The following is a 113,782-nucleotide window of genomic DNA, read 5'->3' as shown; positions in this document are numbered from 1 at the left end:
GATCTTTAAATGGTATGTGTCGTTTTTGCTGAAAAATCTTTTCAGATAGCTGCTTTTTACGTTTAGATTGCTCAAAGAAAGGTACCCCGTCTCTTTGTTCATATCGTAAACTATGTCGAAATTCGTATCAAACCTGTTTTGAAAGTTTATAAAACTGTTTATAGATTTTAGGTATTCTCCATCGTAAATTAATCGGGCAGGGCTCAAGACGACTTTTTGATTGTTGATCTTCCATAAACTTTTGGCAGCTGTGCCTGCTTGCAGCTCTTTATCGTACTTTATAGAAAGAGGAAGCACGGTCTGATCAAGCTTCAAACCCTTGTAATCGAGTTTGACTATATCGAGCTTCATATCGGCAAGAAGTCTTTTGAAATCCATATCGCCGGAGAGATACGCATAGAGTTTATCTTCAAGTGATATCTGTACGGCGGAGAATCTGGCAAAGAGGGCGGCAAAGTTAAAATTCAGATCAAACCCGTCCACTTTAATCTTGTCGTTTTTGTAAAACCAGGATGATGGAGATACATCTATCTTATCTCCTTTTGGAGAAGCTTTATATATCAGGTTCAATTTGCTTGTTTTGGAGGATAAATACAATTTTTTTGAGTAAAAATCCGCTTTGTTGACAGCTATATTGATCTCTCCAAGATGTTTTGCCGGATTCAAATATCCAGATATATCCGATTGCAGCGAGTCTTTATAGGAGAGTTTCAACTGTTTTACGTCTACATGAGAGCCTTTTAAAGTTAAAAAGCCTTTTGATGCATGCAGATTCAATCCGTTATATAAAAAATCCGCGTCATCGATCTTAAAAGAACCGTTCACGTCGACATTGAAGTTTGCAAGTTTTATCGCTATATCCAAATTCGTATCTGTCGTTGAACTCGTCTGGACAAACGGAATATCGATATGGTAGGTTTTTAATAAAAAGAGTATATCGTCATTTAATGAAAGATGATCTCTAAGATAAACGGTTAAAATATTTTTGTTCGGATTGAGATCTATATCCAGATGACTGTTATTAAGATCTTGGCTGTTAAATGTTCCGTTTTTAGGATATATATTGAGGATTCCGTCTTTAAAAACGACATTCGTACTTGTGGTCACTATGGGTGCGAGTCTTTTGTCAAAAGTGTAATTAACGTCATACAGATCGATATCTCCGTACATATTTTTGATTATACTTCTTGGTTTGGAGAACTCCATATATCCGTAGAATTTTTTCAGGTTTGCATCGCTCATTTTGATCGCATCATAGATCCAAGGGTCTACATAAGCAGGTATTGGAAAGAGTTTTAGTATTTTTTGCAGGTTTTTGATCTTTTTATCCGAATAAAGCGCATAAAAAAAATCTTTTTTGTTCGAGTAGGCGTATAACCTTAGTTTTGCATCATCGAATATATCCATATCTATATCTGCGGACAATGTTTCATGTGTATTGTCGATCAGTATTTTTCCCTTTAAAGCGATACTTTTCAAGTTATTATGGAACTGCTCGATAGTTATAAGCGAGTGTTTGCTGTCAGCTTCTATTTTGCATTGAAGCGCTATCTTTTTCGAGTTAAGGGTAAGATGCCCTTTATCGCCGATCTTATATTTAAACGATGCTTCCATATCGTTGAAAGCTATTTTTTTTATATCGATTCGTTCGATGAGATCGGAAAGCTCGTTCGAATTCTTCAAAACATAGATCACGCTTTTTAGGCGTTTTTTGTAATTAAAACCGGTATCATGTTTTGTATGAGTTCTTACTTCGATCTTGTCGGCCGTTATGACAAGTTTTTCATCCCATTTTATGTATAATTTCTTTATATTGAGATTTGTAAAGTCCAAAGCCTCGATTTCAATTCCATTATAAATCGATATAACGGTTAAAAAAAGAGAAGAAAATATGAAAAGAAATATACTTACTATTATGAAATGGAGTTTTGAAATCGCGCTGGTTATGCTTATTTCGTTCATCTACTACCTAAATATGATCGTTGTCACCCCTACAGTAGTCTACATACCAAGCGGCTCTATTGATAAAATTATAACACAGCTTTCAAGGCAAAACTATAACGTAACCAAGTTGGATGCTTTGATACTCAGATTTTTAGGATCTCCGCAAAAAGGATGGATATATATAGGCTCAGAGAAAGTGACGCGCGCCGATTTTTTATATAGGCTCACAACCGCAAAAGCTGCGACGGAAGATGTGACGTTGATACCGGGGGAGACGACATACATATTTTTGAACCAGCTTTCTGAGAGTTTGAAGCTGGACAGAGAACTTCTACAAAAATATTATGACAGATACAGCAAATACAAAGAGGGAGAGTTCGTACCAAATACGTATAAACTGCCTATAGGAATCAGTGAAGAGAATCTTATTAAAACGCTTTTAGCAGCATCCGATAGACAGATGAGAGAACTTTCTTTTAAGATCTTCGGAAAATATGATAAAGACAGATGGTTTCGATATGTAACAGTTGCTTCCATTATCCAAAAAGAAGCGGCTTCGATCGAAGAGATGCCTTTGGTGAGTTCGGTCATATACAACCGTATCAAAAAGGGGATGAAGCTTCAAATGGACGGAAGTCTGAATTACGGTGAGTACTCGCATATCAAGATCACACACAAGCGTATTATGACAGACAAAAGTTCCTATAATACATATCTTTACAGAGGGATACCGGATGCTCCTGTTTGTAATGTAAGCATAGAAGCGATCAAAGCTGCAATTTTTCCCGCAAAAACATCATATCTCTACTTTGTAAAAGCAAAAAACAATCGCCATGTCTTTAGTTGTAACTATTCTACACACATAAAAAACATCAATAATGCTACAAAATGAAACATAAAAAGAAGTTTGATTAATCTTTTGTTCTGCTTATAGTAGACTTATTGTTCTTAGTGATATTATAAGACTTGTGAAATATGTGACCTTTTTTATACTTAAATGGTTTGTGCTCGCACAAGTTGCTTAAGTATATTGTTTAAAGGTCATACTAAATACTATATAAATAATAGAGGAGACCAAAACATGAATCAAGGAAAAAGAGTCGGTATTGTCGGTGCTGGTAATGTTGGTGCTACAGTCGCTTATTCGCTTGCTATGCTTGGATCTTGTCATGAGATCATATTAAGAGACAACAAAATAGATGTTGCCAAAGGAAAAGCGCTGGATATGAGCCAGGCTGCTTCTGCTGTGAGAAGCCATACCGTTGTGAAGGTGGCCGACGATATGTCCGATCTGACCGATTGCGATATCGTGGTAGTGACAGCTGGAAGCCCTCGTTTGCCTGGTATGAGCCGCGACGATCTTTTGATGATAAACGCGAATATAACCAAAGAGGTCATAAAAGGTATCGCCCAGTATTCGCCTAACGCCATTGTAATCATGGTTTCAAACCCGCTGGATGCAATGACGTATGTCGCACTTAAAGAAAGCGGTTTTGACAGAAGCAGGGTTATCGGTATGGCCGGAATTCTTGACAGTTCGAGAATGGCTTCGTTCATCCAAGAGAAACTAGGCTACGGAGGAGGGCAGATCCGTGCTTCGGTTATGGGCGGACACGGCGATGACATGGTTCCTCTTCCTCGTTATTCTACCGTAGCAGGCGTTCCTCTAACAGACGTGCTTACGGATATCGAGATAGATGAGATCGTACAGCGTACACGCCATGGCGGTGCCGAGATCGTAGGATATCTGAAAACAGGATCTGCTTATTATGCTCCTGCAAAATCGACCGCTATCATGGTCGATGCGATCTTAAAAGACACGAAACAGATACATCCGTGTGCCGTATGTCTGGACGGTGAGTACGGTTACGCCGATGTCGTGTCCGGAGTTCCGGTAATGCTTGGTGCAAACGGTGCCGAAAAGATCATCGAAGTGACTTTGAATGAAAAAGAGCAGGAGATGTTCGCCAGATCATGTGCATCGGTTCAAACATTGATCGATACATTGAATCAAAATAATTTTTTTAAAGGAGAGTAGTTTTAATGGCAACACGTATTGAAAAAGACACAATGGGAGAGATATCTGTCCCGTTGGACGCTTATTGGGGTGCGCAGACTCAACGTTCTGTAGAAAATTTTAAGATAGGTGAAGAGAAAATGCCTTACGAGATTACTCGTGCATTTTCTTATCTTAAAAAAGCGGTGGCTCTTGTAAACAAAGATCTCGGAAAACTTGACGCGAAAAAAGCGGATGCGATAGCAGCTGCGGCTGATGATATGCTTGCAGGCAAACTTGACGGAAATTATCCTCTTGTCGTATGGCAGACAGGTTCGGGCACACAGTCCAATATGAATAACAATGAAGTTCTGGCAAACCGTGCTACCGAGATACTCGGCGGAGATTTCAGAAAAGAGAAATTGGTTCATCCAAATGACGATGTCAATAAGTCACAAAGTTCAAACGATACGTATCCGACAGCGCTGCATGTAGCATCTGTCATATCTGTTGAGGAGCTTTTACTTCCTGCTGTGGCAAAGCTAAAAGCAACGCTTCAGGCAAAAAGTGAAGAGTTCAGCAGTGTCGTGAAGATCGGGCGTACCCACCTTCAAGATGCTACACCGCTTACTCTCGGTCAAGAGATCAGCGGCTGGGTAGAGATGCTTAACAAATGTGAGAAGATGATAAAAGATTCTTTGGAACCTGTACGTGAACTTGCACTCGGCGGAACGGCAGTAGGTACGGGTCTAAACGCTCACCCAGAGCTTGGAGAGCGTGTTGCTAAAAAACTTTCGGAGTTAACAGGACATGATTTCATAACTGCGCCAAACAAGTTCCATGCACTCACTTCTCACGATGCTCTTGTATACGCTCACGGTGCACTTAAAGCATTGTCTGCAGATATGATGAAAATCGCCAATGATGTCAGATGGCTGGCTTCAGGCCCTCGCTGCGGTCTTGGTGAAATTTCAATTCCTGAAAACGAACCTGGTTCGTCGATCATGCCGGGTAAAGTAAACCCGACACAAAGCGAAGCCGTGACTATGGTTACTTGTCAAGTCATGGGTAATGATGCGACTATCGGTTTTGCGGCCAGCCAAGGAAACTTCGAGCTAAACGTATTTAAACCGGTTATTGCGTACAACTTCTTGCAATCTTCAAGAATTCTTGCTGATTCCATCGTATCGTTCAACGACAATGCGGCGATCGGGATAGAAGCGAATGTCGAAAAAATAGATCACTATCTGCGTGATTCGTTGATGCTGGTAACGGCACTTAATCCTCATATAGGTTATGAAAATGCTGCAAAAATAGCTAAAACGGCTCATAAAAACGGAACAACGTTGAAAGAGGAAGCTGTTAATTTGGGATTGTTGACTTCAGAAGAGTTCGACAAATATGTCGTAGCAGAAGATATGATAAGCCCAAAAGAATAATTTCAATCTAAAAAGGAGAACTAAATGAATATACATGAATATCAGGCAAAACAGATTTTTGCTAAATATGGTGTACCGACACCAAGAGGCATAGTGGCAAATACGCCTGATCAGGCTGCTGCCAACGCATCTGAACTCGGCGGAAAGATTTGGGTCGTAAAAGCTCAAATCCATGCCGGCGGCCGCGGTCTTGGCGGAGGTGTCAAGCTTGCCCGTTCTATCGAGGAGGTCAGAACACTTGCCGGAGAGATCCTTGGAATGACGCTTGTGACGCATCAAACAGGTCCGGAAGGAAAACTTGTTCAAAAAGTCTACATAGAAGAGGGTGCTGACATAAAAGACGAGCTGTATCTTGGTGTAGTTCTTGACCGTGCTAAAGAGATGCCTGTTATCATGGCTTCTACTGAAGGCGGTATGGAGATTGAAAAAGTCGCTGAAGAGACTCCTGAAAAGATCATCAAAGTCGCAGTCGATCCTGCAATCGGTTTTCAAGGTTTCCATGGACGTGAATTAGTATTCGGTCTTGGTATTACCGACCCGGCAGAACAGAAGAAACTTATCAGCTTTGCTTCTAAACTGTATAAGGTTTATATGGACAACGATGCCGAAATGATCGAGATTAACCCGCTGATCAAAACAGGTGCAGGTGATTTCCTTGCTCTTGACGGTAAGATGGGATTTGACGATTCGGCGCTCGGACGTCACCCTGATATCGAAGATATGCGTGATATCTCAGAAGAAGATGCTGATGAAAGAGAAGCGAGCCGTTACGGTCTTTCATATGTATCATTAGACGGTGAGATCGGTTGTATGGTTAACGGAGCAGGTCTTGCAATGGGTACTATGGATACGATCAACTATATGGGCGGTACTCCGGCGAATTTCCTTGATGTCGGCGGTAAAGCGAATGCCGAGACTGTTGCAAAAGGTTTTGAGATCATCCTTAAAAACCCGAAAGTAAAAGCGATTTTCGTAAACATCTTCGGCGGTATCGTTAGATGTGATCGTATCGCAAACGGAATACTCGAAGCAACAAAACTGGTTGACGTACATGTTCCTGTCATTGTGCGTCTAGACGGTACGAATGCACCGGAAGCGGCGGAGATATTGAAAAATGCGAATATATCAAATGTCATTGCGGCGACAGATCTAGCAGACGGTGCGGCAAAAGCAGTAGCTGCAGCGAAAGGAGAGTAATTTAGATGAGTATTTTAGTCAATAAAGATACAAAAGTTATCGTTCAGGGTTTTACCGGTAAAGAGGGAACTTTCCATGCTGAGCAGTGTTTAGCATACGGTACGAAGATCGTCGGCGGTGTTACACCGAACAAAGGTGGTCAAGAACACCTTGGAAAACCTGTATTTAATACGGTTAAAGATGCCGTTGACACTACAGGCGCTACTGTTTCTATGATCTTTGTCCCGCCTGCGTTCGTTGCGGATGCGGTAATGGAAGCTGCCGATGCAGGGATCGAACTTGCCGTCGTTATCACAGAAGGTGCTCCTGTACGTGATATGCAGGCTGCAAAAGCGTATGCGACAAAACACAACATGAAAACAATAGGTCCGAACTGTCCTGGTATCATTACTGCTGAAGAGTGTAAGATAGGAATCATGCCTGGTATGATCTTCAAAAAAGGGAATGTCGGTCTTATCTCTAAAAGCGGTACTTTAACATATGAAGGTGCAAACCAAGTATGTAAAGAGGGCTTTGGTATCACTACGGCAGTGGGTATCGGCGGAGACCCTATCATCGGTCTTTCATATAAACAACTTCTTCCGATGTTTGAAGCTGATCCGGAAACGGAAGCGATCGTTATGATCGGTGAGATCGGTGGAGATCTTGAGATTCAAGCTGCCGCTTTCATCAAAGAGAACATTACAAAACCTGTCGTTGCGTTCATCGCAGGTCAAACTGCTCCTAAAGGAAAACGTATGGGTCATGCCGGTGCGATCGTTTCAGGCGGTGCAGGTACGGCAAAAGAGAAGATGGATGCACTTGTAGCAGCAGGTGTTAAAGTTGTTGTTTCTCCTGCAGAGATCGGCAAAGCAGTAGCGGAAGTCTTAGGAAAAAAATAAAAATGCTCAAGACTTTTGAAGTCGGCAACATCAGATGCGAAGGGTGTGCGAACACCATAAAAAAAGCTCTCGGCAAAGAGGGCTTTTTAAGCATCGAAGTCGACTTATCGTGCGAGCCTCGTAAGGTAACAACCATGATTACGGACGAGGCGTCATTAGCACATTTTAAAGAAACTTTAAGAAATCTTGGTTATCCTCTTTTCAACGAAGAGATAGGGTATGCCAATTCGGCTACACTTAAAGTAAAGAGCTTTGTTTCTTGTGCCGTTGGAAAATTTAATACTAAAGACGATGCGAATTGAATCGTATCTACAAAATTAGGAGAATATATGGGAACTTTTAAAACAGAAAACCCTGGCAATCAACCTGTCTGGGTCAATGTAAACAACTGTAAAGCATGTGATATTTGTGTTTCAGTCTGCCCGTCGGGTGTGCTTGGTATGCGATATGACCATACTTCGACTTTGGGTGCGATGATCTCGATCAACCATCCTGAAGCTTGTATCGGATGTAGTGAGTGTGAATTGTCTTGTCCTGACTTTGCTATTTATGTAGCAGATAAAAAAGACTACAAATTCGCAAAACTTACAGAAGAATCAAAACAGCGTCAAGCAGCTATTGTTGCAAATAACTATATGTCACTTAGTGAAGAAGGAGTAAAATAATGGCTAGAGAAGTAATCGGAAACGGCAATGAACTAGCTGCAGAAGCTGCTATCGATGCCGGTGCAATGTTTTTTGGCGGTTACCCAATTACGCCTTCATCTGAAGTAATGCATGTTGCTTCTGATCTTTTACCGGCAGTGGGCGGTTCTGCAATTCAAATGGAAGATGAAATTGCCGGTATATCGGCAGCTTTAGGTGCATCTATGTCAGGTGTCAAATCTTTTACTGCTACATCAGGTCCTGGTATCTCATTAAAAGCTGAGCAGATCGGTCTTGGATTTATCGCAGAGATTCCTCTTGTTATCGTAAATGTTATGCGCGGCGGTCCGTCTACCGGTCTTCCGACTCGTGTATCTCAAGCGGATATCGGACAAGCACAGTATCCGACACATGGAGATTTCGCTTCGATCACTTTATGTGCAGGTTCTTTAACCGAGTGTTATACTCAAACCGTACGTGCCTTTAACCTCGCAGAAAAATATATGACTCCGGTTTTTATACTTTTAGATGAAACTATCGGGCATATGCATGGTAAAGCGATACTTCCAGATCTTGAAGAGATCAAAGCAAGCATAGTAAACCGTGCAAAATATGAAGGTGATCCGTCGACTTACAAACCTTATGATGCTCCAATGAACAAGCCGGCTGTTTTAAATCCGATGTTCCAAGGGTATAAATATCATATAACAGGTCTTCATCACGGTCATGAAGGATTCCCGACAGAAGATGCGATCCAATGTGAATACAATATAGAAAGATTGGTCGGTAAAATCAATACTGTTGCTGCGCAAAATGACGGTCTTGACGATCTTCCAAACTACGAAGAGTATATGCTTGATGATGCGGAAGTCTGTGTTATCGCTTACGGTTCTATCGGTCTTGGTGCTTACGAAGCGGTACAAAAACTTCGTTCTGAAGGTATTAAAGCCGGTATGTTCAGACCAATCATGTTATGGCCTTCTCCTGCTAAAAAAATAGCTGAGATCGGTGAAAAGTTCAAAGATAAGATCTTTATCACAGAACTTAATATGGGTCAATATTCTAAAGAGATTGAAAGAATTATCAAAAGAAATGATTTTACAACTCTGCTTAAAGCAAACGGTCGTCCGATCGCACCTGCTGAGATGGTAGCAAAAGTTAAGGAGATGATGTAATGGCTTTTAATTACGATAAATATTTACGTGTAAATAAAATGCCGACACTATGGTGTTGGGGTTGTGGTGATGGTGTTATTCTAAAATCAACTATCCGCGCTATCGAAAAGATGGGTTGGGATATGAATAACGTTTGTGTCGTTTCAGGTATCGGTTGTTCGGGACGTTTTAGTTCATATATCGATTGTAACACTGTTCATACGACGCATGGACGTACTGTGGCTTATGCGACAGGTATCAAACTTGCAAATCCTAAAGCGAATGTCATCATCGTAGCAGGTGACGGTGACGGTCTTGCGATCGGCGGTAACCATACGATTCACGGATGTCGCCGTAACATAGATCTTAACATGATCCTTATCAACAACTTTATCTACGGACTTACAAACTCTCAAACATCGCCTACGACTCCAAGAGGTATGTGGACGGTAAGTCAAAAGAACGGAAACATTGACCCGACTTTCAATGCTTGTAATCTGGCGATGGGTGCAGGTGCTTCATTTGTTGCCCGTGAAAGTATGATCGATCCTAAAAAGCTTGAGAAGATCTTAGTAAAAGGTTTTTCACATAAAGGTTTCAGTTTCATAGAGGTATTGTCAAATTGTCATATCAACCTCGGACGTAAAAACAAAATGGCAAATGCTATGGAAAATCTTTCATGGATCGACAGCATCACTACGCCGCTTAAAAAATGGGAAGCTCTTTCAGATGAGGAGAAACAAAACCAATTACCGACAGGCGTATTAAGAGAAGTCGAGCAAGAAGAGTATTGTGAGATGTATGCACAGATCCAAGATGCTGCTCAAAAGAAACGCGGAAAAATCACACAAGCTGATTTTGCTAAGAAAATATAAGGAGTCATAAATGAGAAATACTTTACGCTTTACAGGAGTAGGCGGGCAGGGTGTTTTGCTTGCCGGTGAAATTATGGCTGCTTGTAAGATCAAAGACGGAGGATACGGATTAAAGACTGCAACGTATACTTCTCAAGTTCGTGGGGGAGCTACCGTCGTTGATATTACTTTGGACGACGATGAGATCCGTTATCCGTATGCAAATGAAGGTGAGATCGATTTTATGCTTTCAGTTGCTAACGTCAGCTACAATCAATTCAAAAACGGTGTTAAACCGGGCGGAATTATCGTAGTCGATCCGAACCTTGTTCATCCGACAGATGAAGACCGTAAAAAATGGGTGATCCATGAGATCCCTATCATTACTATCGCAAAAGAAGAGGTCGGAAACGTTATTACACAATCCGTTGTTGCTCTTGCGATCACAAATACGATGACAAAAGTTCTTCCAAAGCAATCTCTAATAGACACTATGCTTTCAAAAGTACCTGAAAAAGTTCATGCAGCGAACAAAAAAGCTTATGAACTGGGTGAAAAATATGCCTTAGAGGCTATGGGCAAATAATCATACGATTATATTGACTACCGAGCAGTCCCTATGCGGGACTGCATTTTTTTTGACACTTTCATTAATATTAAATAGTATTATTATGCTTTGACACTTTCCCAAAAAAAATCAACATGTTTTTCAAACTGCGTAGAGAGATTGGTCGTAGATTCGTTGTCTATGCGAAGAAGCGTCACATGGAGGCGAAGGTAGAACAGGGGAGAGAGAAATTCGTTTGCCATCAGTATCGGATCGCTGGATCTCACCGACCCCTCCTGCATCATCGTAAAAAACACTCCTGAGAGAGCTTTGATGTTTTTGTTATGAAACTCATTTATAAAACCTTCTCTTAACTGTTTGTTTTGAAAGAGTTCTATCATCAATATTCGAAACAGACTCTCTTTAGCTTTGTCGAAAGTTATCAGTTTGAATTCCATTGCAAACTTATGCAGATATGATTTTGGATTGCTTAACTGCACAGAAGTGAGAGCAGGGCTGTCCTCTTTATTAAACGGCGTAGAGAAGATCTCTGAAGCTACGCTTAGAAATATCTCCTCTTTGTTCTTGAAATGATTATATAAAGCGCTTTCTCTTATCCCTACTTCTGCTGCAATCTTTCTCACAGAAGCATTTTTATATCCCAGCTGTGAAAAAAGCTTCATCGAAGCATCGAGTATCTTTTTTTTTGTCGGATTTGTTTCGTTTTTATCCCTATTTTGCGGCATTTGAAGACCTTTTTGCGTTTATAATGTGAACAGTTGTTCTTGAAAAAATATCCTTTTATGAACAACTGTTAATGTAAATAAAATTATATATGAACAACTGTTAATATATCCTTAGTTTGAAAAGAACACTTGTTCACTTATATGCAAAACAGTAAATTTATATATATTTGGTTATCATTATGCAGGTACAACAAGTTGATGCTTGAGCACAGGTTCAAGAGGAAAGTCCGGGCTACCGTAAGACAGGGTTCCATTTAACCAATGGCCATAGTAATATGAGGGAAAGTGCAACAGAAAATAAACCGCCACTTATAAATGCAAGTCAGCATTTTGGTGTTGAGTTGCGAAAAAGCCGAAAGCTTTTTTGTGCTTCAGTGCCATAGCGGCTAGCGTAGTTTTACCGGGCTTTTGCTCAGAAAAACGTTCCAAATAAAGTGGTAAGGGTGAAACGGCGGTGTAAGAGACCACCAGTGCCTATAGTAATATAGGCAGCTTGTAAACCCAACCCGGTAGCAAGAAACAGATGGTTAGCGTCTTACAAAGCTACTGTTTCGCTAGAGTTGATCTGTAAAGATCAAAGTAGATTAATATCACTATAACAGAACCCGGCTTACCGTTGTACCTTAACATAAAAAAAAGAGAGCAGTCTTTCTCATATTTTATAATATGAAGCCATCAGACTATTTATTCTACCCGGTTTCTTCCACGCTCTTTGGCGAGATAAAGCTTTTCGTCTGCCTGAGTGACGTATTTGTCGATTGTTTCTTGACTGATAGGTGTTTTATTGTCCACTATGATCGATATTGTCCCGATGCTTACAGTATATTTGATCGAAATACCTTCAATATCCACTTTTGCCGCAGCAGTTGCATCACATACTTTTTGAGCGAGTACGAGAACCTCCTCTTTATCCGTCATGGAAAGCAGGACTACGAACTCTTCGCCGCCGAATCTAAATATATAGTCCGACTTACGAAGCGTGTGCTCCAAGACATTGGAGAAATGCTGTAAAACAATATCGCCGACGGCATGCCCGTAAGTATCGTTAATACGCTTGAAATTATCCAGATCGCACATCATCATCGCAAACTCTCTGCCCGCAGCTTTTGCAATGTCGAGTTTGTTTATCATGATCTTATTGAACAATCTCCTTGTCAACAGGTGGGTAAGGGGATCTTTCGCACTTTCTTCGATCTCATTTAAAAAGGCAATCTCGTTACCGATCTCAAGTGAATAATAATCGATTCTCTGCATAAGATGAATAAGAGTAGAAGGGCGTACGTTTTCGCTTCTGCAGTGGCTCACGACGTTTGCTGCTAAGTCATGCAGGTTGATATGCAGTTTTTCTATAATTTTAAAATGGGATGTTGAGATCAGATATGAAGTGGTCGCGCTGTGCATCCATTTGCCGAAATCACAAAGATTAGGGTTTAACTGAGGATATGCATCATCCTTTTGATTGTTTTGTATATATAAGATAAGATCGATTATCCATCGTATATGGCTTTCGTAGTGTATCATGAACTTTTTGTCCGGCATGGCCGCGATATGAGACAGACGCAGCTCGTTTTTCAGTTTCAGCTGTTTTAAAAACCTTTGCAGATACAAAACAGTGATGCGGTTCTCATGGTCGGTAAAAAAATGGTTTATCTCATTGATATATTTCAGATCGTGTTTTTCTAGCAGGCTGCCCAGGAGATTCCGTACGACAGTGATCAGTTCGCTGTACAAAAACAGATAGGATATCTCATGCTCGATCGTGAAATATACCAGCTCTTTCGTGTTTTTTTCGACTTCTTCTCTAGTGGGCGAGAGCAGAAGCTTTAAAAAGAGCTTTTTATATTTTGTAATAATACCGGTATACAAAAGATCTTTTGAGTTGTCAAACTGAAGACTTTCCAAACTTATGTTAAAGTCGTGTACGCATCGTTCTATCTCAGGGAAATATTTTTGTATTATCTGCATGGGAGACTCCGTTGAATTATTTGAATTCATTATACCTATATTTTTTACAGAAGAGTATAAATAAATTATTTTCAAGAGAATTTACATTATGTTAACCAAAGTATGTTTCGCAGGCCGATACTCTTTACAATAACGGCTTTATCATATATTCATATATAGAAAACACTATTTCCACTGCAATAAGCCAGATGATTATCCACTCCAAAAACTCGCTTGATTTTTGGTTTATCATATCGGTCGCAAATTCGACGGATTCTTTTAAGTACGATATCTTGTATTCTATGACGTCAAAGCGTGATTTGAGTTCTAACTGCAAAGAGAGCTGATTGTATAAAGATTCCAGCTCGGGATCGTCCCACAGGATGTCGGGTTTATCTAAGAGATAAAGCTGATTTAAGATATGAAATCTCTCTTTTGCTATGGAGCTTGCGAATTTCATCAGCTTTGCCCTATCCTTCACTTTAAGCTGCTCTATCTTTTCATACAGCGTTTTGCTCTCATCCATCTTTTTTTCCAGTGACAGCTCTTTTATCTCAAGCCCTACGCTTTGAGAAAGAGCCAAAGAGATGATTGAGCCCACAGATTTGTTAAATCGATCATATTTGATAGTATTTTCGTCGATCTGCGGTTTGGTATACTCTTCATTGACTATCATCATATAGTCTTGGTTTATGAGAGCTGTTTTATAGTGCTCGGCTTGTTTTATGCCCAGTCTTGAAAGAAAAGAGATTATCTCTTCAAATGAGAAGTTACAAAAAGTGATCACGCCGAAAGAGGATACGAAGATAAGTTTGTCGTTTGTGATCTCCCCTACAAGAGAGTTTTCGATCCGGCTTAGTACCATCCCCGGAAATTCGCTTTCAAGCTCTCTTTTTGATACGGTATTAGGTATCTCTACACATACAAATAAAATATTTTTGTTCATTCTAAGCTCCGCAATACCGCTATTGTATCACAATCTGTAATATTGTTCTCTTATCCTCTTTTCAAGCTTTTTGGAGTCTATAAGATATCTGTTTACGAGATTGTGAAACTGTTTTGAGTGGTTCATATATTTTATATGGGCAAGTTCATGAACGATGACGTAGTCGATAAGTTCGCAGGAGAGCTTTAAAAGGTTCGTATTAAACGTGAGTTCCTTTTTGCTATCGCAGCTTCCCCATCTTTTTTTCATCTTTCTGAACTTGATGTTTGCCGGATAAAGCTCCATCAGAGTGCTGAAATACTCCACCCTGCCCGGTATATGGCTTTGCGCCATCTCTTTATAATATTTATCGTAACTGATCAGTATATTTTTTTGTGTGGGCATTCGAAGCTTTTGCAGTTTTTCTTTCAGGCTCGATGCTATTTCATGATCGATACTGTATACTTCGCCAAATATCAAAACTTCATCCTCTATGTTCACGTCTATCTTCTCATATTTTTTTATATGATCGATCTTTTTTATGATCCACTCATATTTGTTTTCTATCAGGGTATAGATGTACTTTTCCGATTTTACGGGAGTTTTAACGACTACTTGAGTTGAAGGAAGGATATTTATATAACTGTTTTTTAATCTCGGATTGTATTTGTATCTTATATCCAAACCAAAGATATCGAGGCTATTCATAAGGGATCGGGTCTGTCACGCCTGCTTGTTCAAAACCGTTCAAGCGTAGTCTGCAGCTGTCGCAGATGCCGCAGGCTTTTGCTTCGTTCTTATAGCAGCTCCAGGTAAGTTCAAGAGGAACGTTTAGTTTTAACGCTTCTTTGACGATCTGTGACTTTTTAAGATGAACCAAAGGCATATGGATGGTTATGTCAGTCTCCTCTTTCGTACCGAGGTTTATGCTTTGCTGCATGCTTTTTATATACTCTTCTCTGCAGTCCGGGTATCCGCTGCTGTCTTCCTCGACGACACCGATGCTTATCGCCTGTGCACCCTCTTTTTCGGCGATTGCCGCTGCCATGCTCAAAAATATGCCGTTTCTAAAAGGCACGTACGTCACGGGGATACCGGCTTCGATCCCGCCTGTAGGGATTTCAATGTTCGTATCGGTCAATGCGGATGCTCCGAGCTCTTTGAAAAAACCTATGTCCAAGTCGTATTTTTTTTCTACTCGGAGAGCTTTACAGATATTGTTAAAACATTCAAGCTCTTTTGCTTCGGTTCTCTGATCGTAGTTAAAATGGACGGCAATGATGTCAAATCCCTGCTCTTTCATCATATAAGCACTCAGTGTCGAATCCATACCGCCGCTCATGATACAGACGGCTTTTTTATTTTCAATCTTATTCATACTTGAGATTTTAGCATATTATTGTTCGGTCTTGCCGTTTTTCTTTTCTATCTCAAAATACAGATTTACGGCCTTGGAGGCTTCCAGTAATGATTTCATGGATATATTTATATTTCTGTTTATATTCAAAAGAGCCAGCATGTATTTTTCGTTTACGTTGTCCTTGCTGACAAGCTGCGTCGTTTTTTTTGTGATTTGACGGCTCTCTTCATCGGCTGTCGTAAATTTTGCAAGAGTTTTTTCCAGCGGCCATTTCTCATTCATATAGTTGACAAAGACAAGTATTATGTACACGAGGTTGCTTCTGATCTCATTATACATATTGTGAAGCGAGATGTTATCGTTGTCAAACAGGTCATCGATATTGTTTTTTATATCCTTTAGTGTTTTTGCCGCATACCCTATCTCTCTCGCGGAAGTAAGCAGTATATCGATATTTTGACTTTGTTCGGGAGTAAGATTTTGCTGGTTAAGAATATTTGCGAACTCTACGGTACCTATCTCTATATCTTTGAGATTCTCATATACTTTTTTATAGTCGAAATCTATGAATTTTTGATTGTTCGATATTGTGTCTTTGACATCATATTTGCCGTTTAGTACATCATCGGGACGTATATGTGTAAGAAGCAGACCGAATTTCAGTGTTTTAACAAAAAGATGGCTTATCTCGTTGCGCAGTGCGACCAGTGCGGTATCAGGGAATTTCGGATCAGCAAGGTGGATATATCGCGTGGGCAGCTTTTCGTTCGTTTTAAACATAAGCTGCAGATATTTTGTCATTGCCGGTATGAAATAGATCAAAAGCAGTATTCCAAACAGGTTGAATATCGTATGAAAGAGTGCCAATGCAGTCGTTTTGTCGCTATGCAAAGAAAGAGTCTGCATTAAAAAAGTACTTAAATAAGGCAGAAGCAAAAAAGCAAAAAAAGCGGTTATAAAATTGAACAGAAGATGCGCCATCGCAACACGCTTTTTATCGGGAATACCGCCGATAGCACCCAGCAGGGCCGTTACAGTCGTGCCTATGTTTGCCCCGATGACCATCGCTGCGGATTGCTCGAAGGTCAGAATATTCGCGTATAAAGCACTAAGTATGATGGCAGTTGTTGCCGAGCTCGACTGTATGAGTGCCGTTATGATAAATCCAAGCCCGATGAACGCGATTGGCGGATAGTGCGTATATGAAGCCAGATCGAAATTCTGTCCCAGTGTTTCTATGGAGTTTTTCATAATCTCCAGACCGAAAAAGAGTAGTCCGAAGCCGATAAGCGTCTTTGCTACGGCTTCTATCTTTTTATGAGACGAGTTTAATATCAGCATAAATCCGCCCAGCCCTATCATCGGCAGCGCAAAAAGCTCTATCTTTACTTTAAACCCTAATGTGGCCACTATCCATGCCGTTACCGTCGTTCCGAGATTTGAACCGAAAATGATCCCTATCGCCGATTCCAAAGGAACAAGAGAGGTGCTGACAAAGGAAAGTGTCATAAGTGTAACGACGGAGGAACTTTGCAGTACTGCCGTTGCCAAAGCACCTGTCAACAGTGATTTTGATCTTGTCGAAGTCGAATTTTTTATCCATTTTTTAAATCGTATACCGGCGAGCTCTTTTAATGCGATCTCCATATAAAACATTCCAAACAGGAACATTCCCAGACCGGAAAACACTTCAATGACCATATTTAACATTCATATTTCCTAATATCAAAGTTCTTTATCATGAAACCTCTTTAGTATCTTATCAGCAACCCTAAAAGAGTTGGCATAAATTGTCCAAGTATAAGGGACACTGCCTCCCGTGGGCATAAACGAAGCATCCGTGACATAAAGATTGTCAAGCGCGTGCGCTTTGCAATTCCTGTCTAGCACGGAGTTTTCTTCGTTATTGCCGAAACGGCACCCTCCCGCAACAAGATTGGGCGGAGGAGCGCTTGAGATGTTTGATCTTATTTCGACCGCTCCCATCTCTTTTAAGAGAGTTTCGGCTTTTTGCGCAAGAAAACTGCCCACTTCGATGTCATGGTTGTGCGAGTTTAAACGTATCTTGGCGACGGGAACACCCCATTTGTCTTTTACATTTTCATCAACACCGACAAAGCAGTCATCCGTAGGCAGCCAATCATTAAATACTTCAAAAACAAACTTTCTCGACCGTATAAAGGCATATTTTATCCTCTGCTGCAATCTTTCTCCCCAGATCAGGTTGAGATCTTTGTCATAAACCTCTCCCATCGCCCTGTTTGTGGGATTTGCATGTTCAAACAAAAAGTCGATTGTGCCGCCTTTTATCTTTTTGCCCTCTTGTTCAAACTCATACCAATCCTGCAGCGAACGGTTTACAAACGCGCCTCGCAGCAGCAGTACATTCTGTTTTTCTTTTGGCAGGTCCTCAAACCTGAGTCTGCCCTCACCGCTTCCGCCGGCTGAAAATATAAGATTTTTGCCTACCTGTCCGTAGTTGTTTAAAAGACCGTTTTTAAAACGGCTGCTTTTCGAATTTAACAGCAGTCTCGAGCTTTCAACGGCCTGAGCGGCCAGTACGAAGAGTTTTGCTTCTGCATGAAGAGATCGTCCGTTTTTATTATAGTAGTGTATTTTAGTAGCTTTTTTTCCGTCGTTGTCTATCTTGTATACGAATGAATCACTTAAAATAGTGCAGTTCCCCGTTTTTAAAGCTTTGTTTAAAAGTGCTGAACGGGCATTGCCTTTGGCACCCGTAGCGCATCCGTAGCTGCCGCAGAAGTTCGAATATGAACATCCTTTACGTTCAAGAGCATCCGAAGGAAGAACTGCGCGTGCCGTAGGTATGGAATAAAGCCCAAGTTTTTGACATGCCGTATCAAACCATGACGAGATAGGATGTTCCCAAGTAGGTTTAAAGGGATACTCAGCCGACGAGCGGGGCTCTAAAAACGGGTGCTTTACCACTCGTCCTGAAACGCCCACTATCTTTTCGACTTTGTCATAGTAGGGTTCAAGCTCTTTGTAGTCTATCATCCAGTCGACTATGTTGGCTCCTTCTATCTTGCCGTAAGTAGAAAGAAGTTTGAAATCGTTTGGTTTCATACGGTGAAAATATCCGCTCATAAGGTTTGACGAACCGCCGACCATCGAACCGTTCCAAAAGTTCCAGCCGCTTTTTCTGCTTTCAACGGCTTCCCATTCTCCGTCGCTATTTTGCGTCTCTATAACATGCTGCTCCTCATCGAGCGGCGGAGTGTAGATGTCTCTTCTTGAGACGGCAAGCTCGTCTTTAAAAAAATCTTTTTCCGTGTAGTATCTGCCTTTTTCCAGTACCAGAACCCTTTTGCCGGCGCGTGAGAGTTCATATGCGATAGGCGCGCCCCCTGCTCCGCTTCCGATAATGCATACGTCATACATATCTGTTTACCTTTAAAGGACGAGGCAGACCCGGTTTGTAATCAAGCCATAACCAGCCTGTTTCATTTATATTTGCGCCATAGACCGGATCGCTGAACATGGCCTCGAGCGTATAGTTCATCAGATACCATAGCCAGGTGTCCCCCCACTGTTTTTGCGATATCGTCTTGAGTATTTTCTGTCTTTGATCGGGTGAAAGTTCTATATAGTTTTTTATATAGTGGTTCTGTGCCTTTTGATTTATCCAGCCTGTTCCGTTTCTTAGTATTTTTTTCTTCTCTGCGGGAACTCTTTTGTCTTGCATAACGGCTTTTAAAAAACCTATTACATTGAAAGAGTGGGGATTTGGCATTCCTACACCGGATGGGAAAAGATCGTTTATTACCATAGAGATGGTCTGGTAAGGCTCTTTTAGCACGGATACCTGCAGAGCATACGAACCTGCCTCTTTGGCAAATACCGTGCTGCTTAATAAAACGGCGGAATACGCAATAAATTTTCTTCTCTTCATATCGTAATAGTATCATATAAGGTTTTTATTTTTAATATTTATTTTGATCCGGCCGATATATTAAATGTGCAAATATAGTGTGAAAGGGTAAATTATGGACGCAGTTACAAGTTCAAATGCTCCGGTTGCGGCACAAATATATGCTATGAAAAAAAGTCAGGATGTTGATGAAAGAGCTGTTATGGATGTTTTAAATAGCGCCTCTGTTCAAAACAACAACCTTAAAGACGCAAAACTTCAAGACTCTGTAGCACAAAAGACAGGCTTGGGGCAAAGTTTAGACCTTTTGGCATAGTTTTTACAGATAGTTTTTCTATCTGTAACTGCATTTACAACTCTTCTTCGATATAATTCCGTATGATTGATTTTGATAACAGAACCCCGTATAATCTTGATTTAACCCGGATCGAGTCGATAGTCAGAAATCTGACGGACAAAGAGATCGAACTTATCCTTACAAACAATGAAGAGATACATGCCATAAATAAAGAGTTCAGGAGAATAGACGCTCCGACCGATGTTTTGAGCTTTCCTTATGAAGAGATGCCCTCTTCTCCTCTTGGAAGCATCGTTATCTCGTATGATTATGTAGAGAGTGCTTCTAAAAAGTTTAATCATTCGCCGGATGACGAATTTGCTCTTCTTTTTATACATGGGCTGCTTCATATCCTTGGATTCGATCATGAAAGCGATAACGGCGAAATGCGTCAAAAAGAGAACGAAATTATTAAAGAGTACGGTCTGCCCGAGAGCCTGATAGTCAGAACAGAAGGATAATAATGGATTTTATCATATTTATAATATCTATGGCAGCTCTTATATACGGGGCGGATTTCATTATAAAAGAGTCAGAGCGAATAGCCCTTCACTATAATATATCGCATTTTGTGATCGGCGCTACATTGGTGGCCTTTGGAACGTCGCTGCCGGAGATGGCGGCATCCATGATGGCGTCATATGCTGGGAAAAGCGATATGGCGGTAGCAAATGTCGTAGGAAGCGTGACCTTTAACATTACACTTATACTGGGTCTTGTGTTTTTTATAGCAAAGAAGATGAATCCCAAAAGAGATCTTTTCTCGATCGACAGCGCCTGGGTGGTCGTACCCGTTATCATATTTCTGCTGATGATCCAAGACGGCAAGATAGGAAGATTTGACGGCTTTTTGTTCATACTGATGATGGTCTCCTACCTGACGTTTCTTTTTACTCATGCAAAGAGCGATCTTGACGGAAGTATCGATGAGGAGCTGACAAAAGAGAAGTTCAACTGGATAAAATCCATCACTTTTCTTATTATCGGGTTCGTATTTGTGATCGGCGGTGCAAATTTCGTCATTGAAAGCGGATCGAACATAGCCAGAACTTTCGGTGTAAGCGAGTGGATCATCGGATTGTTCTTGATATCGCTTGGCACAAGTCTGCCCGAACTCGTCGTTTCGCTTGTCGCGATAAAAAAAGGAAACGCAGATCTAAGTGTCGGCAACATCATAGGCTCAAATGTCGCCAACTTCTCGATGGTGCTCGGAGGCGCGTCACTGCTGCACCCTTTGACGGTAAGTCTTCATGACAACTTCTTTGATATCATGATCATGACCGCGGCATCTTTCACGCTTCTTTTTATTATTGCAAACAGACTTTACAATAAAGCGGGAGCGATATTTTTACTGATCATACTTGCTCTTTTCATTCAAAATTCTTTTAACGCATTATGATCTTAAAAGGGTCTTGAAGCTTTTTTAAAATGCTACTTCTTTATGTATCCGTCTTGTAAAAGTTTATTATATATCTTAGAGACGATATCTCCTGCAGCATGCCCTCCATGTCCGCCGTGTTCGACTAAGACGGTGACGACGTACTGAGGATTTTTATAAGGCCCGTAAGTCGTAAGCCAGGCATGAGAACGCGTATAGTATTTCATTTCATGCTCTTGAAGCCTTTTTTTGGTTTCCTGCGAGATCCCGACGACCTGTGCAGTACCCGTCTTACCGGCGAGTCTGATTTTTGTATGCAAGAACGGAGTCGCCGTACCATGATCTGCGTTACAGACGTCGTACATTCCCTGTCTTATTATATTTATCTTTTTCTTTTCAATTTCGTTTAGTACATCTTTAAATACCGGCTTTACCTCTTTGTTCCCTATCTTTTTTGCAATATGAGGCGTAACCAGTTTGCCTGTAGCGATAAGGGCGGTAAGCTGTGCGACCTGCATAGGAGTAACTAGAAAATCCCCCTGCCCGATCGCCGTATTTAAAGTTTCTCCTATGTACCATGGTTGATTATATTTCTTTCTTTTCCATTCACGGCTGGGAACGGTACCGATGAACTCATTTGGCAGGTCTATACCCGTTTTTTCTCCTAAACCGTATCTGAGCATACCTTTGCTCATAGTTTCTATTCCCGTATTGACGCTTGCTTTATAGAAATAGTCGTCGCAGCTCTCTCTGATCGCCTTTCTTATATCCGTTCTTCCATGCCCCTCTTTCTTCCAACATCTGAAATTACGGTTTGAGACGATATAGCTTCCCGTACAATTGACTCCCCATCTCTCATTGAGCGCAGTGGTGATGAAGATCAGCCCCAAGCCTATTTTTACGACCGAACCCGGAGGATAAAGACCGTTTATCAGTTTGTTCGTAAAAGGGGCATCTATATCCTCTATAAGCTGTTTCCATCTTTCTGTCGAGATCCCCGAGACGAAGGTGTTAAGATCATACTCAGGGAAGCTTCCCGCCGCTAAGACGGAACCGTTGACATCCATGACTATAACGGCTCCCGATTCGTTTTTAAACATATCGGATATATATTTTTGCAGATTCATATCGATGGAGAGGATAAGTTTGCGGTTTTCTATCGGATTTTTATGATAAAGTTCCTGTATCTCCTCGTTTTTGGCACTTACTTTTACTTTTCTTTCTCCCGCTTCGCCTTCTAAAAAAGTGTTATAGTACCTTTCGATTCCGTTTTTCCCCACGGAACCTATGATTGAAAGCAAAGGATCCCTGTCTATATCGTTTTGATTGGCGTTTGACACATATCCTATGATATGCGAAGCCGTGTCGTTATAAGGATAAAAACGTTTAGGAGATGAGATGATATGGATATTGTCCCGCAAATTCAAGATCGAATATACGGGCATAATGTCCTTGTAGGAGATAAAACTGGCAACCTCTATATAGTTCTGGTTGTAATATGAGTCTTGTTTCATATACTCTTTTTTCATTTTCTCTTTGTCAAGAGAAGGGATGTATTTGACCAGCGTGTCCAGTTCGTCGTCAAGTATGGGCATATTTTTTTCGCTGCTCAAATGCGGAGCGATCTCTATTTTAAATCCAAGTTTGTTTATGGCTACAGGATTGTTGTTTCTGTCTAGTATCTCCCCTCGTACAGGAGATATGAGCTCTGTTTTAATGGTATTTTTATCCGACAGGTCCTCATAATACTCATTATGCTGGATTGCCAGATAGAAAACTCTGACGATCAGCGATATCCAGGCAACGGCAAAGATAAGAAGTATTATTTTAAGCCTCAAGCCAGATCCCTTTTGAGTTCCAATCCTGGAATATCAGAATAATGACAAATTCGATGATAATGTAATAGATGACGTATAAGTTAAGATCGGGCGGGTTTAACAGAAACATTTGAGAAAGCACCAGAGCAAAGAGATAATATCCGATATATGCGATCAAGACCAGTAAAAACTTGACACAATTCACGCATTGGATATATTTGTCCAGTTTTAGAACCAGAAACCTATATATAAAAGTAAAATAGACGATAGAACTAAAGAGTATATAGTCTTTTTGGGCTTCGAACAGGATCAAAGCCAATGAAGCCGCAAGTAGGGTCACCGTATCGTCGTTTTTTATCGCATTTATAAAGATGACGAACAAAACGGCGAACAGCGGAGGCAGGAACAGATATATGCTGCTTAAGCTTTCATATATCAAAAAGAGCGTTAAATATATAAAAATATTTAAATATTTTTGATTAGCGATATTTCGTTGCATACTGGAAAATGTTTGCATTTAATACAATCTGCCCATATTTTATGGTCCGGTAGTGATTCTTTTGGAATTTCCATAAAGCCGAGCTTCTCGAAAAAACTTTGTTTGTATGTCAAAGACAAGACCTGTTTCAAACCTAAACCTTTTGCTTCTTCAAGGCATCTTTTTACGATTTTTGAGCCGATGCCTTTTGATCTGTATTCTTCTCGTATGATCAACGACCTGATCTCTGCAAGTGCAGGAGAATGTACATGCAAAGCACAAAAACCGACAAGTTTTTCTTCATCGAAGGCAAGCATATATGATCTTATATTGGTAGCGATCTCGTCATTGCTTCTAGGCAGAATGATACCTGCATCGACTTCAGGCTTTATAAGCTCCTGCATAGCTGCAATATCGTTTAAAGAGGCTTTTTTATATGTTATCATCGAGGATCTCCTCTTGCAAAATCTCGTATATCTCCGATACAAGCTTGGGTATTCCGCGCTTTTTACTGCTTGATACCATCAAAGCATTCGGAAATCTCTTTCTTAACGAACTCTGCTCTTTTTGGTTTAACTTGTCTATCTTTGTAAATACGGTCAGAATTATTTGCGATTCATTTGCGACATTTAGTAAAAAATCCGCTACGTCGGCATCTATTTCGAGTTCCGGATGACGGCAGTCGACAAGGTGGATAAAAAGTTTTATCTGTTCTCTTTGCGCTATATAATCCGTTAGGTTCTTTTCCCAATCATACTTCATAGATTTTGATACTTTTGCATAACCGAATCCGGGAAGATCGACAAATCTTGCAGATCTTTTTTCGCCGGCATCTCTGTCTAAAAAAGTTACGTCAAAATAGTTTATTAGGCGTGTCTTCCCAGGCGTAGAGGAAACTTTTGCCAACCCTTTATGGTTTGTAAGAGCATTTAGCAGAGAGCTTTTCCCGGCATTTGATCTGGCCATGAAGACGACCTCGTTCTGATTGCTTGAAGGAGGTGCTTTTTCTATATTGGGGGCTGATGTGATGAACTTTGCATCTACAATATCAACCATTACTTGCTCTCGTTTTTGTCTTTGATATTAAATATCATGATCACAGGTTCTTTATTTGCACCCTGTGCCACGGCTTTTCCGTCTATGGTATTAAGTATGACTTTGTCTCCGTCGATCTGTTTCTTTTCATTGATCTGGCGCAGGTGTACGTTCGTATAGAACTGATACTCTTTTATTTTCGGCAGATAGATCGCTTTTTGCGCTTTTCCTATATATGTCGAATTGTTGTCGGTTCTGACAAAAAACGATACATTCCCTTCTGCCAGCATTTTTGTAGGATCATGTTTTTCATCCGTATATATCGTGACCTTTGAAGCATTTAATTCGTCTACGCCTCTTTTTATTTTTACATCGCCTTTAAAAATGGCGATCCCCTGTTTTTCATCACCGTCAAAAGAGTTGGCGGTCACTTTTAATTCATTGGCAAATAGCACGCTTGAAGATAGAAGTAAAGCAAAAATCGTTTTTATTTTCATAGTTTCTCACTGTTTTTTAATTGATACACCGCAGACACGTCTTTTGAGGTGGCATGACCGTGTTTGCTGTCATACATCAGGCTGTTTCCGGTTATTCTATCATTATTTCTATATGAAATATATTTACTTTTGGTTTTTAAGACGCCTGTTCTTTGATTATAGTTCCCATCGTCACTTTTATAGGTCAATCCGTCAGCTCTTTTATAAATAAGATTTCCGTAAAGATCGACGATATAGTCTTTATAAATACCGAAATTTGATGTGATATTAGCGATCTGTTCTTTTGAATTATCGGTATAGTTTACATCAAATATCTCATATCTGTCCAGATATCTGTAGCCTTTCGTTCCTTGAAAGATACTTTTCAGCCCCTCTTTGTCAAGGTCGTATATAGTGAACTTGGTCAATTCGAGCTGCGCGATCTCGCCTTTATCCAGTTTTTCCATTTTCATAGGATGAAAGAAAAGATATATCATCGCCAAGCCTACGGATATATAGATAAAATAGAAGTTTATGTTCATATCCAAAGTTCCAAAAACCGTTCCATCTGACCGTTTTCTTTTATGACGATCTCGATCATCTCTCTAACAGCCGCATCTCCGCCTTTTCGTGTCAGGACATAGTCTACCATCCCTTTTACCTTATCGGCTCCGTCATTTGGCGTAAAGCTTTTCCCTACGCATGAAAGGAGTTTGTAATCATTGAGGTCGTCACCGATGGCAGCGACTTGATCAAAAGAGATGCCGATCTCTTCCAAAAGTTTTTCTAAAGTGGCTTTTTTGTCTTTTACGCCTTGATAAAGGTACTTTATGCCAAGTTCTGCGGCTCTGTTTTCAACGATCTTGGAATCTCTTCCCGTGATGATGGCGAGCTCACCGCCGAGTTTTCTCCAGCTCACTATCGCAAAACCGTCTTTGACGTCAAATTTTTTGATCTCTTCACCGCTATTTGTATATATAATACCGCCGTCGGTCATACATCCGTCGACATCCAAAACTATCAGCTTAATCATAAAACATCTTTTGTACTAGGTATCCCTACTCTTTCATTTATGGTTACGGCACGGCGAAGAGCCACCGCCAAGGCTTTAAAAGAAGCTTCGATAATATGGTGTTTGTTCTTTCCTCGCTGCTGAATTATATGTGCGCTGATCTTTGCGTTATACATTAGTGCTCTAAAGAACTCTTCGACAAGTTCGGTATCAAAGCTTCCCACTTTACCTGCCACATCAAGTTCATACACCAAGAAAGGACGGTTGCTAAGATCGATGTCGCAGCTCACGCATGCTTCATCCATCACGACATTGGCGTTGCCGAAACGTTCAAGTTTTTTTACGGGATAGATACATTCGGCTAAAAGCGAACCAAGGACGATCGCGACGTCTTCGACGCTGTGATGATCGTCTATATGGACATCGCCGCTGCATTTGATCTCCAGGTCCAAAAGCGCATGTTTTGCAAAACTTTCAAGCATATGGTCTAAAAAGCCTACTCCCGTGCTTATCTTGCTCTTTCCTTCTCCGTAAAGATTTAAAGAGATGGTAATATCTGTTTCTTTTGTTTTTCTTGTTTTGCTTATCATAAATCTATTCCTTTACTATAAATGCACCAGCAAACTGTCCGTTTGCTTTGTAGTCTCTGGCTTCTGCTTCGCTTTGGAAACCTTTCAGCCACACTTTGAACATTCTTTGTTTACCTGCCTGCATATCTTTTATGATAGTTTTGTACCCGTCTATACCGTCATATTTTTTCTGTGTTCTTATGGCGCCTTCTATGTTGCTAAAAGAGCCGATCTGAAGAGCAAACTCCGTTACGACTTCCTCTTTAGGTCCCGCATCAAGCTCTTTTTGTTTTGGGATACCCACTTTTCCTTTTCCGGCAAAACCGAGTACTTCAAGCGTCACCAAAGCAGTTCCCGTGCCAATCATATCTATTTTTGCAGCTGCTGCTTTAGACAGATCAATGATCCTGTTGTTTACGAAGGGTCCACGGTCGTTGATACGTACTATCGCGGATTTTCCCGTCGCTTTGCTTGTGACTCTTACGATCGTGTTCATAGGAAGAGTTTTGTGCGCTGCCGTCATATCGTACATGTTGTAAGTTTCGCCGTTGGAGGTCAGTTTTCCATGAAAATCGGGACCGTACCAGCTTGCGCGGCCAAAAAGCTTGTCACCTACGCTTACAACGGTCGGATAGTATCTTATTCCGCGGACCACATATGGACGCATGGTTGCTTTTGCATATCTTTTACTACTGCTTGGAGAATAGTTGTTGTAAGTGCTCGAGCCGCCGTAGTAGCGGACCCCTCTTGTGCTACAACCCGTGAAGACAGATAAAACAGCTATAAAGATTAGGATTTTATTCATTTAAGTACAACTTGTCGCCGATTTTAATAGTGTTGTTTTTCAGGTTGTTTACCGATTTTATAAATCCGATGCTTACCTTGTTCGCTTTTGCTATCGAATCAAGAGTATCTCCGTTTTTGACCATATAGTATTTTTTATCATGAAAACTATGTTTTGAGACTGCCACAGGGATGATAAGACGCTCTTTTAAAGAGAGTCTGTTGGTGGTCAGTTTGTTGAAATCTTTTATTATTTTGTAGGGAACTTTATATTTTTTACCGATACTGTAGAGACTTTCGCCCGCTTTGACCGTATGGACCATATAGATGTTTTTGATGCTTTCGGGATGATATTTCTGTTTGAACTCCGAAAGTTTTACGTATGGAATGTAAATATCGTAGGTTTTTACATCGGGCGGAGTAAAATCATAACTTAAATGATGGTTTAGAGCTTTTAGTTCTTTCAATGGAATACCGATCAGTTTGGAGATTCTCGATAAAGATTCCCCTCTGGCGACCTTTACCGTTGCCAGCGAATAAGCATTTCCGCGGTTAAGCAAAAATTCATACTCGTTGTCTATCAGATAGTCTTCATCGTTCCCTACCAATGCCAAAGCAAGAATCTTTCTGATATAAAGTCTGCTTTCGCGCGGGATATATCTTTTTTTATCATCCAAAAGTACTTTTAGATCATCCGTACCCGCTCTTTTTATAGCACGGCTGAGATACCCTCCTCCGCAGTTGTACGCGATCGCCGCCAGATACCATTTTCCGAATTTTTTGTGCAGATAAGTAAGATATTGCGCTGCAGCTTTGGAGGATTTTATAAGATCACGTCTTTCATCCACGTAATCATCGATTCTTAATTTATACAGTTTTGCGGTACGGGGCATAAACTGCCACATACCCGTAGCTCTTTTTTTCGAATATGCCTTAGTGGAAAAGTTGGATTCCGCCATGGCAAGATACAAAAACTCTGCGGGGACGTTGTACTCGTTGAGTACTTCTTTGATTCTGGGGATAAATATATAAGCATTGTCCATAGCTTGAAAAAAGTGTTTATATTGGTATCTTGCGCGTTCAGAAGATTTCATCTCATTTAGTTTTTCATCATACAGGAAGGATGAGTCTATGTCGAATGTCTTTAAAAGTTCTACGTCTTTATTGTTGTTCGTGCTGAACGTCAATGCAGCAAAAAGTGCATACGGAGCCAGTAAAATCAAAATAAATCTAAGCATAATATAACAATTTCCATAATAAAAAGTGTTTTATTTTATCTAAAAAGAGATTATTATTATATAAATTATATGTGCAAATTATATAATATTAAAGAATATGAAACAATTTTATCGCATTTTCTGTCGTTATATTCTCAATTTCATCGATATTTTTATGTAATAGTTCTGACATTTTTTTAGCGACAAATCTTGTGTAAGCGGGTTCGTTCCTTTCCCCTCTGTGCGGTGTCGGAGTCAAATACGGCCCGTCGGTCTCTATAACCAGCCTTTCCAAAGGAATTTTTGGCAGAACGTTGACCAGTTTTTTTGCATTGCTGAAGGTCAGTACCCCGCCTATACCGAAATAAAAGCCCTCTTGTGCTAGAGAAAGAAGCTGTTCATCGGCGTTGTAACAATGTAAAACACCCCCTACTTCGCCCGCTTCTTCTTCAAGAAGTATTCTTTTGGAATCGAGTGAAGCGTCGCGTATATGCACGATAAGCGGCTTTTTATACTTTTTTGCCAGTCTTATTTGTGCTTTGAAGACTCTTTCCTGCTCTTTTTTGACGATCTCTTTTTCTTCATGGCTTCCTTCGAGCCTAAAATAATCCATCCCGCATTCGCCTACGGCTACACACTTTTCATGCTGCAGATATTTTTCAAAATCAAAAGAATCAAATGCTTCAAGATCATACGGATGCACTCCTACGGCAAAGTAGATATTTTCATGTGTTTCTGCTATCTTTACTGCTTTTTCAAGGGTCAGAGGATCGGCACCGGGAATGATAAACCGCTTTACATCGTTTTGATACGCTCTGTTTATAACATCTTCAAAGTCATCGTCGTATCTGCCGTCATCCAGATGTATATGCGTGTCAATTATCATCTTTTTTTTCCTTGTTTTCATTTTTTAGATTTTTTACGTATTTTATATTCTTTATCATCAAAATTATAAAAAATATGGAGACTAACAGCGAAAATAAGGCTAATACAAGATTATTTGCCATATAAAAGTTAAAGCACAGCACCAAAGAGATGATGGAAATGATGAAGCACATCTATCTGCTTGCCTCCAGAAGCTCTTTTGCGAATTGGCGTGCTTCTTTTGTAATGCTCTCACCGCTGATAATGCGGGCTATCTCCTCTATCCTGCTGTTAAGATCAAGCTCTTTTGCAAAAGACTCATCGCCTTTTTTATGGATAAGAAAATGCTGATTTCCCATAGAGGTAAGCTGCGGCTGGTGAGAGATAACGAATATCTGAAAATATTTTGCAAGTTTGCGAAGCACTTTTGCAACGCTCATGGACTCTTCACCGCTTAGATTGGCATCTATCTCATCAAGCATCAAGACACCGCCGTTTTTGTTCATGAACTCTGATTTTAAGGCAAGTATGGCAAGACGCAGCCTGTTGAACTCTCCCGTACTTATCTTATCTAGTGCTGTTGAGTTCAACTCCAGTTCTATCCTGTCTTTTCCAAGCATATCGAGTCTGTTTTCATGCAGGGCCGCTTTTGCGTCTCTTAGGTAGAGGTCTTTTAGATATTTGTTTAGGTCGTCGTTGAAAGACTTTAGCTCTTTGGCTCTTAGCTCGCTTAGAGCATCTGCAAGTTCATTGACCGCTTTTTCTAAAACAGCATGCCTTTGTACCAGTTCATCTTTTGTGATCTCGATGTTCTCATATGCTTCAAGCTCTTTTATCTTCTGCTCTTTATACGCAAGCGCTTCTTGAATGCTTCCGTATCTTCTTTTGATGGCACCGAGCTCCTCTATGCGGTTTAGCACCTCTTCGACCTCTATATCCTCTAATGCCCCGAACTTTTCTTCTGCGTTATCCAATACGACTCTTAGTTCGTTCATTGCATCGTCAAAAAAAGCGCTGTCTGCATCCAGCAGATCAAGTGTACTCAAAACGTGATGCTCATTGTCAAAAAGAGATTTTGCAAGCTCTATGCTCTCTAACACCTTTTCTTTTTTGGAAAGCTCTTTTTTAATACTTAAAAGTTCTTCGTCTTCGCCCTCTTTAGGGTTTACCTCTTGGATCTTTTGTATCTCAAAAGCAGCGAACTCTTTGAGCTCTATGATCTTTTTTTCCTCTTCTTCTATCTTTTCAAGTTCCTGTTTGACTTTTTTGTATTCCAAGAAGCTTTCCCGATACTCTTTTTTGAGTGTGTCAAGCTTTTGTGTTTTGTGTTCTACACGGTTGTCCAAGATACAGAGGAGATTTTCGTTCTCAAAATCACTGTAGTCTCTTAGGCTCAGGTGCCTGAGATAGTTTGAACCGATATCCGACATCACTTTTTTAGAAACGCTCTGATTATTGATGAAATAGCGGGATTTCTCTTTTTTGATATGTTTAAAGACGTTTACGTCATCCTCTTCTATGCCCGTTTCTTCCAAATCAAGTTCCCAAGTCACGCTTGATTCGCAAAGAGAAGCCTCACAGCTGCTTGCACCCAGTGAAGAGAGAATGGAGTTCATGAGTATGGACTTACCGCTTCCGCTGGGACCGGTAAAGACGATAAGACCGTTTTTCAGCTCAAGCTCTACTTCGTTGAAACTCAGGTAATCTTTTAGGTAAAATCTCTCTATCATCTGTCAAACCTCTTTATTGTCTGCAATTATACTTTAAAACACTTATCTTAATTTTTATCAGTTTGACATATTTTTAGGCAGTAATATAAAAATATTGCATTTTGTTATTTTTTTAATCTATAATATTTTTTCAATGTAATATTGTTATACAACATTATGATAACTTGGAGTAATAGCAATGAATCAAATTCAAAAATTAAAATTACATTATGAAAATGATACAAAAGAAAAACTATCTCATATAAATCAAATTGAAGATTTAGAAAAAATCTTTGAAAGATTGCAAAAAAAATATTTAAACTTTACTTTTGAAACCTCTAAATCTATAACAAACCCTATGAAAATGACACAGATTAAAGTTTTAACTAATGCATTAATGAAAACTAATGAATCAATTATTGTACTACTTAAATCGCAACTATATATCGGTTCTGATCCTCTTGCACGTGTAGCACTAGAACATTCTATAAATTTATTATATTTATTAGATGATGATACAAATGAACGTTCAAAAGAATTTATAAGAAATTTTATTGATACAACTCTAAACAAATCTAAACAATGGTATCAACATTGTTTAAAAATAAATAATGAATATGCAATAAAAGTCTCTAAAGATAAAGTTGAAATGTTTGAACAAATTAAAAAAGAAAATAGTAAATTATATAATAATAAAAAAAGTAATTGGCCTGAGCTTTATAAAAGATTTAAAGTTTGTGGACATGAAGATGCTTATAGAACTTTATATGCTATGAATTCGGATTCTGTACATAGTTTAGCAGAAGATGTTTATAACTTTGGCACCGTTTTAAATTTTCCTATAGAACTACAATCTGTAGCCATTAAAAATTTTAAAGCAACAAATATTTCTTTATCAATTTATCATGGTATAAAAACATTATATTATTTTGGCTTAGTTTTAGTAAAACTATCAAGCAAATTAGATCAAGATAAAGAAAAAATAGAAATTATAAAATTAGTAAACTCTTTAGCTCCATTTCTAGTCATTCATGGAGAAGAAGTTGAATTTGAAGAAATTAATTGATTTTTTTACTCTCCCCAGCGAAGCTTCTCTTTTAAGACGTCAAAGTAGTTGAAATCTTTTTTGTGTATCAGTTTTGCCGGATTTTTTGCCAGCTTAATACTTATGGTATCGCCTGAGCCGAACTCATGTATATCCTGCCCGTCAACGATGAGCAGTGCCGATTTGTCCGGTGTTTTCATATCGATGCTGAAATGCCCCGGAAGAACGACCGGCCTTTGCGTCAATGAGTGCGGACAGATAGGTGTGAGCGAAAACACATTTGTAAGTGGAAAGAGTACGGGTCCGCCCGCTGAGAGGTTGTACGCCGTAGAACCCGTCGGTGTCGAAACGATGACACCGTCACCGTAGTATGTGTTGAACGCTTTGTCGTCCACCAGAGTCTCTATACGTATCATCTTAGAGATAGAGGGACGTGTGAGAACAATATCGTTAAACGCAAATATCGTATCTTCGGATTCGCTTGTTTTTATGGTCGCCTGCAGAACCGATCTGTGGTCTATGCGATATTCGCCTTTGACTAAAAGCTGAACGAAATCTTTCATCTCATCGACCGAAAGATCCGCCAAAAAGCCCAGTTTTCCGGCATGGACGCCAAGAACCGGGATCTGGTACTTGTACGATCTTCTTACCGTAGAGATCAGCGTCCCGTCTCCGCCGATACTTACCAAGATATCGCATTTTTGGCACAGGATGTCAAACTCCTGTCCCATGACGTCTATCATGCCGCCGCTGATGCTGTCGATGAAGACTTCGATACCATGTGATTCAAACACGTTTTTTATGTCATAAAATATATCTTTAAGTTCCGGTGTCGAAGGTCTGAGAATGATCCCGGCTTTTTTTATATCCGTTTTTTTCAAAAATGACTCTTTATATCTTTTTTAAACAATTATACACTTTTTTATGGTTAAAATCTAATGTGACGCATAAATAAAAGGATGGTGAGCCGCATGATGACCTTATCCGATTCTCCGCACTCTAAGACTCCCGAAGAACTTTACGAGATATTTGAGAGTTCAGAAGAAGGAATAGAAGCCGATGAAGCCTCCAGGCGTTTGAGAGTTTACGGTAAAAATGTACTCAAAGAGGAGAAGCGTTCATTTTTGTCTATTTTTATCGGTCAGTTTAAAAGCCCTATCGTCGCCGTTTTGATCGCTGCGGCGCTTCTTTCTTTTGCAATGGGACATACCACGGACAGCATTTTTATCGCAGGCATCCTTTTCATAAACAGTATTTTGGGGTTTTTTCAGGAGTATAAAGCCGAAACTTCCATCCGGGCGCTTAAAAAACTCACGGAGACTCATGCAAGAGTCGTAAGAATGGGGCTAGAAGCGCTTGTTCCTTCAGAAGAGATAGTTCCCGGAGATATCCTCCTCTTAGGCGAAGGGGATCTTATATCGGCTGATATCAGGCTTATCGAATCCCATGGACTGCAGGTTGACGAGGCAACACTCACGGGAGAGTCTGTGCCCTCTTCTAAAGATGCGGATAAAATATTTCCATCTCAAACCCCTCCTTATGAAAGAAAAAACATTCTTTTTTCAGGTACGCACATCATCAAAGGGACAGCCAAAGGGCTGGTTACCGCCACTGCAGAACATACTTATCTGGCAAGCATTGCCAAAAGTGCGCAGGAGCTTTCTCCCGATTCTCCTCTTACACGTTCTCTTTCCCTCTTTTCAAAGAAGCTTATCGTAGTTTTAGCCGCAATTTTACTGATCGTCGGTGCCGTGGGACTCATTCATGGATTAGGTATAGGCGATCTGGCCTCCGTCCTTATAGCCGAGCTGGTTTCCGCAGTGCCCGAGGGTCTGCCTATAGTCGTAACGCTTATTTTGGCTCTGGGAGCATATAGACTCAGCGGCCATAAAGTACTTGTACGCCATCTGCCTTCGGTCGAATCGCTAGGAAGCGCTTCTGTGATCGCAACGGATAAGACGGGTACGATCACTCAAGGATATTTATCCGTCAAAGAGACGGAAGTACTCGACAAAGAGGCTCTTAGGATGTGCGCGGCCTTGTGTAACGATGCTTCACAAGAACACGGTGATCCTGTCGATGCAGCGCTTAGAGTTTGGCTGGGGTCCGAATATGAACCGATAAGAAAACACAACTCCAGAGTGTTTTACCACCCTTTTGATCCAAAACTCCGTATGATGGCAACCGTCAATCAAGATCATCAAAAAAAAGAGCGGTTGTATATTAAGGGAGCCTACGAAGCGTTAAGGACAATGGCTGCAAACAGTGTGCAGGAACTCGAAAATCTGGATAAGGCTCATGATAAAATGGCTGTGACGGGGCTTCGTCTTCTGGCTTTTGGTATCAGTGAGGAAAATTGGGAAGATCCTAAAAAATGGAGTATTCGTATCGTAGGACTCATCGGTTTTGCAGATAGTGCAAAGGATGGTGTCGCCGATGCCGTTTCTCATGCTAAAAATGCCGGGATCAAGGTTATTATGATCACGGGAGACAACCCTTTGACGGCGCAAGTTATTGCCAAGGATGTTGGTATATGGCAAGAACAAGACAGAGTGCTAAACGGTACGGAAATAGAAGATATGACTGACGAGAGACTTTACGATACGCTCAAAAGATGCAGTGTTATAGCCCGCGCTCTTCCCGAGCACAAATACAGAGTCGTCAAGCTTTTGCAAAAAGAGGGTGAGATCGTAGCCGTTACAGGAGACGGAGTCAATGACGTCCCTGCCCTCAAGGCTGCTGACCTTGGTATCGCCATGGGCGGCGGAAGCGAAGCCGCAAAATCAACCGCAAAAATGGTAATAACCGATAACAATCTGGGAATCATAGTCGATGCGATACGTCAAGGCAGGATTATTACGGCGAACCTGAGAAAAGTCATATTTTATCTGCTTGCAACCTGTTTTGATGAGATTCTCCTTATCAGCACGGCAATCATAGCAGGCGTTCCTCTGCCCGTTCATGCTACGCAGATATTATGGATAAATATCGTAACCGACGGAGTGACGGACAAAACGTTTCCGATGTGCCGCCAAGAGGGAGATGTCATGAAAAATCCTCCCCGCAGGCTTGAAAAACAGTTTTTTGACCGTTGGCAGATAGCCAGAATAGCATGGGTGTCGATCGTTAATGCTTCTGTGACACTTGCCGTTTTTATCCATCTTTTAAACAATGATTATAGTTATGAAGCGGCTGTTACAGTATCTTTTTCCATTATAGTGACTTCACAATGGGTAAACGGTATCTTGGCGCAAAAAGAAAATGAACCTTTTTTACGCAATATAAGAAGAAGTTTGAGCATCAATCCTGCAATATGGATCGGAGTTGCTATTGGAATAGCACTTCAAAGTATTGCTCTTTATCTTTTCCCGCACTTGCTTCATTCTATATCGCCGAACTTTGAGATGCTTGGCTATATAGGAGGTGCTACGATTGGCGTGTTTGCTTTAATAGAGGGCTATAAATGGGTGGAGTGGATTTTAAAAAGAGCTGCTAAGAGATAGCTCTTTTCATCAGATATCCGTCCATGTTGTTCGGGTAATAGGATTTCAGGATCTTGATGATCTTGAATCCAAATTTTTCATATAACGATATGGCTTGCCCGTTGGTCTGCTTTACCTCTAAACGCAATGCTTTGTCTTTTAAGTTGTACAAAGAGTGTTCTAAAAGCTTTTTTGCATACCCTTTTGAATGAAACTTTCGTAAAACGGCGATGGAATAAAGCCTGTAGAAATTTTTTCTACTCAGCCACAGACAATATCCGATGATCCCGTTCTCGTCTTCTGCGACAAAAACGATGTTTCTTTTCAGATGATAGCGCAAAGAAGAGCGTGAGAGTCCGAACTCTTCAGGCGAAAAATTGTCTTTCTCGATCTTTTCTATCTCTTTTAGATCACTCAAAGAAGCTTGTCTGACGGTCATTTTTGGTAGATGGTATATTTTGGTATGAGTTTATCCGGACGATATGACATTTTTACTTTTTTAAGATTTTCAAATCCCATATCGTCTCCTACGTTGATATATTCGCTGCCGTACTTCTCTTTTAAAATCTTTACGAACTCTCTAAAGATGAACTGGGCGCATCCCAGTATCTCAAAATCCGTTTTTTCTATGATGACGCTTGCTACCGTTTCGCTTATTTTTTCGCCGACGGTAAAACCTTTGAGCTCATTGTCTATGTAGATGACGATCCCGATCACGTCAAGGTTGTCATAATCATTCATAAGTCTTTTTATCGCAAAACGCTCGAAATAGATACCGTCTAAAAATACTTCCGCATCCTCTTTTGGCATATGGATGGTTCTGTCTTGAACCCATTTGTTAAAAAGCGCTATAACCTCTTTTGCATGCTGCTCTTTGTCAAAGATCTCTATTCTGTGGTTTGGGTATATGCTTCTAAAACGGTTAATCTCGTTTCTTTTTACTTTATAGGGATTTCCTTTGAGGTCTATGAGATCATCGGTTCTATAAATATAGTCGACCAGTTTTTTTTCGATAATGAAATCTTTAAGCTTCTCAAATATCTCGGTGCCCTCTTCCAGATAATCGACAAACCCCTCCAAAATATCCTCATGAACATATTCGATCTTGGAAAAATTTTTGTTTTCATTATGGGTGTTCATGATATCAAAACACTCTATTATCGCATCATAGATGTTTTCCTGTCTGCCAAGAGGCGGCAAAAGCATGCTCAAGACACCCGAAGAAAGGATAAACAGACAAAAGGTCTCGTTGACTATCGCATAAAACCCCGTAGAGTTCGACAGCCATATGTAGTTTCCTGCAAAAGTATAATCGCTCAGATCTATTTCGATCATGTGCAGATATTCATCCATTATCGGTTTTGCATTTAGATTAAAATGCTTTAAAGTGTAATCTTTTATAACTAAGCTTGACATTGGCAACCTTGTATTTTTTTAAAATTATACTCCTATAAATTCACTTTTACGCAAGCTTTTTTTATAAAAATTTTAAATAAATAATATGTTATAATTTATCAAAGCGCAAAGGAGGATTTTATGAATATCACCAGATATATATTTGAGTCACCTTATTCCAGTCAGATACAGATAGGAAGGCCTGATCCCAGTGTAAAACAGCAGGCATCGTCGCAGCAGCAAGGGTCTGAACTTTTGCAAAACACCAACCAGACTACAAGCGATGCACAGACCTTTTTAAGCACGGAAAAAAAAGATGTGACACCGACGGTGACCTCTACGAATCTTTTAGACACATATGCTTAAAGAGCGGAGATAGAGGGCGAAAAGGCTTTTGTACTAACTTGTACGGTTTGCCCCGGTTGAAAGCTTTTTGCTTCGTTTGAATCGAGAACTATCTCGACTATCTGCTGTCCTATAGCGACTATTGCAATATAGATCACGTCGGCTTTTTTTATCTCTAAAAGCTCGCCTTGAAGCGTAAATTTCTGACTTCCCGATGTTTTAAGCAGGACATCCTTTGCCAATCCGTCCTTTATGATCTTTCCATGTTCAAGCACAAGTACTCTCGTTGCCAGTCTGTACATCTCGCTTGGGTCGTGACTGACCATAATGGTGGTCGTATCGAACTCTTTATGAAGACGGAGAATGTCATGCTGAAGTTTTGTTCTCATCTCGGGATCAAGAGCCGAAAGAGGCTCGTCCATAAGCAGTATCTTCGGGCGTTTCATCAAAGCACGGCATAAAGAAACGCGCTGACGCTGTCCGCCGCTGAGCATAGCGGGATATCTCTCTTTTAATTCACTCAGCCCCGTCAGTTCTAAAAGATGTGATGCCAGTTTGGCGTCTTTACTGACAAAAAGCAGGTTCTGCAAAACAGTCATGTTCAAAAACAGCGCATAATCCTGAAACACAAAGCCTATGCCCCTTTCTTGAGGAGGAAGAGCTTTTTTTAAATCGAGCCATTTGGAGCCGAAGACATCTATCTCGCCTTTAGCCGTTTCAAGCCCTGCGAGTATACGCAAAAGAGTCGTTTTACCGCTTCCGCTTACGCCGCTGAGAGCTACGAACTCATTTTTCTTGATGGCGATATCGATATCAAGATCGACATGCCCGTTTGTCGTGTAAAGTGTTTTTTGTATATCCAGTTTTATCATCATATGACGCCCATCTTACGATTTTGATGCTGATTGAAAAAATAGACTCCAAGCAGTACGAAAAAGCTTATCAAAACCATAAGTGCGCTGTAGATATGCGCAGATTTATAATCCATGATCTCGACATATTCATAAATAGCCACAGAAGCGACTTTCGTCTCTCCGGGGATAGAACCTCCGACCATCAATACCACACCGAATTCGCCTACCGTATGCGCAAATGTGATGATAAGAGCCGTGATAAGCGCGGGTTTGACGTTTGGAAGCGCTACATGCAAAAGAGTCGTGATCCTGCTTTTACCCGCTATATAGGAAGCTTCAAGCATATTTTTATTAAGCGACTCAAAACCGCTTTGCAGCGGCTGGACCATAAAAGGAAAGGAGTAAAAACAGCTCGCGATCACAAGTCCCGTAAAATTAAAGACCATTTTGACACCGAAATAGTGGTCCATAAATGCGCCCAAAGGCGAATTGTACGAGAGTGCGTAGAGTATGTAAAAACCGAGAACCGACGGCGGTAAAACGATCGGAAGGGATACAAAGGCCTCTATGACGGGTTTAAACCTGTTGTTCGTCTGGCTCAGCCACCAGCTCAACGGCAGTGCTATGATAAAAAGAATGAACGTGGTGGACGCGGCCAGTTTAAAGGAGAGAAAAAAAGGTTCGAAGTTCATACCGTTCATATTTTTATCCATTTGGCACTGAGATCGGCCATTTTCGCCTGATACGGACTGCTCGTTATAATCGCATCCACACCTGTTTTTGCAAACTCTGCGGCGTTATCTTTGTTTATGCCCCCTGCTGCGGTTATCTTTGCATCGGGGAAATGGGTTTGTCTATACCCGACAAGATCTGAAAATATATCCAAGGCGCACTTGTCCATCTGTATCACATCCGCACCAAGCATAAGCATCTCTTTTGCATCTTGAATATCCTCGCATTCGACTACGATCTTTTTTTCGACCGCTTTTGGTTTTAATCTTTTAAAAGCATCTTTAAATGCATCTGTATCTTTAAAAAGCGAACGGTGGTGTGAAAAAATCAAAATAGATTCGGAGAGTCCAAGTCTGTGCGGAAGTACTCCTCCGCAAAGCAGTGCACGGACGGCAAATTTTTTGGCAAAAGGGATGCTTTTTCTCGTGACGAGTATCTCACAGTGCCTATTTACTTTCTGTACGTTTAAGAGCATGTCGTTTGCGTATGTCGCCATTCCGCAGGCATATTCCAAAAGTACCTGTGTCAGCTTCCAAGCCCGATGCAGGATCTCACCTTTGGCTTTTATGCGAAGGATCGCCTCTTGGGCTTTAACCCTGTTTGACGAAGGAACGAAAAACTCTACTTCACAGCCCAAAAGTTCGGCGATGCGTGCCGCTTCTTCACTGCATGCCACAACAGTTTCTTCCCGTGTCCTTATCTCGAGTATCGCATCGTCGAAATCCTCGCCGAGCATTGTGGTCGTGAGATCAAAATAAGGCATGTCTTCACGTATATATTCCAAAAGTTCCGCGTCTAAAAGCAAAGACAAGAGATATCCTTTTATTAATGTTCTTCTTCAAACGATGCTATCGATACATCGTTTGATTTTATCAAGGCAATGAGCTCGTCACCGGCTTTTATACCCATAGCAGATGCAGAATTTTGGGTGATGATACTTTCTAATATCACCCCCTGCATATCGAGTTTCACACTGCATAGGATCTGGCCGTGTACGACATCTTGCACAACAGTTTTAAGCTGGTTTGCTATGCTTGTTTGCGAGTTCAGACCTTTGGACAGTGCGATATTCGTCGCTTTTACTTTTAGCTTCACTTTTATGCCCGGTCCAATGGCAGGATCCAGTTCAAGTGCCACCATGCTCAGCTTCACGCCGTTTGCATCAAAATATACAGCTGAGATGTTTTCATGTTTTTTTATATCGGTCACAGCCGCATCGATCATATTCATTGGACCAAATATCCATATTTTTTAAATATTTCTTTTGCTTTTGCGCTTAGGATAAAATCGTAAAACTCTCTATACTCTTTGTTGCCGTTTGCAAATTTCAACAAAACTATACCTTGTTTTATCGGCGTATACAAGTCTGCGTCTACGTCTTTAAAGTTTACGCCTTCCTTGTAGCGTGCCATTTTAGGGGAGTAAAGCGAAGATTTCGCGATAAAACCGATATCTGCTGCACTTATAGAGTACGCGACCGTTTGAGAGATGCTTTCGGCGTAAACGAACTTGTCTTTGACACTGTCAAAGACGCTGCCGTTTTTCATTGCTTCCATCGCTGCTTTGCCGTAAGGCGCCGTTTTAGGATTTGCGACCGCTATTTTTTGTATATCTTTTGATTCGAGCAGTTTTATGCCTTGAGAGAAATCCTGTTTTTTAGTGCTGAAGTATGCCAGTGCTCCTTGTGCATAGACTATAGGTTTGGTCGTTGCCATCCCCTCTTTATAAAGGGCTTGTGGATACTTCATGTTCGCGGACATGAAAAGCCCAAAAGGCGCGCCGTTGTTTATCTGTGCCGTCAGCTTTCCGCTGCTTCCGAGTGTGACTTCCACTTTTGTAGAGGGATGCATTTTTGCGAATTCCGCTTTTAATTCGTCCATAGCATAGCTGACGTTTGCGGCTACCGCAAGATTGATCTCGCCTGCCAAAAGAGAGGATATTGAAACGATTAACGCCAAGATTATTTTTTTCATATTTTTTCCTTTTAAAACAGGTAGTTGAACTCTAAACGAGTATCCAAGTTGTCATCGACCGTCGTTGTCGGAGTTTTCAAGACATCGTCGTAACCGATTCTAAAACGCCATTGCAGCTCAGGCATAGAGGGAAAGTTTTGCGTGATCCCCGCATAATAGTAGTTTTCACTGTATAACCCTTTTGCCGCGTCGTTATCCGTATGAAGTGCAGAAAGTTCGATGTACGGATCTTTGTACACTCCTGTTTTATTCTTGTTAAGGGTCATTTGAATACGATAGCTTCTTGAATCCGCATACCAGTTATAGCGGGCCATCGAACGCGTATAACCGCTGGTAGGAAAGGCCCTCCACGGGTTTACAAGATCCGCTTCGTCAAATACGTTTGAGTAACCGAGATTCACTTGAAGTTTTTTGTATTTCGTTACCAATCGAGCAGCGATCATGTTGGATTCAAGGGAGTCCGCTTTTTTATATCCGCCGTAATCGCCGGTATGTCCCGCCAACGAACCGGTAAGTGCCGCACCCCCTACTTTTCCTGCACCTTCGTCAAATTGGTGCAGATATCTAAAACCGGGAGTTATCGAAAGATCATTGTTAAAAGGGATCTTGTAATTCGCTTCTATCATGCCTTGCCCTACCAGCTCGGGAACGCTGTACCCTGAAGCATCTAACTTTAAGTTTTTAACGGATCTGTTATGCGCTTCTGCGATTATAAGCGGTGCGGCGGTGGATTTGCCGTGTGCCATCAGATTGGTATATGTCAAACCTTTATGCATTGCCGTATCATCATTGATCGTATCTGTCGTAGAGCCGCTTTTGTATACCAAAGGAGAGTTTGTATTGCTGTGTCCGCGCATCTTCTCATCGGCCAGATATGCAACGCGTATTTTTGTGTTCGGTATGGATTTGGAATTAAAAACGATACCGTCGAAGGTTTCAGGGATCATTTTTGTGTCATTTGAAGCGGTAAAGAACGTTTCTACCAGCTGGCGCCCCACGATAATATCGCTTTTTGAGATGCCGCTGTAGCGGACATATGCCTGTGAGAGCGCATAAAGATCCTGAGAACCGTTTTGGTTGTAGTCATACTTGTTTAAAGTGTCCGCCCCTCCCTTTAGATTTGCAACGGACGAAGATGCATTGTCCACAAAACCATGGCTGTAATACAACCCAAGCCTTACGTCAAAATCATTATAAACAGCGCTTTGATACACCAAAGAACCGCCCAAACCGCTTGACAGGGTGTCTTTAGAGGTATTGTTCGCCCAATTAAACAAAAATGTATTTGAGCGCAGTCTTCCGAAGAAGTCACCCTTTTTAAACATATCGCCGAAACTGTCCGCCTGCTTCGGTTTTACATTGTATATAAGCTGATAATTTGTTTTTAATGCCTGTTTTGGAGCATCATCCTGTGCAGATAGCTGCGTACTCATACAAAGGAGTACAGCCGCCAAAGATATTGTTGCCATTTTACTTGAGTTCATCTTTTTCCTTTTTTTGATTAGCCGTTTTTCCGGTTATATATTTCAATACATAACGGTATATGCAAAAATCGTTCTTTCAACGAAAAAAGCGTTATGTATTTTTGGAAATAATGACCGTAGTATATATTTTTATATAACGTTTTGTCAAGGGCAGGCATTTATATTGATATCAGTATACTTTGGTTATAATCGCGAAAAATTTTTCTTTAGGAATCTAGATTTGAGAACTCATTATTGTACAGACTTAAGCATAAAGAACGTTGATGAAGTAGTAACCGTAGCTGGTTGGGCGAACAGCTACCGTGACCACGGAGGGATCATTTTTATCGATATACGCGATAAAAGTGGATTGATTCAACTTGTTTGTGACCCATCCGACAATGCCGAGGCGCATAAAATTGCTGATGGCGTTCGCGATGAGTTTGTGCTTGTGGCAACGGGCAAGATCCGTCCCCGCGGCGAAGGACTTGTAAACCCTCGTTTAAAAACAGGTGAGATAGAACTTGTCGTAGATACATTAAAGATAGAAAATAAAAGCGCCCCTACCCCTTTTGTCATCGGCGACAAACATGTGGGTGAAGAGACTCGTCTGAAATACCGTTATTTAGAGCTTCGTGATCCTGAGATGTACGAGACGTTCCGTCTTCGTTCAAAAGCCGCTATCGCAGCGCGTAACGTACTTGATGCACACGGTTTCTTGGAAGTTGAGACGCCTATCCTTACAAAATCGACTCCTGAGGGTGCGAGAGACTACCTAGTCCCTTCACGCGTACACAACGGTGAGTTTTATGCACTTCCGCAATCTCCTCAGCTTTTCAAACAGCTGCTTATGGTAGGCGGATTTGACAGATATTTTCAGATCGCAAAATGTTTCAGAGACGAAGACTTAAGAGCCGACAGACAGCCCGAATTTACGCAGATAGACGTCGAGATGAGCTTTTGCGACCAAGAAGAGGTCATCAAAGTGGCCGAAGAGCTTCTAACGGGAATGTTCGGAGCTTGCGGTATCGACGTAAAACCGCCGTTTAACCGCATCAAACACAATGACGCTATGGAATGGTACGGTTCTGACAAACCGGATATGCGCTATGACCTTAAAATGGTCGACGTCATCGACATTTTCGAGCGTTGCGATAACGAGATATTTACAAACATCGCCAAAAAGCCTCATACGAACCGCATCAAAGCTTTAAAAGTCCCGGGTGCTGACCTGGTATTTTCAAAAAGAGAGATGAAAAGCTTCGAAGACTTTGTAAGAAAATTCGGTGCTCACGGTCTTGGATACTTCCAGATGAAAGAGGACGGTCTTAAAGGTCCGCTTACGAAGTTCTTCAGTGAAGAGGACATTCAGCTCATTATAGAGAGAACCGAACTTCAAGTCGGCGACGTCGTGTTCTTCGGTGCAGGCGACAAGAAAACGGTACTTGACTATATGGGACGTTTTAGAATCTTCATCGCCGAACATGAGAAGATGAATCTTGTAGACAAAGACAGATTTGAATTCGTATGGGTCGTGGACTTCCCGATGTTCGAGGTTGAAGACGGTCGCGTTAAAGCGCTTCACCATCCGTTTACTATGCCTAAAGATACAGATAAAGAGGATGTCGAAGAGATCGAATCTATCGCTTACGATATCGTTTTAAACGGTACTGAACTAGGCGGTGGAAGTATCCGTATCCATAAACCTGAAATTCAAGAAGAGATATTCAAACTTCTTGGCATCGGCGAAGAGGAAGCGCAAGATAAATTCGGCTTCCTGCTTGATGCGCTGAAGTTCGGAGCACCTCCGCACGGCGGTTTTGCTATCGGTTTTGACAGACTTATGATGTTGATAAGCAAAAAATCAAGCATCCGTGACGTCATCGCCTTCCCTAAAACGCAAAAAGCTTCTTGTATCCTGACTCAGGCGCCAAGCACCGTAGACAGCGACCAGCTTAAAGAGCTTCACATCAGAATCCGCGAGCAAGTAAAAGCGTAATGAAAAAGCTTTTTCTTATTATCGGTGCTCCGGGCTCCGGTAAAACGACGGATGCTGAGCTTATAGCAAAACAAAACAACCAAATAACCCACTACTCCACGGGTGATATGCTCAGAGCGGAGGCTGCAAGCGGAAGCACGCTCGGAAAAGAGATAGAGAGCTACATATCCAAAGGGCTTATCGTACCCATCAAGATAGCCATAGAGACCATCGTAAACGCCATCAAAAAAGCTCCGAGTGACATCATTATCATCGACGGTTATCCTAGAAGCATGGAACAGCTTAACGCACTGGATGAGTACTTACAAACCGACTCCTCTTTAGAGCTCGGCAGTGTCATAGAAGTACGTGTAAGCGAAGAAACTGCGCGCGACAGAGTTCTAGGACGTGCACGCGGAGCCGATGACAACAACGAAGTGTTCAACAACCGTATGAAGGTCTACACAGAACCTCTTGCAGAGATTCAAGACTTTTACAGTGCTAAAAATCTTTTACATGTAATAAGCGGTGAAGGAACAATCGAAGAGATAGTTTCCGAGATGGAAAGTTTTATAAAAACGAAGATATAGCCAACGCTTAGCATAAAAGCAGTTGTTCTCACAGGATTAAGTGCTTCTATCTAAGGTATTGTTATATCGTTCTTTTATATCCAATACATAAGATACAAATTCCTTTTCTAGTGCATCAATACACTCTGCTTTAATAATTATTCCCAAGTTAATAGGTATTTGTGTTTTAGATATAGGTTTTGTTCCTGTTGGTATCTGAACGATTTCTATATTTCCTTCTAACGTACTCACCATTCCAGCATACAACACTCCTAATAGATATGGTATTGGATTCTTGCTGTTTTTGTCATACCAAAATACAGGTGAACCACTTGATCCACCATAACTTGCAATATCAATTAAAAATTCTTTTTTTCCATTATAATCTATATTATAATCTGTAGCAGTAATACCTTTCCTAAATATTGGTCTGTTATTCATTTGATCCCAAATTCCATTAGGATAGCCTATCATTAAAACTTCTTCATATGATGTAAATTTTTCTGACCAAAAATTAGAAATATAACCATGTATATATTCTATATGAAATTTAAAATCTGCTTCTTTATGAAGTATTGCTAATATTGGTGTTAATGGCATTGCACACAAATCTATATTTGCATCAGGATGATTAATCCATACCATATCTTTTTCATCTAGCCCAATTTGAACTGTTTGATTTGAACGCTTGTTTTCATCATCTTTTAATGATAAATAAAAAGTAGTTTCAATTGAATCTTGCACAACATGTTTATTGGTTATTATATTATAATGATATCCTTTTGAATCATCTTGAAAGATATAAAAAAATCCTGTTCCTACTGATATTGTATTGTCTTTTAATTTTGATTCTAGTCTAACTGTTACATGAGATAGTTTTTTCATCCAGTTTGTGTCATCTTTAGGTGCCATCCTGTGGAGTCCCTTCTTTATAATATAGCTATTTTATATCACTCATTTTATGCAACTATTGCTAAATTATAAATTATTCTGAATATTTTTGCTTATTTCATAGAAATATGATGGAAACTTGAAATATGGAAGAACAGCAGTCACAGTTCAAAACAAAACTGTAACTGCTTTTTGAAGGGTTGCTAAACTGCTTAGTTTAATCCTGAAACAATAGCTTTTTCAACTTCGTCGATGTGAGCAGTACCGTCAACGGTAATATATTTAATATTTGAATCTTTTGCAGCCTGATCTTTGTAATAACCGATTAACGGCTCAGTCTGCTCATGGTAAACTCTTAAACGGTCAAGTACCACTTCCTCTTTATCATCATCTCTTTGAACAAGTTCTTCGCCTGTTTCATCGTCTTTGCCTTCTACTTTTGGCGGGTTGAAAACAACGTGGTACGTTCTTCCGCTCGCAAGGTGTGCACGACGGCCGCTCATTCTTTTTACGATCTCTTCATCCGGAACGTCTATCTCGATGACCGCGTCTATTTTGATCCCTGCATTTGTAACAGCATCCGCTTGAGCAAGTGTACGTGGAAAACCATCAAGAAGGTAACCGTTTTTGCAATCATCTTCTGCAATACGGTCTTTTACAAGCCCGATGATGATCTCATCAGTTACAAGTTTGCCTGCATCCATCGCTTCTTTTGCAAGTTTTCCCATCTCCGTTCCCGCTTTGATGGCGGCACGAAGCATATCTCCCGTAGAGATCTGAGGGATATTATATTTCTTTGTCAAAAATTGCGCTTGAGTGCCTTTTCCCGCACCGGGAGCTCCAAGTAGTATGATTCTCATGTTTTAAGTCCTATCTGTTTTATTGTTGCAATTATATACAAATGAGTTTAAAGAAAACTAGGATCACTCCTCTTCATCGCCTTTTTGAGCTTCCAAGATATCCGCTATCATCTCTTTGCATTCATCTTCGTCGATTTCGCCGCATTCGATGTCCACCAAAACGTCTTTTAGGTCGTCGCGGAACTCTATAAGCTCTTCTAGTTCCTCTTTTGCTTCGTCGATAGATCTGTTCTTTTTATCGGCTATGACGGTGTAGAGCTCGTCCATTCTTTCTTCTATATCGGGTATGACGCTTTCTTTTATCAACTCTTCAAGCTGTTGTGAATATGACATATCTTTATCCTTAGGTTTTTCTATGTAAAATAATAGCAGATAGTTCGTTATATGTAAGCCATATGTAACATTATTGTCATTATAATCATTGACTTTTTTAAAAGCCGGAGAGAGGGACATGTACAATTTTTATGCGGTCATCATCGGGACTGAGATACTAAACAACAGAAGAGAAGACAAGCATTTTAAGTTCATAAGAGATCTTTTGAACTCATACGGACATACTCTTTTTGCGACTTTCATCATTAAAGATGACAAGGAGCTGATAAAAAACGCCTTCGAGCTAATAAAAAAAGATGAAAAAGCAGTGCTTTTCAGTTTCGGCGGTATCGGTTCCACTCCCGACGATCTCACAAGACAGATCGCAGCGGATGTCTTTACGGGCGAGCCTCTGGTGTGTCATGAAAAGTTTGAACAAGATATTATCGAAAGGTTCAAAGAGGAAGCCTACCCTCACCGCATACATATGGCCCAACTGCCGAAAAACGCCAATCTGATAAAAAATCCCGTCAACAATATGTCGGGCTTCGAGCTTGAACACAGATATTTTTTTGTGCCAGGATTTCCCCAGATGTCTCACCCGATGATAAAGGAATGTGTGGAGAAATACTTTTCCAAGTCCGTAAAAAGATATCGAAAGACCCTTTTGGCAGATACAAGCGAAAACACTCTCATAGATATCATGAAAAGCATCCCTTCGGATATCGAGCTCTCCTCTTTGCCTATTCTCAACAACAACGATCCGCAGGTCGAACTTTCTCTAAGCTACCACGATCCTGACAAAGTAAAAAGTGCGTTTGATAAGTTCGTAAACTACCTCAAAGATAAAAATATCGGATATGTTAGTAAAGATTAGTGTAAGATTATTTAAGTTAAACTGAGTCAATGACGATTTTTCACTATATTATCCAGGAGAAGCGGAATGTTGATATATCTATTGCTGGCATCTCTCATAGTTGTAGTCGCCGGGTATGTTCTATATAGAACTTTTTATTTGCATCCTCCCAAACATGATCAAAAACAGAAACACTATACGTTTAAGCTTTAAATTCATAGGTTTAAAAGATTGAATACACTACTATATAGTTTATTATATAGTAGGAGATATCATGAAACCTAAAGATGAAGTGACAAGAAGCTTGTTGATAGACAAAAACACCTGGGACGATGCGATGAAGTACTCACGCGTCAGATACAAGATGAGCTTAAGCAAGGTCGTCGAACAACTCCTGCAGGACTGGCTGGCAAAAGAGAGAAGAAAACCTCTGGATAATGAAAATCAAGGTATATTTTTTTAAGCCTCTTCAAGCAGCTTGATCATACTTTTTTTATGTGTTTTCTTTGCAAAATCCAATGCGCTTAGACCTTTTACGTCCTTAGCGTATTTATCTGCATTGTTTTCAAGCAGGAGTTTTACGATCTCCCCTCTTCCGTAAGACACCGCTCCCATAAGAGGAGTAAACCTGCTTGGTCTGTTTGTATGGTTTACGTTCACTCCCGATTCGATTATCTTTTTGATCAGATCGATCTTGTTATACATGATCGCATATTCGAGTATACTTACTCCGTCTTCGTTAAAATCCCTCAGATCGGCACCGTTTTGCACCAAAATATCTACTATTTCATCATCGCATCTGTACTTTAATGCGCAGGCCAAAACCGATTCTTCCGTATCATTGGACTCGTTTACGTCCGCACCCTCTTTTATGTATTTTTTTATGCCTAAATAGTCATTGTCCTGTAAAAGTCTAATCCATTTGTTCATATTTTTACCGCCTAATATATTTGTAATTATACACTTGATTTGTACCGCTTAGTCAACGAAAAATAAGATTAATTTTTTTTAAGTATAATTACAACTATATTTTAAGATAAAGAGACATAAATATGCAAATAATAGAAACAAGCGATGCTTTTAAAGCATTGATAGAAAATATAAAATCTACCACGCAAGGATACAAAGACCCTTTGGCATTTGGTATCGCAAGAGTGGATTTCGGTCAGCTAAACAGCAGTAAAGTCCTTCAAGCGACCTACCCTGTCGTAAACTGGAATGAAAACTTCGGAAGTGCCGCGATATTCATAGAAGCATTAAAAGAACAAGGTGTCGAAGTAGATTTTAACCAAAACGAAGTAGTATGTAATATCAATCTCTCATTTTTAGAAAGCTGTCTAAACGCTTTTACTCCTTACAGCGACGAAGCTTACGGCGACGCACATAAAAATATTCAAGTCGTTTCGACTCTTTACTCTCTTATGAAAGAAAACGGCTATAGAGAGGGAGAATATAGAGTCGTGTTTATATTTAACGATGCTCCTTGTGTAAGCGTCGAAGCCACATATCTTAAACTTTATGCGCTCTCTTTGGCAAAAGTACAACTTAGAAGCATCAATCTAAACGGAGCGTTCGGAGCTTTGCCAAATGTCGCATGGTCGGACGGAAATCCTATCGAGCTGGAATGGCTGCGTGAATTTGAGATAGAGCTAAAACTTTCCAACTCTTATCCTCATATCGATTTTGTCGATAAATTCCCAAGATTCCTGCAACATATCATTCCTGCGGATAACACTCGCGTACTTGAAACTTCAAAAGTCCGTTTTGGAGCGCAGCTGCATGCCGGTACGACGGTAATGCCGGGTGCTAGTTACATCAACTTCAATGCGGGTACGACCGGTGTCAGTATGGTCGAAGGACGTATCTCTTCATCCGCTATCGTCGGTGACGGAAGCGATGTAGGCGGAGGAGCTTCGATACTAGGCGTTTTAAGCGGAACCGACGGAAACCCAATCTCGATAGGCAAAAACTGTCTGCTGGGTGCCAACAGCGTTTGCGGCATCCCTCTTGGCGACGGTTGTATCATAGATGCGGGTATCGCTGTTTTAGAAGGTACAAAGATCGTTATAAATCCAAAAGCACTTGAAAAGATCCAAGAGGTCAATGCAGGCGTTTCCCTAAACGGCGAGATATTCAAAGGAAAAGATCTGGCAGGATTAAACGGTCTTCACTTTAGACAAAACTCTTTGACGGGTGAACTGACTGCATCCCGTTCGACCAGAGAGATTAAACTAAACGCCGACCTGCATTAATATTTCAAAAACATTAGTTTAACTTCAGTTAAATCGTTCTATAATGACTCTAAAAGGAGTCATTATGATATCTTCAAATGTTTCATCCATTCAAGCAAATCAAGTTTTTATGAATAATAATGCCAATAATATAGCAAACGTGAATACCGACGGATTCAGACCGAGCGATACGATACTTAAAGACTCTTCGGATGATACCGTGACTGCCGATACCAGACTTGCAGACGACAACGGCTCGACAAAAAGTCAGACGGATCTTACAAAAGAGATTCCAGATCAGATATCTATTTCGACTTCTGTGAGTGCAAATGCAAACGCGATCAAAACTCAAAACGAGATGTTTGGAAGCCTTTTAGACATCAAGGCTTGAGTGTTATGATATTCATGCTGTCTATTTTACGCAGCAAACTGCTTTTTTCATCGTAAAACTTCTGTTCTCTTCCTATTTCTAAAGATGAGAAAACGGTTTTACCCACGACTATTCTTCCGCTTTTGTCGCCCTGTTTCGTTTTTATTCCCCACATATCATGCATGACGATGATCTTGTCGTTGTACACGCCGGCATAGATCAGTATATGCCCTTTTCTGTGCAGCAGTGTTTCAAAGGGTATACCGTACTCTTTTATGGTCTTTCTTTTCTCTTCATTGCTCATATCTTTGAGCGATATCACTTTTCCTACTTTTGATTGTTGAGAAGAGTTCCTAGGAAGCCATATTCCAAAGGGAGCGTACATATCTCTTATCATAGATGAGCAGTCCCGCTCTTTATACATCCCTCCCCATCCATATTTCGTATTCATCATCTCGTCACCGACATGCGTGATATTTTCTCTGTTTAAAGCAAGAATATCGGCTGATGCGATATTTTTCGGGATTATTACTTTCGTGTATGCTGCGGCATCCTCTTTGCCTTTTGTTATCGCCAGTGCCGTGTAAGAATCGTCATTTTCGTCGATCAGCGGAAGAAGCATGCCGACCTGACTATAAAAGATGAACTGTCCGCTTTCATCTTTTATCGGATATCCGTCGGTAATTATGTATATCTTTTTGGAATTTTTCAATATATCTATATTCTGTTCAGGGAGATACGCTATATTATAGCTGTGCATCCAGCCCGACGCATAAGACGTAAAAACATATACCCATGCACCGTCATCGGAATAATGAGAGATAAAAAGAGGTTCGTTTGCATGTACGGAGCTGTTTTGCAGATAATCAAACGGAAACCCCTCTCCTGCTTGATTCGGATCTTTAAAAAGAGGCTTGTCCGTAGGAAAACTTCTGAGATTGGCAAAATTCAAGGTGATCGCCTTTCTGTTTACCGTAGCGTATTCGTCAAAGTTCGATCTTGCATACATCTTGTCAAACCATTTTTGCGACAAATGTCTTAAATTTTCACCGTAACTGTTTTTGGACGTATAGTTGTTAAAGGGCCATTTTATCTGTTCTACGTCCGTTTTTATCGATTCCATATCCCATGGTCTGAAGTAATTTGCTTCATAATCGTTTTGAACGTCGAGGATAGACGCATTTTCATCTTTAAGATACGCATATGCACCGGTTTTTTGAGGCAGATCCTTAAGATCCTCTATATCTCCGTAATCAAGGGTTTTTAAAGACGTACAAGCCGTAAAAAACAGCATGATAAAAAATAATGGCATATACCTCAATGGGCTTCCTTACGTATAAATCTTAGTCGACGGTCCCGAATTTTCCGACGACTCTGCCGATCAACTCTATCTCTTGAGGGTAAAGAGTCATTTTCGAATATTCTTTATTATCCGAAATTATATCTATTTTTCCGTCTATTCTTTTACTGATCCGTTTTATAAACAAACCGTGCTCTGTTCTGATCACAAAAACACCGCCGCGGGAAAGCTCGGTTTTCTGGCGGTTTATAAAGACTATGTCGTCATATGAGAAAGTCGGCTCCATCGAATCGCCGCTTACTTTTATCGCCTCTATATTCTTGAGTTCGTTCGTTCCTCCCAAGATATCTATAAAATTCTCCGAAAGTTCCAGACTTTCATACTCTTCATTGTCGTTGTCGCTTCCGCCTCCTGCGGATGCACTTATATCGCTAAAATATCTGATCATGTAAAAACGGTTTGTGGTCTCGACCAGACTTTCCGGTGCCTGTCCGTACAAAAGCCAGTTTATAGATATGGATTTTGATGCACAGAAATCCAAAAGCTCCGCAAAAGGGATCTTATCTCTTTTTTTCATAGTGGCAAAATTCATCTGCGTGATACCGAGCACATCGGCGATATCCTTGTCAAATACCTTTTTTCCGGGAATCTCCTGAGAGACGATATCTTTTATCTCTTCAACTATCTCCATAAAGCTTTTCATAGTAATCCTCCTGCTTTATTTGATACCTATATAGTAGACCAATAACAATTTATTTTATAATTATATGACAAAATGCAATATTTTATGCTGAAGAGATCTTTTTTCTTTACAATTTGGCATATTCTAAGAAAAAGGATTCGATATGTATATCATGATAAAAAGAGTAGAAACTATATTTGAACTGTTGGAGATAAAACTTGAAAAGATAGCCGACATATTTTTTTAAAAAGTTACTCTTCTCTTTTTTTGTTCTTTTCTCTTTGTTCCAATTTACTTTGGTGATAGCCTTTAAAAATAAAAATCATAAAAAGTACAAAAGCGGTAAGTACGATACCATCCGTAAAATTCACATTAACTCCTTATAGTCGGTAAAGTTTTGTTTTATCGCTTCGTACAGGATTATACCCGTACTGACTGCAAGATTGAGGCTTCTTCCCTCTTTTGTCATAGGGATGGTTATGTTCCTATCTGCAAATTTATCCAGCAGATCTTGAGGCAAGCCTGCGGTTTCGCTGCCGAAAAATATATAATCACCTACCTTGAAATCTGCATTAAAATAGGGTTTGTCCGTCTTTGTCGTCGCAAAATGTACGTTTTTTGATATCTCGGTACCGTTAAAGAAATCATCCAGATCTTCCCACACATGCAGATCCAGTTTGTTCCAATAATCAAGCCCTGCCCTGCGGACTGCTTTTTCGCTTATATCAAAGCCAAGAGGCTTTATCAGATGAAGCGACGAGCCTGTATTTACGCATAATCTGCCTATCGTACCCGTATTGTTTGGGATCTGGGGAGTCACTAACACTATATTGAACACGGTTGCCCTTAGAAGATAACTGTTTTGTTTGCATATACGAATATGCGGTCTTCAAGAGCAAGTTTCAGTGCGCGTGACAAGACGATCTTTTCAACATCCTTGCCTAAGCGTTGCATATCTCTCCATCCGAATGCGTGGTCGATATGTCTTATATCCTGTGCTATGATCGGCCCTTCGTCAAGGTTGTTGTTAACGAAGTGGGCCGTGGCACCGATGATTTTTACGCCTCTGTCATAAGCTTGTTTATACGGATTGGCCCCTATGAAAGCAGGCAAGAAAGAGTGATGGATATTGATGATCTTATTGCTGTACTCTTCTACAAACCTCGGCGTCAGGATCCTCATATATTTAGCCAAAACGATATAATCGATATTTTCGAATTTTAAAAGCAGTTCCAGGACTTTGCTCTCATGTTCGGCGCGGTCAAGTCCGTCGTGAAAAACAGAATGGTACTCGATATCGAATTTTTCTACAAGGCCTCTTAGGTCGTCATAATTCGATATTACGGCTAAAATATTGGCATCCAGCTCATTGGCTTCGTATCGCATAAGAATGTCACCGAGAGCATGTGATTCTTTTGTAGCCATGATAACGATGTTCTTTTTACCGGGCGTAATCACTTCGACGTTTACTTTTTTGGGAAGTATCTCTACTAATGCATCATGCAGGTCTTTTTCTTCAACGTCACCTACGACGACGCTGCGCATAAAAAATTTACTGTTTACCTTATCGACGAATTCATTGTTTGAGAGTATATTTAGGTTATATTTGAAAAAGATCGAAGATATCTTGTATACAAGACCTTTTTCGTCAGGTGCATCGATTAAAACTCTGTATTGCTTCATTTCTTCTCTTTATTGTCTATCAGACTTATTCGGTTTTCTATACTTGCCAGAAGATATTCTAAAAAGTTCAAGGTCAGATCTACTTTTGCTTCTATATTCGAGTTGTTCGGCGACTGAAATCCCTCAAACAAAACGAGAAGTCTTTCCTGAATACTTTGCAGATACAACTTTTCGTCACTTGTACCGAACTGCTTTGGTTTATTGTTCGGAGCTTCGATCTTAGATTCTGCTGGTGCTGCCGCTGTTTCTATATCATCCAGTTCTGCTAATGTACTGAGTATAACGTCTTTTAGTTCCATGACTTTAATAACCACCTTTCAAACTCGTGAAATTCTACCTTGTCCTCCATCTTGACAAAGAACTCTTTCATCTCTTTGTTAACGCCGAGAAATCTTTTTCTCATACCCGAAAGTCTGCGAACGGCTATCTTGGCATCGGTATTGGACGGGTCTTTTTTCAGGATCTCTTTATATATCTCAAGTGCTTCGTCTTTCAAGCCTTGAAGCTCATATATGTTTGCTAATGTTAAAGTTTGCATTTTACGGCGTAATTGGCAATGATAGAGCCCATTTCACTGGTAGAACAGACCTCTTTGGCATCGAACTGCGCTAAATCTTTCGTACGGTACCCTTCGCTGAGCGCCTGTTTTATACCCATGTCTATCTTCGCCGCGGCTCTGTGTTCTCCAAGAGCGTAACGAAGCATCATGGAAGCGCTTGCAATGGTAGCTATCGGATTGGCGATCCCCTGACCGGCAATATCCGGTGCAGAACCGTGGATAGGCTCATAAACTCCTATTTTGTTTCCTACCGAAGCCGAAGGGAGCAATCCGATCGACCCGCAGATCATACTTGCTTCGTCACTCAAAATATCACCGAAAATATTTCCCGTAAGCATCACGTCAAACTGTTTCGGGTTGCGGACAAGCTGCATCGCCGCATTATCGACGTACATATGGGAAAGTTCAACTTCCGGATACTCTTTTGAGACTTCGGTAACGACATCGCGCCAAAGTTGAGAAACGTCAAGTACGTTTGCCTTATCGATCGAACAAACGCGTTTATCGCGAGTCATGGCGATCTTAAAAGCCTGATGAGCGATTCTTGTTATCTCTTCACGAGTATATACCATCGTGTTGTAACCCTTGTTTTCGTCACGACCCTTCGGTTCACCAAAATAGATACCGCCGATAAGTTCACGTACAACCATAAGATCGACGCCTTTGACGATCTCTGTTTTGAGTGAAGAGGCATTGACAAGTTCGTCATAGACGACGGCAGGGCGAAGATTGGCATATACACCGAGCTCTTTTCTAAATCTTAAAAGTCCGCTTTCGGGGCGTTTTTCTCTTGGAAGCGTATCCCATTTCTCTCCGCCGATAGCGCCGAAAAGAACCGCATCGCTGTTTAGTGAACCCGTAATGGTTTCGTTAGGAAGAGGATCTCCCGTAGCGTCATACGCGCATCCGCCCATCAAAAGTTCTTCGTATATGATCTCAAAATCTTCCGTCGATGCTACGGCATCCAGGACTTTTACCGCTTCTTCGATGATCTCAGGACCGATGCCGTCACCTTTGATCAGTGCGATTTTGTATTTTTTCATTTTGCCTCCTGTGCTGCAATCTCTTCTTCGGCAAAACTCATAAGTCCGCCTGCATTGATAAGTTTTTGCATAAATTCCGGTATCGGCGTAAATTTATAAGTTTTTGAAGTCGTTTTGTTCGTGATCGTTCCGTTGTTCATATCTATGCTGACTTCATCGCCTTCATTAATCTCGTTCGCTTGGGGAAGTTCAAATATCGGAAGTCCCATATTAAAGGCGTTTCTATAAAAAATACGTGCAAAAGTAGGAGCAATCACAGCAGCGATACCTGCAGCTTTTAAAGCGATGGGAGCGTGTTCTCTGGATGAACCGCATCCAAAGTTCTCATCGGCGACTATTATGTCTCCCGCGCTCATTTTATTTACAAAATCCGGATCGGCGTCTTCCATCACATGTTTTGCAAGTTCTTTTGGATCGGATGTATTCAGGTATCTGGCGGCTATGATTAGATCGGTATCTATATCTTTGCCGAATTTCCATGTTTTAGCATTAATTGTTTGCATATATCTTCCTAAATATTTTAAAAATAAGTGTGATTATAGCCAAAAGGAGATTGGAGTTATATAAAACAAGAAGAGGAAAGAGTCTATTCTTTCAGATGAGTAGGCTGATATTATTTCATATCAGCCTGTTCTACGGTGTTTATCGTTTCAGACCGTTGACCGTCTGAAGCATTTCGTCACTTGTAGTAATTATCTTTGAACTTGAATCATAAGCTCTTTGTCCCGTGATAAGATCCGTAAGTTCGACGACCAGCTGCACGTTACTCAGTTCAACGAACCCCTGTCTTATGGTTCCAAGACCGTCGACGCCAGGAGTCCCCTCTACAGGCTGTCCCGAACTGTCTGTTTCAAGATACAGGTTGTCTCCCGTGGAGTGAAGACCCGCAGGATTGATAAAATTGGTGAGGTTGATCTGACCGATCTGCGTTGCGGTCGTTTGTCCCGGCTGAGTAACGGTAACGATCCCGTCCACCCCTATCGTAACGTTCGTGGCATCCGCCGGAATAACCACTTCAGGAATAAGCTTATACCCGTCGGAGTTTACTATGCTCCCGTTTTCATCGATCTTAAACGCACCGTTTTTCGTATAGGCTTCAGTCCCGTCTGGAAGTTCGACTTTAAAGAATCCGCGTCCGGTTACAGCCATGTCAAGCTGATTATCGGTCTGTTTTAGATTCCCCTCCGTAAAGATTTTGTTGATTGCAGTAGGACGCACACCAAGACCGACTTCTATACCTGTCGGGGATTTGGTCGTGTCACTTGTTGACGTTCCCGCATATTCCATTGTCTTGTACATCAAATCGGCAAATTCTGCACGAGATTTTTTAAATCCAATCGTATTGACGTTGGCTATATTGTTCGCAGTGGTATCTATCTGTGTCTGCATACCAAGCATTCCGGTAGAACCGATATATAGTGATTGCATCATAATCTTATCCTTTAAGCTTTAGTAGCCGCTAATTTAGTTATAGCGTCTTGGTTGAGATCGTTCATTTGAGTATCCATGACCTTTTGATACATCCCGACCAGTCGGTTCGTTTCTATCATCTTGACCATCATATTTACCGCATTGACATTGCTTTTTTCAATAAAGCCCTGCTGTACTGACGCAGTTTGTGTCTGCGGCTTCAAGGGATCGCCTTCGTCGTATTTATAAAGATTGCTTCCCTCTTTTTGAAGTTTCTTCAGATTGTCGGGAGCCGCTATATACAAGTTCTGTCTTTCCGCAAAATTAAGGGTTCCCGGCACGTTTACCGAAAACTTTCCGTTCTTATCGACATGTATGATGCCGTCTTGCTGATCTATCTCTATGGGCTTACCGTCGCTTCCCAGAACTTCAAATCCCTGTTTTGTAACAAGTTTACCGTCATTGCTCGTAGTAAAACTTCCGTCACGCGTCAGACGGTTCCCGTTGGGAGTCTTAACGACAAAGAACAACCCCTCTTGAGATAAAGCAAAATCAAACGTATTATCGGTTTTTTGCATAGTTCCGACATTTTGATTTGTGTAAGAATCAACGATCTGCGGTGCTCTGCTTAACGTTCTGTTTAAAAACTTGGCGGCGTCTTTGGAATTGTCTTCGTTTGGCAGATTGTCCCTGGCCTCTTTATAAAGCCTCATAAAATCACCCGTGACCAAGCCGTCCTCTTTATATCCGGCGGTATTTACATTCGCCAAATTATTTGCAATAGTGTCGAGACGATTGAACTGGGTGACCATTCCGGCTGCTGCGTTGTAATATCCTGCTTGCATCCATGCATCCTCATTACTGAACTTTGCATCTCTCGTAGCATTTAGTGTTCCAATTTTTTCGAACTGTTTTTTTTATAAATTTTTTTAGCCATAAGGTAGGTTTTAATAAAATCTCGGTATAATCCACTCCTTTTATTAATTATAAAGTTAAAAAAAGATAAAAGATACTTCGGAGCATTTTTATATGACTGCAAAAGAACTAACCAAGGCACTTGAGGATTTATTTATTGAAAAAAAATCTACACAAGAGTGCGTTACCTACGAATCAATTATAAAGTTACTTGAAAAACAGCCCACATCTGCTCAAGCTAAGAATATTTATAAATTAGCAACGAAACACGATAAGTGTCTCTACACTTCGTCTGAACATGCGAAAATGCTTAACGACAAAGAAGCAGAAGCAAAGAGAAGCGCTCAAATAAAAATGCTCGAGAACAATGAATCAGATTCATTCGATATCTTAAAAGAGCATGAACTTTTAGAATGGTCCCGTTCTGATTCTCCCGTCAGGATGTACCTAAGAGAGATGGGACAGATTCCTCTTTTAACCAAAGATGAAGAGATTGAGATCTCTAAAAAGATAGAGATAGGCGAGAGCATTATCATCGACGCCATCTGTTCCGTCCCGTACCTGATAGATTTCATTCTGGACTATAAAGAACCTCTTATTAACAGAGAAAGACGCGTCAAAGAGCTTTTTAAAAGCTTTGAAGATGAGAAAGAGGACGACGATAACGACGACGATAACGATAACGACGATGATAATGAGGATATGGATGAAGATAACGGTGAAAAAACTTTTTCCGCGAAAGACAAAAAGCGTGTAGAAAAGGTCGTATTCAGCTTTAAGGCTTTGGAAAAAGCAAAAAAAGACTGGGTAAAAGCCGCAGACAAAGTACTGGAGCTAAATAGTGACGAACTAAGCGAAGAGCTTGTCCTTTTGATGCTTACGGCAACATTTAAGAAATCTATACTAAAAGAGAAACTTTTAGATCTCGGCCCTACTTCCAAGCTTATCAACGAACTTGTAAAATCAATGGAAACGGCTTTAAAAAGCGATGAAGGCTTTGATAAAGAGTTAAGACGTCTGGAGTATAAACTTCCGCTTTTTAACGATACGTTAAAAGACAACCATAAAAAGATACTCGACAAAATCTGTGATCTTTCAAAAGAGGATATCACGGCAATGGTCCCAGAAGCAACTATGGTAAGCACTTATGTAGAGATCAAAAAGCTTATCCAGACCAAAGAAGCTTCAAAAGACAGTTTCAATATGGAGCCGGATAAACTTGCAGACATCTTGGAGCAGATAAAGCGCGGTAAAAACATCTCCGAGATATCTAAGACCCGTATGGCAAAATCGAATCTCCGTCTGGTCGTCTCCATCGCAAAACGTTACACAAACAGAGGGCTTCCTTTCCTTGACCTCATTCAAGAGGGAAATATCGGTCTTATGAAAGCGGTCGACAAGTTCGAGTACAAAAAGGGTTATAAGTTTTCGACCTATGCGACATGGTGGATCCGCCAAGCGATCTCGCGTGCTATTGCGGATCAGGCGAGAACCATCCGTATACCGATCCATATGATAGAAACCATCAACCGTATCAACAAGATCATGCGTAAACATCTTCAAGAGCATGGACGCGAGCCGGATGTAGAGATCATTGCAAAAGAGGTCGGCCTCTCCGTAGAAAAGGTCAAAAACGTCATCAAAATCACAAAAGAGCCTATCAGCCTCGAAGCGCCGATAGGAAACGAAGACGACGGCCGTTTTGGAGATTTTATCGAAGACAAAACATCTCTCTCGCCGTCTGACGTAACTTTAAAAGATGACCTGCGCATCCAGATCGAAAGTGTCTTGGAACAGCTGAACGAACGTGAAAAAGCCGTTATCAAGCTACGCTTTGGTATTATGGACGATGAAAGCGATAGAACTCTTGAAGAGATCGGAAAAGAGCTGAGCGTTACCCGTGAGCGCGTTCGTCAGATAGAATCCAGTGCTATTAAAAAGCTGAAACACCCTAAAGTGGGTCGTAAACTCAAAAATTATATAGAGGAATAATGACGTTTGAACAACAATGGATAGAATACGATTTCAATCCGTTCATCCTTTTTGACTCTTCGGGCAAGATCCTTTCGCTTAATGCCGAGGCGCAGTTTCTGCTCGGCAGTTCGAACACGGCGACAATTTTTGAGATCGCAACACTTCATGCAAGCCAGACATTCGGATTTAAAACGACTTTTATGGATCTGGAGTTTGGCAGATATAAGTTCTTCGGCATTACGGTCGGCTACGAGAATGAAGACCAGCTTGGCATACGCCTTTACCAGATCCCTTCGTATCATTTTTCAAAACCGAAGATAGACAGCGGCGAGATAGTCAATGTCTATACGCTCATTGATCTGTGCATTAGCAGCAACTCGATCAACTCCAATGCCACCTTTTTAAAAGATCTGGACCCGTCCATACCCGATGTAAGGCTGAACACCAATCTTTTCATAAAACTCTTAAACAGAATATATTCTGCCTGTATAAACAATGACGAGATAACGACAAAGCTCTTTTTTAGGATCGGAGAGCATATAAAGTTCGATAACAAGAAATATTCGCTCTTTACGATTATGATAAGTTCACCGAGCGTTGATCTCTCGAAGTCTTCGTCGATTGAACAGCTTGCGGATCAAAACAGCGTCTCAGCAGAGATAAAAGAGAACTATATCTCTCTAAACATCCCGCTTATCACAGACTAGACAAAAAAAGCTTTCTTCCCGTAAAGAACCCCACCGCTACTCCTGCGAGCAAAAAGAGAAGATATGGGAAAAGAAGAAGGTTCTGATTGTTCTGCAGTCCGATAAAACCGAAGACCAAAAACACGTACGGTATGATCCTAAAGAGAGATATGGTCGCGCCCGAAGCTATTTTCGTGTTTTTAAAACCGTTCGCTTTTAAGCGTTTCTTTTCCTCTTTGATAACGGCTTTGATATCTTTGGTCTCTAGTACGGCATCTTCATTCTCATCATAAAGATCGTAAGGATCGTCTATCTTATCGATCTCGTCTCTGTCGTCATCGCCGTATGCACCCGCTTCTACTCTTTTTTCGACCAATCGCTTATATGAATACATAGAGCCGAGCAAAATAAAAAAAGCGCTTAAAAACGCTATCTGTGCATTTAAAAAAAACTTGTACGAGATAAGATTTGAAGCTAAGACAAAAAGTTCGGTAAACAGAAGAAGACTAATAGTTTTTTTCACCGTAATCCTCGTCGTCGTCTTCCTTGTATTCTTCCTCTTCCAGCTGTTTTTTGTATTTGTATCTAGGTTCTTGAGCCAGTTTTTCAAACTCTTTATACTGCTTTGAATATGCTTTATATACGTTCAAGACGGCAGCAGCGATCCCTATAAAAACCCCGATCCAAAATACCCATTCGACATTAAACACATGTTTTAAGCCGAATCCAAAAGCCACACCTATAAGTACGGCGACCACTATGGAGATGCCAAGAGACAAGCTCTCAGCCCCTTCTATGATCGGTTTTAAACGCGGTTTTCTTTCTTCTTCGTTCATTTAATGCGTCCAAACACCCTGTCGCAAGCTTGGATCGTGTCTTCAATCATCGTATCCGTCGTAGCTGTCGAGATAAAGCCTGTTTCAAACTGCGAGCAGGCAAAATAGAAGCCCTCCTCTAGCATTGCGGCGTGAAATTTGGCAAACATCTCCAGGTCGGATTTCAATGCATCGTCAAAGTTCTTAACCTCATTTTTATTAAAGAAAAACCCAAACATCGATCCTCTTGAATCGATCTGAAGAGGGATGCCGTGTTTTGAAGCCATCTCTTTCATCCCTTCGACCAGGCGCGCGGCTCTTGCATGCAGGGTGTCCATAACCCTTGCGTGCGTCTTGAGCTTTGTCAATGCGGCAAGGCCTGCAGCCATGGCAACAGGATTTCCGCTGAGCGTTCCGGCTTGATATACCGGACCTTCCGGTGAGAGTTGAGACATGACATCGGCACGTCCGCCGAAAGCACCGACAGGCATACCTCCTCCGATAACCTTGCCTAAAGTGATGATATCGGGTTTAATGCCGCTAAGAGACTCGGCTCCGTTAATGGATGCGCGAAATCCGCTCATCACCTCGTCAAAAATAAGAAGAGCACCGTTTTCATCGCAAAGTTTTCTTAGTTCGGCCAAGAACTCTTTATCCGCAGGAACTAAACCCATATTTCCCGCGATCGGTTCGATGATGACACAGGCGATCCCGTCGCTGTCCTGAAAACATTTTTTGACGCTTTGAATGTCGTTGTATGTAGCCAGCAGAGTATGTTTTGTAAAATCAGCAGGAACACCCGGAGAGCTAGGGTTGCCAAATGTTGCCGCGCCGCTGCCTGCCTGCACTAAAAGAGAATCGCTGTGTCCATGGTAGCAGCCTGTGAACTTAACGATATCGTCACGCCCCGTAAAACCGCGGGCAAGGCGGATAGCACTCATCACGGCTTCCGTGCCGCTGCTGACAAAACGGACTTTGTCCACCGAATCAAAAAAAGAGATGACCAAAGACGCCAGCTCGGTCTCTGCTTCGGTCGGAGCACCGAAGCTTAGTCCATGTTTCACGGCTTCGATGACCGCATTTTCAATCTCTTCATTTCTATGTCCGAATATCAGCGGTCCCCAGCTTTGTACGTAATCTACATATTTATTGCCGTCGATGTCGACTATGTACCCGCCCTCTCCCGATGAGATGAAACGAGGTGTTCCTCCTACTCCTTTAAATGCACGTACGGGAGAATTTACGCCTCCGGGAATCAATTTTTGTGCTTCGGCAAATGCCTTTACAGACTTTTCTATACTCATAAAACAAAACCTTAAACTTATCTATTTTTGTAATTATATCCAATTAGTGTTAATGTTGTTTTGTTATAATGGTATAAATAATACTAGAGGTAGTTTTTGAACCGTTCCACTGCAGCATTTTTAATAGCATCCCTGTTTCATCTTTTGCTTATCTTGATATTTATCCTGTTGGCAAGAAACATACACATTATAAGCCATGAAAAGCAAAAAGAGAACAGGATCAAAATCTCGTTAAAAGAGCTTCCAAAACCGATAGAAAAAAAAGATGCCGGACTCATAAAGAAAAAAGAACCCGATATCGCTCCTCCTATGCCAAAAGGGAAGCAGCTGAAAAAAATAGTTCAAAAACCTTTTAAGAAATATGTTCCGAAAAAAACCGTCAAAGAGGTTCACAAGATCACGATAAACAAACCGGAAAAGCCGGTACATAAGACGGTATTTAAACCCAAAGCTCCAGCGCCTCTTCCTAAAAAACCGTTCATAGAAGTCGCAAGATCAAATGATGAAAACAAGACGGTCATTAAAAAGAAAGAGACCAAAAAGCATTCAAAACTCTATTCATTTCTTTCAAAAGAGGTTCCGGACGGGGAAAAGGGATCAAACACAAAACAGACGCGCAGAAGCAGCGAGATCAATCAAGACATAAAAGAGCTGTATGGTTCCGAGTTCGGTGAGCTTAGCGCCGGCGAGCAGAAATATATACTGGACAATACAGAGATAATGAGAAGGATCACCCAGCAGGTCTTAAACAGGGTCGGCCGTGTAAACATTCCAAACGATCTGCGTGTCAACAGAATCAATATCATAGAGTTTTATCTTCATCCTAACGGTGATATGACGGATTTCAGATTTATCAAAAAAAGCGGATTCTACATACTCGACGATACGACGAAAGAAACCATAGAGTATGCTTACAGCAAATATCCAAGACCTGCACAAAAAACACTCATACGCTATAAAGTCGGATACTACTTAAGAGGATACTAAAAGATTCAATTATGAATTTTTCTAATAAAACAAGACAGGAAGATTAAGGAAAGTTTAATTTTAAATAGTGCTATAATGTTCAATAAATCTAAATTCGTGGAGTTGAACAAATGAAAGCCATCTTTAAAAGTCTGTTTTACACGTCAATACTCTTGATGAGTGTCGGATGCTCTACAAGCATTCAAACAAAAGCAAAGCTCTCTAGCATATATGCAGATACAAACAGTACGACAAGAGGCGATGTCTCGATCTCCGTATTTGCTCTTAAAAACTACACCGACACTCCAAGAGCGGGAATGAGAGCCTCAAATATTATAGACGGAGTACTGATCGCAAGCGGATATAGAGTCGTCAGTCATATACAAGACGGGGAAAAAAGTTTTGAAGAGATGCGGGCAGCTGCATTAAAAGACAATTCAAAATATTTCCTGTACGGCGGAGTAAGCGAATGGAGATATAAAACAGGTATTGACGGCGAACCTGCGGTCAGTCTTAAATGTGTTTTATACGAAACAAAAAGTTCAAGAGTTATCTGGAGTTCGACAGCATCCGACAGTGACTGGGGAAATGCTTCGGTAGGTACAACAGCTCAAAAATTGATTGAGTCGATGATAGAGGATTAAAAAGCTTTGAAAGTTGAACAAAAACGCATCCGGGACGACTTTACGCTGTCCCAATTCGTGAAAAAGCTGCATTATTATGCATATCTCGAAACGGTTTTACTCGTATCGGCATACCTGCTTATAGGTTACCTCCTAAACCCGAAAGATATATGTATTTTAAACGGTCAGTTTCCCTATATACTGATCCTGCTGTCCATAATAACGCTTTTTCATGGATTTGAAAGCGGAATGCTCGGAATCGGCATCATTGCACTTGCAATGTGGTATTTTTATCCGTCGTTCAATTATGTCCAATTTTTGACAACGCTTATGATGGTGCTTATCCTAAGCGAGTTTCATTACTACTGGAGCAAAAAGATACGTGAAGCCGAAGCGGATTCAGAATACAGGGATATAAAGCTAAACGAGCTTTCACGCGCATTTTATACATTAAAGATATCGCATGACCAGCTTGAAAAAAACTACGTGACAAAACCCATGAGTCTTCGTAACTCTATTATGCATATAAAAGAGACGGGCGGAGATGACGAATATAAGATCAACAACTTTTTGAAATTTTTGGAAAAATCGTTCAATATAGGCAGCGGTTCCATAGCGTTAAAAGAGAGTGGCGAAAACTTTGCTATCGCTGCAAGATCTGAGGATGCGTCAAACAGTCTGGATTTAAACGACCAGTTGATACAAAAATCCATGGAAACAAACAAACCCGTCTTTGTAAGTGACGATAATATCAAGCAAAGCAGATATCTAGCCGTCATCCCTGCTTTACAAAGAGAAAAAATCGTCGGACTTTTGCTGATAGAGAAGATGCCTTTTATGTCTTTTAACAGAGAAAACCTGACCTCAATAGCGATATTAACGGAATATTTTTTCAACGAGATAAAAAAAGAGAACATTCTGCTCGAAGATGACAGACTGCAGGCGATCTTAGATAAAGAGTATAGATATGAATATTTCCGTCTGTACGAACTTTACAAGTTCAATAAGATAGACTCTACCACTTTGGTCATAAAGGTAGATAACGAGCTGCTCGCTACAAGGATGTTCGAAACAATCGACAAGCTTCTAAGGTCTTTGGATATAGCCACTCTTATAAAACACAAGGAGGTTTTTTTCATCTCTATCCTTTTCCCGTTAGGGCACAGGTCTGTAACGACAGGATTCATAAACCGTTTATTGACGAATATGAACGATATCCAAGAGGATCAGTTTGAACATATCACTTTCGGATATGGACAGATAGATCTTTATGATAAATATATCAGTAATGGCTAGATCATGCAGACTCTACCAGCAAATGACGTAAATCTTTTACTCTATCTTTTCTTTTGGCATCTGGGAATCAGCCTGCTTATCGCAATCGGAAGCTCGTTATATCTCAAATCGAGGTTCTCCAGTTCAAGGATCCAAAGTTTCGTCTTTTTTCTATTGTTCAACTTTTCTATGCCGGTCATCGGCTATATCTCCTCTTTGTGGATCTCGTACTATTTGAAAAACGGAACCTATACCCAAAAGATAAAAAAGACCACTCTTTTGGATCTTGAAGAGTTCGAATACAACTTTATCAACATACACAGAGAGTTTGGTGAAGGTTCGGTTCAAGATATGCTTTTAAACAGATACGTACCGACCGAAAAAAAGATAAAAGCACTTGCTTCGCTCTCAGACAATATGTCTCAGGGAAATATGCACATAATCAAAAACACCCTCATCAGCAGTGATGACGAAGTAAGACTCTACGGTTTTGCGATCATCGACAAAACGGAAAGAGAGCTAAACGGGAAGATATACAGGCTGCTCGAATCGCTTAAATCGTCCGAGGATGTAAAGACAAAAGCTTCTATTGCAAAAGATTTGGCGTTTTTATACTGGGAGATGATATATTACGAACTTTCAGACGACTCTTTGGTAGAGTATCTTCTAAAAGAGGTCGTGAACTATATAGATAAAGCTTTGGAAGTCTATTTTGAAGACCCTAAACTATATGTTTTGCTCGGCCGCGTTTATATGTTTAAGAAAGATTACGTCAACGCCGAACTGCAGTTTACGCTAGCAGAGAAGTTCAGCGAAGAAAAACTTAACTACGTGATGCCGTATTTAGCGGAGATCAACTTTATCTCCGGTGATTACGAGAAGGTCAAATCCATCTTAAAAAATGCTCAAGATCTGGATCTTAACAACAAGCTCTATCCTATAGTCGAGCAGTGGAGAGTATCGTCATGACAAAATATATCCGCAAAAGCAGCAGTGTCGACGTAATGCTCTTGGCAGAGGGAACATACCCTTATATCGGAGGCGGAGTCTCTTCATGGATCGCACAGATACTTGAGGGAATGAAGGATATCAGGTTCGGGATATGTTTTTTAGGATCTGTTGAGAGTGATTACGGCGGGTTGAAATATGAGCTGCCCGACAATCTCGTGCATCTTGAAGTCCATTATCTGTTTGAAGAGAACACTCCAGAGGTCAAAAGAATAAAAGGTGACGAAAAAGCTTTTGAGACGATAGAGAATCTTTATGCATCTTTTAAAGACAAATCCATAGAGATTCCAAAGGAGATAAAAAATATCGATTTTTATCTTCAAGATATGACTTTTGAAGACTTTTTATATTCTAAGAAGTCATGGGAGTTCATAAACAAGATCTACTTTAAAAATGCTCCCGATGTCTCTTTTATAGATTATTTCTGGACGTTGAGAGATATACACAAACCCGTATGGACGCTTGCAAAAATCGTAAAACATTTTCCAGATATGAAGATTCTGCACGCTCCTTCCACCGGATATGCCGGCTTTTTAGGCGCTCTTGCCTCTTACGATCGGGATACGGGGCTGGTTTTGACAGAACATGGAATATATACCAGAGAGCGTAAGATAGACATGCTCTCTGCCGAATGGATCGATTTTAAAAAACCGGCTCTTTTAAAACAGCCAGAAGAGTTCAATTACATCAAAAAGATGTGGATCGAATTCTTCAGGATCATCGGTGAGTTCGCATATGAAAAAGCGGATATCATTCTCTCTCTTTATCCCGAAGCACAAAACATACAGATAGCTTTGGGTGCAGACGCACGAAAAACAAGAGTTTTGCCAAACGGTGTCGACGTAGACGCGATTCAGGCCGTCATGAAAGAGAAACAAAAGGATCAAAAACCGGTTATCAGCCTGATTGGAAGGGTCGTCTCAATAAAAGATATAAAAACCTTCATACGTGCGATGAGGATCACCGTAAACCAGATTCCAGATGTCGAGGCATGGATAGTCGGACCGACCGATGAAGATAAGGAGTATTTCACGGAATGTGAGCATATGATAGAATCTTTGGGTTTGACGAACAATATGAGATTTTTAGGCTTTAGAAATATCAAAGAGATATTGCCCCACTCCACTCTTTTGACGCTTACATCCATAAGCGAGGGTATGCCTTTGGTCATTTTAGAAGGGTTCGCCGCAGGGATACCATGTGTCGCAACGGATGTCGGAAGCTGTAAAAATCTCATCGAAGGCGGATTGAACGATGAAGACAGAGAATTGGGTTTAGCAGGTGCAATAACATCCATAGCCAATCCCGGTGAGCTTGCAAAACACTATATCCGCTTTTTAACGGATGAAGAGGCAAGAAAAAAAGCCGGTGATATCGCACTAAGGAGAGTCGAAAAATATTACAGCCAAGAGATATTTTTAAAAGAGTATCATGAGATATACATGAATCTAATCAATAAAAAAGAGAGTTTATAATGGCGGGAATAGGTTTTGAATTAAAAAGGATCTTAAAAAAAGACAGTCTTTTATCTTTGGTAAAAGTATACGGTGAATCCGCAATACTGAGTGCCGGCCCTTGGGTCATCTCTATCATAGCCATCTTTTTGGTCGGGTTCGTAAACATAGTAAATCTTGAAAGCTTCAGCGAAGTCGCGCGGTTTCAGATCGTAATCACCTACGCTATTGCTTTGGCATCGAGTCTTATCATAACGGGTATCATTCAGCTGCCTTTTACAAGATATATAGCAGATCTTATCTTTGAAAAAAAAGAGGAGGAGATCGTTCCTTCGTACTTCGGTGCGATATTTATATCATGGCTGCTCGGTCTGCCGCTGATTATCCCTGCAGTTTTGTGGGTGTTCAAAGGTCAGAGTCCGTTTTTCCTTATCAGTGTCATAGCTACGTTTTTAATACTCTGCGGCGTGTGGATATCCAGTATTCTAGCGGCGAGTATAAAGCTTTATAAACGTGTGGTATCGGCGTATTTTATCTCTTATGCGCTGATTGTCGTGTTTTCATACCTGTACGGCAAAAACGTCGAAAGTCTTCTTTTTATCTTCTTGACGGGTAATGCCACCCTGTTTACCATCCTGATGACCATCATTATTAAATCGTACAATTCGACACTCTTTATGAAGGTGAACTTCTTTTTTAAACCCAATTTCTACTGGTCTTTGGGTATTGCCGGACTGGCTTACAACCTTGGTTCTTGGGTAGATAAGTTTATCTTCTGGTATCACCCTTTAACGGGAACGGAAGTCATAGGAAAACTACACGCATCGATAGTCTATGACATACCTATCTTTTTGGCATATCTTTCTATTCTGCCAGGAATGGCCGTGTTCTTCTATCGTCTTGAGGTCAACTTTTCGGAAAAATACGATCTCTATTACGATGCCGTAAGAAACGGCGGTACGCTCGGGCTCATACAAAGATACAAAAACGATATGATAAGAACCGTACGCCACGCCATTCACGAGATCATTATGATTCAGGGGATCATCGATATCTTTTTGTTTTTGACTGTTCCCACCCTGTTTAAGATGCTCAATATTCCGCATCTGTATCTAGGGTTGCTTTATATTCTGACCATAGGTGCTATGCTGCAGTTGGCATTTATGTCGATTTTGGCAATACTTTATTATTTGGACAGAAGAGCGATCGCAATGTGGCTGAGTATCGCATTTTTCGTCTTGAACACTGTTTTAACTTTGGCTTCCATATATGTGGGTCCTACGATGTTTGGATACGGATATACGGTGTCTTTGCTTATAGTCTTTATAGCGAGTTTGATCGTTATCAGAAATGAATTGGACGGATTGGATTATGAAACATTTATGCTGCAATAAAATCATCATAGCTCTGTTTTTGCTGTTTAACTTCGCCTATGCGTCGCTTCAGGACAAAAGCGCCGTTTTATATTACGGCGAGAATATTTCATATCCCATGGTAGGTGTCCATGACTATATAATCGTCCAGCCGGACAACATAAACACCTACAGCCACGGCTTTAGCGTCTATAAAGACAAGATGTACGCTTATGTGAGCATAGGCGAGATCGATAAAGATGCAAAAGAGTATGCGCAGGCAGAGAAATCCTGGATGCTTGCCGACAACAAAGCATGGAACTCAAAGGTCATGGATATAAAAGATCCCAATTATCAAGAGTTTCTCTTTGACAAGGTGATAAAACCGGAAGCAGCCAGAGGGTTTGAAAACTTCTTCTTCGATACTCTGGATTCGTATCGCCTCGCCGTCAAAACAGAAAAAGAAGACAAAGCCTATGAAAATGCTCTCGTATCTTTTATAAACAAGTTTCACGAAAGATATCCAAAAGCAAAACTGATCATAAACCGCGGCTTTAATATCATAGATAAAGTTCACAACAGCATACAGGCCGTGCTGTTCGAATCATATTACCGCGGGATAGAGAACAAAAATCTCGGATATGCAAAGGTCTCAGATGCAGAAAGAAAATGGCTGGACAAACAGATAAAAAAAGTAAAAAGCTACGGTCTTGACGTTATCGCGGTCGATTACCTTCCCTTTGACGAGATGGATAAGGCCGATACGCTTGTTCAAAAGATCAAAACACACGGTCTTATACCGTACGTCTCGAACAGGGACCTGAATATATACGGAAGATCATCAAAAAATGCTTTAAAGAGAGAAATATTGACTCTGATCGATGAAAGCCAACATGACAGAATCAACCAGTCTGCCCACCAATACGGCGCTTTGCCGCTTGAATATATGGGATATATACAGCAGCTTCGCAACGTCAGCAAAGAGGGATTGCCAAAACTCCAAGAGATGAGCCGGTACGCAGGGGTGATAGTATGGCTTTCGGAATACTACAAAAAACCCGATGAGCTCATAAAATGGGCCGCCGATTTGAAAAAAATCGGTATAAAAATCGTCTTTGCGGACAGCTTTGGTATAGAGCTCACTCAAAACATTTTAAACCCTCTGGGGATCAAAGTAACGGAAAATATAACCCGCAGCCTTCAAAAGAACAAAATCGTGTTTCAGGACAAGATGATGGGCTTTGAGATGGCGGTACCAAAAGAGATAGAATACTATGTAAGTCCAAAGAACGCGAAACCTCTGCTGCGTGTAGAAGACGCAAACGGAAACATCTCTACAACGGCCGCTATCACGCCATGGGGAGGATATGCCCTTGGAAGTGGTTTTATGACTGAACTCGATACCGATAATATCTGGGTAATAGATCCGTTCAAATTCTTTGCAGAAGCATTGGATCTAAAGCCATTGATCGTTCCCGATACTACGACGGAAAACGGAGACAGGATCCTTTTTTCCCATGCAGACGGTGACGGCATCATGAACATAGCCGAATGGAATCCTTCCATGTTCTCCGGAGAATCACTGTATGAAAACATCTTTACAAAGTACAAAATACCTATCTCGGTCTCTATAATCGGAGCGGAAGTAGAACCTGACGGTTTGTATCCGAAAATATCACAAAAACTCGTAAAAATAGCAAAGAAAATATATGCTCTTTCAAATATAGAAGGCGCTTCACACACTTTTAGTCATCCGTTTTTTTGGGGGAAGATTAAAGACGGCGATCTTGAAGCAAAATACAGGCTCAATGTACCCGGCTATGATTTTTCCATCGACAGAGAGATCCTCGGTTCTTTAAACTATATAAATACCCAGCTCATGCCAAAAAACAAACCTTCGGATCTTAGGGCAAGAACCATCTACTGGACGGGAGAGTGCATACCGCCCGAAGACGTGCTGGACTATGTATACAGACACGGCCTCTTAAACATTAACGGCGGTGATACCACGATATCAAACTCCGCTCCTTGGCAGTCTTTAATAGCACCTCTGGGCCTGGAGCGGGGAGATTACTATCAAATATATACCGGCGCTCAAAATGAAAATGTCTACACGAACAATTGGAACGGTCCGTTTTGGGGATATAAAAAAGCGATACAGACGTTCAAACTTACTAACTCCCCTCGCCGCTTTAAACCAATAGATATCTATTTTCATCTCTTTTCAGGCGAAAAAAGAGCTTCTCTAAACGCTCTTAAAGATGTTTTTGACTGGGCCACGAAACAAGACGTATTTCCTATCTTCACTTCGCAATACATCCTAAAAGCGATGGATTATTATACGGCCTCTATCGCCAATGAGGGGAATGAATGGCTTTTTGCGGGAATGAAACATCTTCATACCCTAAGACTTGAAAAGCGGGGGTATACCGCTGACCTTAAAAATTCGAAAGGAGTTTTAGGATTTAAACACTTTGAGGATCATACATACTATCATTTAGATGATTCAAACACCCAGATGCTGGACGTATCGACTAAAAAGCAGGATCTGCCCTACCTCATAGATGCGAATGCGAAAATGGTTAAAAATAAAAAAGGTCAGCTCCTCTTTAAAGGATATATGGATTTGAAACTGCATTTCAACGTACCGAAAAAATGTAAAATTACGTCCATTCCTGTTGAAACGAGCAGAAAAATACATAACGAGGAAGTTTACTTGACTTACAAAAATACGAAGGAGGCGACGATAGATGTTTCTTGCAGATGATGAAAAAGTATATGTTGCGACATATAAAGAGATCATTCTTATCTTTATAGCTTTTAGCGTTGTATTATTTGTTTTGTATCCGAAAAATCTCTTAAAAGAGCAGATACTTCAAGATACTTCAAATAACGATCTCAACATGATATACCTACAAAACATGTTAAGACAAGACCCTTCAAACGAATCGCTGATCATGCTTGTGGCAAACAACAACTATAAATCCGGAAAGCTCAAAGCGTCTTACGGACTGTTAAAGCCTCTTTGCAGCAGCAAGAACCCGGAGATAAAGAAAAATGCCAATCTTTTAAGCTATAAACTCGCCAAAGAGGATTATTACATCGTAAAAAATGCAGAAGAAAAGAGCAGGATCAAAGAGGATATGCGGGATCTGTTCAAAAATATCGTCGATAATGTCTATTATACGAAAGAGACCCTCGATAAGTTTTATAAAGAATCTTTTTTTCTTGAGATGCCAAAGTATACCTACAGGCTTTTAAAAGAGAAAATTTCCTATACCCCCGACGATATTAAACTTATTCGAGATGCTTATTATCTGGCGGACAGATTAGATTATGGACCTGAGGTGCTCTACAATCTCAATTCACTGCAGAACAAAGATATCAAAAACCGTGATAGCTGGATCCTGGCGGAATACAACTACTATATGAAAAAAAACAATCTCAAAGATGCAGAAGAGTTTTTAAAGGTTCAGGCGCAAAGGTCATCGCTATGGGGAGAAAAGCTGGCTGAGTTCTACCTTGCGACGGAAAACTATAAAGAAGCTTCGCAGACATATATGCAGCTTTATAAAAACTCCCATGCAAGCAGCGCTAAAAAAAGTTACTTTTTGCAAGCCCTGAAATCTTTGCAGGCCGGCAACTTTATGAAAGATGCCGTTTCGCTTGGACACAGGTATGAAAATCGTTATCTCGGCGACGCAGAAGTGAGAGTGTTTTTGCTTAAGCTCTATCTTGCCGCCAATGATCTGCAAAAAGCCAATGATCTGTCTAAAAAAATATTAACACAAAAGAGAAGATGATGCGTATTTTACTGTTAACAATCATATTTTTCTCGGCACTATACTCCAAAGAGACGGCTATCGATAGCTTCAAGACATACAAAGATGAAGAACTAAAACTGATGGTCCAATCCTTTCTCTATAAAGGAGATACCGAAAACGCGTATAAAGTCGCCCTTATAGGGTACAAAAAATATCCAAGATCCATCTTTTGGAACAAAAAGATAATCGACACGGCAAAATGGACGAATCGTCCGCAAGAAGCGGTGAAGTACGAAATGGATCTCTATAAAAAAACCCATAATCCAAAACTCAGAGACGAGATCATCGACTACGGTTTGAGCATGTACCAATACCAGCAGATAGAAGACCTTGTCGTACAAAGAGCCAAAACAGACCCGAACGAAAAAAACATAAAGATGATGATCTTTGTGGAAAATAGTCTGGGAACTCCCGAAAAAGCGGCGACTATCTTAGCACAAGAGTATAAAAAAGATAAAACTAAAACTGTTCTGCTTACGCAGGAATTGCAGCTTTATCTCGATACGGGAGATCTTTATTCGGCTCAAAAAATCGTAAATATCATAGAAAAGCAGAAACTCTATACCGTTCAAAATGCCACCCTGCTGTCGTATTACTATTATTTAAAAAAAGATCTAAAAGCATCGTACAATGCTCTTTTACTGATAAAAACGACTCCTGATCCGGCAAATACAAGATATTATCAGCTGCTTAGCGATCTCAGCTGGTATATGCAAGATTATAAAACGGCTACGGAAGCTTCGGCCTTTTTGATACAAAGCGACAAGGCTAGACTGACGGATTATGTAAGGGTAATGCAGGTGTATGAAACCGTTAATCCGGCACTTGGCTCAAAAACTGCAGGCGATGCATACTCGAAATATAAGCTCTCATACCTCTTTTATAGTTTTGCCAACAGTGCCATAAGGTTGAACGAATACGAAAAACTTCAAGCTGCGATTAAAAAGATAGACGATTCGGACGATGCGATAAAAAACGAAGCGAATTATTGGATAATCAAAGCCGACGTGTATCTTCATTTCAATAAGCGTTTTTTGGCGCAAGAAGCCCTGAACAAAGCGCTTGTTTTAGGCAAAAACAATCTAGACGTCCAACTGAACGTATTTTGGTTCTATCTTGACCATGAGATGAATAAAGAGCTTAAAGAGATGATCCATAACATCGAAGACAAAGGAGATGTCGAGTCCGTTTTTTATATCCCTTTTGCATCTGCATACTATCAATTCAACGAAGTAGACAATGCCGATTATTATATGAAAAAAGTCATAGACACTCACAAAAGCCTTACCGGTACTACCGATTTTAAATTTTTACAGGCATATATCTATCAAAGCCAAAACAACGAAGGCGGATATATCAAAAAATTAAAAGAGATACTAAAAGATATGAGCATGCGAGCCTCTATGCATCCTGAAATAACCTCTACAAACGAATTCTGGGTCTCATATCTCAATGCGGCGATGCCTGTGATCGATGCGGACAAATTTGAAAAAGACCTGCATTTCGCCAAAAGATATTTGACATCCAAAGATTACGATGAGATATCGTATAATTGGGCGACAAGAAACAATGCGAATGAGAAAAGCCATAGGATATACAACAAGATCGCAAACAGAGAGTTGTGGATGAGATTCAACGATGCCGTGCTCTTTCAAAACCATACGAATATAGAAAACATCATAGACGAAGACTTGAACAGACAGACCCAAACAGATACCACTGCCGCCGCAAGAGACGACGGGCAGATATCTCTTGCGCAGTCGTTAAATTACGATATGCTCGACAAGAACGGTTTTAATCAGGATGCCTATATACAGCAAATAGAGCTCTCAAAACAAAGAGGCGACCAGTTTGATTCCGAGTTCTCTTACTACAGCAGAAAACCGCTGCTGCAAAAATACGTAAAACTTGGAAATCGCACTTATATTCCCGGAGGCTGGGATCTTTATACTTCGGCAGGCTATTTTAACAACAGCTCTTTGGATACGGATACTCTGGATCATCTAAAAGCCGATACGATAGAGGGAGATGCGGCGCTTAGAAAAAGATTTGACAGATCATACATACAGGTTCACGGAGGCTATAAAGCCTTTCTTAAAAGCTATCCCGTATACGGCATCTCGGCACATTCACGCATCAGCACCGATCTTCAGGCCAATGTTATGCTAGAAAAGAACATGAACGCAGATGACACGGCACAGCTCTCAGCTGCAGGGAAAAAAGATATGCTGAGTGCGGGTTTAACGTGGAGCATCTTGGATTCGACATCTTTGGAGATGCTGTATGAAAGAAACCGTTTCTTATCTCAAGACGATGTCGATATCGGATACGGGGATTATGCCAGAATTTCTTTAAGCAAACAGTACAGAAACGGCTATCCGGACATCGGTGTAAGCGTCTATGTAGATAACGGGACATACAATGAGACCGCATCTTCTCACGGTGTTATAGACGAAGTTCAAAACGGAAACTTAACGGTCTTGCCGAACGATTTTTACAACATCGGAGCGGAACTGAGATACGGTATGCAAAACAGTGAGATATATACAAGGGTATGGAGACCCTATTTCTCTATCTCCTCATATTACAGCAGTCTCAACACAAGCGGCAATATCTCCATGAATGTAGGATACGGAGGAAAAGTGTTTCATCAGGATCATATGGTCATAGGGGCGAGCTTTTCCAACACGACATACAGTTCGACCGACAGCACGTTGCAGTTTTTTATACGATATCAGTTTATGTATATGCACCCATAAACGAAGTACAGGTACGCTCTTAAAGATCTTTTTCTTTTAAGAGCGCCAAAGCCCCCTTATAGATCGGTTCGTCTATAAAACCGTACTCTTCGTCCACAAACCCCGTTATACCTAGATCTCTGTTCATCTCAAAAAGCCTGACTATCACCTTGGCACGTTCGATCTGGAGTGCTTCGTCTTGAAATATCTCGTTTACCAAAGCCGTTTGAGACGGTGAAATACACCCTTTTGCATCAAATCCCATACTCTTTTCCAGCTCCAGCCACGATCTAAACTCCTCAAGGTTCTTAAAATCCTGATAGACGAAGGAAACGGGCTTTACTCGCAAAGCCTTGCAGGTAACGAGAAAATGGCTTAGGATGTATACGAGTGTAGGATTATCGCGCCTGATCTGCGCTTGGGGAAGACGCATATCGGCAAACAGATCCAAAATACCAAGATAAAATGCCTTTACCCGTTTATTTACTTTCAGCGACGCCAAATTTGCCCAGGATTCACAAGTCTCCACAGAGAGATGCAGTTCTATATCATCATCAAGAAGATGAAGAACATTCTTAACCTCTTTTGCAGTTCTTATTTTTGGTACACGGACGGCATCTGGCTTAAACTGATTGAGGTAGGTTATCTCGTCATAACCGCCCTCGTCCAAGGCGTTCACACGTACAACTAGCTTTTTACCGCACTCACTGTAATAAGAGAGAAAGATGGCGCAAAGCGCAAGAGCAAACGGTTTTTGTTCCTTTGAAACGCCGTCTTCGAGGTTGATCATTATGCATTCCGCATCAAGAGAGGGGATCTTTAAAAAATGTTTGAAGTTGTGAGCCGAAAGCATAAGGACGGACCGATAATCCTCTTTTTTGTTTATGACCCTGTGTTTGGGTACCGCCAGTTTGTCCAGCGCCGAAAGGTCGTTGTCTTTTAGCGCTTTTTCTATCGATCTTAAAAAAGTTTCGTCCATCACTTTTTCTCCTTATGCAGGTATTTATAAAGCGTCTCTATTTCATCTTTGGTCAGAAAATATCGAGGCATGCCTCTTTTTCGGCTGTCTAAAGATTCATAGAACTTTTTAAATCCAAGTGCCGTGATATCGGGACCTCGAAACTCTTTTTGTACGCCGTTATCCACATATTTCGCGACAAGCAGTCCTTTTCCGTTCTCTCCATGACATTTGTCACACCCTATTCCTCTTGGATTTTTATACAACGAAGAAGCGTACTCATCCTCCGTTATAAATGACGCGGCGGCAAATATATACATCGGTATCATTAATAATAGTAACCATTTCATTCAAAGCGACCTTTTAGGCAATTATCGGTATATTATCAAAAAAATAATTTATGGTGATTAAATGAAGCTTCTTGACGGTAAAACTTTAGCAAAAAAAATCGAAAACGAGGTATCGGCAGGTGCACAGCTGCTCAAAGAACAGACCGGAAGAGTCCCCGGTTTGGCTGTTATTTTGGTAGGAAACGATCCTGCCAGTCAGGCATATGTAAGCATGAAGAAAAAAGCCTGCGACAGAGTCGGTTTTTACTCGGTCACGCATGAGATGCCAAACAGTATATCCCAAGAAGCTATCGAAAACACCATTACGATGATGAACAATAACCCCAATATCGACGGGATCCTTATCCAGCTTCCGCTTCCCCCGCAGATAGATACGACAAAACTTCTTGAACTCGTTTCTCCGAGCAAGGACGTAGACGGCTTTCATCCCTACAACGTCGGACGCCTGACAACCGGACTTGACGGTTTTGTACCGTGTACGCCGCTTGGAGTGATGGAGCTGTTTAAGGAGTACGATATAGATCTCAGAGGAAAGAACTGTGTCGTCGTAGGCGCATCGAACATCGTCGGAAAACCGCTGGCTTCGCTTCTTTTAAATGCCGAAGCGACCGTAGAAATCTGCCATATATTTACCGATGATTTAAAAAAGCATACCCTCAATGCTGATATAATTTTAGTCGGCGTAGGTGTTATCGATCTTATCAAAGAAGATATGGTAAAAGAGGGAGCGATCATCATAGATATCGGTATCAATAGAACGGATGAAGGCAAACTCGTCGGCGACGTAGACTTTGAGAACGTATCGAAAAAATGTTCATATATAACTCCCGTACCGGGCGGTGTCGGTCCCATGACGATATCCATGCTGCTCAGCAACACTCTAAAAGCTGCCAAAATTCATTCTAAAGAAGTTAAATGAAAAACTTTTTATACAAGACCTATAAATTTTCAAACTCATGGCCGGGAACGATCATCATCGTTTTATTCATCATCTTTTTTGTCGCACAGGCGTTTAGGATACCAAGCGGTTCCATGAAAGACTCTCTTCTTATCGGAGACCACCTCTTTGCCAAAAAATTTGTTTACGGCATCCCTACCCCGCACATCCCGTTTTTGGAGATATCCATCACCCCTTGGACAAAAGATCTGCATCTGGTTGACGGGGACGAGCCCAAACGCGGCGATATCGTGATATTCAGATATCCGCATAACGTAAAACTTCATTATGTGAAGAGATGTGTAGCGCTTCCCGGCGACAAACTGTTCGTAAAACATAAAGATCTTTATCTTCGTCCCCGCGAGGGAGATGAATTCATAAACAAAAACTACCCTAAAGAGAACATTGTTACGATAAACGGAGAACTCTGGGTCAAGAATCCTTATATGAAACAGCATCCCGGTATCCATCATGACGACAGAATACAAGGAGACACTCCGGTACTGCTTGCAAACGACGGCAGAATGGAGATAATCAACTCACAAGAAAGATTCAATATGGTAGTCTCAAACATTTACAAGCTTTCTGACAATATAAGACTTTTAAAACATAATCCGATCTTTGAGACCGAAGTCGTAACGGTGCCAAAAAGAAGCTATTTTATGATGGGAGACAACCGTGATCACAGCAACGACAGCCGTTTTTGGGGTCCCGTACCGTATGCGAATCTCGAAGGAACGCCTTGGTTCATCTATTTTAGCATGAGCGACAATTATGAGATCAGATGGGACAGAATGGGTAAAACTCCTGCAGACCTCGAACAGCCAGAGTATCTGAACCGCGCCATAGCCGAAAGAGTAAAAGAGGATAAAAAAGATAATGGACTTTATTGATATCTTAAAGATCATAACGGCCGTTTTGGCGCTTATGATAGCTATTATCGGACATGAGATCATGCACGGCTTCATCGCATACAAATATGGGGATATGACGGCCAAAAACGCAGGACGTCTCTCTATTAACCCTCTTATCCATGTGGATATGGTTGGAACGATCATCGTCCCGGCGGTACTATATTTCCTGCCTCTTCTTTTGGGTGCAGGCGGAGGGTTCATCTTCGGCTGGGCAAAACCTGTTCCCGTAGATATGAGAACGGTTATAATGAGAGGCGGATACAATGCAGCGATGCAGGTGAGCCTTGCGGGGATAGTCTATAACTTTACTGTCGCGGCGTTTGCCTCTATCATCCTTGTATCTATGAGCAGCCCGACTACCGCCGATTCCATCGTCTATATCTTCGCATATATGCTGGTGATGCAGTTAGTCGTCATAAACGTTGTTTTGGGAGTCTTCAACCTTCTTCCGATACCACAGTTCGACGGTGCGCATTTTTTGATGTACTTAGCACTCAAGTTCAACCAAAGAGAGGTAGCTGAAACCTTTTATAAGCTGGAACGTTATGGTATGATTATAGTACTTATTGTGATCATGACACCGTTAAAAGATTACTTGTTGATATTACCAGTACAAATGGTTTTAAAACTACTCTTATCATAAAGGAAAACCGGATGAAATTTTATATCGCTACAGATCACGCCGGAGTCGATCTGAAAGACTATACGGTCGAACTGCTGAAGCAAAAAGGGCATGAGGTCGTCGATCTCGGGCCATTTAGCAAAGACAGGGTCGATTACCCGGACTATGCGGTAAAAGTCGCGCAAAGCGTGCTTGATGACAAAGAGAGTCAGGGTATCCTTATCTGCGGTTCGGGGATCGGGATGAGCATCGCGGCAAACCGCTTTCACGGTATCCGCGCCGCACTTTGCCATGATGCCTACACCGCTCAGGTCGCAAGGGGTCATAATGACGCAAACATCCTATGTTTCGGCGAACGTATCGTGGGCAAAGGCGTCGCCGAATCGATCATAGACAGCTGGCTTGCTTCGGGTTTTGAGGGCGGCCGTCATGCGGGACGCGTTGAGAAGATAGAATCTATACAAGGATAAAAGATGTTTTACGAGTGGTCGCTTTTAACTATAGTTTCATTGTTGGCTATATTTTTATTTGTAAAGATGTTTTATTTTAAAAGTATAACCGTAAAAGAGCAGCGCAGCAACGAGATGATGAAGCTGACGCTTCAAGAAGCCGAGATACTTATTAGAAAATACCAGATACAGCTTCAGCGCGCACTCGGGAACGTGGATATTTTAAGCGATGAACTCAATAAACTGAGAAACGAATTAAAAGTATTGAAACAGCGCAACTCCAAGCACAGATTGGAAACGGAAAGGCTCAACGCCAAGATCAAAGCTCTTGAGAGCAGAATAGACGCTTTACTGTAAAGGAAATAGATGACACAAGAAGATTTAAAGATCATAAACGACGCGATCCGCGATATACCGGATTTTCCAAAACCGGGCATAGTATTTAAAGATATCACGACCCTTTTAAACGACGGGCATGCTTTTTCGGTACTTATGGAGCATTTAGCCGCAAGATACAAAGATTACGGGCTTGATTTTATCGCAGGCATAGACGCACGCGGTTTTATATTCGGAGCCGCTCTTGCACAGATGCTCGGCACGGGATTCGTGCCTATCAGAAAAAAGGGAAAGCTTCCCTACACGACCATCTCCGAAAAATATTCTTTGGAGTACGGGTTTGATGAGGTCGAGATACACATTGACGCTTTTAGAGACGTCAAAGGCGCAAAAGTCCTTCTTATCGACGATCTCATTGCGACAGGCGGAACGGCAAATGCCGCTGCCTCTCTTATCAATAAAACGGGTGCCGTATGTGTCGAAGCCTGTTTTATACTTGCATTGAACTTCTTAGAAGGCAAAAAAGTATTGGAAAAACAGACAAAAGTTTACAGCGTAATAGGAATCGATTAATGTATATACCATCACCATCAAAGTTTGATCCGCAGACAAACGGACATTTTGGCATATTCGGAGGACGTTATGTTCCCGAAACACTAATGCCTGCTCTTTTGAACCTTGAAAAAGAGTACGATAAGATCAGATTTGACAAAGATTTCTGGAAAGAGGTCGATTACTACCTAAAAGACTACGTAGGACGTCCCTCTCCGCTGTATTACGCACATAACGTCTCTGAAGAGCTCGGTGCAAAAATCTATTTGAAACGCGAAGATCTGAACCATACCGGAGCACACAAAGTAAACAACGTTATAGCACAGGGGTTGATGGCAAAACGCCTCGGCTATAAAAAGGTCATAGCCGAAACCGGAGCAGGACAGCACGGCGTGGCAACTGCTACAATTGCAGCGCTTTTAGGTCTGGAATGCGAAATATTTATGGGTGCAAAAGATGTTGCCCGTCAAGAGTTAAACGTCTTTAGAATGAAGCTTTTAGGTGCGAAGGTCAACTCCGTAGTAAGCGGTTCAAGGACCTTAAAAGATGCGATGAACGATGCCATCCGACATTGGGTAACGAATGCGCGCGATACGTTTTATATCATAGGAACGGTCGCCGGTCCGCATCCCTACCCTATGATGGTTCGTGATTTTCAAGCCATCATCGGATATGAAGCACGCGCTCAGATACTTGAAAAAGAGAACCGCCTGCCCGATCACGTCATAGCATGTATCGGCGGCGGAAGCAATGCCATCGGAGCGTTTCAGCACTTTTTAGAAGACAAAGAGGTACGATGTATCGGTGTAGAAGCAGGCGGTCTCGGTGTAGAGACGGACAAACACGGCTGTTCTCTTCTTAAAGGACGTCCCGGCGTTTTACATGGACAGATGAGCTACCTGCTTCAAGACGACGACGGACAGGTTCTTGAAGCCCACTCCATCTCTGCGGGGCTCGATTATCCGGGAATTGGACCCGAACATGCATTTCACAAAGAGAACGACAGCGTCACTTACGGTCATGCTACGGATAAAGAAGCGTTAGACGCTTTTGTATGGCTGAGTCAAAAAGAGGGAATCATTCCTGCCTTTGAAAGTGCTCATGCCATAGCATATCTCAAAAAAATAGAAGATATCAAAGGCAAGCTGATTATCGTCAACCTCTCGGGCCGCGGCGATAAGGACATGATTCAGGCAAAAGACCTGCTTCATTTCGATTAAACGCCCTACTTTAAGGATATTATATAATGAATTTAGATCTGGTAAACGATATAAAAAGCGATGTTAGCGTAGAGTTTTTGACAAAAGAAACACTAAAGAAACATAAACAAAAAAAGCTGCTTGAAAAAGCGGGCTTTGAAGCGGCCCAGGATTCTCTTTGCTTTTTACATGAAAGCGGTGTTCTTGCATGCGGCGTCGAAGCTTTGGAGAGCGATTGCATCAGAAGTGCCGCAAGCCAGGCGATAAAAGCACTCAAATCCTCCAAAAACGAATCTGCATCGTTTTCCGTCGATGCAAAAAGCTTGGAAGCGATCGTAGAGGGTGTCATTCTCGGAGGATATGAATACAACAGATACAAATCCGAACCCAAAGAAACGGCATTACAGGATATCTACCTTATATGTAAAGATATCAAAAAGCTCTCTCAGTCTTTCCAAGAAGCGGTCATCATAGCCGAAGCGACCTGTTTTACGCGCGATTTGGTCAACACCACCCCTGAAGACCTGCACCCTTCAAGCTTATCCGAAATAGCCAAAGAGCTTGCCAAAGAGAACAAGCTTAGCTGCAAAGTGCTAGGAGAAAAAGAGCTCCACAAGGAAAAGATGGGTGCGATGCTCGCTGTCGGACGCGCTTCGCGCCATGAGAGCCAGCTTATCCATTTGACATACAAACCCAAAAAAGCCAAAAAAGTAATCACTTTAGTAGGCAAAGGTCTTACTTACGACAGCGGAGGACTCAGTCTCAAACCTGCGACCTCTATGGTCACGATGAAAATGGACAAAGCGGGTGCGTGCGCCATTCTCGGGATGATTAAAGCGGTAAGCGAGCTGGGACTTGACGTCGAAGTACACGCCTTTATCGGAGCCGTCGAGAATATGATCGGCGGAGATGCGTACAAACCAGACGACGTACTGGTAGCCCGCAGCAAAAAAACGGTAGAAGTCAGAAATACCGACGCAGAAGGCCGTCTGGTGCTATGCGATGTACTTGATTATGCGCAAGATAAAGTTAAAGCGGATTACATATTTGATTTTGCGACGCTTACCGGTGCCTGCATGGTAGCACTCGGACAATATACGACGGGAGTCATGGGACACTCAAGCAAGCTCAAACATGACTTTTTTACAGCTGCCGAGAGATCGGGAGAGCTGATAGGATCGCTTCCTTTTAACAGGCATCTGAAAAAACTTCTAAAAAGCGAGATAGCCGATATCTCCAACGTCTCATCCAAACCGTACGGCGGAGCTATCACGGCAGGACTTTTTCTGGACAACTTCATTAAAGATGAGAACAAAGAAAAATGGCTGCATTTTGATATCGCCGGATCGGCTTACACCGAATCTCCATGGGATTGTAACGTGTACGGTGCAACCGGTGCGGGTGTCAGATTGATGAGCAGTTTCTTAAAAAAAGTTCAAACCGCAAAATAATCTCTTCCTCTCCTGAACCTTCAGGGGCGGATCCACAAGAAGTTTATAAAAACTCCAAGTAAACTTTCGATAGAATTACGCAATTATTTTATACGCAACAAAAAGGGCGAAAATGGGATTGGCAATAGGTCTAGTAGGACTTCCAAACGTAGGAAAATCAACAACTTTTAATGCTTTGACAAAAGCTCAAAACGCAGAAGCGGCAAACTATCCGTTTTGTACGATAGAACCGAATAAAGCGATAGTACCCGTACCGGACAAACGCCTGAACGAACTTTCAAAAATAGTGAATCCTGAGCGTATTCAGCACTCTACTCTGGACTTCGTCGATATTGCGGGTCTGGTCAAGGGTGCAAGTAAAGGCGAAGGGCTTGGCAATAAGTTTTTATCGAACATCCGTGAAACCGAAGTCATCCTGCAGATCGTCAGATGTTTTGAGGATGAAAACATAGTCCATACTGAAGGGAGCATAAACCCTCTACGTGACATAGAGATCATCGAAAACGAGCTGATCCTTGCGGATATAGAGGTGTTGTCAAACAGGATACAGCGTCTGCAAAAGCAGGCAAAAGCGGATAAAAGTGCAAAAGCTTTAGTCGATTTTGCAGATAAGCTTATGGAATTTTTGGCAGAAGGCAACCTTGCCCGCAACTTTCCCGAAGCCGACAGTGAAATGTTCAATGAACTCAACAGAGAGCTAAGACTGCTTACGTCAAAAGAGATCATGTACGGTGCGAACGTCGATGAAGACGGGCTTCTTGAAGACAATGAATATGTGCAGGCGGTCAAAGAACATGCAAGCGCACAAAACTGTGAAGTGATCAAGCTTTGCGCGAAGATCGAAGAGGAGCTTGTCGGTCTAAGCGACGAGGAAGCAAAAGAGTTCTTGGATGATCTGGGCGTAGAGGAGTCCGGTCTGGCACAGATCATCCATAAAGGGTTCGACAAACTGGGTCTTATGAGCTATTTTACCGCGGGTGTAAAAGAGGTTCGCGCATGGACCATCCCAAAGAATACAACCGCTCCAAAAGCAGCTGCGGTCATCCATAACGATTTTGAAAAAGGATTTATCCGTGCCGAAGTGATCGCATATGAGGATTATATCGCATGCGGCGGCGAAGCAAAAGCCAAAGAAGCGGGGAAAATGCGTCTCGAAGGAAAAGAGTACATAGTGCAAGACGGCGACGTCATGCACTTTAGGTTCAACGTATAAACCTTAGATATATTCGCTCGGTTCGCTGAACAAGAACCCCTGCGAATATTCTATCCCAAGCTTTTCTACAATATTTTGGACGTCGTCGTTATGAACGAACTCCGCGATACATGGTATTCCTGCATTTTTTGCAAAATAAACTATTGATTTTGTGATTTCGTAGCTTTTATTGTCGATATCGATATTTTTTATGTACCTGGCATCTATTTTTAAAAAGTCAATATCAAGATCCAGAACCCTCTCAAAGTTTGAATACTCTGCACCGAAATCATCGATAGCAAGAAGATATCCCTCTCTTTTTAGTGCATTGAGCTGTCTTATATGGTCTCTTTTGCCTGTTGAACTCATGCCTTCAAGTATTTCCAGCGTTATTCGGTTTGGAGCTATACCGTACTCTTTTGATTTTATATGCAGATACTCTTCAAGATAATCCGAATCCAGATCGTCTTCTGTTATGTTAATGGAAAACGTGTAATCATTGGACGCCATAATAGCAAAGCTCTTATCTATCATGACCTTTGTTATATCGGGAAGCATCCCAGAGAGCTTGGCTGTTTGTAAAAACTGAAACGGAGTGATAATTTCATCGTCTTTTACGATCCTCACAAGTGATTCATATTTTACTATCTCTCCCGTTCTGTTATCTCTGATACCCTGAAAATAGGGAACCATATATCCGAACTCAATGGCTTCGTGAAGAATATTATTATATTTGACGAAGTTTTCTCTTTTATTGACATCTATGGAGTTGTCATCTTTGCTAAAGATATAATACCTGTTCTTTCCGCCCTCTTTTGCCTGCTTTAACGCCAAAGCAGAGTTTTGCAAAGAACAGTTCCCGTTGCCTGATGCTCCATAACTGAACGAGACATTTATGTTTATGTTGTCGATGTAAAAAGAAACCTTGTTAAAATGGTTTCTGATCTTTTCTATATTTGCCTTTGCATCGCTTTGAGTATGACAAAGAAGTGCGAATTCATCGGAATTTATCCTGAATATTTCGGATTCTTTGCATATCTCTTTGAGTTCATTGGATATCCCTACTAAAAGTTTGTCCCCTATATCAAATCCGTAAGAGAGGTTCACGTAGCTGAAATTATCTACGTTCAAAAGGATCAAAGAGCAGTTTTCGGATTCTTCTGCTTCCATTTTTTCTGCCAGAAACACTTTGTTGTAGCACGATGTAAGCAGATCATGATAGGCAAGGTACTCTATCTTCTCTTCCGATGCCTTTAATTTCGATATATCCGTGAATATGGCAACATAGTTTTGTATTTCGTTGTTTTCATCTTCTATAGAGTTTATACTGATCCACTGCGTGATGAACTCTCCGTTTTTCTTCTTGTTGATGACCTCTCCGGCATAATGTTTGTCATGGATAATACTGTTCCACATCTTTTGAAAATATTTTCTGTCATGTTTATTCGAAGAGAATATCCTCGGATTTTTCCCTATGACATCCTCTTTCGTATAGCCCATTATTTTTGTAAAAGAGTCGTTTATCTCCAATATATTATTGTCTTTATCCGTTATATAAAACCCTTCTGAAGTGTTTTGAAGGGCTGTCGAGAAGAGGTTGATCCTTTTCTCTTTTTCTACGATGATCTTTTTCTGGTTTTCATTTTTGAGGACTATATTTACTATGTTTGCGCCCGTTTCAAGCAGTTTTTTATGAAAAGAGGAAGGCATTCTGTGTTCAAAAGAGGAAAGTGCGAAAGTCGCTATCGGATTTTTTTCTTCATCACGTACCGGCATCGACCAGCAGGAACGGAGATTGAAATCATATGCTATGCTTCTGATATCATGCCATCTTGGGTCGGAAAAAGTGTCTTTGATAAAGGTCGGTTTATTTGAGAAGACGGCATTGCCGCAAGAGCCGCTTCCCTTCCCCGGTCTGAGGTTAGAAAGAGCCTGATGTCCCGATTCAGGCACGCTTGGGGCAGCCAAAACGTTTAAAAAGCCTGTTTCACTGTCTATAAGCATTATAGAAGCGACAGAGTTTGGAAGCAACGCTTCGGCAAGATCGCAGAGTCTGTTCAAAATATTTAACGAACTTTCTCCTCCTGCGACCATCTCCAAAACGACAGATTGTAAATTAAGTATGCTGTTGAACTCTTTTTCCGTTATAGATACCTCTCTTAGGGTCTCAAGTTCTAAATTTGTACAAGAATCATTAGCCATCTACAGTCCTATATTACGATGCATCAAGTATATAATCTAAACTCTTTCAATCTCTTTAAATATCTTTTAGATCAAGTAGCAAAACCGCTTTTAAAGCTCTCTTTTGCAACAACGATGCGTTTTTGTTTCTCTTTTTTAAGGGTGTCTTTCTCCACAAATATCTTCTTTCGTGTTTTAGGGTCCATCTCCGTATAGTACATCACTGCGCTGTAAGTTCCGGGAGTCGGCGTAAATACTTGAGCCTGTTCGGGATTCATCTTGAGCTCTTCGGTCGTAAAACGCTTCAGTTCGTGCATATCTTTCTCATCGCATCCAGGATGAGCAGCGATCAGATAGTAGGTCAAAAACTGCTTTTTGCCCTCCTCTTTGTTTAGTCTGTCGTAAAGTTTTTTAAACTCTACAAGTTCCTGCTTGCCGGGTTTTCCCATAAGGTCCAAGACATGCTGCTGCGTATGTTCGGGTGCAACTTTCATCTGTCCGGAGATATGATGTTTCACCATCTCTTTTAAGTAAGAATATCCATGTTTTTTATCCGCATTGATAAGATCATATCTCACACCCGAAGCCACAAACGCTTTTCTGACGCCTTCGACTTCACGGATGCGTCTTAAAAGGTTGATATTTCTGCTGTGGTCCACCTCTATCGTCTTACATAGACGATCCGCATCCACACATCTTTTATAATCGCATGTTCCGAGCTTTAATTTTTTATCGCATTCATAACCGTACATATTTGCAGTAGGTCCGCCTACGTCGCTTATAATGCCCTTGTAATCCCTGTATCTGTTAAACTCTTTTGCTTCTTCTATGATATTGTCTTCCGAGCGTGTCCTTATGGTTCTGCCCTGATGCACGCCTATGGCGCAGAAATTACACTCGCCCCAGCAGCCGTGATGCGTCATGATCGAAAACTTTATCGTCTCAAGGCACTTCACCTTTCCGTCTTTAGCATAATAGGGATGAAGTTCACGAGTAAAAGGCAGCTTTGAATTTGCATCCATCTCGCTTTCGTTGAGATAATCGCATGGAGGGTTTTGGATAAGATATCTGCCGTCCACTTCCTGAGAGAGTCCTTTGGCGGTTATCGGATCGTTGTTATCGTAAAAATCATCGAACAGATCTATATAGCGTTCTTTGTTATCCAGACACTCTTTATGAGAAGGTAGCTGTATAAACTCTTTTTTTGGCTCTTTTGAGATGTAGCATACACCTCTTATATCTTTATAATCGCGCTTCTCCTCGATAGCTTTAGTAAGCTGTTCCAAAGCCATCTCCCCCATTCCGTATATGAGCACGTCGGCTTTAGAGTCAAAAAGGATCGGTTTTCTGAGCTTATTGGACCAGTAATCATAGTGCGTTACACGTCTGAGGCTGGCTTCTATTCCGCCCAGAACTATAGGCACCGTATTTTTAAAATAACGGCGGATAAGATTAGAATAAACCAAAACCGCTCTGTCGGGACGTTTGTTATTGACGCCGCCGGGCGTATAATCATCGGAGTTCCTGAACTTTTTGGTAGCGGTGTAATTGGAAACCATACTGTCTACGCTTCCGCCGCTCACGCCCCAGTAAAGCCTCGGTTCTCCGAGCCTTTTTATATCTATATCTTTTTCTATATCGGGCTGCCCTATCATTCCGACCTTATATCCCATGCGCTGCAGCATTCTGCCCACCATGGAGACCCCGATAAAAGGCGAGTCTATGTAAGCGTCCCCGCTTACGAGGATCACATCGCACTGCTTCCATCCCAGTGCTTGCATCTCGGCTTTTGTAGTTGGCAAAAAATCTTTCTCTGTGAATTTATAACCGTCTTTTTTATTTTTAGAGTTCGATTGTTTCATGTATTATGTACTTTTTATGTATTATACAAAATCTTAATGTATAATAAGCACAAATAAAATTGAAGACAAAAACATGTTTGAAAAAGTAAAAATGCCTCAAGGGATGAATCCTGAGATTTTAGAGCATCTCATGCATCCGAAAAATTACGGAAAACTCGAAGATTCAAGCGGCGTCGGGATCGGTGTGGATGAGAAAACGGGCGAATACGTGATCTTTTACATACAGACCGACGACGATATCATAAAAGATGTCAGATATGCAACGAACGGTTGTCAGGATACCGTGGTCGTAGGTTCCATGTTTACTGAAATGATAAAAAATAAAAATATCGACTACGGACAAAAAGCCATATCGAAAATGGAACAAAAACTGGGTGGTCTGACATCAAAACAAAGAGTGTGTACTGATATGGTACTCGAGGCTTTTGTAGCCTCCCTTATCAACCATGAGCATTTTCTCAACGGCGTAAAAGAGGAAGTCCACATCATAAAGATGCAAGAGAGCTGTGACGAAACGGAGTGATCTTTATCTTTACATAAAGCCTGCTTCTCAATATACTAATCGATAGGAAAATAAAAATGAACAAACTGTACCAGGCAAAACATGAACTATGGCTAAGCATTCTCTTCGCATCGTTTGCGATCGGCGACAAACAGATAAAGAGAGACCTCTATAACTTTTCTACGATCGAATTTCGTCATATGAAATGGGTCGGCGACGATATTTTGAAAAACGGCGGCGATTATGACTACGACAGATCCAAAATCCTTGAAAAAGGTACAAGCGTTTTTAATATCCTCGACCACCTGCTTGGCGAACTCAAAGAAACTGTTGCTTTATACGCAAGCGATGTTTTGGGTATGAGAATGAAAACAGACGAAGAGTATATGATAAGTTATATAACCGCTCTTCTCGATAATAAAGACAATGATGCCCCGATAACCGCTTTTGATATGCACAGAACATATGAAGACAAATATCTGCCGCAAGAGCAGGTAGACGCTCTTACTATGTTCTTGTTTGAAGAATCTTACAAAGAGTATGAACTGATCCTTGTTTATTCATATATGCAGGCAAAAACAAACGACATCCTGCATTTCAACGTTTTTCAAGACCTTATCGACGAATCACACTTTCATCTCCAGTCTTTTGGAGAGATGATGGCGAAAATGGGCATACTTGCACTTCCAAGAGAGCTGCATGAACTGACATACAAGATAACGGATATCGAAAAATTCATCATAAACGGCATAGCCGAGGAGGAAGCGGCAAAAGAGATGTGCAGATCTCTCTCGGATGCCATCAAAGACGACGGATTAAAAAGGTTCTTCGACTTTATCAACTATCAGGAAAACTATCATATCGAACTTATGAAAAGATTACTTCCTTAGAGTCCTAGGAGGTCCAAAAGGAGCCTCTGTCTTATCTATATATCCGTCTTTATTCCTGTCAAAATGCTCAAAACCGTCCGGCGGTCCGTCGAATTCCCGGCGGGAAACCCTGCCGTCACCGTCTTTATCAAGCCTTGATATGAACCTGTTTTTTTCATTTTGGGGCCCTCTCTCTTCTCTTGGACTGAATCCTCTTTGCATATGAGTTTCTTGTTTGTCGTTGTTTTTCTGGATATTTAAGAGATAAGGGTATCTGTCTTTTTCGGGAGTATGGCTGCCGCTAAACGTCTTATAGACCCCGCCTCTGACGCAAAGGACATAGTTCTTCGATCTGATCGCATCACCTTGAGGTCCGTGAAATGTCGCAGTGCCCTCTTTGGGATCGCTTCTTTGAGCACCCGCTCCGTGCACGTCCATAACTCTGCCTCTCATCTTTCCTATCGCTCTTCCAAACGACACGTATGCGGCCTGCGTGTATTTTTTTGGACCGTCTAGATGCGTCGTCGAGGTCCAGTAATAACCGTAATCCTTCTGCCCAGCTTCGTTGACGATGGGAGTAAGTTTAAACAAGGGGCTTATGGCGGGAGAGTCCGTAGTATCCGGAGAACGCGTATAATCCACTATGTATTGCAGTTCTTTTGCATTTGGAAGCCTCCAGTCGTTATATCCGGCATACTTTAGGTTTTGGGCATAGCGCAGAGCTTCTTTCCAGTTCATAGCTTTTGCGCTGTCTTGCATCGTCCACATCAGTCCCGTACTTTCATCCGTAAGCGTGCCGTCGCCGTTATCGGTAAAAACGTTTTTTCCGTACTCGCTCGTTCCTCTGACATATCTGACGTAAAATTTTTTCCTTACACTGTCTGTACCGATCTTTTCATATCCGTACCCTTTTATCCTGCCGTCTGCGAAATTGACGCCGAAAAGAGTCTCCATATCGTGCATAGTGGCGCTGACGTATTTTGTAGAGCTCAACCACTGCGCATCCATGAACCTTTCGTTCTGCCTGCCGTATTTAAAATCGAAATAATCCGTATTTATATAGGGGATGGAATTGGAGGGGACTTTGCTTCTTGAGGCGTTATCGTTTGTAAATCCCGTATATCCTCTAAAATCTATAAGAGAATAAAGTTCCTTGATGGTCGGTACTCTCCAGTCGTCATATCCGCCTGTATGCGTTCTTTTTGCTTTGAGATACGCTTCTTGCAAAGAGAGTTTCGTATCATCGACCTCTTTTGTCCACATCAGCCCCGTGACGAGGTCTGTTACGGTACCGTCTCCGTTATCTTTGTAACTCGGCTGTGCCGTTACATAGTTTGCGTCTTGTCCGTAAAACGGCACACCTTTTTTCGGGCATGAGATTTTGCCGTCATTGTCAAAGCATTGGTCTTGACCTGTGTCCGGGATGCTGACAAGGGCAAAAAGAGTACTTGTTAAAAACAGGCCTGCAACTACTTGTTTCATATAAACTCCCTTATTTCATTGAGTTTTTACATCACGTACATTCTAACAAAAAAAAGGTTAAAAAGGATCTACTGCTTTCTTGCAACCAAAGAAGCCAGTCTTGCATCTTCTCCTCTTAAATTTACGATATCTTTTTCTTCATAGTAAATAATATTGAAATCTGAGAAAAATTCTGAAAGTTCATTTGGTTTTAAGAGATAATCTGGGTTCATACTCCCTTTTTCAGGGCTGTCGTGAGCGACGATGAAGGTTTCGAAGATCACTAGACCATCCTGCTTGAGAGCATCTTTTATCTGTGCCGTCAGTCTTCTGTTGAGATAGTTTATGTTTAAGACAAGATCGTATTTTTGATGTTTTAGATCGTAGGTATCAAGGTCGACTTCGCTTTTTACGATCTTTTCATCCTCTCGGATACGGCTGAGCGCATAGTCCGAAAGATCGAGGGCATCTACAATGAACCCGAGATCTGCCAGATAGTGGGTGTTTCTTCCGGTTCCGCATGCTATGTCAAGAGCCCTGCCCACTTTGGCATGTTTTATATACTTCGTTAACGTCGGCGACACATATCCCGGCATCGGCTTTTCTACATGCCGGAGATTCCATCTCTCTTTGTCTTCTAACATGTCACTCCTTTTGTGTAAGACCTATGAAAGCCTGTCTCTGTAGTCTTCATACCCGAACTCTTTGACAATATCGAGCTTGCCGTCTTTTCGCAGGATCGCCAAAGAAGGGAGTTTGATGCCGTTGAAAGTGGTGTTTTTTACGAATGTGTAATGGATCTGATCTTCGAAGATGACCTTGTCTCCTATCTGCAAAGGCACATCAAACGAATAATCTCCCATGATGTCTCCTGCCAGACAAGTGTTTCCGCCAAATTTGTATGTATATTGCTTCTCTCCTGCTTCACCGGAGTATCGTACATCCGCGCGGTAAGGCATCGCCAGTGTATCGGGCATATGCGCTTCGGCGGAAGTATCCAAAATGGCGATATCCATGCCGTTGCGGACTATGTCAAGCACCGTTGCGACAAGATATCCCGTCTGCCAGCCTACAGCCTCTCCTGGTTCAAGGTAGACATCTACGCCGCCATGTCTTATTTTAAACGCTTTTATCACCTCTATAAGGCGTTCTACGTCATAATCCTTACGGGTTATATGATGTCCGCCGCCGAAGTTGATATATTTCAGTCCCTTGATATATTTTCCGAACCTCTCTTCAAAAGCCTCAAGCACGCCTTCAAGCGCATCGACATTCTGCTCGCAAAGTGCATGGAAGTTCAGCCCGTCTATATGTTCCAAGACGCTTTCATCGAAGTTTGCAAGCGTCGTTCCAAGACGGCTGTAAAGCCCGCAGGGGTTATAAAGATCCGCAGGCGACGAAGAGAACTCTGGATTTACGCGGATAGAGATAGAGATATTTGGATTGATCTCTAAGACTCTGTCTTTAAAACGCATAAGCTGGGAAGGCGAATTAAATACTATATGGTCGGATATTTCTGCTATCTCGTCTATATCTTCCTCTTTAAAAGCGGGAGAATACGTATGCACCTCTTTGCCCGCATCGAATTTTTTAAACTCTTCGTAAGCCAGTTTTGCTTCATGAAGCCCGCTTGACGTGCATCCCTGAAGATATCTGCTTACAAGATCAAAAGTAGACCACATGGCAAACCCTTTGAGCGCAAGAATCACTTTCGCTCCGCTTTCCTTTTGAACGCGGTCAAGAAGCTTGAGATTGTTCTCTAAAAGCTGTTCCTCGCATACGTAACACGGTGTTTTGATATTTTCTATATTCATCGCTTATCCGCTTTTTTATTAAATTGTATCATTTTATTTTAGCTTGTTCATAAGATTGGGATAACGATCTGCAAGCTTATACAGTTCGGTTTGAAGCTGCTGCCCCCACCTGCTTTCATTTTTTTTCAGCATCTCCAAAAAGGCTATACGGCGTTTGACAAAATGCAGATACAGCACTGTGCTCACGATCGCGGCATACAGGCACCAAAGCGATGTCAAAGCATAAGGAGTGATCCAGTACACCAGATTTATGCCAAAAAAGTTCAGCCATCCAAAGAGCTGAATGGAGATATCCCTGCTGAGCAAAAGAGAACCGCAGGTCGTCAAAGCATAAATAACACCGATCCAATGATGGTCTGTTGTAGGATTGACGTAAACGAGCAGATGGTTTTTCAAATATACCGTCGTAGGCTGCACGCTGAGTCCCCATAACGTATATGCGGAAAGAAGCGCACCTGCGATCATAAGTATAGCGATAAGGTCTCTGCGAAAACCTTTTGGCTCGATGAGCCATATAGCCAAAGGTACGAGAAACTGCAGCAAGCCCTGTGCATAAAACACAAAGATGCTCTCGGCGATCTCTAACGCCCTTGGTTCGATATGCCCGTAGACTCCAAGCCAGACAAAACCCTGCGTGAACTCATGCAGCGCAAAAAGCAGCGGAAGGCTTGCGAAAATGACCTCCTCGGGCGCACTTACTTTTCGCAGTGTCTTGATACCCACAATGCCGATGATACCCGAAAATATAAAGTTTATGATTGCAAAATACAAAATGATATAAAAAGAGCCTTACAGCTCTTTAACCTGCCATGGAAGACCCTGAGTGTTCAACTCATCCATAAAAGGATCAGGATCCATCTGTTCCATATTGAACACGCCTGTCCCGCTCCAGATACCTTTGAGCATCAGTTTTGCACCGATCATCGCAGGAACACCGGTAGTATATGACACGCCTTGACTTTTTGTCTCTGCGTAGCACTCTTCATGGTCTTTTACCTGATAGATATAGATCTTGCGCTTTTTACCGTCTTTGATACCCTCTGCAACGATACCGATGTTCGTTTTTCCTTTTGTACGGGCACCCAAGCTTGCCGGATCAGGAAGCAGTGTTTTTAGGAATTCGATAGGCACGATCTTCATCCCTTGATGCTCTACCGGCTCAATCCCGAGCATACCGACGTTTTGCAGCACTTCCATATGTTTGATGTAGCTTTGTCCAAATGTCATAAAGAAACGGATACGTTTAAGCCCTTTGATGTTTTGAACCAACGACTCCATCTCTTCATGATAAAGAAGATAGCTGTCTTTCGGCCCCACTTCAGGATAATCCCAAACCTGCATGATCTCTAGAGGTTTTGTCTCTATCCACTCGCCGTTTTCCCAGTAGCGGCCGTTCGCGCTTACTTCTCTTAGGTTTATCTCAGGGTTGAAGTTCGTAGCAAACGCATAACCGTGGTCGCCCGCATTACAGTCAAGGATATCGATAGTGTGGATCTCATCAAAATAATGCTTTTGGGCATAGGCACAAAACACGTTTGTCGCACCCGGGTCGAAGCCTGAACCGAGCAGCCCCATGATCCCCGCTTCTTTGAACTTCGCGTCTCTTTCCCATTGCAGCTTGTATTCGAACTTCGCTTCATCCGGATGTTCATAGTTGGCAGTGTCAAGATATGGAGTCTTAGTCGCGATACAAGCGTCCATAATCGCTAAATCCTGGTAAGGAAGCGCGACGTTTATGACGATATCCGCACCCGTTTCATTGATCAGTTTTATTACCTCTTCCGTTTTATCGGCATCGACCGTCGTTATCTCGATAGCTCCGTCAAGCTCCTCTTGGATCGTTTTGCATCGCCCCAGAGTTCTGCTTGCGAGTACGATACGACCAAATACGTCTTTATTCATAACGCACTTGTGTGCTACGACACGGCCTACTCCACCGGCGCCTATAATCAATGTTGTTGCCATATTCATCCCTATTAATATTATCTGTAAAATTATAACATTTAAAGACTATAATTTTGAATTAAATTTCTCTTTTGCATCGTGATAGCCCAGTTCGAAGAGCTCGTCAAAATGGTAAAAGGAAAAAATACTGTAGTCAAGCAGTTTTTTTGAGGTTATATAGATATCGCTGTTGATCTTGGCATCGAAAGTATCCCTGTACATACTGATATAAAGCACTCTTTTAATGTAGCTCATTATTCCGTCGTTTACCTCTCTTTTGCAGATCGGATGCAGATTGACCGCAACGATCTCAAAAGGAAAGGCTTTTAAAGGCTGTGTGGGGATATGGTCTATGAACCCGCCGTCTGCAAGTTTGTATCCGTTGTATCTTACGGGAGCGAAGATCGGTACGAGCGCCGATGATCCAAAACACAGAGTCTTGATGTCTCCGCTGTCGAAATAGAGATTTTGCCCGCTGTTAAGATCGACTGCCGTGACGTAAAAAGGTATATCGAAATCCTGTATGTTCTTTTTCGGTACGAGTTTTTGCACTATCTTTGCCGTGCTGTCGAGTCTGTATATGGAGTTTCTGAAAAAATTGAAGCGGAATATCTTCTTGAACTCTTTTGATTTAAAGATGGCGAGCTGTTCTTTTGCACTGACCCCGCTCAGCCAGCTGGCGCCTATGATAGCCCCGATGGAGGTCGCGCTTATCGCTTTGACCTCTATATCGCTTTCTTCAATGAATTGTAAGACTCCCAGATGATAAGCACCGCGTGCGGCACCGCCTGAAAGGGCCAATGTTATCTCTTTCATCTCTCCAGCCAATGTATGATCTCGAATCTGCCGTCATAATGTTCGACGACCGCCGTGCATGATTCTACCCAGTCACCGCAATTTAAGTATTCTACCATGTCTATGCTTTTTATCTCCGCTTTATGGATATGCCCGCAGATAACGCCGTCGTAATCGTTCCTTTTCGCATGTTCAGCCAGAATATCCTCATAGTTGGTAATGAAGCTTACCGAGCTCTTCACATTGTCTTTTACATATTTTGAAAGAGACCAGTGTTTTTTTATACGAAACAATTTTCTAATGATGTTTAGATGATGGTTGAGATAAAGCGTGAGATCGTAACCGATATCGCCCAGCACCGCCAGCCATCTTTTTGTCATCGTGATACTGTCGAAGAAATCCCCATGTGTGACCAGATATCTCTTTCCGTTTATGGCGTGGTAATCCATTGCGTTTGATATCTCCAGATTATCGCCCAAAAAAAGAGGAATGAAATCTCTTAAGAATTCGTCATGATTGCCCGTGATATAGTGAACTTTTGTGCCTTTTCTGGCTTTTCGGAGGATCTTTTGGATAACGTCAGAGTGCGACTGCGCCCACTTGAACTTTCTTTTAATGGCCCAGCCGTCTATGATGTCGCCGACAAAGATTAAATTTTCAGATTCCGTGTCTTTTAAAAAATCCAAAAAAACTTCAGCTTGAGAGAAACGCGTTCCTAGGTGGATATCCGATACGAAGATTGACTTATAATTCATAATCGAGATTTTACATCTCAATTATTACATATAAATAACAAGATCAAACTAATTTAAAAGCGTCGAGCAGTATGACAATCCAGATACATGCCGTAAGTACAAGGCTCAAAAGAACAAGAGTGGCTCCAGCGTCTTTGGCACGTTTTGCCATGATATGATGCTCGACCGTGACCAGATCGACAACACGTTCTATGGCGCTGTTAGTAACTTCGGCGATGATAGGGATGAACAAAGAGAGCGAAAGCATCGCACTGTTCATAAAACCGATATTCAAAACCCATGCCACGATATTCATCACGACAAAAAGAAGCAGCTGCAGTTTAAAAGAGCTCTCATGTTTTGTTATCTCGATAAAACCTTCCAGCGCATAAGTCGCGTTTTTAAATAGTGTATATTTGGGTTTATTTGGTTTCATACTTTTCCTTTAGTCTGTACAGCTCTGTTTTGATCTTTTCTGCTTTTGTATTAAGCGGTATCGGTTTGCCGTAAATAACGGTGATGCGGCGTTTAAAAAAGCCGCCTGTCTCGTTATGGCGTTTTTTACTTCTTGAAAGCACGCTTCCCCACATTCCGCCGATGTAATATGGAATTATAACACCTTCACTTTTACCTGCGATTAATTCGTATCCGCGGTAGAACTCTCCCATCTCTCCCGTATAGCTAATACGGCCTTCTGGAAAGATAACTACGCACCCTCCTTCGGCTATGCGGTGCTTTGCTTCTAAAAAAGCATCTTTACTCGCTTTTGCCGAGAGAGGGATGGCATTTCCGAGCTTCCAGAGCTTATGAAAGAATCTCCAATGGTAGATATCCCTCTCCATCATAAACGACACGCGCCTTTTAATGGGAAACTGCATGATGATCCAGTCTATCCAGCTTATATGGTTGCCCATAAAGAGTATAGCCCCGTCATGCGGAATATGTTCCACACCGACAAACTTGAACTTGTATCTAAGTCCCAAGACGGATTCGAACAAAAACCACAAGAACATAACGATATGACGGCGGAGCATATAAAGGGCCATGCCAAAACCGACAAAAAACATGATAAAAAACAGCATCTGCACATCCATCCCGAAATATGCAAAAACGGTCGTGACCGATAAAAAGAAGAACATAAAGATATTTTGCACGAAGTTATTGCCCGCGAGTATGGTCCCAAGATGCACGCGCGGAGCAAGTTCTTGGATATAAGCGTTGAGCGGAACGATGAAAAGTCCCGCAAAAATACCAAAAAGCATAAAAAGCACTACGACCGCCGAGAATGATGAACTAAAAGGCAGCAGCAAGACCATCAGGCTCAACCCGAACGCCGCAAATGGAACCATTCCGATATGAACATAATATCTTGAAAATCTTGACGCCAGAATCGAACCCAAGATAATGCCTATCCCGGCTAATGCCATAGCTCCTTGAACATAGATGGTATTATCGATTTTCAAAGTATCTTTTGCATACGCGCCGAAAATGGCAAGCACTACCTGAGAGATGGACCAAAAAACGGACAATGCCACGACAGACTCGATGATATCGCGCTTTCTTGTGAGTATCTTTATATTTTTCCTAAGATAATATCCTTGTACATATTTTTTAATATCAAACGTATTTCGGCTTTGCTTCATCGTCTTGTCTTGAAGCTTGCTCGTAAAGATATACTCTATGATCGAGCCTACGACCAAAAGCCATCCTAGAGGTGCTACCATCTTTAAAATAGACGCCTCATCGGTAAATGCAGTCGTAATATTCATCTCAAAAAGGACAGTATAAAAGATGATTCCGCCGAGTATCGCGACAGTGGTGGTCGCCTGCACAATCGCATTTCCTCCTGTCAGAAGCTTCACGCCTACAAGCTCTTTGATATAGCCGTATTTAGCCGGAGAATACAAAGCACTTTGCAGAGCAAGTAAAAAAGTAAGAAAAAAAGCGCTCAAGAACCATCCCTTATAGTACGAAAAAGTTATACCCAGCGTGATGAAAACGGCAAAAAGCGCCGAGTATTTCATAATGACGTTTTTAGGGAACCTGTCGCTCAAGTATCCTGAAGGCGTAAAAAGAAGGATAAAAGGAAGAAGGATCATTGCGTTCACGACGGCGGTAAGAACTATCTGCTCACTTCCGTCATATACCTTAAAGATAGTGTTTTGAATGATGATCTTATGTCCAAGATCGGTAAAAGCATTTAAAAACAGGGCAAGAGTGTAGTAGATGATACCCTTTACTTTAAAGAGTTGCTTCAATTTTGCTCATCCGCCATCGATGTACTCCAGCCTTCATAATAACCATGGTTTTTCGAACAAAGCTCCATAAACATATCTGTGGTCTTGTTCATCGTCTGTATATCGACAGCCTGTATGACGGGTACGATCATGCCGTAGACATACTCCTTTGCATCACGTTCGAACTCCTCTTTGCATGTCAGATCATGTTCTTGCAAAAAAGCCGCGAACTTTTCGCGTAATGACACGGTTTGAAAAAGAAGATAGTGTTCGACCTCTCTGGGTTTTGTTATATCATCACCCTCTTCTAATATTTCTTCGATGATCTGACGGCTTTGAATATGATGCGCCTGCAAAAGATCCGGGTAAAGACTTGTTTCGTAAAGATTCCATTTTTTGTCTTTTACGGCATTGCTTTCAAACTTGTAACCAAATGCGTTTAAAACATCTTTCGTCTTGTTTTCCATACCTTTTGGGTCTTGCAGATAAAAATAGAGCTCATACCAACCTGCAGTCGTTTTTGAGCCTACGTAAACGGCTTTTTCTTTCTCTTCGAGTTTTAATACGAGCCTATCCCTGCACTCAAAAAGGAAATCTTCCTCCTCCTCGTCTGCAAGACCCTCAGGCAGAGGATGTTTGAGTTTAATAAACACCGTATAAAGCCAAGGATAGAATTCGACTTCGTCTATCATCTGCTGTGCTTCCAGTTCGACTTCTATCTTGACTAAACCGCCGTCTTCTATCTGTGTATAAAACTCTCTCATCTATCTCTGCTTTTTTTGATGAAATTATATCTAAAACAGGCTATAAAAAGCATCCTTCACCATAAGGCTTTTTGGAGTAATGTCTTTTTGCATGCGCGACTATAAGCGCATGATACTCCTGATAAAAAGCAACGATATCTTTTTCCTCTTTTATTTCCTCTGCTATCTTGTTTTGCATCAGCATCTTGATCTCTTCGTATTTTGCACGCTCGTTTATGAGCCCAAGATGAGATAGCAGTCTTTTGGTATAAGCATCCACGACAAATTCTGGTCTGTTATAGGCATACAGCAGTATAGAGTCCGCACTCTCCTCTCCTATCCCTTTTACCGCCAAAAGCTCTTTACGTGAAGGAGTTCTGCCATTGAGGTTTTTAAAAAAATCTATGAATCCCAGGATATATGCGGCTTTCTGGTTGAAATAACCCGAGGGTCTGAGAGCCTTTTTCAGATCTTCCAAAGAGATGTTTTGAATACTTTCATGATCCAGACAATCCATATCTTTTATGTTTTGTAGGGATTTTACGACAGAGGTAAATGTTGTGTTTTGCGTGAGAATGACACCCAGACATATTTCAAATATCTGCGCCTCGTTTTTGGGGTAATCGTACTCGCCGGGATGGTAGCCGCCGTCCATAAAAGGCCACCAGCCCTGCGCTCCGTAAGTTTCATACAAACGCTTATATATATGCAGAATCTTATTTGCCAATGTCCTCATCCCACAGTTTTGGCGATGACTTTATGAAAGATTCCATGAGTTCACGGCACTCTTTATTGTCTGCTACGGTGAGTTCTACGCCTCGCGAACGGACATACTCCTCAGGACCCTTAAACGTCCTGTTTTCTCCGACGACGACTTTTTTGATACCGTACAAAAGCACGGCACCGCTGCACATATCGCACGGAGAAAGAGTCGAGTAAAGAGTGGCTCTTTTATAGTCTTCCGCTTTAAGTCTTCCCGCATTCTCAAGACAGTCCATCTCCGCATGCAAAATGGAGCTTGAGTTTTGGACACGCCTGTTATGTCCCCGTCCGACTATCTTGCCGTCTATGACCAGCACGGAACCGATAGGGATTCCGCCTTCGCGCAGGCCTGATCTTGCCTCTTCTATCGCCGCTTCTAAGAACTTGTCCATATTGTTTATCTGCCGTAATACGAGATGATCGAACTTTTTTGTATGGCGTGGGCGTTTAGGTTAAAACCTACAAGTGCGGGGCTTGCATTTGTCGGCAAGTCGAGTTTTGCGACATCAAGCGCATAGACCGTGATGACGTATCTGTGAGGTTTGTCCCCTTTTGGAGGGCAGGCACCGCCAAAACCGCCTATACCGTAACTCGTAGTACTCTCTACCGCAAGTTTTGGAAGAAGCCCAAGGGCGCTTGCATTCTCTACAACGCTTGTCACCGACTTTGGAATGTTATACACGATCCAGTGCCACCATCCGCTTCCCGTAGGAGCATCAGGATCATAAATAGTAACGGCGAAGCTTTTCGTACCTGCAGGAGCACCTCTCCATTTGAGTGCGGGAGATTTGTTCTGTCCATTGCATCCAAAACCGTTAAACTCCTCTTTTTTCGTAAGCTGTCCGCCAAGATCGCTAGTAAGAGTAAAATTTCCGGCACAAGCAATACCAAGAGAAAAGAGAACGAAGACTAAAAAACGCATAATAACTCCTTTTTGTAAAGTTTTTCAAGTTTAGCATTTTGAGGCTTAAGAAAAAAATTTCAATTTTTTCTAAATCGCTTAATATCTGCAACACTCACTACAGGCATATCATGATAAAGAGCGAACCTTGTTATGTCATCGCCCTTTGCCATTGTTCCATCGGGATTTGTAAGTTCGCATAAGACGGCATAAGGCTCTAAGCCAGCAAGTTTCATAAGGTCGATACTTGCTTCGGTATGCCCTGCACGCTCCAATACTCCGCCTTTTTTGGCCTTTAACGGAAAGACATGACCGGGGGAAACAATGTTATCTCGTCCCTTTAGAGCAGCTTTTACGGTTGTGAGCCTGTCTTTTGCAGAAACTCCCGTCGTTACACCCTCTTTTGCTTCTATGGAGACGGTAAATGCAGTTTGAAACTGAGAGCGGTTGTCTTGCACCATCATAGAAAGTCCAAGCTCTTCGACTTTCTCTTCTGTTAGACACAAGCAGACTATACCGCTGCACTCTCGGATAAGCAGTGCCATCTGCCCTTCTGTAAGATACTGTGCGCAATAGATGATATCGGCTTCGTTTTCTCTGTTGTCATCATCGGTGACGATGACTCCTTGACCTTGTTGTAAAGACTTTAATGCGGCTGTGACCTTTAGTTCGTAGTCACTTTTTTTCATGCATTGATTCATTGAGTAATACCTTTTTTAGAAAGTAAAACTTATTGAATCAGGGTGAATGTATAGACAGTACTATCCCTATATAAAAACAAAAATAAGACTTATTTACATTCTCTTTCATCCGGACTTTGACCGTTGGTCTTGGATTTACACCAAGTCTGCTCGACCTTTGCAAAAGTTATCCTTTTACAAAGCGCTCGTGGACTTCTGCAGCTGCGGCAGTCACCACCAGTAAGGAGTTTCACCTTCCCTGAGAAATAAATTTATAAAATCATAACGAAAAAAGCGTTAACGGCTCATATCGTTTAAAAACAAAAGACTTGTTTTAGTCTAATGCTTTTTCAAGGATAGACTGCAGTTCGCTGTTAGCCGGATTAAGCTCAAAAGTAGATTCGTCAAAAGTTACCGTTACGGCAGTCGAATTTTCGTTGACCGTTTTCTCCGCGATCACGGAATTGGTTTTAAACTCGGTCATTTTCCAACCGTTTTCTTCACCCGCTTTAACGATAATATCATGGACCTTTTCGTGCGTCAGGTTTTTGCTGATGCAAGTTTTATTTGCATTTTCAACATTACCTACTGAAGGAGTATTTCCCGCGCTACAACCGATCAGTACCAATGTACCAAAAACAGAAACAAGACTTAGTGTTATCATTTTTTTCATAGGAATCCTTTATGTATCTTTCTTAGAGTTTGAAAGAAAAAACGTATATATAATATAATAAATCTTTGCGAAAGTACACGACATTAATCAATTAATTTGAACTTTGTTCATGATAATGATTCTTTTCTGCACTTTTTTTACCGCTTTTATTATCGAACATACTCTATTTTTCCCTGCGGGAAAGCCAGCTGTATACACCCGTACCCACGATCAGCAGCGTTACTCCCAAAACAAGATAAAAGGCGTTTAACAATTTACTGTAATCATCCAATACGATTTTAAATACGGCCATCAATGATTCGATAGACAAAGCTATGATAATAGAGGTCAGGAATTTGCTAAGCGTTTTATTCTGCAAATCGTTGCCGTAATTGAATGTTTTAAACAGTACGTCGTTTTCTACGATGGTCTTTGCCAGATCATAGATCGCAAGCCCGATGGTTATAGAGATGATGGAAGTAAATATCTCATGCATGACGCCTTCTCCCGTTTTTGGGAAAAAAAGCATATGAAAAAATATATATCCGCCGTAAAGGATCAAAAATATGGAAACGATTCCAAGCAGGATCCCTCCTCCTGCCATGATATATGTGTTTATCTTTTGAAAAGCACTGTTATGTTCGATGAGACGAAGCTCTTCCAAAAGTTTGAGCATATCGAAATCTACGACGATATACTCGTCATCCAGACGTTTTACCGCCGTAAGCGTCGGTAGACCGGTTATGTGATGAAGATAGGGATTGCTTATATGGATAGGTTCGTCTTTAAAACTTACCCATTTAAAATAAAAAGACTTATCTGTCCCTTCACGATTCTCATCCATATATTTTCTGCCGTAACTAGAAGTAGACTGAATAAAATTCGCATCGACGCCGTAGATGACCTCGGCCGCTTTTTCAAAATCAAAAAAACGGCGCAGGTCTCTTTCTTCGTTAGATGCAGGATGAAAACTCTCCATCGTCCCCCGCACGTAAAACTGTACACTGTTCTTGTTTTCGGTATATATACTAATTATACGTTTCATGAAAACTCCTTTAAGCGGATCTTCCGTGTACTTTATAACACTCATCACATTAAGAGTGACAGGGGTTTAAAATCTAATCGCTAAGCTTAAGAAATCCTTTTTGAGGTATCATAGGCCAATTCATAGTAATTATTTCCGTTATACGAGAACTCCTTTATGACCTCTAACCCCAGCTTTCTTGTATGAGCTTCGTATGAGCGCGGGTTGATCTTGTTGATGAAAGTCACAAGGATCGGATAACGCTTTGCCATATGCTCTCTTGCAAAATCGAATATAGTCTCCAATACACCGCTTCCCCGTACACTTTTATCTATACAAATAGGTCCGTACTGATAGGAGTTGTTCACACTGAGCTTTTGCCTTTTGTATTCCAACTCGCCAAGACCCTCTATCATATATGCAAACATCGGCCATACAGACCAAAACTGCCACGATGCCGCCATGACATAAGCTACGACCTCATCTTCTTTCACGGCAATAAAAAGCCCCTGTTCCTTTTCAATCAGCTCTTTTAACTGTTCGGCAGTAAAAGGCGTAGTTACAAAGCCGTCTTTTTTATCCTCTTCGTTTATGGAATCTATTTGATATCTGTAATGCAGTTGCAGTACTTTGTCTATATCTTGTATGTCAGCGACCTTCAGTGTCATTGTTCTTCCTTATTTATCGACTCGTATGCTATGAGTATCTTTTTGCGTTCTATGCCCCATCTGTATCCACTCATGGCACCGCTTTTGGCAATGACCCTATGACATGGGATGAGGTAGCCTATATGGTTCTTGCCTATGGCACTGGCAACCGCACGCACCGCCTTTGGTTTGTCAAGGTAGGTCGCAATGTCGTTGTATGTTGCCACCGTGCCGTTTGGCAGGTTTAAAAGCGCTTTCCACACGTTTACCTGAAAGTTCGTACCCTTGACCACAAGGTCGTACTTTTTCTTTTTGATGAAGATGTTTTGCAAGTACTCTTTTGCCTTATTATCGTCTTGTAAATGTGTTGCATTTTCCCAGAGACTCATAAAGCGTTCATATACGGCACCTTTATTCTCGTCTATAAATCCCATATAGCATATTCCCTTATCGGTAAAAGCTATTAGCGCCTCGCCAAACGGTGTACTGCCGTACCCGTAGGTTATGAGAACGTCTTTGCCTTTTTCCCTATACTCTTTCGGTGTTACACCGATGAGGTTCACAAACAGTTCGTGCAGTCTGCTGGAGCTGGAAAGCCCGATATCCAAAGCGCTGTCTAAAACCGACTTAGATTCTTTAATGTGCTCTTTTGCATAGTTGAGGGTAACGCTGTGAAGAAACTGCATAGGTGTCACGCCCACGTATTCTTTAAACACGCGGATAAAGTGAAACTTGCTCATCCCGATGCTGTGGGCTATCTGCTCTACGGAGGGCTGTTCTTTGAAGTTTTCATCGATATAACGGATCGCTTTTTCGATCTGGTTGTAGTTGTTATGTAAGTTATCTAACGTGTTTTGCATACACAGACCTCACAAATTTTTTAAAAGTATAACTCTTACATATAAAGATTGCAATCCGAAAATTGCTATATTTAGATCATAAATATTTTTCCATCAACGCGATCGTCTCAAGATCGGCGGCTTCTCCTCTTTCACGAAGATTTTTCAAGATGCGCTGTTGCATCTCTTTAGACCTGTTTTGCCCTATTTTTACTTTAAGGCTCGTCTTTCTCGGTTTTAATACATATATGGCGGTACGTTCAAGCATTTTTGTATAGGCGGGATCTTCGGTATGCAGAGGTATGTACCCGCCTTCCGGCTGAAATTTTTGCATCATCGCTTCTAACGCGCCGGCTTTAAAAGAACTATCTTCTGTAAAAGATATTTCACCTTCGATCATGACCGAGATATAAAACTGCGTTGCTGCACAGGCTGATTTTGTATCGCTAAAGTACGAGGGGATCAAAGCTTGAGGCGATACTGCCAAAAAAGAAGCAAAAGGATGCGTTTTAATAGCATCGGCTTTTCTGCCCTCATATGCTCCATGAAAACAGATCATATCTTCATAAGCGACAAAATTCACGGCTACACCGTAGGGTTCGTTATCGCTCATAAGCGATAAAACACCGTAATCACACTCTTTTAACAGCTTCCTTACAACAGCGGGGTCGTTAACCTCGAACTCGTCTCGTCGCATATCCTTCTCCTCTATGTCGTTTGGTTGAGATCACTAATATCGATTTTCATCGCAGCTCTTGCCCAAACGAACCTTTTGGCAATCTCTTCGTACTCTTTACCCTGAAATAAAATTGCCGCATTGCCTTTAATGAGAAACCCCGTCCCCTGCCCATGCAAGCCATTCACTTCTTTGGCACCGGCGGTTACCAGAACTCTATTGTCGTTTTCCAATATTTTTTCCATTGTATTCATACCGCCTACAGGCACGATCAAACAATTATTGCAAAGCGATACATAAGAGTTCCATGTGTTGACCGCATGCGGAAAATCCTTTCCCTGTGCAATGATAGTGACGACTCCTTCATGTTCAAATACTTCTTTTAATTTTTCCGACAACATATTTGAATCTCCTTTTCATTCTTTTTGTGTTACTATACCGACTATCTGCACTTGTTACAAGTGACAAAATATAATATTTTTATGAGGTCAGTTTATGTACAATCTCGACACTTCGGCAAAAACTCCTTTACATATTCAGCTGTACGAAGCGATTAAGTACGATATTACGACAAACCTTGCCGTAGGCAGCAAACTGCCTTCTATCCGCAAAGTTTCTCAAGAGTATAAGATCAGCAAAAATACCGTCGAATCGGCATATAATCAGCTCTATGCCGAAGGCTATATCGAAAGCCGGCCGAAAAGCGGATATTTTGTAGCCGATGCCGACTTTTTGCCTCTTTCAAACCATTCATCCATGCTAAAAGAGTCTACAACACCGCCCGTATACCGTTACGACTTTCACCCTGCCCGTTTAGACAAAGATCTCTTTCCGCTGAAACTTTATAAACGCCTTTTTTCCAAAGCGATCAACGAGACTATTGATTTTGGAGCATATACCGACGGACAGGGAGAATACTCTCTTCGTGTTGAACTCTGCCGCTATTTAAGTACATCAAGAGGCGTAAAGTGTGATCCGTCGCAAATAGTCGTTACCGGGGCTTTTGCCGATGCTATGAGCATGATAGCCGATCTTTTACAACCGCTGCAATACGGTTTTGCTATAGAAGATCCCGGGTATTACGTAACACGCAGAGTCTTTATGCAGCATGGATACGATATAACACCCGTACCTGTCGATGAAAACGGCTTACGAGTCGAGACGTTAAAAAAGAGCGATGCAAAAATAGTTTACATCACTCCATCACATCAATACCCTACGGGAGTCTCCATGCCTGTCTCACAGCGTTTGAAGCTTCTGGCTTGGGCGAAAGAGAAGAACGGTTTTATCATAGAAGACGACTACGACAGTGAACTCACCTATCGATCTCGCCCTATTCCTTCGCTTCAAGGACTTGATACAAACGATAGGGTCATCTATGTCGGAACTTTTTCCAAAGCGTTTTCACCCGCACTTCGAGTCGGTTATATAGTTTTACCTCATCGCCTGATAAAAGAATATAAAAACTTTCACGGTTATTTTTCACGAGTTTGCCTCGCCACACAAAAGACTCTGGAGCTTTTTTTAAAAGATGGACACTGGGAGCGCCACCTGCGCAAAGTTCGAAATCTTAACCGTAAAAAACACGACATCATGCAGCAGGCGATCAACAAACACCTCGGGAAATTTGCCAAAATAGTAAGTGAAGGCGGAGGACTTTCTATCAACATCCGTTCAAAATACGAGATAGATACTACGGTACTAAACGATGAAGCACAAAAAAAAGGTATCAAACTTTACTTTACAAAAGATCATTTCAACGAAAAATGGGATGCTATTAGAATGGGATTTGGAGGATTGAAAGAAAACGAGATCGAATCCGCCGTAAAAGAGCTGGCAAAGATATGGAGAGATCTCAGTTTATAACTATTTTGTCTCCGTGGCTTTTTGGCTGAGAAACGACAAGAAAACAAAGCTCTTCATCACTCTCATTACACATCTGATGTGCTATCTTTGCGTTTATATGTAAAGATTCCCCGGCCTGTATTTGAATAGTTTTATCCGAAAACTTCATCGTAGCCACTCCAAAAAGAATGTAAAAGACCTGCTGGGAATGTTCATGGTAATGCATCGCTTCACTTGTATGCGGCGGCATCCTCTCTTCTATGACACTGAGCCCATCGCTTTTTAGCAGATGCCAGCCCTCACACTCCTTGCCCCAGATATAATGTTCTGCATTCGTTTTAGATATTTTATGCATAGTCTCATCTTTTACTTTTGAAAATAACTGTTATAAAACTGCTTCGCCGTTCTTGCGCTCTTGCTTGCTCTTACCTGTGCAAAGCGTAAAGCCTCTGCATGCAGGATTTCTCTGTCGCCTTCATACTCCTTAAAGTAACTGTCTACGACTTTTAAGTATTCGGCTTGGGTACCGTGGTAAAAAGAGAGCCACAGGCCGAACCTGTCGCTGAGTGATATCTTCTCCTCTACGCTGTCCGAGTAATGAAGTTCACCATTGTTTCCGATCACCGTACCTTCATTGTCTCTTTGATACTCGGTGATGAGATGGCGTCTGTTTGAAGTGGCGTATATCTTGACATTTTCAGGCGGTGCTTCGATGGAGCCTTCTAAAATGCGTTTGAGACCTTTATACCCTTTTTCACCCTCTTCAAACGACAAATCATCACAAAAGACGATGAACTTGTATGGCAGATTGCGGATCAGATCTGCGATCTCTATGAGGTCGTCAAGATCGTCTCTGTCTATCTCGATGATACGAAGGCCTCTTGTACCGTACTCATTTAAAACCGCTTTGATAAGAGAAGATTTTCCCGTGCCTCTTGCACCCCAGAGTAAAACGTTGTTGGAGGGAAGATCATCTAAAAAACGCTCGGTATTTCTTATAATCTCTTTTTTTTGTCTTTCTATACCTACAAGATCGTCAAAAGTGATCCCGTCTATGTTTTTAACGGGCTTTAGATACTCTTTTTTCGCCCGCCAAATAGCTCCGTAACAGTTTTTCCAATCAATATTATGCTGCATGTCAAACCTTTTGTTCCGCTGTTTTGGAATCTCTTTTCATATTAAACAGTATAACGGCAAAAAAAGCAAGCAGACAACCGATAACGGTAGAAAGCGCTATATTTTCTCCATATACCACCCTGCTTGAAACGATAGCACCCACGGGGACGATGAACATAAAGACTCCCGTTTTGTGTGCGCCGATCTTTCCCGCCGAAAGAAAAAACAGTGCCGTGCTGAATGTTCCGGGAAATACTCCGATAAAGATGATGGTCGACCAAAATACTGCGTCATACGCATGAAGATCAAACGGATGGTGCGGCAGTGCAAAGATCATGTTCGTAAAACCTGTTATCCCAAAGACTACGACCGTGTAAAACATCGGATTTGCTCTTTTTGAGGCTTTTTGCGAAAGGATGGTGACAAACGCCCAAACTACGGCACACTCCAAAAAGTATGAGCTCTCTATATTTAAAAAAGCAAATCCTTCAAACGGCACGCGAAGCAGTATGAGTGCTCCGAACACTCCGATAGAGAGTGCTATGACCTGTCTTGTCGAGACTTTTATACCCAAGACAGCTATGGACATCAGATAGGTAAAGATGGGAGCAAGTGCCGTGACCATCGTACCGCCGTATCCCGCTTGTCCGTGGGAGAGCCCTGCAAAGAAAAGATAGTTGAAAAGCGATGTAAGAAGCCCTGCTCCAAGCATATAGACAAATCCCATCCTGTCGGTTTTAAGAGGTATTTTTAAATACCGGATAACGGGAATGATAGTGATGAACGAAACGGCATAACGCCAAAAAGCTGCCACTTGGGCATTTGAGTGCTCCGCAGCAGCTTTTCCCGCCGTCCAAGCCACTCCCCAAAGAAGCATCGCTATGATCATGCCGATAAAATAACGAGTGGAATTTTTAGTTTCTTCCATCTAAGGCCTTAAAAAAATTTAGTAATTATATTCCAAATATAGATACAAAACAATCCGAAAATTGCTTTCAAATATCTTTGTAACGCTTTTTACGCTCGGCGGTATAATTCCACCACACACGAGGCTCTGCACCGTTCATAAAGTCCGTGATGGACATAAAGACATCAAGCACGCAGGGATCCTGACGCTGACCGCTTTTGGCGCATAACATGCCATAGAGTTCAAACGGATCTTTGCCACGAAGTTCCTGAGGATTATCAATACCGATAGAGTGCAGATCTGCTGCCAAAGAGCTGCCGATATTTGGCAGATCCGTGAGCTTTTTCACCTTGTTTCGAACGACTTTTTGAGGGTTCATGGCTTCTCCTTTTTTTAGCATGTATCATACTATATTTCAATATTTTTTATATTACAATTACGCCGTATCATACCTTCATAGATACCAAGTACCTCGTCGCTGCTTATTTCGGAGCCTCTTTTTTGAGAGATGCTTTTGACCTCTTCGGCAAGCCTTGCTTGTATGTTTTGCGGAATATCTATGCCGTATACCTCTTTTAACACATATGCCACTCCGCCTTTGCCCGACTGGGAGTTGATGCGGATTGAGTCTTTGTATTCCCTGCCTATGTCGCACGGGTCTATCGCCAAATACGGCACCTCCCAGATGCTGTTTTTTTCTTTACGATGATGATCCATCCCTTTTTTTATGGCATCTTGATGCGTACCCGAAAATGCCGTATAGATCATAGAACCCACATATGGGTGACGATCACCGACCTGCATACCCGTAATACTTGTGATACGCTTCAAAATGTTATCCACCTTCTCTATATGCAAGCACGGATCTATCCCTCCTGAGTAATAGTTAAACGCCAACGTGACCAAATCCACATTGCCGGCGCGTTCACCGTTTCCGAGTATGGTGCCCTCGACCCTCTGCGCTCCTGCCAATACTGCCAACTCCGCACTTGCGACCGCACATCCTCTGTCGTTATGCGGATGCACGCTGATGACGACGTTTTCTCTGTTTTTTATATGCTTGCACATCCATTCGATACGATCGGCATAGATATTTGCAGAGCATGCTTCCAATGTATTTGGCAAATTAAGTATCATAGGGTTCTCATCCGTCGGGTCATATGCTTCTATGACGGCATTTGAAACCTCCAAAGCAAATGAAAGTTCCGTCTGAGAAAAACTCTCGGGCGAATACTCAAAAACTACTTTTCCATCAAACTTCACCGCCTCTTTTTTGATGCACTCCACTCCCTCTAACGCCAATGCTATGATCGCTTCTTCGCTGCGTTTAAAAACCACTTCGCGCTGGTTTGAAGCGGTCGGATTGTACAGATGCATATTTATGTGCTTTGCACCCTTCAATGCTTCAAAACTGCGTACTATGTGACGCTCGATCGATGGTGTCAAAACACCTATCGTCACATCGTCGGGTATCAAACCCTCCTCTATCAATTTGCGGCAAAAATCAAACTCCGTCTGCGATGCGCTGGGGTAAGCAATCTCTATCTCTTTAAAACCAAACTCCACAAGCGCTTTGAAATACGCAGTTTTTTGCTCTATGCCCATCGGGTTGGCAAGCGCCTGATTGCCGTCACGCAAATCGGTACTGACCCACACAGGAGCTTTCGCGGCAGTTTTATCCGCCCATTCTCTTTTATCCAATTTAACCGTCGGATACGGTTTATATTTTGCATACGTATGCATAGGGTATCCTTACAAATAACAATAAAAACAGTAAAAATGCCAAAAAATGGACGCATTGCGCCCTAAAAGGCAAAAACTAAAAACTATGAAATAAAATGTGAAAAATTACAGCAGGTGCAGGAGGAGAGAGAGGAGTAAAGAACGGTTTTCCGTCGTGAATGTTGCAATAGGTATATGATGACTTTTCATGGTCTCTCCTTTTTTTTATGATTATGAAATTGTAACAGATAAAATGTTTTTAGGCAATATTATTTTTTTGGTTATCTTTTTCACCGATAAAACTTGCATATTTCTGCGACCAGAAAAGTATCTCTTCTATCACAGGTCTGAGATATTTTCCCTGAACACTTAATGAGTATTCTACTCGGGGCGGTACCTCTGCATACATTTTTCGCGTTACAAGGTGCAATGCTTCGAGCTCTTTTAATTTGACAGTAAGAGTCTTGTTGGTGATCGGACTGAGAACATCGCTCAGCTCTTTAAAACGCATCGAATTTTTTTGCAGATGCCAGACGATATAGAGCTTTAGCCTGTCGTTAAATATCTCAAAGAAGAGTTCCGAGGTAGAGTCATACGTTTTATTATTAAGTTCTATCATAGCGGATTTCACACTTTCATTTATAAAAATATACTTAGTTTACTAAAATATACTATTGGGAGTTTTCCCCTATTTTAGCCCCTTTGGCTCTCGCATCCCGTTATGCTCGATACCCATCGTCTAAACAGAAGCCAAAATCGTACCAACCCGCTTTAAAAGAAGAGCTCGTACTCAATATCCTGCTTCAAAATCAGCTTGACACCGTTATGAACTTTAAGACCTTTCTCATTTAAAAACGCATTTTTTACTATGGCTTTGTTATAAGGCAAAACATCTTCGCGGCTCAGATATTCATCGACATCCATCCATCTTGCTTCTATGATCTCATGCTTGTCTTTGATCTCTATATGCGTCGTCAAAGGTTTAGCCAAAGAGACGACGTAAAGATTCGATTCGCCAAATTGCGCGGGAGAGAAATGTCCGAGACTGACCACAGATTCAAACTCGACTTCCACTCCCGTTTCTTCAAAAACTTCTCTTACGACTGCCTGCGAGATATTTTCACTGTCGTCTATGAAACCTCCCGGAAGTTTATAGGTCTGCCAGATCTTGTCTTTAACGACCAAGATATTTTTTTTATTAAAAACAACGACTCCTACTCCCAACGTATGATTTACCGCAGTCGGTATGACGGGATCTTCGACAAGCCTTTTTACCAGAGTAATATCTCTCTCGTTGCAATGGTGAAAAACAAAATCGCATTTTGTAAGAACGGGGATCAAATCCGAGCGCTCGATAGAGAGCTTTATCCAGAGAAGTTTTTTATCTTCAATAGCTGCAAGTATCTCGGTTATCTCTTGTTCAAATTCCAAAATCGTATGAGCGATATCTCCGCTTTCGATGGTCACACCGTCATATCGATCCTCTTTAAGCGCAAAAGACGTAATGTCTGGACGTTTTTTCAAAACTTCTCCTTCTTATATCAGCTATTTTTGCAAAAACAGCTGTTTTCATGATCATTTACCATACCGCAAGCCTGCATAAAAGCGTACAGCGTCGTCGAACCCACAAACTTGAAACCTCTTTTTTTCAGATCTTTTGTTATCTCATCGGAGATGTTCGTACGGCAAGCCGCTGTTTTATAATCGGGTACGTCGTTTATAATGGTTTTCCCGTCCACTCTGC

General features: G+C 41.4%; 124 protein-coding genes, 1 other RNA gene and 1 riboswitch (2 of these 126 cut by a window edge). Of the genes, 46 read left to right on the top strand and 79 right to left on the bottom strand.

Annotation, left to right across the window (positions count from 1 at the left end):
- Window positions 1-1,833, bottom strand: the 5' portion of a protein-coding gene (locus WCY03_RS06255) for an AsmA-like C-terminal domain-containing protein (protein WP_345991229.1). It extends 1,191 nt beyond the left edge of the window; the window shows 1,833 of its 3,024 coding nt (coding positions 1-1,833); it begins with the start codon at window positions 1,831-1,833; the stop codon falls past the left edge of the window.
- Window positions 1,834-1,891: 58 nt separating this feature from the next.
- Here WCY03_RS06255 and mltG point away from each other — a divergent pair, with 58 nt between their 5' ends.
- From mltG to WCY03_RS06205, 10 genes are all read left to right on the top strand, one after another.
- Window positions 1,892-2,836: an endolytic transglycosylase MltG gene (mltG, locus tag WCY03_RS06250; protein ID WP_345991227.1), complete on the top strand. Its 945-nt coding sequence runs from the start codon at window positions 1,892-1,894 to the stop codon at window positions 2,834-2,836.
- A 189-nt stretch (window positions 2,837-3,025) separates the two neighbouring features.
- Window positions 3,026-3,982, top strand: coding sequence for a malate dehydrogenase (mdh, locus tag WCY03_RS06245; protein WP_345991225.1), 957 nt, complete (start codon window positions 3,026-3,028; stop codon window positions 3,980-3,982).
- 5 nt (window positions 3,983-3,987) lie between these two features.
- Window positions 3,988-5,379 carry a class II fumarate hydratase gene (gene fumC / locus WCY03_RS06240; protein WP_345991223.1) on the top strand — a complete coding sequence of 464 codons (1,392 nt, stop codon included), beginning with the start codon at window positions 3,988-3,990 and terminating at the stop codon, window positions 5,377-5,379.
- Between the two features lie 24 nt (window positions 5,380-5,403).
- Window positions 5,404-6,576, top strand: a complete 1,173-nt coding sequence (gene sucC, locus WCY03_RS06235) for an ADP-forming succinate--CoA ligase subunit beta (protein WP_345991221.1) — start codon at window positions 5,404-5,406, stop codon at window positions 6,574-6,576.
- 5 nt (window positions 6,577-6,581) lie between these two features.
- Window positions 6,582-7,457, top strand: coding sequence for a succinate--CoA ligase subunit alpha (gene sucD, locus WCY03_RS06230; protein ID WP_345991219.1), 876 nt, complete (start codon window positions 6,582-6,584; stop codon window positions 7,455-7,457).
- 2 nt (window positions 7,458-7,459) lie between these two features.
- On the top strand, window positions 7,460-7,759 hold the full coding sequence (locus tag WCY03_RS06225) for a heavy metal-associated domain-containing protein (RefSeq protein ID WP_345991217.1): 300 nt from the start codon (window positions 7,460-7,462) through the stop codon (window positions 7,757-7,759).
- Between the two features lie 27 nt (window positions 7,760-7,786).
- Window positions 7,787-8,122: a 4Fe-4S dicluster domain-containing protein gene (locus tag WCY03_RS06220; protein ID WP_345991216.1), complete on the top strand. Its 336-nt coding sequence runs from the start codon at window positions 7,787-7,789 to the stop codon at window positions 8,120-8,122.
- On the top strand, window positions 8,122-9,276 hold the full coding sequence (locus WCY03_RS06215; protein WP_345991214.1) for a 2-oxoglutarate synthase subunit alpha: 1,155 nt from the start codon (window positions 8,122-8,124) through the stop codon (window positions 9,274-9,276). Before WCY03_RS06220 ends, WCY03_RS06215 begins: the two co-directional genes overlap by 1 nt.
- The gene (locus tag WCY03_RS06210; RefSeq protein ID WP_345991212.1) at window positions 9,276-10,130 is read left to right on the top strand and encodes a 2-oxoglutarate ferredoxin oxidoreductase subunit beta; all 855 of its coding nucleotides are present in this window, start codon (window positions 9,276-9,278) and stop codon (window positions 10,128-10,130) included. The genes WCY03_RS06215 and WCY03_RS06210 overlap by 1 nt, the downstream gene beginning before the upstream one ends.
- A 10-nt stretch (window positions 10,131-10,140) precedes the next feature.
- Window positions 10,141-10,695, top strand: coding sequence for a 2-oxoacid:acceptor oxidoreductase family protein (locus WCY03_RS06205; RefSeq protein ID WP_345991210.1), 555 nt, complete (start codon window positions 10,141-10,143; stop codon window positions 10,693-10,695).
- An 83-nt stretch (window positions 10,696-10,778) separates the two neighbouring features.
- On the opposite strand, the gene WCY03_RS06200 is transcribed toward WCY03_RS06205, so the two are convergent.
- On the bottom strand, window positions 10,779-11,402 hold the full coding sequence (locus WCY03_RS06200) for a TetR/AcrR family transcriptional regulator (protein WP_345991208.1): 624 nt from the start codon (window positions 11,400-11,402) through the stop codon (window positions 10,779-10,781).
- A gap of 182 nt (window positions 11,403-11,584) precedes the next feature.
- On the opposite strand from WCY03_RS06200, the gene rnpB reads away from it, so the two are divergent.
- Window positions 11,585-12,031: RNase P RNA component class A (gene rnpB, locus WCY03_RS06195), an RNA gene on the top strand.
- A 55-nt stretch (window positions 12,032-12,086) separates the two neighbouring features.
- Here rnpB and WCY03_RS06190 read toward each other — a convergent pair.
- The 7 genes from WCY03_RS06190 to WCY03_RS06160 all read right to left on the bottom strand — a co-directional run bounded on the left by WCY03_RS06190 (window position 12,087) and on the right by WCY03_RS06160 (window position 19,544).
- Window positions 12,087-13,367, bottom strand: a complete 1,281-nt coding sequence (locus WCY03_RS06190; RefSeq protein ID WP_345991206.1) for a sensor domain-containing diguanylate cyclase — start codon at window positions 13,365-13,367, stop codon at window positions 12,087-12,089.
- Window positions 13,368-13,491: 124 nt separating this feature from the next.
- On the bottom strand, window positions 13,492-14,292 hold the full coding sequence (locus WCY03_RS06185; protein ID WP_345991204.1) for an RMD1 family protein: 801 nt from the start codon (window positions 14,290-14,292) through the stop codon (window positions 13,492-13,494).
- Window positions 14,293-14,319: 27 nt separating this feature from the next.
- Window positions 14,320-14,979 carry a M48 family metallopeptidase gene (locus WCY03_RS06180; RefSeq protein WP_345991202.1) on the bottom strand — a complete coding sequence of 220 codons (660 nt, stop codon included), beginning with the start codon at window positions 14,977-14,979 and terminating at the stop codon, window positions 14,320-14,322.
- Window positions 14,972-15,649: a 7-cyano-7-deazaguanine synthase QueC gene (gene queC, locus WCY03_RS06175; protein WP_345991200.1), complete on the bottom strand. Its 678-nt coding sequence runs from the start codon at window positions 15,647-15,649 to the stop codon at window positions 14,972-14,974. Before queC ends, WCY03_RS06180 begins: the two co-directional genes overlap by 8 nt.
- An 18-nt stretch (window positions 15,650-15,667) precedes the next feature.
- Window positions 15,668-17,341 carry a Na/Pi symporter gene (locus WCY03_RS06170; RefSeq protein WP_345991198.1) on the bottom strand — a complete coding sequence of 558 codons (1,674 nt, stop codon included), beginning with the start codon at window positions 17,339-17,341 and terminating at the stop codon, window positions 15,668-15,670.
- A 15-nt stretch (window positions 17,342-17,356) separates the two neighbouring features.
- The gene (locus WCY03_RS06165; RefSeq protein ID WP_345991196.1) at window positions 17,357-19,033 is read right to left on the bottom strand and encodes a GMC family oxidoreductase; all 1,677 of its coding nucleotides are present in this window, start codon (window positions 19,031-19,033) and stop codon (window positions 17,357-17,359) included.
- Complete coding sequence (locus WCY03_RS06160) at window positions 19,026-19,544, bottom strand: gluconate 2-dehydrogenase subunit 3 family protein (protein ID WP_345991193.1); 519 nt, start codon at window positions 19,542-19,544, stop codon at window positions 19,026-19,028. Before WCY03_RS06160 ends, WCY03_RS06165 begins: the two co-directional genes overlap by 8 nt.
- A 94-nt stretch (window positions 19,545-19,638) precedes the next feature.
- On the opposite strand from WCY03_RS06160, the gene WCY03_RS06155 reads away from it, so the two are divergent.
- The 3 genes from WCY03_RS06155 to WCY03_RS06145 all read left to right on the top strand — a co-directional run bounded on the left by WCY03_RS06155 (window position 19,639) and on the right by WCY03_RS06145 (window position 21,259).
- Complete coding sequence (locus WCY03_RS06155) at window positions 19,639-19,839, top strand: hypothetical protein (RefSeq protein ID WP_345991191.1); 201 nt, start codon at window positions 19,639-19,641, stop codon at window positions 19,837-19,839.
- 62 nt (window positions 19,840-19,901) lie between these two features.
- Window positions 19,902-20,321 (top strand): rRNA maturation RNase YbeY, encoded by a 420-nt coding sequence (ybeY, locus tag WCY03_RS06150; protein ID WP_345991190.1) that lies wholly within the window; start codon window positions 19,902-19,904, stop codon window positions 20,319-20,321.
- 2 nt (window positions 20,322-20,323) lie between these two features.
- Window positions 20,324-21,259: a calcium/sodium antiporter gene (locus tag WCY03_RS06145; RefSeq protein ID WP_345991188.1), complete on the top strand. Its 936-nt coding sequence runs from the start codon at window positions 20,324-20,326 to the stop codon at window positions 21,257-21,259.
- 32 nt (window positions 21,260-21,291) lie between these two features.
- Here WCY03_RS06145 and mrdA read toward each other — a convergent pair whose 3' ends face one another.
- From mrdA to WCY03_RS06085, 12 genes are all read right to left on the bottom strand, one after another.
- Complete coding sequence (mrdA, locus tag WCY03_RS06140) at window positions 21,292-23,076, bottom strand: penicillin-binding protein 2 (protein ID WP_345991186.1); 1,785 nt, start codon at window positions 23,074-23,076, stop codon at window positions 21,292-21,294.
- Window positions 23,066-23,494: a hypothetical protein gene (locus WCY03_RS06135; protein ID WP_345991184.1), complete on the bottom strand. Its 429-nt coding sequence runs from the start codon at window positions 23,492-23,494 to the stop codon at window positions 23,066-23,068. Before WCY03_RS06135 ends, mrdA begins: the two co-directional genes overlap by 11 nt.
- Before the next feature lie 26 nt (window positions 23,495-23,520).
- Window positions 23,521-23,979 carry an N-acetyltransferase gene (locus WCY03_RS06130; RefSeq protein WP_345991182.1) on the bottom strand — a complete coding sequence of 153 codons (459 nt, stop codon included), beginning with the start codon at window positions 23,977-23,979 and terminating at the stop codon, window positions 23,521-23,523.
- Window positions 23,966-24,589, bottom strand: coding sequence for a ribosome biogenesis GTP-binding protein YihA/YsxC (gene yihA, locus WCY03_RS06125; protein WP_345991180.1), 624 nt, complete (start codon window positions 24,587-24,589; stop codon window positions 23,966-23,968). The genes WCY03_RS06130 and yihA overlap by 14 nt, the downstream gene beginning before the upstream one ends.
- Window positions 24,589-25,065 (bottom strand): lipopolysaccharide transport periplasmic protein LptA, encoded by a 477-nt coding sequence (lptA, locus tag WCY03_RS06120; RefSeq protein WP_345991178.1) that lies wholly within the window; start codon window positions 25,063-25,065, stop codon window positions 24,589-24,591. The genes yihA and lptA overlap by 1 nt, the downstream gene beginning before the upstream one ends.
- Window positions 25,062-25,586 (bottom strand): LPS export ABC transporter periplasmic protein LptC, encoded by a 525-nt coding sequence (locus tag WCY03_RS06115; RefSeq protein ID WP_345991176.1) that lies wholly within the window; start codon window positions 25,584-25,586, stop codon window positions 25,062-25,064. The genes lptA and WCY03_RS06115 overlap by 4 nt, the downstream gene beginning before the upstream one ends.
- On the bottom strand, window positions 25,583-26,077 hold the full coding sequence (locus WCY03_RS06110; protein ID WP_345991174.1) for an HAD-IIIA family hydrolase: 495 nt from the start codon (window positions 26,075-26,077) through the stop codon (window positions 25,583-25,585). The genes WCY03_RS06115 and WCY03_RS06110 overlap by 4 nt, the downstream gene beginning before the upstream one ends.
- Entirely contained in the window at window positions 26,074-26,646 is a 573-nt protein-coding gene (gene hisB / locus WCY03_RS06105; protein ID WP_345991172.1) for an imidazoleglycerol-phosphate dehydratase HisB, read from the bottom strand. Before hisB ends, WCY03_RS06110 begins: the two co-directional genes overlap by 4 nt.
- A gap of 4 nt (window positions 26,647-26,650) precedes the next feature.
- Window positions 26,651-27,430: a septal ring lytic transglycosylase RlpA family protein gene (locus tag WCY03_RS06100; protein WP_345991170.1), complete on the bottom strand. Its 780-nt coding sequence runs from the start codon at window positions 27,428-27,430 to the stop codon at window positions 26,651-26,653.
- Window positions 27,423-28,646 carry a LysM peptidoglycan-binding domain-containing protein gene (locus WCY03_RS06095; protein WP_345991168.1) on the bottom strand — a complete coding sequence of 408 codons (1,224 nt, stop codon included), beginning with the start codon at window positions 28,644-28,646 and terminating at the stop codon, window positions 27,423-27,425. Before WCY03_RS06095 ends, WCY03_RS06100 begins: the two co-directional genes overlap by 8 nt.
- 88 nt (window positions 28,647-28,734) lie before the next feature.
- The gene (locus WCY03_RS06090; protein WP_345991166.1) at window positions 28,735-29,511 is read right to left on the bottom strand and encodes a TatD family hydrolase; all 777 of its coding nucleotides are present in this window, start codon (window positions 29,509-29,511) and stop codon (window positions 28,735-28,737) included.
- Window positions 29,512-29,683: 172 nt separating this feature from the next.
- Window positions 29,684-31,219: an AAA family ATPase gene (locus WCY03_RS06085; protein ID WP_345991164.1), complete on the bottom strand. Its 1,536-nt coding sequence runs from the start codon at window positions 31,217-31,219 to the stop codon at window positions 29,684-29,686.
- Between the two features lie 178 nt (window positions 31,220-31,397).
- Here WCY03_RS06085 and WCY03_RS06080 point away from each other — a divergent pair, with 178 nt between their 5' ends.
- Window positions 31,398-32,264, top strand: a complete 867-nt coding sequence (locus WCY03_RS06080; protein WP_345991162.1) for a DUF5677 domain-containing protein — start codon at window positions 31,398-31,400, stop codon at window positions 32,262-32,264.
- Window positions 32,265-32,269: 5 nt separating this feature from the next.
- Here the strand turns inward: WCY03_RS06080 and WCY03_RS06075 are convergent, their stop codons facing one another.
- Window positions 32,270-33,124: an NAD(+)/NADH kinase gene (locus tag WCY03_RS06075; protein ID WP_345991160.1), complete on the bottom strand. Its 855-nt coding sequence runs from the start codon at window positions 33,122-33,124 to the stop codon at window positions 32,270-32,272.
- A 90-nt stretch (window positions 33,125-33,214) separates the two neighbouring features.
- Between WCY03_RS06075 and WCY03_RS06070 the strand changes: the two genes are divergently transcribed.
- On the top strand, window positions 33,215-35,746 hold the full coding sequence (locus WCY03_RS06070; protein ID WP_345991158.1) for a cation-transporting P-type ATPase: 2,532 nt from the start codon (window positions 33,215-33,217) through the stop codon (window positions 35,744-35,746).
- On the opposite strand, the gene WCY03_RS06065 is transcribed toward WCY03_RS06070, so the two are convergent.
- On the bottom strand, window positions 35,736-36,164 hold the full coding sequence (locus tag WCY03_RS06065; RefSeq protein WP_345991155.1) for an N-acetyltransferase: 429 nt from the start codon (window positions 36,162-36,164) through the stop codon (window positions 35,736-35,738). The genes WCY03_RS06070 and WCY03_RS06065 overlap by 11 nt on opposite strands.
- A complete protein-coding gene (locus WCY03_RS06060) occupies window positions 36,161-37,141 on the bottom strand; it encodes a DUF2156 domain-containing protein (RefSeq protein ID WP_345991154.1) in 981 nt (326 codons plus the stop codon). Before WCY03_RS06060 ends, WCY03_RS06065 begins: the two co-directional genes overlap by 4 nt.
- Window positions 37,142-37,261: 120 nt before the next feature.
- Here WCY03_RS06060 and WCY03_RS06055 point away from each other — a divergent pair, with 120 nt between their 5' ends.
- Complete coding sequence (locus WCY03_RS06055) at window positions 37,262-37,486, top strand: hypothetical protein (RefSeq protein ID WP_345991152.1); 225 nt, start codon at window positions 37,262-37,264, stop codon at window positions 37,484-37,486.
- On the opposite strand, the gene WCY03_RS06050 is transcribed toward WCY03_RS06055, so the two are convergent.
- Genes WCY03_RS06050 through WCY03_RS06025 form a run of 6 tightly spaced genes read right to left on the bottom strand, consistent with a single transcriptional unit; the run spans window position 37,483 to window position 42,508 of the window.
- Window positions 37,483-38,337 (bottom strand): ATP-binding cassette domain-containing protein, encoded by an 855-nt coding sequence (locus WCY03_RS06050; protein WP_345994066.1) that lies wholly within the window; start codon window positions 38,335-38,337, stop codon window positions 37,483-37,485. The two genes, WCY03_RS06055 and WCY03_RS06050, sit on opposite strands and share 4 nt — an antisense overlap.
- Window positions 38,337-39,032: a molybdate ABC transporter permease subunit gene (gene modB, locus WCY03_RS06045; RefSeq protein ID WP_345991150.1), complete on the bottom strand. Its 696-nt coding sequence runs from the start codon at window positions 39,030-39,032 to the stop codon at window positions 38,337-38,339. The genes WCY03_RS06050 and modB overlap by 1 nt, the downstream gene beginning before the upstream one ends.
- On the bottom strand, window positions 39,017-39,862 hold the full coding sequence (modD, locus tag WCY03_RS06040; protein WP_345991148.1) for a ModD protein: 846 nt from the start codon (window positions 39,860-39,862) through the stop codon (window positions 39,017-39,019). The genes modB and modD overlap by 16 nt, the downstream gene beginning before the upstream one ends.
- A gap of 14 nt (window positions 39,863-39,876) precedes the next feature.
- Window positions 39,877-40,281: a TOBE domain-containing protein gene (locus tag WCY03_RS06035; RefSeq protein WP_345991146.1), complete on the bottom strand. Its 405-nt coding sequence runs from the start codon at window positions 40,279-40,281 to the stop codon at window positions 39,877-39,879.
- A complete protein-coding gene (gene modA, locus WCY03_RS06030; protein ID WP_345991144.1) occupies window positions 40,278-41,024 on the bottom strand; it encodes a molybdate ABC transporter substrate-binding protein in 747 nt (248 codons plus the stop codon). Before modA ends, WCY03_RS06035 begins: the two co-directional genes overlap by 4 nt.
- An 11-nt stretch (window positions 41,025-41,035) precedes the next feature.
- A complete protein-coding gene (locus tag WCY03_RS06025; RefSeq protein ID WP_345991142.1) occupies window positions 41,036-42,508 on the bottom strand; it encodes an OprD family outer membrane porin in 1,473 nt (490 codons plus the stop codon).
- A gap of 220 nt (window positions 42,509-42,728) precedes the next feature.
- Between WCY03_RS06025 and aspS the strand changes: the two genes are divergently transcribed.
- Both aspS and WCY03_RS06015 read left to right on the top strand, forming a co-directional pair.
- A complete protein-coding gene (aspS, locus tag WCY03_RS06020; RefSeq protein ID WP_345991139.1) occupies window positions 42,729-44,486 on the top strand; it encodes an aspartate--tRNA ligase in 1,758 nt (585 codons plus the stop codon).
- Entirely contained in the window at window positions 44,486-45,055 is a 570-nt protein-coding gene (locus WCY03_RS06015) for an adenylate kinase (protein WP_345991137.1), read from the top strand. The genes aspS and WCY03_RS06015 overlap by 1 nt, the downstream gene beginning before the upstream one ends.
- Window positions 45,056-45,091: 36 nt before the next feature.
- Here WCY03_RS06015 and WCY03_RS06010 read toward each other — a convergent pair whose 3' ends face one another.
- The 3 genes from WCY03_RS06010 to WCY03_RS06000 form a co-directional block, all read right to left on the bottom strand.
- Complete coding sequence (locus WCY03_RS06010; protein ID WP_345991135.1) at window positions 45,092-45,946, bottom strand: serine protease; 855 nt, start codon at window positions 45,944-45,946, stop codon at window positions 45,092-45,094.
- 191 nt (window positions 45,947-46,137) lie between these two features.
- On the bottom strand, window positions 46,138-46,785 hold the full coding sequence (adk, locus tag WCY03_RS06005; RefSeq protein WP_345991133.1) for an adenylate kinase: 648 nt from the start codon (window positions 46,783-46,785) through the stop codon (window positions 46,138-46,140).
- Window positions 46,786-46,848: 63 nt separating this feature from the next.
- Window positions 46,849-47,118: a hypothetical protein gene (locus WCY03_RS06000; RefSeq protein ID WP_345991131.1), complete on the bottom strand. Its 270-nt coding sequence runs from the start codon at window positions 47,116-47,118 to the stop codon at window positions 46,849-46,851.
- Between the two features lie 118 nt (window positions 47,119-47,236).
- On the opposite strand from WCY03_RS06000, the gene WCY03_RS05995 reads away from it, so the two are divergent.
- Together WCY03_RS05995 and WCY03_RS05990 are read left to right on the top strand one after the other, a co-directional pair.
- Window positions 47,237-47,974, top strand: coding sequence for a competence/damage-inducible protein A (locus WCY03_RS05995; protein WP_345991129.1), 738 nt, complete (start codon window positions 47,237-47,239; stop codon window positions 47,972-47,974).
- A gap of 253 nt (window positions 47,975-48,227) precedes the next feature.
- Window positions 48,228-48,416, top strand: coding sequence for a hypothetical protein (locus WCY03_RS05990; RefSeq protein WP_345991127.1), 189 nt, complete (start codon window positions 48,228-48,230; stop codon window positions 48,414-48,416).
- Here the strand turns inward: WCY03_RS05990 and WCY03_RS05985 are convergent.
- Window positions 48,413-48,883, bottom strand: coding sequence for an ankyrin repeat domain-containing protein (locus tag WCY03_RS05985; protein WP_345991125.1), 471 nt, complete (start codon window positions 48,881-48,883; stop codon window positions 48,413-48,415). The genes WCY03_RS05990 and WCY03_RS05985 overlap by 4 nt on opposite strands.
- A 122-nt stretch (window positions 48,884-49,005) precedes the next feature.
- On the opposite strand from WCY03_RS05985, the gene WCY03_RS05980 reads away from it, so the two are divergent.
- Both WCY03_RS05980 and WCY03_RS05975 read left to right on the top strand, forming a co-directional pair.
- Complete coding sequence (locus WCY03_RS05980) at window positions 49,006-50,205, top strand: tetrahydrodipicolinate N-succinyltransferase N-terminal domain-containing protein (protein ID WP_345991123.1); 1,200 nt, start codon at window positions 49,006-49,008, stop codon at window positions 50,203-50,205.
- Between the two features lie 64 nt (window positions 50,206-50,269).
- Window positions 50,270-50,575, top strand: a complete 306-nt coding sequence (locus tag WCY03_RS05975; RefSeq protein WP_345991120.1) for a hypothetical protein — start codon at window positions 50,270-50,272, stop codon at window positions 50,573-50,575.
- On the opposite strand, the gene WCY03_RS05970 is transcribed toward WCY03_RS05975, so the two are convergent.
- The 10 genes from WCY03_RS05970 to WCY03_RS05925 form a co-directional block, all read right to left on the bottom strand.
- Window positions 50,565-51,866 (bottom strand): SH3 domain-containing protein, encoded by a 1,302-nt coding sequence (locus tag WCY03_RS05970; protein ID WP_345991118.1) that lies wholly within the window; start codon window positions 51,864-51,866, stop codon window positions 50,565-50,567. The two genes, WCY03_RS05975 and WCY03_RS05970, sit on opposite strands and share 11 nt — an antisense overlap.
- Window positions 51,867-51,897: 31 nt before the next feature.
- Complete coding sequence (locus WCY03_RS05965; protein ID WP_345991116.1) at window positions 51,898-52,557, bottom strand: S24 family peptidase; 660 nt, start codon at window positions 52,555-52,557, stop codon at window positions 51,898-51,900.
- Between the two features lie 346 nt (window positions 52,558-52,903).
- Window positions 52,904-53,374 carry a tRNA (cytidine(34)-2'-O)-methyltransferase gene (locus WCY03_RS05960; protein ID WP_345991114.1) on the bottom strand — a complete coding sequence of 157 codons (471 nt, stop codon included), beginning with the start codon at window positions 53,372-53,374 and terminating at the stop codon, window positions 52,904-52,906.
- Window positions 53,375-53,382: 8 nt separating this feature from the next.
- Window positions 53,383-54,219, bottom strand: a complete 837-nt coding sequence (gene purU / locus WCY03_RS05955) for a formyltetrahydrofolate deformylase (RefSeq protein ID WP_345991112.1) — start codon at window positions 54,217-54,219, stop codon at window positions 53,383-53,385.
- Window positions 54,216-54,518 carry a hypothetical protein gene (locus WCY03_RS05950; RefSeq protein WP_345991110.1) on the bottom strand — a complete coding sequence of 101 codons (303 nt, stop codon included), beginning with the start codon at window positions 54,516-54,518 and terminating at the stop codon, window positions 54,216-54,218. Before WCY03_RS05950 ends, purU begins: the two co-directional genes overlap by 4 nt.
- Window positions 54,509-54,757, bottom strand: a complete 249-nt coding sequence (locus WCY03_RS05945; RefSeq protein WP_345991108.1) for a tetratricopeptide repeat protein — start codon at window positions 54,755-54,757, stop codon at window positions 54,509-54,511. Before WCY03_RS05945 ends, WCY03_RS05950 begins: the two co-directional genes overlap by 10 nt.
- A complete protein-coding gene (leuB, locus tag WCY03_RS05940) occupies window positions 54,745-55,821 on the bottom strand; it encodes a 3-isopropylmalate dehydrogenase (RefSeq protein ID WP_345991106.1) in 1,077 nt (358 codons plus the stop codon). Before leuB ends, WCY03_RS05945 begins: the two co-directional genes overlap by 13 nt.
- Window positions 55,818-56,324 carry a 3-isopropylmalate dehydratase small subunit gene (locus WCY03_RS05935; RefSeq protein WP_345991104.1) on the bottom strand — a complete coding sequence of 169 codons (507 nt, stop codon included), beginning with the start codon at window positions 56,322-56,324 and terminating at the stop codon, window positions 55,818-55,820. The genes leuB and WCY03_RS05935 overlap by 4 nt, the downstream gene beginning before the upstream one ends.
- Window positions 56,325-56,463: 139 nt before the next feature.
- The gene (flgG, locus tag WCY03_RS05930; RefSeq protein ID WP_345991102.1) at window positions 56,464-57,252 is read right to left on the bottom strand and encodes a flagellar basal-body rod protein FlgG; all 789 of its coding nucleotides are present in this window, start codon (window positions 57,250-57,252) and stop codon (window positions 56,464-56,466) included.
- 11 nt (window positions 57,253-57,263) lie between these two features.
- Window positions 57,264-58,076 (bottom strand): flagellar hook-basal body protein, encoded by an 813-nt coding sequence (locus WCY03_RS05925; RefSeq protein WP_345991100.1) that lies wholly within the window; start codon window positions 58,074-58,076, stop codon window positions 57,264-57,266.
- Between the two features lie 184 nt (window positions 58,077-58,260).
- Here WCY03_RS05925 and rpoD point away from each other — a divergent pair, with 184 nt between their 5' ends.
- A complete protein-coding gene (rpoD, locus tag WCY03_RS05920; protein WP_345991098.1) occupies window positions 58,261-60,138 on the top strand; it encodes an RNA polymerase sigma factor RpoD in 1,878 nt (625 codons plus the stop codon).
- Window positions 60,138-60,827, top strand: coding sequence for a hypothetical protein (locus tag WCY03_RS05915; RefSeq protein ID WP_345991096.1), 690 nt, complete (start codon window positions 60,138-60,140; stop codon window positions 60,825-60,827). Before rpoD ends, WCY03_RS05915 begins: the two co-directional genes overlap by 1 nt.
- On the opposite strand, the gene WCY03_RS05910 is transcribed toward WCY03_RS05915, so the two are convergent.
- Genes WCY03_RS05910 through hemL form a run of 3 tightly spaced genes read right to left on the bottom strand, consistent with a single transcriptional unit; the run spans window position 60,817 to window position 62,925 of the window.
- Window positions 60,817-61,329 carry a hypothetical protein gene (locus tag WCY03_RS05910; protein ID WP_345991095.1) on the bottom strand — a complete coding sequence of 171 codons (513 nt, stop codon included), beginning with the start codon at window positions 61,327-61,329 and terminating at the stop codon, window positions 60,817-60,819. The two genes, WCY03_RS05915 and WCY03_RS05910, sit on opposite strands and share 11 nt — an antisense overlap.
- Window positions 61,313-61,642 carry an AtpZ/AtpI family protein gene (locus tag WCY03_RS05905; RefSeq protein WP_345991093.1) on the bottom strand — a complete coding sequence of 110 codons (330 nt, stop codon included), beginning with the start codon at window positions 61,640-61,642 and terminating at the stop codon, window positions 61,313-61,315. The genes WCY03_RS05910 and WCY03_RS05905 overlap by 17 nt, the downstream gene beginning before the upstream one ends.
- A complete protein-coding gene (gene hemL, locus WCY03_RS05900) occupies window positions 61,639-62,925 on the bottom strand; it encodes a glutamate-1-semialdehyde 2,1-aminomutase (protein WP_345991091.1) in 1,287 nt (428 codons plus the stop codon). The genes WCY03_RS05905 and hemL overlap by 4 nt, the downstream gene beginning before the upstream one ends.
- Before the next feature lie 96 nt (window positions 62,926-63,021).
- Here hemL and WCY03_RS05895 point away from each other — a divergent pair, with 96 nt between their 5' ends.
- The 9 genes from WCY03_RS05895 (at window position 63,022) to WCY03_RS05855 (ending at window position 76,186) form a co-directional block, all read left to right on the top strand.
- Window positions 63,022-63,912, top strand: a complete 891-nt coding sequence (locus WCY03_RS05895) for a hypothetical protein (protein ID WP_345991089.1) — start codon at window positions 63,022-63,024, stop codon at window positions 63,910-63,912.
- 110 nt (window positions 63,913-64,022) lie between these two features.
- A complete protein-coding gene (locus WCY03_RS05890; protein ID WP_345991087.1) occupies window positions 64,023-64,535 on the top strand; it encodes a hypothetical protein in 513 nt (170 codons plus the stop codon).
- 6 nt (window positions 64,536-64,541) lie between these two features.
- A complete protein-coding gene (locus tag WCY03_RS05885) occupies window positions 64,542-65,810 on the top strand; it encodes a hypothetical protein (RefSeq protein WP_345991085.1) in 1,269 nt (422 codons plus the stop codon).
- A 3-nt stretch (window positions 65,811-65,813) separates the two neighbouring features.
- Window positions 65,814-66,758, top strand: coding sequence for a hypothetical protein (locus WCY03_RS05880; protein WP_345991083.1), 945 nt, complete (start codon window positions 65,814-65,816; stop codon window positions 66,756-66,758).
- Window positions 66,755-68,272 carry a GT4 family glycosyltransferase PelF gene (gene pelF, locus WCY03_RS05875; RefSeq protein WP_345991082.1) on the top strand — a complete coding sequence of 506 codons (1,518 nt, stop codon included), beginning with the start codon at window positions 66,755-66,757 and terminating at the stop codon, window positions 68,270-68,272. The genes WCY03_RS05880 and pelF overlap by 4 nt, the downstream gene beginning before the upstream one ends.
- A complete protein-coding gene (gene pelG, locus WCY03_RS05870; RefSeq protein WP_345991079.1) occupies window positions 68,272-69,645 on the top strand; it encodes an exopolysaccharide Pel transporter PelG in 1,374 nt (457 codons plus the stop codon). Before pelF ends, pelG begins: the two co-directional genes overlap by 1 nt.
- Window positions 69,623-72,370, top strand: a complete 2,748-nt coding sequence (locus WCY03_RS05865; RefSeq protein WP_345991077.1) for an endo alpha-1,4 polygalactosaminidase — start codon at window positions 69,623-69,625, stop codon at window positions 72,368-72,370. Before pelG ends, WCY03_RS05865 begins: the two co-directional genes overlap by 23 nt.
- A complete protein-coding gene (locus tag WCY03_RS05860) occupies window positions 72,354-73,406 on the top strand; it encodes a hypothetical protein (RefSeq protein ID WP_345991075.1) in 1,053 nt (350 codons plus the stop codon). The genes WCY03_RS05865 and WCY03_RS05860 overlap by 17 nt, the downstream gene beginning before the upstream one ends.
- Window positions 73,406-76,186, top strand: a complete 2,781-nt coding sequence (locus WCY03_RS05855; RefSeq protein ID WP_345991073.1) for a tetratricopeptide repeat protein — start codon at window positions 73,406-73,408, stop codon at window positions 76,184-76,186. The genes WCY03_RS05860 and WCY03_RS05855 overlap by 1 nt, the downstream gene beginning before the upstream one ends.
- A 19-nt stretch (window positions 76,187-76,205) precedes the next feature.
- Here WCY03_RS05855 and WCY03_RS05850 read toward each other — a convergent pair whose 3' ends face one another.
- Window positions 76,206-77,144: an aldolase/citrate lyase family protein gene (locus tag WCY03_RS05850; protein ID WP_345991071.1), complete on the bottom strand. Its 939-nt coding sequence runs from the start codon at window positions 77,142-77,144 to the stop codon at window positions 76,206-76,208.
- Complete coding sequence (locus WCY03_RS05845) at window positions 77,144-77,473, bottom strand: cytochrome c (RefSeq protein ID WP_345991069.1); 330 nt, start codon at window positions 77,471-77,473, stop codon at window positions 77,144-77,146. The genes WCY03_RS05850 and WCY03_RS05845 overlap by 1 nt, the downstream gene beginning before the upstream one ends.
- A gap of 61 nt (window positions 77,474-77,534) precedes the next feature.
- Here WCY03_RS05845 and folD point away from each other — a divergent pair, with 61 nt between their 5' ends.
- From folD to ychF, 9 genes are all read left to right on the top strand, one after another.
- On the top strand, window positions 77,535-78,392 hold the full coding sequence (gene folD / locus WCY03_RS05840) for a bifunctional methylenetetrahydrofolate dehydrogenase/methenyltetrahydrofolate cyclohydrolase FolD (RefSeq protein WP_345991067.1): 858 nt from the start codon (window positions 77,535-77,537) through the stop codon (window positions 78,390-78,392).
- Window positions 78,389-79,303 carry a signal peptidase I gene (gene lepB, locus WCY03_RS05835; RefSeq protein ID WP_345991066.1) on the top strand — a complete coding sequence of 305 codons (915 nt, stop codon included), beginning with the start codon at window positions 78,389-78,391 and terminating at the stop codon, window positions 79,301-79,303. The genes folD and lepB overlap by 4 nt, the downstream gene beginning before the upstream one ends.
- On the top strand, window positions 79,290-79,967 hold the full coding sequence (locus tag WCY03_RS05830) for a site-2 protease family protein (protein WP_345991065.1): 678 nt from the start codon (window positions 79,290-79,292) through the stop codon (window positions 79,965-79,967). Before lepB ends, WCY03_RS05830 begins: the two co-directional genes overlap by 14 nt.
- 11 nt (window positions 79,968-79,978) lie before the next feature.
- Complete coding sequence (gene rpiB, locus WCY03_RS05825; RefSeq protein WP_345991064.1) at window positions 79,979-80,416, top strand: ribose 5-phosphate isomerase B; 438 nt, start codon at window positions 79,979-79,981, stop codon at window positions 80,414-80,416.
- A 3-nt stretch (window positions 80,417-80,419) separates the two neighbouring features.
- The gene (locus tag WCY03_RS05820; RefSeq protein ID WP_345991062.1) at window positions 80,420-80,752 is read left to right on the top strand and encodes a hypothetical protein; all 333 of its coding nucleotides are present in this window, start codon (window positions 80,420-80,422) and stop codon (window positions 80,750-80,752) included.
- Between the two features lie 9 nt (window positions 80,753-80,761).
- Window positions 80,762-81,304: an adenine phosphoribosyltransferase gene (locus WCY03_RS05815; protein ID WP_345994050.1), complete on the top strand. Its 543-nt coding sequence runs from the start codon at window positions 80,762-80,764 to the stop codon at window positions 81,302-81,304.
- A complete protein-coding gene (trpB, locus tag WCY03_RS05810; protein WP_345994049.1) occupies window positions 81,304-82,503 on the top strand; it encodes a tryptophan synthase subunit beta in 1,200 nt (399 codons plus the stop codon). Before WCY03_RS05815 ends, trpB begins: the two co-directional genes overlap by 1 nt.
- Window positions 82,504-82,529: 26 nt before the next feature.
- Complete coding sequence (locus WCY03_RS05805; protein WP_345994048.1) at window positions 82,530-83,933, top strand: leucyl aminopeptidase; 1,404 nt, start codon at window positions 82,530-82,532, stop codon at window positions 83,931-83,933.
- 112 nt (window positions 83,934-84,045) lie between these two features.
- A complete protein-coding gene (gene ychF / locus WCY03_RS05800) occupies window positions 84,046-85,146 on the top strand; it encodes a redox-regulated ATPase YchF (protein WP_345994047.1) in 1,101 nt (366 codons plus the stop codon).
- 3 nt (window positions 85,147-85,149) lie between these two features.
- Here the strand turns inward: ychF and WCY03_RS05795 are convergent, their stop codons facing one another.
- Together WCY03_RS05795 and WCY03_RS05790 are read right to left on the bottom strand one after the other, a co-directional pair.
- Window positions 85,150-87,327, bottom strand: a complete 2,178-nt coding sequence (locus WCY03_RS05795) for an EAL domain-containing protein (protein ID WP_345994046.1) — start codon at window positions 87,325-87,327, stop codon at window positions 85,150-85,152.
- Window positions 87,328-87,398: 71 nt separating this feature from the next.
- Window positions 87,399-89,168: a YgiQ family radical SAM protein gene (locus tag WCY03_RS05790; protein WP_345994045.1), complete on the bottom strand. Its 1,770-nt coding sequence runs from the start codon at window positions 89,166-89,168 to the stop codon at window positions 87,399-87,401.
- 73 nt (window positions 89,169-89,241) lie between these two features.
- Between WCY03_RS05790 and WCY03_RS05785 the strand changes: the two genes are divergently transcribed.
- Both WCY03_RS05785 and WCY03_RS05780 read left to right on the top strand, forming a co-directional pair.
- A complete protein-coding gene (locus WCY03_RS05785; protein WP_345994044.1) occupies window positions 89,242-89,691 on the top strand; it encodes an iron-sulfur cluster assembly scaffold protein in 450 nt (149 codons plus the stop codon).
- Window positions 89,692-89,747: 56 nt separating this feature from the next.
- Window positions 89,748-90,560: an iron-binding protein gene (locus tag WCY03_RS05780; RefSeq protein WP_345994043.1), complete on the top strand. Its 813-nt coding sequence runs from the start codon at window positions 89,748-89,750 to the stop codon at window positions 90,558-90,560.
- Here the strand turns inward: WCY03_RS05780 and WCY03_RS05775 are convergent.
- From WCY03_RS05775 to WCY03_RS05680, 20 genes are all read right to left on the bottom strand, one after another.
- Window positions 90,549-92,021, bottom strand: coding sequence for a DUF1566 domain-containing protein (locus WCY03_RS05775; protein ID WP_345994042.1), 1,473 nt, complete (start codon window positions 92,019-92,021; stop codon window positions 90,549-90,551). The genes WCY03_RS05780 and WCY03_RS05775 overlap by 12 nt on opposite strands.
- Before the next feature lie 68 nt (window positions 92,022-92,089).
- Window positions 92,090-92,644 (bottom strand): methyltransferase domain-containing protein, encoded by a 555-nt coding sequence (locus WCY03_RS05770; protein WP_345994041.1) that lies wholly within the window; start codon window positions 92,642-92,644, stop codon window positions 92,090-92,092.
- Window positions 92,645-92,665: 21 nt separating this feature from the next.
- On the bottom strand, window positions 92,666-93,814 hold the full coding sequence (gene nspC, locus WCY03_RS05765) for a carboxynorspermidine decarboxylase (RefSeq protein ID WP_345994040.1): 1,149 nt from the start codon (window positions 93,812-93,814) through the stop codon (window positions 92,666-92,668).
- Window positions 93,815-93,847: 33 nt separating this feature from the next.
- Window positions 93,848-94,585 (bottom strand): DUF6629 family protein, encoded by a 738-nt coding sequence (locus tag WCY03_RS05760; RefSeq protein WP_345994039.1) that lies wholly within the window; start codon window positions 94,583-94,585, stop codon window positions 93,848-93,850.
- Window positions 94,586-94,603: 18 nt separating this feature from the next.
- Window positions 94,604-95,779: a saccharopine dehydrogenase family protein gene (locus WCY03_RS05755; protein ID WP_345994038.1), complete on the bottom strand. Its 1,176-nt coding sequence runs from the start codon at window positions 95,777-95,779 to the stop codon at window positions 94,604-94,606.
- Between the two features lie 45 nt (window positions 95,780-95,824).
- A complete protein-coding gene (locus WCY03_RS05750; RefSeq protein WP_345994037.1) occupies window positions 95,825-96,574 on the bottom strand; it encodes a patatin-like phospholipase family protein in 750 nt (249 codons plus the stop codon).
- Window positions 96,571-97,308, bottom strand: coding sequence for a UDP-2,3-diacylglucosamine diphosphatase (locus tag WCY03_RS05745; RefSeq protein WP_345994036.1), 738 nt, complete (start codon window positions 97,306-97,308; stop codon window positions 96,571-96,573). Before WCY03_RS05745 ends, WCY03_RS05750 begins: the two co-directional genes overlap by 4 nt.
- 43 nt (window positions 97,309-97,351) lie before the next feature.
- Window positions 97,352-97,723: a diacylglycerol kinase gene (locus WCY03_RS05740; protein WP_345994035.1), complete on the bottom strand. Its 372-nt coding sequence runs from the start codon at window positions 97,721-97,723 to the stop codon at window positions 97,352-97,354.
- Window positions 97,710-99,545, bottom strand: a complete 1,836-nt coding sequence (locus WCY03_RS05735; RefSeq protein WP_345994034.1) for an MFS transporter — start codon at window positions 99,543-99,545, stop codon at window positions 97,710-97,712. The genes WCY03_RS05740 and WCY03_RS05735 overlap by 14 nt, the downstream gene beginning before the upstream one ends.
- Window positions 99,542-100,288, bottom strand: a complete 747-nt coding sequence (locus WCY03_RS05730; RefSeq protein ID WP_345994033.1) for a DUF695 domain-containing protein — start codon at window positions 100,286-100,288, stop codon at window positions 99,542-99,544. The genes WCY03_RS05735 and WCY03_RS05730 overlap by 4 nt, the downstream gene beginning before the upstream one ends.
- Before the next feature lie 40 nt (window positions 100,289-100,328).
- Complete coding sequence (locus tag WCY03_RS05725) at window positions 100,329-100,994, bottom strand: endonuclease III domain-containing protein (RefSeq protein WP_345994032.1); 666 nt, start codon at window positions 100,992-100,994, stop codon at window positions 100,329-100,331.
- On the bottom strand, window positions 100,984-101,421 hold the full coding sequence (locus WCY03_RS05720) for a nucleoside deaminase (protein WP_345994031.1): 438 nt from the start codon (window positions 101,419-101,421) through the stop codon (window positions 100,984-100,986). The genes WCY03_RS05725 and WCY03_RS05720 overlap by 11 nt, the downstream gene beginning before the upstream one ends.
- A 5-nt stretch (window positions 101,422-101,426) precedes the next feature.
- Window positions 101,427-101,951, bottom strand: coding sequence for a YbhB/YbcL family Raf kinase inhibitor-like protein (locus tag WCY03_RS05715; protein WP_345994030.1), 525 nt, complete (start codon window positions 101,949-101,951; stop codon window positions 101,427-101,429).
- A gap of 59 nt (window positions 101,952-102,010) precedes the next feature.
- Complete coding sequence (gene ribB / locus WCY03_RS05710; RefSeq protein ID WP_345994029.1) at window positions 102,011-102,631, bottom strand: 3,4-dihydroxy-2-butanone-4-phosphate synthase; 621 nt, start codon at window positions 102,629-102,631, stop codon at window positions 102,011-102,013.
- 93 nt (window positions 102,632-102,724) lie between these two features.
- A riboswitch (FMN riboswitch) is annotated at window positions 102,725-102,881 on the bottom strand.
- 63 nt (window positions 102,882-102,944) lie between these two features.
- Window positions 102,945-103,283 carry a hypothetical protein gene (locus tag WCY03_RS05705; protein ID WP_345994028.1) on the bottom strand — a complete coding sequence of 113 codons (339 nt, stop codon included), beginning with the start codon at window positions 103,281-103,283 and terminating at the stop codon, window positions 102,945-102,947.
- Window positions 103,284-103,446: 163 nt separating this feature from the next.
- Window positions 103,447-104,307 carry a hypothetical protein gene (locus tag WCY03_RS05700; RefSeq protein WP_345994027.1) on the bottom strand — a complete coding sequence of 287 codons (861 nt, stop codon included), beginning with the start codon at window positions 104,305-104,307 and terminating at the stop codon, window positions 103,447-103,449.
- 86 nt (window positions 104,308-104,393) lie between these two features.
- Window positions 104,394-104,954, bottom strand: a complete 561-nt coding sequence (locus WCY03_RS05695; protein ID WP_345994026.1) for a GNAT family acetyltransferase — start codon at window positions 104,952-104,954, stop codon at window positions 104,394-104,396.
- Complete coding sequence (locus WCY03_RS05690; protein ID WP_345994025.1) at window positions 104,951-105,793, bottom strand: methylated-DNA--[protein]-cysteine S-methyltransferase; 843 nt, start codon at window positions 105,791-105,793, stop codon at window positions 104,951-104,953. The genes WCY03_RS05695 and WCY03_RS05690 overlap by 4 nt, the downstream gene beginning before the upstream one ends.
- 76 nt (window positions 105,794-105,869) lie before the next feature.
- Window positions 105,870-106,469: a pyridoxamine 5'-phosphate oxidase family protein gene (locus WCY03_RS05685; protein ID WP_345994024.1), complete on the bottom strand. Its 600-nt coding sequence runs from the start codon at window positions 106,467-106,469 to the stop codon at window positions 105,870-105,872.
- Between the two features lie 11 nt (window positions 106,470-106,480).
- The gene (locus WCY03_RS05680; protein ID WP_345994023.1) at window positions 106,481-106,849 is read right to left on the bottom strand and encodes an FMN-binding protein; all 369 of its coding nucleotides are present in this window, start codon (window positions 106,847-106,849) and stop codon (window positions 106,481-106,483) included.
- Between the two features lie 94 nt (window positions 106,850-106,943).
- Here WCY03_RS05680 and WCY03_RS05675 point away from each other — a divergent pair, with 94 nt between their 5' ends.
- Complete coding sequence (locus WCY03_RS05675) at window positions 106,944-108,314, top strand: PLP-dependent aminotransferase family protein (RefSeq protein ID WP_345994022.1); 1,371 nt, start codon at window positions 106,944-106,946, stop codon at window positions 108,312-108,314.
- Here the strand turns inward: WCY03_RS05675 and WCY03_RS05670 are convergent.
- The 8 genes from WCY03_RS05670 to WCY03_RS05635 all read right to left on the bottom strand — a co-directional run.
- The gene (locus WCY03_RS05670; RefSeq protein WP_345994021.1) at window positions 108,304-108,648 is read right to left on the bottom strand and encodes a cupin domain-containing protein; all 345 of its coding nucleotides are present in this window, start codon (window positions 108,646-108,648) and stop codon (window positions 108,304-108,306) included. The two genes, WCY03_RS05675 and WCY03_RS05670, sit on opposite strands and share 11 nt — an antisense overlap.
- Before the next feature lie 11 nt (window positions 108,649-108,659).
- The gene (locus WCY03_RS05665) at window positions 108,660-109,418 is read right to left on the bottom strand and encodes an ATP-binding protein (RefSeq protein ID WP_345994065.1); all 759 of its coding nucleotides are present in this window, start codon (window positions 109,416-109,418) and stop codon (window positions 108,660-108,662) included.
- 13 nt (window positions 109,419-109,431) lie between these two features.
- Entirely contained in the window at window positions 109,432-110,337 is a 906-nt protein-coding gene (locus tag WCY03_RS05660; protein WP_345994020.1) for a DMT family transporter, read from the bottom strand.
- 67 nt (window positions 110,338-110,404) lie between these two features.
- Window positions 110,405-110,695 (bottom strand): helix-hairpin-helix domain-containing protein, encoded by a 291-nt coding sequence (locus WCY03_RS05655; RefSeq protein ID WP_345994019.1) that lies wholly within the window; start codon window positions 110,693-110,695, stop codon window positions 110,405-110,407.
- A 29-nt stretch (window positions 110,696-110,724) separates the two neighbouring features.
- Window positions 110,725-112,059: a 2-isopropylmalate synthase gene (locus WCY03_RS05650; protein ID WP_345994018.1), complete on the bottom strand. Its 1,335-nt coding sequence runs from the start codon at window positions 112,057-112,059 to the stop codon at window positions 110,725-110,727.
- 238 nt (window positions 112,060-112,297) lie between these two features.
- Window positions 112,298-112,657 (bottom strand): helix-turn-helix domain-containing protein, encoded by a 360-nt coding sequence (locus tag WCY03_RS05645; protein ID WP_345994017.1) that lies wholly within the window; start codon window positions 112,655-112,657, stop codon window positions 112,298-112,300.
- 152 nt (window positions 112,658-112,809) lie between these two features.
- Complete coding sequence (locus WCY03_RS05640) at window positions 112,810-113,562, bottom strand: NUDIX domain-containing protein (RefSeq protein WP_345994016.1); 753 nt, start codon at window positions 113,560-113,562, stop codon at window positions 112,810-112,812.
- 17 nt (window positions 113,563-113,579) lie between these two features.
- Window positions 113,580-113,782, bottom strand: partial view of a DNA-3-methyladenine glycosylase I gene (locus WCY03_RS05635; protein ID WP_345994015.1) — the final stretch only. It continues 361 nt past the right edge of the window; only the last 203 of its 564 coding nucleotides appear in the window; the start codon falls outside the window, past its right edge; it ends in the stop codon at window positions 113,580-113,582.

Origin of the sequence: Sulfurimonas sp. HSL-1716 (assembly GCF_039645975.1) — a bacterium.
Lineage (GTDB): Bacteria > Campylobacterota > Campylobacteria > Campylobacterales > Sulfurimonadaceae > Hydrocurvibacter > Hydrocurvibacter sulfurireducens.
This window is presented reverse-complemented; position numbering and strand designations above follow the sequence as displayed.

Excerpts from the sequence above, each read along its gene's own strand:
- mltG (WP_345991227.1), top strand. The coding sequence starts at position 1,892 with ATGAAAAGAAATATACTTACTATTATGAAATGGAGTTTTGAAATCGCG.
- mdh (WP_345991225.1), top strand. The coding sequence starts at position 3,026 with ATGAATCAAGGAAAAAGAGTCGGTATTGTCGGTGCTGGTAATGTTGGT.
- fumC (WP_345991223.1), top strand. The coding sequence starts at position 3,988 with ATGGCAACACGTATTGAAAAAGACACAATGGGAGAGATATCTGTCCCG.
- sucC (WP_345991221.1), top strand. The coding sequence starts at position 5,404 with ATGAATATACATGAATATCAGGCAAAACAGATTTTTGCTAAATATGGT.
- sucD (WP_345991219.1), top strand. The coding sequence starts at position 6,582 with ATGAGTATTTTAGTCAATAAAGATACAAAAGTTATCGTTCAGGGTTTT.
- WCY03_RS06225 (WP_345991217.1), top strand. The coding sequence starts at position 7,460 with ATGCTCAAGACTTTTGAAGTCGGCAACATCAGATGCGAAGGGTGTGCG.
- WCY03_RS06220 (WP_345991216.1), top strand. The coding sequence starts at position 7,787 with ATGGGAACTTTTAAAACAGAAAACCCTGGCAATCAACCTGTCTGGGTC.
- WCY03_RS06215 (WP_345991214.1), top strand. The coding sequence starts at position 8,122 with ATGGCTAGAGAAGTAATCGGAAACGGCAATGAACTAGCTGCAGAAGCT.
- WCY03_RS06210 (WP_345991212.1), top strand. The coding sequence starts at position 9,276 with ATGGCTTTTAATTACGATAAATATTTACGTGTAAATAAAATGCCGACA.
- WCY03_RS06205 (WP_345991210.1), top strand. The coding sequence starts at position 10,141 with ATGAGAAATACTTTACGCTTTACAGGAGTAGGCGGGCAGGGTGTTTTG.
- WCY03_RS06200 (WP_345991208.1), bottom strand. The coding sequence starts at position 11,402 with ATGCCGCAAAATAGGGATAAAAACGAAACAAATCCGACAAAAAAAAAG.
- WCY03_RS06190 (WP_345991206.1), bottom strand. The coding sequence starts at position 13,367 with ATGCAGATAATACAAAAATATTTCCCTGAGATAGAACGATGCGTACAC.
- WCY03_RS06185 (WP_345991204.1), bottom strand. The coding sequence starts at position 14,292 with ATGAACAAAAATATTTTATTTGTATGTGTAGAGATACCTAATACCGTA.
- WCY03_RS06180 (WP_345991202.1), bottom strand. The coding sequence starts at position 14,979 with ATGAATAGCCTCGATATCTTTGGTTTGGATATAAGATACAAATACAAT.
- queC (WP_345991200.1), bottom strand. The coding sequence starts at position 15,649 with ATGAATAAGATTGAAAATAAAAAAGCCGTCTGTATCATGAGCGGCGGT.
- WCY03_RS06170 (WP_345991198.1), bottom strand. The coding sequence starts at position 17,341 with ATGTTAAATATGGTCATTGAAGTGTTTTCCGGTCTGGGAATGTTCCTG.
- WCY03_RS06165 (WP_345991196.1), bottom strand. The coding sequence starts at position 19,033 with ATGTATGACGTATGCATTATCGGAAGCGGAGCAGGGGGCGCGCCTATC.
- WCY03_RS06160 (WP_345991193.1), bottom strand. The coding sequence starts at position 19,544 with ATGAAGAGAAGAAAATTTATTGCGTATTCCGCCGTTTTATTAAGCAGC.
- WCY03_RS06155 (WP_345991191.1), top strand. The coding sequence starts at position 19,639 with ATGGACGCAGTTACAAGTTCAAATGCTCCGGTTGCGGCACAAATATAT.
- ybeY (WP_345991190.1), top strand. The coding sequence starts at position 19,902 with ATGATTGATTTTGATAACAGAACCCCGTATAATCTTGATTTAACCCGG.
- WCY03_RS06145 (WP_345991188.1), top strand. The coding sequence starts at position 20,324 with ATGGATTTTATCATATTTATAATATCTATGGCAGCTCTTATATACGGG.
- WCY03_RS06130 (WP_345991182.1), bottom strand. The coding sequence starts at position 23,979 with ATGATAACATATAAAAAAGCCTCTTTAAACGATATTGCAGCTATGCAG.
- yihA (WP_345991180.1), bottom strand. The coding sequence starts at position 24,589 with ATGGTTGATATTGTAGATGCAAAGTTCATCACATCAGCCCCCAATATA.
- lptA (WP_345991178.1), bottom strand. The coding sequence starts at position 25,065 with ATGAAAATAAAAACGATTTTTGCTTTACTTCTATCTTCAAGCGTGCTA.
- WCY03_RS06115 (WP_345991176.1), bottom strand. The coding sequence starts at position 25,586 with ATGAACATAAACTTCTATTTTATCTATATATCCGTAGGCTTGGCGATG.
- WCY03_RS06110 (WP_345991174.1), bottom strand. The coding sequence starts at position 26,077 with ATGATTAAGCTGATAGTTTTGGATGTCGACGGATGTATGACCGACGGC.
- hisB (WP_345991172.1), bottom strand. The coding sequence starts at position 26,646 with ATGATAAGCAAAACAAGAAAAACAAAAGAAACAGATATTACCATCTCT.
- WCY03_RS06100 (WP_345991170.1), bottom strand. The coding sequence starts at position 27,430 with ATGAATAAAATCCTAATCTTTATAGCTGTTTTATCTGTCTTCACGGGT.
- WCY03_RS06095 (WP_345991168.1), bottom strand. The coding sequence starts at position 28,646 with ATGCTTAGATTTATTTTGATTTTACTGGCTCCGTATGCACTTTTTGCT.
- WCY03_RS06090 (WP_345991166.1), bottom strand. The coding sequence starts at position 29,511 with ATGATAATTGACACGCATATACATCTGGATGACGGCAGATACGACGAT.
- WCY03_RS06085 (WP_345991164.1), bottom strand. The coding sequence starts at position 31,219 with ATGATAGAGAGATTTTACCTAAAAGATTACCTGAGTTTCAACGAAGTA.
- WCY03_RS06080 (WP_345991162.1), top strand. The coding sequence starts at position 31,398 with ATGAATCAAATTCAAAAATTAAAATTACATTATGAAAATGATACAAAA.
- WCY03_RS06070 (WP_345991158.1), top strand. The coding sequence starts at position 33,215 with ATGATGACCTTATCCGATTCTCCGCACTCTAAGACTCCCGAAGAACTT.
- WCY03_RS06065 (WP_345991155.1), bottom strand. The coding sequence starts at position 36,164 with ATGACCGTCAGACAAGCTTCTTTGAGTGATCTAAAAGAGATAGAAAAG.
- WCY03_RS06060 (WP_345991154.1), bottom strand. The coding sequence starts at position 37,141 with ATGTCAAGCTTAGTTATAAAAGATTACACTTTAAAGCATTTTAATCTA.
- WCY03_RS06055 (WP_345991152.1), top strand. The coding sequence starts at position 37,262 with ATGAATATCACCAGATATATATTTGAGTCACCTTATTCCAGTCAGATA.
- WCY03_RS06050 (WP_345994066.1), bottom strand. The coding sequence starts at position 38,337 with ATGATAAAACTGGATATACAAAAAACACTTTACACGACAAACGGGCAT.
- modB (WP_345991150.1), bottom strand. The coding sequence starts at position 39,032 with ATGGATAAAAATATGAACGGTATGAACTTCGAACCTTTTTTTCTCTCC.
- WCY03_RS06035 (WP_345991146.1), bottom strand. The coding sequence starts at position 40,281 with ATGAATATGATCGATGCGGCTGTGACCGATATAAAAAAACATGAAAAC.
- modA (WP_345991144.1), bottom strand. The coding sequence starts at position 41,024 with ATGAAAAAAATAATCTTGGCGTTAATCGTTTCAATATCCTCTCTTTTG.
- WCY03_RS06025 (WP_345991142.1), bottom strand. The coding sequence starts at position 42,508 with ATGAACTCAAGTAAAATGGCAACAATATCTTTGGCGGCTGTACTCCTT.
- WCY03_RS06015 (WP_345991137.1), top strand. The coding sequence starts at position 44,486 with ATGAAAAAGCTTTTTCTTATTATCGGTGCTCCGGGCTCCGGTAAAACG.
- WCY03_RS06010 (WP_345991135.1), bottom strand. The coding sequence starts at position 45,946 with ATGGCACCTAAAGATGACACAAACTGGATGAAAAAACTATCTCATGTA.
- adk (WP_345991133.1), bottom strand. The coding sequence starts at position 46,785 with ATGAGAATCATACTACTTGGAGCTCCCGGTGCGGGAAAAGGCACTCAA.
- WCY03_RS06000 (WP_345991131.1), bottom strand. The coding sequence starts at position 47,118 with ATGTCATATTCACAACAGCTTGAAGAGTTGATAAAAGAAAGCGTCATA.
- WCY03_RS05995 (WP_345991129.1), top strand. The coding sequence starts at position 47,237 with ATGTACAATTTTTATGCGGTCATCATCGGGACTGAGATACTAAACAAC.
- WCY03_RS05990 (WP_345991127.1), top strand. The coding sequence starts at position 48,228 with ATGAAACCTAAAGATGAAGTGACAAGAAGCTTGTTGATAGACAAAAAC.
- WCY03_RS05985 (WP_345991125.1), bottom strand. The coding sequence starts at position 48,883 with ATGAACAAATGGATTAGACTTTTACAGGACAATGACTATTTAGGCATA.
- WCY03_RS05980 (WP_345991123.1), top strand. The coding sequence starts at position 49,006 with ATGCAAATAATAGAAACAAGCGATGCTTTTAAAGCATTGATAGAAAAT.
- WCY03_RS05975 (WP_345991120.1), top strand. The coding sequence starts at position 50,270 with ATGATATCTTCAAATGTTTCATCCATTCAAGCAAATCAAGTTTTTATG.
- WCY03_RS05970 (WP_345991118.1), bottom strand. The coding sequence starts at position 51,866 with ATGCCATTATTTTTTATCATGCTGTTTTTTACGGCTTGTACGTCTTTA.
- WCY03_RS05965 (WP_345991116.1), bottom strand. The coding sequence starts at position 52,557 with ATGAAAAGCTTTATGGAGATAGTTGAAGAGATAAAAGATATCGTCTCT.
- purU (WP_345991112.1), bottom strand. The coding sequence starts at position 54,219 with ATGAAGCAATACAGAGTTTTAATCGATGCACCTGACGAAAAAGGTCTT.
- WCY03_RS05950 (WP_345991110.1), bottom strand. The coding sequence starts at position 54,518 with ATGGAACTAAAAGACGTTATACTCAGTACATTAGCAGAACTGGATGAT.
- WCY03_RS05945 (WP_345991108.1), bottom strand. The coding sequence starts at position 54,757 with ATGCAAACTTTAACATTAGCAAACATATATGAGCTTCAAGGCTTGAAA.
- leuB (WP_345991106.1), bottom strand. The coding sequence starts at position 55,821 with ATGAAAAAATACAAAATCGCACTGATCAAAGGTGACGGCATCGGTCCT.
- WCY03_RS05935 (WP_345991104.1), bottom strand. The coding sequence starts at position 56,324 with ATGCAAACAATTAATGCTAAAACATGGAAATTCGGCAAAGATATAGAT.
- flgG (WP_345991102.1), bottom strand. The coding sequence starts at position 57,252 with ATGATGCAATCACTATATATCGGTTCTACCGGAATGCTTGGTATGCAG.
- WCY03_RS05925 (WP_345991100.1), bottom strand. The coding sequence starts at position 58,076 with ATGCAAGCAGGATATTACAACGCAGCAGCCGGAATGGTCACCCAGTTC.
- rpoD (WP_345991098.1), top strand. The coding sequence starts at position 58,261 with ATGACTGCAAAAGAACTAACCAAGGCACTTGAGGATTTATTTATTGAA.
- WCY03_RS05915 (WP_345991096.1), top strand. The coding sequence starts at position 60,138 with ATGACGTTTGAACAACAATGGATAGAATACGATTTCAATCCGTTCATC.
- WCY03_RS05905 (WP_345991093.1), bottom strand. The coding sequence starts at position 61,642 with ATGAACGAAGAAGAAAGAAAACCGCGTTTAAAACCGATCATAGAAGGG.
- hemL (WP_345991091.1), bottom strand. The coding sequence starts at position 62,925 with ATGAGTATAGAAAAGTCTGTAAAGGCATTTGCCGAAGCACAAAAATTG.
- WCY03_RS05890 (WP_345991087.1), top strand. The coding sequence starts at position 64,023 with ATGAAAGCCATCTTTAAAAGTCTGTTTTACACGTCAATACTCTTGATG.
- WCY03_RS05880 (WP_345991083.1), top strand. The coding sequence starts at position 65,814 with ATGCAGACTCTACCAGCAAATGACGTAAATCTTTTACTCTATCTTTTC.
- pelF (WP_345991082.1), top strand. The coding sequence starts at position 66,755 with ATGACAAAATATATCCGCAAAAGCAGCAGTGTCGACGTAATGCTCTTG.
- pelG (WP_345991079.1), top strand. The coding sequence starts at position 68,272 with ATGGCGGGAATAGGTTTTGAATTAAAAAGGATCTTAAAAAAAGACAGT.
- WCY03_RS05865 (WP_345991077.1), top strand. The coding sequence starts at position 69,623 with ATGAAACATTTATGCTGCAATAAAATCATCATAGCTCTGTTTTTGCTG.
- WCY03_RS05860 (WP_345991075.1), top strand. The coding sequence starts at position 72,354 with ATGTTTCTTGCAGATGATGAAAAAGTATATGTTGCGACATATAAAGAG.
- WCY03_RS05855 (WP_345991073.1), top strand. The coding sequence starts at position 73,406 with ATGCGTATTTTACTGTTAACAATCATATTTTTCTCGGCACTATACTCC.
- WCY03_RS05850 (WP_345991071.1), bottom strand. The coding sequence starts at position 77,144 with ATGGACGAAACTTTTTTAAGATCGATAGAAAAAGCGCTAAAAGACAAC.
- WCY03_RS05845 (WP_345991069.1), bottom strand. The coding sequence starts at position 77,473 with ATGAAATGGTTACTATTATTAATGATACCGATGTATATATTTGCCGCC.
- folD (WP_345991067.1), top strand. The coding sequence starts at position 77,535 with ATGAAGCTTCTTGACGGTAAAACTTTAGCAAAAAAAATCGAAAACGAG.
- lepB (WP_345991066.1), top strand. The coding sequence starts at position 78,389 with ATGAAAAACTTTTTATACAAGACCTATAAATTTTCAAACTCATGGCCG.
- WCY03_RS05830 (WP_345991065.1), top strand. The coding sequence starts at position 79,290 with ATGGACTTTATTGATATCTTAAAGATCATAACGGCCGTTTTGGCGCTT.
- rpiB (WP_345991064.1), top strand. The coding sequence starts at position 79,979 with ATGAAATTTTATATCGCTACAGATCACGCCGGAGTCGATCTGAAAGAC.
- WCY03_RS05820 (WP_345991062.1), top strand. The coding sequence starts at position 80,420 with ATGTTTTACGAGTGGTCGCTTTTAACTATAGTTTCATTGTTGGCTATA.
- WCY03_RS05815 (WP_345994050.1), top strand. The coding sequence starts at position 80,762 with ATGACACAAGAAGATTTAAAGATCATAAACGACGCGATCCGCGATATA.
- trpB (WP_345994049.1), top strand. The coding sequence starts at position 81,304 with ATGTATATACCATCACCATCAAAGTTTGATCCGCAGACAAACGGACAT.
- WCY03_RS05805 (WP_345994048.1), top strand. The coding sequence starts at position 82,530 with ATGAATTTAGATCTGGTAAACGATATAAAAAGCGATGTTAGCGTAGAG.
- ychF (WP_345994047.1), top strand. The coding sequence starts at position 84,046 with ATGGGATTGGCAATAGGTCTAGTAGGACTTCCAAACGTAGGAAAATCA.
- WCY03_RS05795 (WP_345994046.1), bottom strand. The coding sequence starts at position 87,327 with ATGGCTAATGATTCTTGTACAAATTTAGAACTTGAGACCCTAAGAGAG.
- WCY03_RS05790 (WP_345994045.1), bottom strand. The coding sequence starts at position 89,168 with ATGAAACAATCGAACTCTAAAAATAAAAAAGACGGTTATAAATTCACA.
- WCY03_RS05785 (WP_345994044.1), top strand. The coding sequence starts at position 89,242 with ATGTTTGAAAAAGTAAAAATGCCTCAAGGGATGAATCCTGAGATTTTA.
- WCY03_RS05780 (WP_345994043.1), top strand. The coding sequence starts at position 89,748 with ATGAACAAACTGTACCAGGCAAAACATGAACTATGGCTAAGCATTCTC.
- WCY03_RS05775 (WP_345994042.1), bottom strand. The coding sequence starts at position 92,021 with ATGAAACAAGTAGTTGCAGGCCTGTTTTTAACAAGTACTCTTTTTGCC.
- WCY03_RS05770 (WP_345994041.1), bottom strand. The coding sequence starts at position 92,644 with ATGTTAGAAGACAAAGAGAGATGGAATCTCCGGCATGTAGAAAAGCCG.
- nspC (WP_345994040.1), bottom strand. The coding sequence starts at position 93,814 with ATGAATATAGAAAATATCAAAACACCGTGTTACGTATGCGAGGAACAG.
- WCY03_RS05755 (WP_345994038.1), bottom strand. The coding sequence starts at position 95,779 with ATGGCAACAACATTGATTATAGGCGCCGGTGGAGTAGGCCGTGTCGTA.
- WCY03_RS05750 (WP_345994037.1), bottom strand. The coding sequence starts at position 96,574 with ATGAAAGAGATAACATTGGCCCTTTCAGGCGGTGCCGCACGCGGTGCT.
- WCY03_RS05745 (WP_345994036.1), bottom strand. The coding sequence starts at position 97,308 with ATGAATTATAAGTCAATCTTCGTATCGGATATCCACCTAGGAACGCGT.
- WCY03_RS05740 (WP_345994035.1), bottom strand. The coding sequence starts at position 97,723 with ATGAAACCAAATAAACCCAAATATACACTATTTAAAAACGCGACTTAT.
- WCY03_RS05730 (WP_345994033.1), bottom strand. The coding sequence starts at position 100,288 with ATGAGAGAGTTTTATACACAGATAGAAGACGGCGGTTTAGTCAAGATA.
- WCY03_RS05720 (WP_345994031.1), bottom strand. The coding sequence starts at position 101,421 with ATGGACAAGTTCTTAGAAGCGGCGATAGAAGAGGCAAGATCAGGCCTG.
- WCY03_RS05715 (WP_345994030.1), bottom strand. The coding sequence starts at position 101,951 with ATGCGTTTTTTAGTCTTCGTTCTCTTTTCTCTTGGTATTGCTTGTGCC.
- ribB (WP_345994029.1), bottom strand. The coding sequence starts at position 102,631 with ATGAATCAATGCATGAAAAAAAGTGACTACGAACTAAAGGTCACAGCC.
- WCY03_RS05705 (WP_345994028.1), bottom strand. The coding sequence starts at position 103,283 with ATGAAAAAAATGATAACACTAAGTCTTGTTTCTGTTTTTGGTACATTG.
- WCY03_RS05700 (WP_345994027.1), bottom strand. The coding sequence starts at position 104,307 with ATGAAACGTATAATTAGTATATATACCGAAAACAAGAACAGTGTACAG.
- WCY03_RS05695 (WP_345994026.1), bottom strand. The coding sequence starts at position 104,954 with ATGACACTGAAGGTCGCTGACATACAAGATATAGACAAAGTACTGCAA.
- WCY03_RS05690 (WP_345994025.1), bottom strand. The coding sequence starts at position 105,793 with ATGCAAAACACGTTAGATAACTTACATAACAACTACAACCAGATCGAA.
- WCY03_RS05685 (WP_345994024.1), bottom strand. The coding sequence starts at position 106,469 with ATGCGACGAGACGAGTTCGAGGTTAACGACCCCGCTGTTGTAAGGAAG.
- WCY03_RS05680 (WP_345994023.1), bottom strand. The coding sequence starts at position 106,849 with ATGTTGTCGGAAAAATTAAAAGAAGTATTTGAACATGAAGGAGTCGTC.
- WCY03_RS05675 (WP_345994022.1), top strand. The coding sequence starts at position 106,944 with ATGTACAATCTCGACACTTCGGCAAAAACTCCTTTACATATTCAGCTG.
- WCY03_RS05670 (WP_345994021.1), bottom strand. The coding sequence starts at position 108,648 with ATGCATAAAATATCTAAAACGAATGCAGAACATTATATCTGGGGCAAG.
- WCY03_RS05660 (WP_345994020.1), bottom strand. The coding sequence starts at position 110,337 with ATGGAAGAAACTAAAAATTCCACTCGTTATTTTATCGGCATGATCATA.
- WCY03_RS05655 (WP_345994019.1), bottom strand. The coding sequence starts at position 110,695 with ATGAACCCTCAAAAAGTCGTTCGAAACAAGGTGAAAAAGCTCACGGAT.
- WCY03_RS05650 (WP_345994018.1), bottom strand. The coding sequence starts at position 112,059 with ATGCATACGTATGCAAAATATAAACCGTATCCGACGGTTAAATTGGAT.
- WCY03_RS05645 (WP_345994017.1), bottom strand. The coding sequence starts at position 112,657 with ATGATAGAACTTAATAATAAAACGTATGACTCTACCTCGGAACTCTTC.